Below are 113,952 nucleotides of genomic sequence, written 5' to 3'. Positions count from 1 at the left end.
TTCCCCCCGATCTCTTCATCCCCCCTGACGCGCTGCAAATCATCCTCGGCAGCTTCCAGGGCCCGCTCGATCTGCTGCTCTACCTCATCCGCAAGCAAAACATCGACGTACTCGACATCCCCATGCTGCGCATCACGGAGCAATACCTGCACTACATCGCCCGCATCGAAGCCCGGCAGTTCGACTTGGCCGCCGAATACCTGCTGATGGCCGCCGTCCTGATTGAAATCAAATCCCGCCTGCTCCTGCCGCGTCAGGAAAGCACGGAAGAAGAAAACGAAGAAGATCCGCGTGCCGAACTTGTCCGCCGCCTGCTTGCCTACGAGCAGATGAAGCTCGCCGCGCAAAATCTCGACGCACTCCCCCGCGCCGGCCGCGACTTCCTCTGGGCCTACCTCCCGCTTGAAATTGCCGCCGAAACCCGTCTGCCCGAAGTGCAGACTGCCGACCTCACCCAGGCCTGGTTGGCCATCCTCTCCCGCGCCGACCGCAACAAAAGCCACCGCGTCGTCCGAGAAGCCCTGTCCGTACGCGCCCAAATGGCCGCCATTTTGCGCCGTCTCGCCGACGCACCCTGCCGCTTCAGCCGCCTGTTCCGTCCCGAACAAGGTCCGGCCTATGTCGTCGTCAGCTTTATCGCCCTGCTCGAACTGGCCAAGGAAGGCCTCATCCTCATCTGCCAAAACGAACCCTGCGGCGAAATCGAAATCGCCCTGCACGAAGGCGCGGACATGACGCAAAACGAAGCACACGCTTTTCAGACGGCCTCGGAAGCCGAACAGGCCGTCTGAAAAGCGTTAAACAAAGGTTTCAGACGGCCTCTGCCGCTGATGTAGCGCGTGCCGCACAGCGACGCACGTGTTCTTTGTTTTGCAACTATTCTGAAACCGCGTGCGTGGCTGCGCCACACACCCTACCCGGGTGCAAACAGCATGACGGATATTTGCGTGTTGTTCTCTAATACGAAAGGCCGTCTGAAAACGCAGACTGCGGATTTTCAGACGGCCTTTCGTATTCTTACCAGCAAACAGGCGTACGGCACGATAAACGCGTGCGTCGCTGTGCGGCACATCCACCTTGATGGCAGAGATTGTGTTTTCGTCCGAACAAGGATAAGCAGGCAGCTTGCTGTTTTACCTTCTCCTGCCGATACCGAACGCATGGTGTGTCGTACAGCAATGCAAACAGGCCGTCTGAAAACCGTTAAACAAGGGTTTTCAGACGGCCTCTGCCGTTAATGTAGGGTGTGTCGCCACAGCGACGCACGCGTTCCTTAACCTTCGGGTAAAGGCCGTCTGAAAACGCAGACTGCGGATTTTCAGACGGCCTGTTTGTATTGTGTACGGCTGCTTCTACATCAGGAAGAAATAGGCCCACAGCGACACTAAGATAATACTCAGTATATTCAGCACCATCCCGACTTTAAGCATATCGCGCTGGGTAACCAGCCCCGTGCCGAACACGATGGCGTTGGGCGGAGTGGCCACGGGCAGCATGAATGCGCACGACGCGCCGATGCCGATGATCATCACCAGCACTTCCTTAGGCATACCCATCTGCTCGGCAACGCTGGCGAATACCGGCACCAAAAGGGCGGCGGAGGCGGTGTTGCTGGTGAACTCGGTCAGGAAAATAATGAAAGTCGCCACAGCCAAAATCACCAGGAAGGGATGGGCTTGGACAAACGCGCCGGCCATTTCCTGTCCGAGTGCGGCAGACGCGCCGGATTTTTGCAGCAGGGTGCTGAGTGCGATGCCGCCGCCGAAAAGAAGCAGCACGCCCCAGTCGGTGTTGCGGGCAACTTCGCGCCAGCGCACCACGCCGAACACCACTACGGCCACGGCGGCAGTCAGCGCGACGAAAGAGTCGGGGCTTTTGATGCCCAGATGCTGTTTGATCTGTTCGCCCATCACCCATGCCACGGCGGCGGCAAGGAAAATCAGCAGCGCAATCACGCGGTGCAGCGTCCACGGGATGTCTTCGTGTTCCACTTTCACTTTGGCCGACAGGTTGGGCTTCAATACGACAAACAGCGAAAACAGCATCAGCGGCAGCAGCGCGAGCATCATCGGCAGCCCGTATTTCAACCAGCCGGCAAAATCGAGGTTTAAGGCTTTGGCGGCAATCGCGTTGGGCGGCGAACCCACCACCGTACCCAGCCCGCCGATACTGGCGCAGTAGGCGATGCCCAGCAGCACAAACACAAAAGTGTTGCGGTCTTTTTCTTTGTCCAAATGCCCCATCAGCCCCATCGCCAGCGGCAGCATCATTGCCGCCGTGGCCGTGTTGCTGATCCACATCGACAGCACGGCGGTAACGGCAAACAGCAGATGCACCGCCACAAAGGTGTTGCCGCGCGAGAGCGAAATCAGCCACACCGCGATTTTGCGGTCGAGTTTTTGCATATGCAGCGCGGTGGCCAGCGCAAAGCCGCCGAAAAACACATAGATAATCGGGTCGGAAAAGCCCGCCAGCGCCTGCTTCGTATCCATATCCGGGATTTTGAACAGGATGGCGAACAGCGGCACAATCAGCGCGGTAACGGTGATATGCACCGCTTCGGTAAACCACATAATCGCCACGAAGGCGAGAATGGTCAGCCCCTTATTGACATTGCTGTCGTAGGGCAGGATTTGGTAGAGAACCGCGCTGATAACGGCAGCGGCCACCGCAATCATCAGGCCGCGAAAGTCCGTTATCGGAGCCTGCGCGCTGAGCAGCTGGGTGTTTTCCGGCTGGCCGCCGTCTTGGTTTTGGTTGGTCGTCATGGAGTCCCTCCTAAAAATTTGCAAAGTTTTTCTTAAATAAAAGCGTGCTGCGGCCGCTAAGATAACATAAATTTACAGGAGGGGGACAAACCGGATATTCATCGCGTTCGCCCGGGCGGCAAAAAGGCCGTCTGAAAAACGGTTTTCCCGTTTTCAGACGGCCTGTACACAGATGGCAGATGCGGGTCAGCGGTGGTAGTTCGGAGCCTCTTTCGTAATCTGCACATCGTGGACGTGCGATTCGCTCATGCCCGCCGAAGTGATTTCCACAAACTCGGCTTTTTCGTGCATTTGGCCGATGGTGGCGCAGCCGAGGTAGCCCATGCTTGAGCGCAGGCCGCCGGTAAGCTGGTGGATAATATTGACAATCGGGCCTTTGTAAGGAACACGGCCTTCGATGCCTTCGGGAACGTATTTGTCGGCACTTTCCTGTTTGTCTTGGAAATAGCGGTCGTTCGAACCCTGGCTCATCGCACCGAGCGAACCCATGCCGCGATAGGATTTGTACGAACGCCCCTGGTAAAGCTCGATTTCTCCGGGGGCTTCCTCCGTACCGGCAAACATACCGCCCAGCATCACGCTGGATGCGCCTGCCGCCAGAGCTTTGGCAATGTCGCCCGAGAAGCGGATGCCGCCGTCGGCAATCAGCGGAACGCCGGTGTCTTTCAGGGCTTCGGCCACATTATGGATGGCGGTAAGCTGCGGCACGCCCACTCCGGCCACGATGCGGGTGGTGCAGATCGAACCCGGGCCGATACCCACTTTTACCGCATCCGCACCGGCGGCAACCAAATCCAGCGCGGCTTGGGCGGTGGCGATATTGCCGCCGATAACCTGCACCTGCGGGAAGTTTTCCTTTACCCATTGCACACGGTCGAGCACGCCCTGGCTGTGGCCGTGGGCGGTATCGACAACAATCACATCCGCACCGGCGGCAACCAGCGCGCACACGCGCTCTTCGGTGTCCGCTCCCGTGCCGACAGCCGCCCCCACGCGCAGGCGGCCTTCGGAATCTTTGTTGGCATTGGGAAATTCGGTGGTTTTCAGAATGTCTTTTACGGTAATCAGGCCTTTGAGTTCGTCTTTGCCGTTCAACACCAAAACACGCTCCACTTTATGCGCGTGCATCAGCTCGCGGGCTTCTTCGATGCTGGTGCCCTCGGCCACGGTAACCAGGCGTTCGCGCGGGGTCATAATGGCGGAAACCGGCAAATCCAGGCGGCTTTCGAAACGCAGGTCGCGGTTGGTAACAATGCCGACCACTTTGCCGTTTTCCACCACGGGCAGACCGGACATTTTGCGTTTGCGCTGGGCGCGTATTTCCAAAAGCTCGCCGATGAGCACGTCGGGGGCGACGGTAACCGGATCTTTGACAATGCCGCTTTCGTGGCGTTTGACTTTTTCCACGGCTCTGGCCTGCATTTCGGGAGTCATGTTTTTATGGATGATGCCGATGCCGCCTTCCTGCGCCATAGAAATGGCCAGGCGGGCTTCGGTTACGGTGTCCATTGCGGCCGAAAGCAGGGGAAGGTTGAGCGTGATGTCGCGGGTGAGTTTTGTTTTGAGGGAAACGTCGCGGGGAAGGACATGGGAACGGGCGGGAACGAGCAGAACGTCGTCGAAGGTGTAGGCTTTTTCTACGATGCGCATAATGCATTTTGCCTTTCAGCGGTTGGAAATTTAAAATGCACGCAATTGTAGCATATTTGCCGCCCGCCAAAAACGCTTTTCCCGATAACATGGCGGCATACGGGCAAATACAGTACAATCTCCGTTATATTCCGTTATTTTTAGAAAAGCGAGACGAACGATGCACATTACTCCTATTGCAAAAGTCCTGTTGTTGGGTGGTTTTCTGGTGTCGGGCAGCCTGTATGCCAAAGAGATTTACCGCTGGAAAGACAAAGGCGGCTACAACAAATACTCCGACGTGCCGCGCGGCCTCAAGCCTACGCAGTCCACCATCATAAACGTACGCACCCATAAAGTTACCCCGCCTGCCGACTCTACCGTACAGCCTTCTCCGGTAACCACCGTCGGCGACCCGAATGCCACACCTTCGCTGGCCGACCAGCAGGCTGCGGTAAACGCGAAAATCGCCGAGGAAAACAAAGCTGCGGAACAGCGCAACAAAGAAATCGAAGAGCAGAACAAGCAGGCGGCGGAAGCCAACTGCAAAACCGCGCAAATGAATCTGTCGTACGCCCAAACCGCGAAAACCGACAAGCGCGAAGCCCTGATCCAACGCTTCAACCAGGATGTTTCCAAATACTGCAGATAAGCAGGCAGTTGCGCAATACATACAGGCCGTCTGAAACTCTTTTCAGACGGCCTGTATGTATTTTTCCGTTATGCACCGTGCAATGCCCCGTCTGCTGCGCAAATGCGGATATTGTGCCTTTCTTTTTTGAATTTTTCTTTCAGCAGCGCGGGCAGGGAATGATCGAAATACCATAAACCATCGGCAAGCCGCATCGCACCGCCCGAGCAGACAAACGATACCCGCATTCCTGCGGCGGCATCGGTTTCCGTGATTTCCAGCGTATGCGCCCGCCCCCAACCGGTTACAGGCAGAAAATGTGCCGCTTCGGCAGCGCGGCGGTTGTGTGTTTCGAGGCCGTCTGAAAGGCAGGCGCAGCCGCCCGATATGGCGGCGGGGCAGGGAATGCCGCGCGGATGGCTTTGCGGCAGGATGTCCAGCCTTTTCGGACACAGGCCGCATGCCCGCGCCCATTCGGACAAAGCCCGTTTTGCCGCCTTTTTGTTTGGAAACAGCCCGTACGGCCTTTCGGCGGACAGGCCGTCTGAAAGCCGCTCCAATTTTGCCCGCACGCAGCCGTGTCCGTCGGAGCGCAGCCGCACGGTCAGATATTCCGGTACTGCCGCAGCCGCCGGCTTTTCAGACGGCCTGCAAACGTATTGTTCCGCCAGTTGCGCCTTTAAGGCCAGCGCGTGCAACGGCCCTGCGGCAGGCAGAAAACGCAGCGAAGCCGCCTGCTGCGCCTGCTCCGATACAGCCAGCCAATGCGCCGCTTCGGAAAATGTGTGGCGGTATGCCGCCAGATGCAGCGGCCGGTTTTCCCCGTCCAGCCACAGCACCGCGCCGCAGCCGTCGGAGAGCGCGTGAAACGCCTGCTCCAAATCCGCAGGCAGCGCGGCAGGCGGCTTCGGACGCACCAGGGCGGAGGCATGTGCCGCAAACGTGGCCGAACCCTGTTCACGCAGGGCGGTTTCCAGATAATCCGCCACAGCCCGCACATCGTCTTCGGCGCGGTGGCGCGATTTGGCGGCAATACCGTGGCGTTCGATAATGCTTTCAAGGCTGTGTTTGTAAAACTGCGGGTACAGGCGGCGCGAAAGCTGCACAGTACACAGCGTCGGCGCGGCAAACGCCAGGCCGCAGCGGGCAAACTCGCGGCGCAGAAAGGTGTAGTCGAATTTGCTGTTGTGCGCCAGCAGGATGCAGCCGCGCAACAGCGGCAGCAGTTCTTGCGCCAAATCGGCAAACAGGGGCGAGCCGGCTACCGTTTCGTCGCCGATGCCCGTCAGCGAGCGGACAAAAGGCGGAATCGGCCGCTGCGGATTGACCAGGCTGTGGTAACGGGAAACCGTGCGGCCGTCAAAACGCAAAAAGGCGATTTCGGTAATCCGGTCGGTATCGAAACTGCCGCCGGTGGTTTCCAAATCGACGATTGCCGCCGGCCGCCCGAATGCGGCCAAAGCCTCCGCAAGCAGCGGCCGCTGCGCAAAACCGTCCATAAAATTCCTTTTCCGTTCAAATAAAACGCAGTATTTTACCGCGCCGCCGTAAAATTCACAGCACAAACCCTTGACGCTGCCACAACCGCTCCATATAATCCGCTTTTTTCTCGCACCCGTAGCTCAGTTGGATAGAGTATCTGGCTACGAACCAGAGGGTCGGGCGTTCGAATCGCTCCGGGTGCGCCAAACAATTTATATCGCCGCGCCCATCGTCTAGCGGTTAGGACATCGCCCTTTCACGGCGGTAACCGGGGTTCGATTCCCCGTGGGCGTGCCAGTTTTGAAAAAGGATTTTCGGATTTGCTCTGAAAATCCTTTTTGTCTGTTTGTCCCATTTGTCGGATTCTGGCTGTTTTCACGCTTTTTCCTGTCTCTGTTTTGCCGCCGCGCCGGCGGCGGCTTTCCGAAGCGGCGCAAAGGTGGGAGAATGCGTACCCTTGCGCTGATGAAATCCGCAGGCCGCGCGGCGCGGCGCGCCCGGCAGCAGGGAGTGTCGGGTCCGCTTAGCCGCTCTATCCGTTTATCCATATCAAAAAGTTAAATAAAAAATGCTGCTTTTTATCGACAATTACGACAGTTTTACCTACAACATCGTCCAATATTTCGGCGAACTTGGCTGCGAAGTGCTGGTGCGGCGCAATGACGATATTTCCGTCGGCGAAATTGCCGCCCTTGCGCCGCAATATCTCGTTATCGGCCCCGGGCCTTGTTCGCCGAAGGAGGCGGGGGTGTCGGTGGAGGCGGTGCGGCGGTTTGCGGGCGAGATACCTGTTTTGGGTGTGTGCCTCGGCCATCAGGCCATCGGCGAGGCTTTCGGCGGGCGGGTTGTCCGTGCCAAAGTCCAGATGCACGGCAAGGTGTCGCCCGTACACCATCAGGGCGGCGGCGTATTTGCCGGCCTGCCCAATCCCGTAAACTGCACGCGCTACCACAGTTTGGCAGTAGAGCGTACGGGGCTGCCCGACTGTTTGGACGTTACCGCGTGGACGGACGATGGCGAAATCATGGGTTTGCGGCATAAGCAATATGCTGTCGAAGGCGTGCAGTTTCATCCCGAAGCCCTGCTGACCGAACACGGGCACGATATGCTCGCCAATTTCCTGCGCGAATTTGCGCAGTTTGCGCCGCAACGCTAAACCCGCTTTTCAGACGGCCTTTGAGGCCGTCTGAAAAACATTTGTCTGCCCAAAATCAAATAGATGAACTACGCCCTTGATGCCCTTTGGTGGCGGCTTGCCGATCCGCGCGTGCGCGATCTTGCCGCAGTCCTGACCGCTCCCGCCCCGTGGCGGAGCGGCTGCGAAATACCCGTGCGCACGCTGCTGGGGGCGCATGGTTTCCGTTATCTGCTTGCTTTGGACGACAATCCCGCCCCGCTTGCCGCCCATTTGGCGGATGAAACTCCGCATGGAGGCCGTCTCGGCCGCTACGCCGAAAGCCTGCTTGCTTTTTGGCTGGAACATGCCCCGCACAGCCGCCTGATCGCCCGCAATGTCCTTGTTGCCGACGGTGCGGACACTTTGGGCGAGATGGATTTTACCGCCGAGATCGACGGCAGGCTTTACCACATCGAGCTGGCCTGCAAATACTACGGTGCGGCAGACGGCTCTCCGGAGCGGTTGGCAGGCTTAAATCCGTGCGACCGCCTGCGGGACAAAGCCGCGAAGCTGCAAAAGCAGCTTGCCCGGGCGCAGGACGGGGCAGGGCGGCAGGCTTTGGCCGCAGCGGGCGCGGCGGGCGTGCCGCAGAGCGGCAGCGTGCTGCGCGGCATTCTGTTTGCGGCGCAAGGCACGGTTTGGCAGCCGCCGCTGAATCCGACGGGCTGGCACGGCCTGTATTTTGACGAATGGCCGTCTGAAACTCCGTTTTCAGACGGCCTGCGCTATGCCTGCCTGCCGCGTTTGTCCTATCTTGCTCCCGCCCGTCTGCCCGAAGCGCAAACGCGGGAATGGGCGCAGATCCGTATGCAGGAACACGGCCTGTTTGCCGCGCTCGAACGCCGCCCCGACGGCTTTTGGCACGAAACGGGCAGAATGATGAAGCGCGGCGTGCAGGCTGCCGCTTAGTTTTTCGCAACAGGAAGGCCGTCTGAAAAGCGTTTCTGCTTTTTTCAGACGGCCTTTTTATTGCGCGTTAAAGGGCAGGGCGGGGAAGCCCGTGCGCGGCCGGATTACGCCGGTTTTGGCGGTTTGGCGAAAAACAGCACCCGCTCGCGGCACAGCAGCCATGCGCATACGGCCAGCAGCATACCGGTTTGGATGACTTTGCTGTCGGGATGGGTGGCGAAGATTTCGTTGCCCACGTTGGCCGAGAGATGGAACAACACCGCCAGCAGGATGCTGCGGCCGCTTTTCAGATACAGCCAGTTGCCCAGCAGCACAAATGCGATCATGCTCAGCACGAAATTGGCGGTGTACAGCGCACCCTCCGCCAGCACTTCGCTATGGTAATAGCCCTGGATAAAGCCCAGCGGCAGATGCCATAAAGCCCAATACACGGTAAACAGCAGCGATGTGCCGAACAGGCTGAAACGCGACAGCAGCGCGTCCGTGCCGTAGCCGTGCCAGGCCAGCTCTTCGGCGGCGGCGGCAAAGGTCAGCACAAACCACGGCGAAAGCACGGCGGAAGAAAACGACGGTCTGCCCGAAATATGAAACTGCTCCGCGCTGTAGCCGAACAGCAGCGAAACAAGCTGCGCCAAAACCATAGAGACAGGCAGCAGCAGCAATGCGGCGGCAAAATAGCGTTTGGGGAAGCCACCCGTGCGCAGCAGCCGTTTTGCCGCATCGGCGCGTAGCTGCTGATTGGGCAGAATCAGGCCGGCGGTAATCAGCGCGGGCGCAATCAGGCCGGTAATGCCCAGCGCGGCTTCGGCCTGCAACATGGCGGGCGACGGGTTTTGACGGCTGATGCAGGCTGCGGCAAACCACAGCGGCCACGGAACCAGCATACACAGAGTGAAAAAAAGGGTGGGGCGGTAGCGCAACGGATTCATGGCTGCTCCTGTATGAATTGGCAATATGCGGATTATCCGTCGGCAGCAGGCCGTCTGAAAAGCGGGTTTCGCGCTTTCGCAATGCCTGCCGTCCGTCGGAAACGAATCGGAAAAAGGCCGTCTGAAAACGGAAAACCTGTTTTCAGACGGCCTTTCATTACCGCGCTTATTGTTTCAAGGCCTCACGCAAAGCGTCCAACGATGTGCCGTGCAGCGGGCTGGTTTGGCTGTCCAATGCCTGACTGACTGCGTTAACCCGTTCCACAAAAAGGCTGTACGACATTGCACCCAGCCCCTGCGAAACTGACCATTGCGCGTAGCCCAGCAGATACGAAAACGCAAACTGCCGCCAATCGGCATAATGCTGCGCGATAAATGCCGCCGCCGTTGCCAGCGCACCGCGCACGGTTTCTTCGTTCACATAGCCCAGCGTAAACGCCGAACGCGCCACCCAAATAAAGCGCACGACATGAAAGCCCGAAGTGTCCGCCGCTGCGCCATCGTAGGCGAAACCAAAATCGCGCACGGTTTGCTGCAAATCTTGGCCGGCTGGGGCGTTTGCGCTTTCCTGCGCCGATGCCCACAGCGCATTCATCTGCTCCAACGCCTCTTCGCCATTGGTAATGCCCCAACTGGCTGCCAGCGGCTGTGCCAAGCGGTATTCCGCGTCTTTTTTGTCCAGATGGAGCATCCCTTCGATGGAATTGACATATTGCGAATCACCTCGGTAATCGCCTTGCTCGTCAAATTTTTGCGGCGGCAGATAATTGGGGTCGGCAGCAAAGCCCGCCAAATCTTTTGCCGAACCGAAACAAATTTCGCTGGCTTCGTAAAACGTGGTTGCCAGCAGCGCGTATTGCTCCGCCGCGTTTTCCGTTTTCACTTGCGGATTTTTATTGTGCAGCAAGGCAAAGGCGCATTTGCCGCGCGCATTTTCCTTTGCCGACAAAATGCACACCACGCCCCAAAACGTTTTAAACACGGCAAACAGCACCACAATAGCCAGCACGATATAAAACAGCCAGCCCGGCACGCCGGTTTTTTCAGGCGTAACCACGCCTGCCAGCCACAAGCCCAGCAAAATCACCGCCGCCAACAGCGGTTTGATAAAGCCCCATTGCCGGGCATACAGTTTGTTTTTCAAGCTCATTTTCGCACTCGCTTAACGTTGTTAGGGAAAGTGAAGATTGTACGCCGGTTTGCCGGAAAATGTGGCGGCGGTTTGTCCATCCCAGCTATCCCCAGGCGGGAGAGGGAATAGAGGCCGTCTGAAATCCTGCTTTATGGAATTTCAGACGGCCTTTTGAATCTGTGTAGGGCGTACTTTTCTATCGCGCTCCTCCTGCCGCAGGTTCGGACAAACGATAGCGTTAAATCCCAAACCGCGTGCGTTGCTGTGGCAACACACCCTACCGATGCCGTATAGGCTGCTGCTTACTGCACCATTGTTTACTGTGTAGGGTGTGTCGCCCATAAGGCGACGCACACGTTCTGCGAAAGGCCGTCTGAAAGCGGTTTTCAGACGGCCTGTTTTTTTATCCGGGCTTTTTCGCCAGCATGGTAACGAATTTGAAGCGGATGGGGTTGCCTGCGCTGTCGGTGGCGTGCATTGCGCCCAATTCTTCGTTGTATTCGGCCATTTCCCAGCCTGCATAGTGGCCGCGCAGTTCGTTTTCTTTGAATTTGAACGGGAAGGGCATGGGGCAGGGGAAGTCGGGGGTGTCCATGGCGGAAACGATGAGGTTGAAGCCGCCGGGGAGGGTGTGTGCCTGCATGTCGGCGATGATGGCGGGGATGCGTTCGGGACGGAGAAACATGAAGACGACGGTGGCGGCGATGAAGCCGTATTGTCCTTCGAGGGCGGCGGTGTTGATGTCGTAGGACACGGGCTGTACGGGCAGGTTTTCCTGTGCGGCGAGGTCGGACAGGGCGTAGAGCGGGGCGGGGTTTTGGTCGGCGGCGGTTACCTCGAAGCCTTTGAGGGCGAGATAGAGGGCGTTGCGGCCTTGTCCGCAGCCCAAGTCCAGTGCTTTGCAAGGCGGAACGCGGGCGGCGGCGGCTTTTACGGCGGAATGGGTGGCGGTCATGCCGTATTTTTTGTGGAAGTAGTCGGCTTTGTCGCAGTGGAATTCGAGCTGCATGGCAAGGTCGCCGCTAAGGGCTTCGATTTTGTGCCATTGCTGCGGCTCTATGGTGTGTACGCCGGATTCGGGGGTAATTTCGGCGGTGGAGAGAATATTGTCTTGTCCGTCGAGCAGATGGAATTTCAGACGGCCTGTCAGGACGCGCAGTTTGCCCCATGTGCCTTCTTGGGTGTTGTGGCGGGCGAGGAAGGCGGCGGGGATGTCGGCGGCGTGCCAAACGGGCATTTGTTTGTAGCAGATTAAATCGGGATTCATGGCGGGTTTTCCTTGCAGGGTATAGGCAGCCGCGCCGTTGTGCGGAACGGGGTTGCCGCACGGCGGCACGGTGTTTTCAGACGGCCGGCGGCGGGGTCAGCGGCGTTCGATGTCGGGTGTGAATACTTCCACGCCGGTGTTTTGGGCGCGGTGGCGCAGGGCGTGGTCGATGAGGACGAGGGCGGCCATGGCTTCGGCAATGGGGGCGGCGCGCAGGCCGACGCAGGGGTCGTGGCGGCCGTGGGTGGCGATGGTTACGGCTTCGCCTTGGATGTCGATGCTGCGGCGCGGTGTGGCGATGGAGCTGGTGGGCTTGACGGCAAATTCGGCGCGGATGGTCTGGCCGGTGGAGATGCCGCCGAGGATGCCGCCGGAGTGGTTGGAGGCGAAGCCTTCGGGGGTGAGTTCGTCGCTGTGGACGCTGCCGCGCTGCGCTACTGCGTCAAAGCCGTCGCCGATGGCCACAGCTTTGACGGCGTTGATGCCCATCAGGGCGCAGGCGAGGTCGGCATCGAGGCGGCCGAATACGGGCTCGCCCCAGCCGACGGGAACGTTGCGTGCTTCCAGGGCCAGGCGCGCGCCGACGGAATCCAGGGCTTTGCGGATGCTGTCCATATAGTTTTCCAGCTCGGCGATCTGGCTGTGGTTGGCGGCGAAGAAGGGGTTGCGGGCGATGTGTCCGTAGCCTTCGAAGGCGATTTTCTTCTCGCCGATTTGGGTAACGTGGGCGAGGATTTCGATGCCGAATGTTTGGCGCAGCCATTTTTTGGCGACGGCTCCGGCGGCAACGCGGGCGGCGGTTTCCCGGGCGGAGGAGCGGCCGCCGCCACGGTAGTCGCGGATGCCGTATTTGTGCCAGTAGGTGTAGTCGGCGTGGCCGGGGCGGAACTGCTGCGCGATTGCGCCGTAGTCTTTGCTGCGCTGGTCGGTGTTGCGGATTAAAAGCGCAATCGGTGTGCCGGTGGTTTTGCCTTCGAATACGCCCGAGAGGATTTCTACGCGGTCGTCTTCGCGGCGTTGGGTAACGTGGCGGCTGGTGCCGGGTTTGCGCCTGTCCAAATCGGCCTGGATGTCGGCTTCGCCGATTTCGAGTCCGGGCGGGCAGCCGTCGATGATGCAGCCCAAGCCTGCGCCGTGGCTTTCGCCGAAGGTGGTTACGGTGAAGAGTTGTCCGAAGGTGTTGCCTGCCATGTGTTTTGCTCCTGTGCGCGGTGTGCGGGAAGCGGCGGATTTTAGCACGGAGGCCGTCTGAACAGCGTGGTTTCAGACGGCCTGCGGTGCCGCGCGGGATGGGTTCCGCTTCCGCCGTATTCGGGCTGCCGCCGTCGGGACGTGTGATGGTTCAGCGGGATTTTCTGTCTGTGTCTGCGCTGCGTTTGTTTTTTTCAGACGGCCTGCCGGCGGGTGCGGCTTTGCTTTTTTTGCGCTGCTTTTTGAGTTCGTCGCAGGCGGGCGTGCCGTTGCGCTCGCGCAGGAGGGATTCGCGTTGCAGGGTGCAGGAGCGTTGCAGGCGTTCGGTGTCGAACGCGTCGGCGGCACGGGCGGCGGCGGGGAGGACGAGGGCGGCAAATAGGGCGGAAAGCAGGGCGGGTTTCATGTTTTTCCTTTGGTTTGGCGGTTTCAGACGGCCTTGGGCGCGGGGGTGTCGGGTGTGCCGCCGGTGCCGACCCAGAGGGCGAGGTTGTGGAAGGCGGCGAGGGTGTTGCGGTGGCCGATGCTGACGATGATGCTGTGGGGCAGTTCGCGGCGTATGGTTTGATAGAGGAGGGCTTCGGTGGGTTCGTCCAGCGCGGAGGTGGCTTCGTCGAGAAGGACGGCGGCGGGGCGGGCGAGGAGGATGCGGGCGAAGGCGATGCGTTGGAGCTCGCCGGGGGAGAGCCGCTGCTGCCAGTTGTCGGCGGTGTGGAGCAGGGGGGCGAGATGGGCAAGGCGGCAGGCGGCGAGGGCGGCGGCTACGCTGTCGGGATCGGCAGGGGGATCGGGGTAGCAGACGGATTGGAGGAGCGTGCCCTGCGGCATATAGGCTTTTTGCGGGACAAACATGATTTTTTCGTGCGGCGGGCGGGAGATGCTGCCGCTGCTGCCGAAGGGCCAGAGGCCGGCGAGGGTGCGCAGGAGGGAGGTTTTGCCGCAGCCGCTGGGGCCTTGTATGAGGAGTGCGTCGCCGGGGCGGGCGGTGAAGCTGACGTTGGCCAGCAGGGTTTCGCCGTCGCCGCGTTGGAGGCTGACTCTGTCTAGGATGAGGCCGTCTGAAATTTCGGTTTCCTGCGGGCGGCGGGCGGGACGGGTTTCGGCCATGCTGTCCATAAAGCCGGAAAGGCGTTCGAGACGGGCGCGGTAAACGGTGAAATCTTTGTAGAAGTTGCGGAAGAAGGACATGGATTTTTGCAGGCGGGCAAAGGATTGGACGGTTTGCTGCACGTCGCCGATTTTGATGAGGCCGGCAAAGAGGCGGGGGGCTTGGAGCATGAGGGGCAGAAGCTGCATGATTTGGCTGAATACGTCGTTGAAGCCGCTGAGGGCGACGCTTTGGCGGGCGATGCGCCAGCGGTTGGCGATGATGGCGCGGAAGCGGTCGGCAAGCTGCCGTTCTTCCTGCCATTCGCCGTTGTAGAAGGCGATGCTTTCGGAGTGGTCGCGGATGCGGACGAGGGAATAGCGGTAGTCGCCGTTGAGGCGTTCGTTTTCGTAGTTGGAGCGGATGAGGGGGCGGCCTATCCACATGGCAAGGGCGGTGGCGGTGAGGATGGCGGCGTAAACGAGGAAGACGATGCCGTGCGGGATTTCGATGCCGAATACGGGCAGGATGCCGGCCAGCCCCCACAGTACGACGGTAAATTCGATGGTGGAGATAATCGAGTTGAGCATACCGCGCAGGAAGGTGATGGTGGAGGTGATGAAGTCCTGCGCGTCCATCTGGATACGCTGGTCGATGTTGTCGGGCGCGTCGCGGCGCATTTGCAGGCGGTAGTAGTTTTTGCCGGCCAGCCAGTTTTCGGTGAGGACGCGGTTGAGCTGTTCGGCCCATTTGATGGCGAGTGCCTGGTCGAGGAAGTCGTTGATGATGAGGTTGACCGAGCGGATGAGCATGAGGGCGGCATTGGTAAACACGGCCGTCCAGAAAACGGCGGCGAGTTTGTCCTGCATCGCGCTGTACGCGCTGCTGTACAGGAAGGTGTTGAGAACGTAGAGCCGCACTTCGGTCAGCAGCAGCACCACCATCAGCACGACCACGGCCGCCGCTTTGGCAGCTCCGCTTCTGCTCAGGCAGGGTTTGAGCACCTGCCAAAATTCGCGGCCGAAGCGGGTGCGTCCGAGCAGGAAAACGGCAATGAGGGTGCAGACGAGGATGCCGCAGAGGGTTTGCACCAGCCACAGGGGCGAAGCGGCCAGCTCGGTCTGCCATTTTTGGGCGGTTTGGGTAAGCAGAAGTGTGCGCATAGTGTGTGTGTGAGGCCGTCTGAACAGTTTCAGACGGCCTTTTTTTGTGGAAAAAAGGGCGCAATGATAACCTGTCTGATTGGCGGCGGGAAACGGTTTTACGCAGACGGACAATGCGTGTACGGCTGTACGATACGCCCTGCTTAACGGCAGGGGCCGTCTGAAAATATTTTCAGACGGCCTTTTTTTCTGTTTTACAAACCGCTGTATAAATATCTGAAAACGTGTGCGTCGCTGTGCGGCACACCCTACTTTAAACGTCGCATCTGTATTTTCAGACGGCCTTGTTTTCTGTTTTGCCAACCCGTTTGCAGACTTCTGAAACCGCATGCGCCGCTGTGCGGCACACCCTGCTTCAAACGACGGAGGCCGTCTGAAAACGGAATACCGGTTTTCAGACGGCCTCTGCCGTATCCGTACGCGGCGGGGTCAGGCGGCTGCCCAGAAGTCGCGCGGTGCGTCGAGGACGGGGACGGTGATGCCGCTGCGGACGGCGAAGTCGCCGAAGCCTTCTTCCGGATTACGGTGCTGCGCCCAGTCGGCTATCCAAGTGGCGAGGATTTCCAGAATTTCGGGTTCGGTGATGTTTTCTTTATAGAGGCGGGGGATGCGTGTGCCTTCGCGGTTGCCGCCGGTGTAGAGGTTGTAGCGGCCCGGGGCTTTGCCGACTAAGCCGATTTCGGCCAGCATGGTGCGGCCGCAGCCGTTGGGGCAGCCGTTTACGCGCAGGACGATGTGTTCGCCGGTGAGGCCGTGGGCGGCCATGATTCCGTCCACATGGCCGACGAAGGCGGGCAGGAAGCGTTCGGCTTCGGCCATGGCCAGCGGGCAGGTGGGCAGGGCGACGCAGGCCATGCTGTTTTCGCGCTGGCGGGTGATGCCGTCGCTTATCAGGCCGTGGGCGCGGGCGATGCGTTCGATTTTGGCTTTGTCGCGGGCAGATACGCCGGCAACGATGAGGTTTTGGTTGGCGGTGAGGCGGAAGTCGCCTTTGTGGATTTTGGCGATTTCGCGCATGCCGGTTTTGAGGGGGCGGCCTAGGTAGTCGGCGATGCGGCCGTTTTCGATAAACAGGGTAAGGTGCCATTTTTTGTCTTCGCCTTCGACCCAGCCGATGCGGTCGCCGCGCGTGGTGAATGTGTAGGGGCGCAGGGCTTGGAATTTTGCGCCCATGCGGCGTTCGACTTCGGCGATGAAGGTTTGTTCGCCGACGCGCTCGATGGTGTAGCGGGTTTTGGCGTTTTTGCGGTCGCTCCTGTTGCCCCAGTCGCGTTGGACGGAGACGACGGCGGCGGCGCAGTCGAGCACTTTGTCGAGGCCGACGAAGCCGAATTCGCGGGCGGTGTTGGGGTAGGTTTTGCGGTTGCCGTGTTCCATCGAGAGGCCGCCGCCGACGAGGACGTTGAAGCCGGCGAGGCGGCCGTTTTCTTCGATGGCGACGAAGTTGAGGTCGTTGGCGTGCAGGTCTACGTCGTTGTGCGGGGGGATGACGACGGTGGTTTTGAATTTGCGCGGCAGGTAGTTTGCGCCGAGGACGGGTTCGGTGGCATCGCCGCTGCGGACGCTGTCGGGCAGGGCGGCGGGGGCGGTGGTTGCGGTGGATTCGACTTTTTCGCCGTCGAGCCAGATTTCGGCGTAGGCGCGGGTTTTGGGCAGCAGGTGTTCGCTGATTTTTTTCGCCCATTCGTAGGCTTCGCGGTGCAGGCGGCTTTCTACGGGGTTGCTGGTGCACAGGACGTTGCGGTTTACGTCGCCGGCGGTGGCGATGGAGTCGAGGCCGAGTTTGTGCAGCCATTGGTGCATGGGTTTGATGTTTTGCTTCAATACGCCGTGGAATTGGAAGGTTTGGCGGTTGGTCAGGCGGATGGTGCCGTAGGCGGTGTGTTCGCCGGCAAATTCGTCTATGCCCAGCCATTGCGCGGGGCGGATGATGCCGCCGGGCAGGCGGCAGCGCAGCATGACGTTTTTGTTGGGCTCGAGTTTTTGTTCCAGGCGTTCGGCGCGGATGTCGCGGTCGTCCTGTTCGTACATGCCGTGGAAGCGGATGAGTTGGAAGTTGTCGCCGTTGAAGCCGCCGGTAAGGCCGTCGCCGAGATCTTCGGCAATGCTGCCGCGCAGGTGGCGGCTTTGGCCTTTAAGGCGTTCGTTGTCGGAGAGGGGCGCGTCGGGCAGTTTGGCGCGGGGATCGGCTGCGGTGGTATCGGTCATTGTTGTGCTTTGTTTGATATTGGTTTGGGAGGACGATACTTTAAACAGGCCGTCTGAAAAGCGGAAAGAATGCTTGCTTGTATAGAAAGAAACAACGGTTATAAAAACGTTGCGGCGATGGCGGTGCGGGGCAGGGAGGCCGTCTGAAAATCCGGAATGTCGGATTTTCAGACGGCCTTGTTTTTTATTTTGCAAACGGCGGTGCAAATATTTGAAGCCGCGTGCGTCGCCGTGCGACACACCCTGCCTGAAACGGCGGAGGCCGTCTGAAAAACGGAATTTCGGATTTTCAGACGGACTTTTCCGTTTTGCAAACGGCTTTTGTGTTGCTTGTGGGGCAAATAAAAAAATCCGTCCGCCGAGTGCATGACGGGTAGGGTGTGTCGCCTCAAGCGACGCACGCGTTTACCGTTGTGGCGCAGAGGCCGTCTGAAAAGTGCAAACGGTATTCCGGATGCGCCGAACCGGTGTTTTCAGACGGCCTTGCTTTTTATTTTGCAAACGGCGGTGCAAATATTTGAAGCCGCGTGCGTCGCCGTGCGACACACCCTACCTGAAACGGTGAAGGCCGTCTGAAAAAATGTCATTTCGGATTTTCAGACGGCTTTTTCCGTTTTGCAAACGGCGGTGCCGACGTATGCAAGCGCGTGCGTCGCTTGGGGCGGCACACTCTGCCTTAGTTGCGGAGGGTGTCAGCAGCCGTGCCGCAGCCGTCCGTTTTCAATCACGGCGGTTTCGTCGGCGAGGGCTTTTGCGTCTTCGGGGTCGTGGGTGATGAGTAAGAGCGGGATGCCGAGTTCGCGTTGCAGGGCGGCGGTGTGTCCGCGCATTTGGGCGCGCAGGGCGGTATCGAGGGCGGAGAAGGGTTCGTCGAGCAAAAGCCAGGATGGGCTGGTGATGCAGGTACGGGCGAGTGCGGTGCGCTGGCGTTGGCCGCCGGAGATTTGGCTCGGGTAGTGGTCGGCCACGGTATCAAGCTGCATTTTGTCGAGCCATTCGGCCGCTTCGAGCCGGGCGCGGCGGCGGCTCGGGCTGAACAAGCCCTGATGCAGGCCGAAGGCGATGTTTTGGGCAACGGTGAGGTGGGGGAACAGGGCGTAGTCTTGGAACAGCAGGCCGGCGCGGCGTTGCTGCGGCGGCAGCCAGATGTTTTGCGCGGTGTCGCCGTAGCATTGTCCGGCGATAAAGACGTGTCCGCGCTGCGGGCGCATCAGTCCGGCCAGAAGCTGCAGGGTGAGGCTTTTGCCCGAGCCGGAGGGGCCGAGGATGGCCAGGCGGCGGGCAGGGGTGCGCACGGCGGCATCGAGGGTGAAAACGCGGCTGCCGTGGGACAAGGCCGTCTGAAAGGCGAAATCGAAGGTTAATGTCTGCTCAGCCACGGTGTTTGTCTCCGTTTAGTCGGGTTACGCTCCACAGTACGGCGATGCAGACGGCGGAAATCAGCCACACGAGGCGGTTGGCCAAATCGTCGTTGCCCGCCTGCACGGCTTCGTATACGGCGATGGACAGGGTTTGGGTCTGGCCGGGGATGCTGCCGGCAATCATCAGAGTCGCGCCGAATTCGCCCAGTGCGCGGGCGAAAGTGAGCAGCAGGCCGGAGAGGATGCCGCGCCAGGCCAGCGGCAGGGTGATGCGGAAGAAAACGGCGGATTCGGACAGGCCGAGTACGCGGGCGGCCTGCTCGTATTGCGGATTGACTTCTTCAAAGGCGGCGCGGGCGGGCTTGAGCACCAGCGGGAAGGTTACGGCCATGGCGGCGGCCACCGCGCCCTGCCAGGTGAAGATCAGGCTGAAGCCGAAGTGTTCCTGCAGCCATTGCCCGAGCGTGCCTTTGCGGCCGAAGAGGACGAGCAGGTAGTAGCCCATCACGGTGGGCGGCAGCACCATCGGCAGGGTGAGCACGGTGTCGATAAAGTTGCGGCCGGTAAAGCGTTTGCGGGCGAGCAGCCAGCTTACGGCAATGCCGAGTATCAGATTGAGCAGGGTCGCCCAGCCGGCGACTTTGAGCGAGAGAAACAGCGCGGGCAGGGCATCTTGGAAGGCGGACATATTCGGGTGTCGGGTTCGGTTACGGGCGGGGAGGCCGTCTGAAAACGGCAAAACGGTTTTCAGACGGCCTTTCGGATTTCGTGCTGACTGCTTCTCCATTTGCGGGGAGGGAGCAGGGATCGGTTGGAGCTTTGGGGCATTTGCGCTTATCGGCCTGAGCGGTTTGGCAAACAGCCGCCCCGAGCCTGCAACCGCCGCAGGGTGTTTTTTCAGACGGCCTCTTTGTTTGCAGGCATTTTGAAAACGCGTGCGTCGCTTGGGCGGCACACCCTACCTGTCGTGCAAACGGCTGTTTTCAGACGGCCTCTTTGTTTGCAGTCATTTTGAAAACGCGTGCGTCGCCGTGCGACATACCCTGCCTGTCTATCTGTTGGCGGATTTGGGTGGGGCGTTTGCGGCAATATTTCTGCGACTGCGTGCGTTTCCTTAGGGCGGAATGCCTTTGAGGCCGTCTGAAATCTGCTCTTTCCAGCCCCGTTGGATGCGCGCACGGGGATGCCGCACACCTGCATAAACTTTCGGGGTTTGTGCGGGATTTCTGCCGCTGCACCGTTGTGCGGCAAATTCGCGAATGGAGGTGTTTTCGGGTGTCGGACTGTTTGGAGGCCGTCTGAAAAAACAGCCTGAAAGCGGGTGGATCCGTTTCAGGCTGCCTGCGTTTTCAGACGGCCTATCCTTATTTGGCTTTGGAGCCTTTGGCGGGGCTGAAGCCGTATTTTTTCAGGATGGTTTGGCCGGCGGGGGAGAGGACGAAGTCCACATAGCTTGCGGCCGCTTTGTTTTTGGCGGCGGCGGCGGGCGCGATGGCGTAGGAAACGGGGGTTTCCAGGGCTACGGCGAAGGCGGTGCGCACTTTGTCTTTGGCCAGCACGGCATCGGTGCGGTAGACAAAGCCGGCTTCGGTTTCGCCGCGTGCGACGTAGTCGAGTGCCTGGCGCACGTTTTGGGTGGAGACGATTTTGGGCTGCAGCGTGGTGTAGAGGCCGGCTTTTTCCAGCGCGCCTTTGGTGTAGCGGCCGGCGGGGACGCTGTCGGGGTTGCCGGCGGCGATGCGGCCGACGGTGGCGGCTTTGAGGTCGGCAAGGGTTTTGATTTTCAGGCGGCTGTCTTTGGGCTGGACGACGACGAGGTCGTTCAGGGCGAAGGTGCGGCGGTGGCTTTGGTCGATGAGGTTTTGCTCCTGCGCTTTGTCCATGGTGGTCTGGTCGGCGGTGGCGAGTACGTCGACGGGTGCGCCTTGGGCAAGCTGTTGCAGCAGTACGCCGGATGCGGCGGTGTTCAGCTTGACGGCGGTATCGGGATGGGCTTTCTGGTAGGCGGCGTTGATTTCCTGAAAGGCTTCTTTCAGGCTGGCGGCGGCGGAGACGGTGAGGTCGTCGGCGAGCGCGGGGGCGGCTGCAAGGGCGAATGCGGCGAGCAGGGCGGTGTTGGCTGGTTTCATGCTTGGTTTCCTTTGCTTGGGTAAGGTCGGCGGGCGGCAGGCCTGAAAAAAGATGCGTTTCGGTGCCGGTTTTGCGGCAATGGAAAACGGCCGTCTTGCATATTGCAGGACGGCCGTTTGGCGGTTTCTTTTTTCAGGCTGCCTTTGCGGGCGCGATTCTCGGGTTTGGCCGGCCGTCTGAAAACCGTACCTGCGGACTAGTCCGAAAGGGGGATTGCGCGGCGGACGGTTTTGTCTATGCCGAAACGGTGTTTTCAGACGGCCTGTGTTTCCCCCGGCTTATTGTGTGCCGTTGCGGCGGCGGACAAGCTGCCACGGGCGGATGAGGTAGAACGCGCTGGCGAAGCCGCTCCACACGTGCACCATGCGGGTGAAGGGGAAGATGAGGAAGAAGGTCATACCCATAAAAATGTGCAGTTTGAACAGGAAGTTGGCATCTGCGATGTAGGCTGCCGCACCGCCCCGGAAGGTTACGATGTGCTGCGCCCACTGCATCAGCAGCACCATTTCGTGGCCGTCGAGATGCCCCATGCTGACGAAGATGGTGGAGAGGCCGAGCAGCAGGGTGAGCAGTATCCAAATCAAAACGAGTTTGTCGCGCCAAGTGCTGTTGATGCTGATGCGGTCGACTTTGAAGCGGCGGATGATGAGGATGACGAGGCCGACCAGGGCGGTGGTGCCGAAGATGCCGCCTGCGGTCATGGCGACAACCTGTTTCGCGCTGTGGCTTACGCCGATGGCATCCCAAAACCACAAGGGTGTCAGCAGGCCGAACAGGTGGCCGAAGAAGACGGCCAGCACGCCGACGTGGAACAGGACGCTGCCCAGGCGCAGCTCGCCCCGGTAGAGCATTTCGCTGGAATCGCTTTTCCAGGTGTACTGCTCGCGGTCGAAACGCATCAGGCTGCCCAATAGGAACACGGCCAGGCAGATATAGGGGTAGATACCGAAGAAAAACTGGTGGAATGTGTTGAGTTCGTTCATGATTTTTCCTTTTCAGACGGCCTTAGGCCGGACGGCCGTTCGGGTAGAACTGTACGGTTTGGACACTGGGCTTGAGCAGCGGCTCGAGCCCTTGCACGTCGGGGCCGAAGGTTTCCATCGCTTCGTCCATGTCGCGCACCGGCGGCTCGGTCAGCGGCTGCGGGGCAACGGGGCTGAGGGCAACGGCGGCTTGCAGCAGCGCGGCATAGGGCGAGCCGTAGGTTGTGAGGTTTTTGCCGATGTGGTTGATGACGTGTACCGCGTCGCCAAGCAGCTTTTCCGCTTCTTCGGCGGGAATGTGGGCAAAAAACTCCAACAGCGCGGGCAGGTAGTCGGGCAGCTCTTCGTCGCCCAGCTCGAAGCCGTGGCGGCGGTATTCTTCGAGCAGATCCACCATCGCGCTGCCCCGGTCGCGGTCTTCGCCGTAAACGTGTTCGAAGATGTAGAGCGCGTGCTGGCGGGTGCGGTCGAATACGAGTACGTAGTCTTCCTGCAATTCGCGCAGGCTGCGGCTGCCGAGATGGTCGAGCAGCGCCTGCAAACCGGCTTTGTGCGCCGAGAGCTCCGGCCATTCGTTTAAGGCCGTCTGAAACTCGGGCAGGGCTTCGATAAGGTCGGCTTCGGGGTAGCACATCAGCGCCGAGAGCCATTTGTAAACCATTGGATTGGCGGCCATCAGTGCACTCCTTCTTCTTTGTTTTTCTCGATGTCTTTGCGGCGGTCGAAGAAGATAATCGGCGTGCCTTTGCGTTTGCCGAACAGGTTTTCCTGGGTCAGGCCGTCGCCGTTGTCGCCCGAGCAGCCGTTGCCGAAGCTGAAGCCGCAGCTGGCTTTGTCTTCAAAGCTGTTTTCCACCATTTCTTTATGTGAAGTCGGAATCACGAAGCGGTCTTCGTAGTTGGCGATGGCGAGAATCTGGTACATGTCTTCGACCATGGCGGGGGTGAGGCCGGTGCCGTCCAGGCTTTGTTCCAGCGTTTCGCCGTGTACCACTTGGCCGCGCTTGAAGCGGCGCATGGCAATCATGCGTTCCAGGGCTTCTTTGATCGGTTCGACTTTGCCGGCGGTTAAGAGGTTGGCCAGATAGCGCAGCGGGATGCGCATTTCGTCCACGCTGGGGATGATGCCGTTTTCGCCGACAAAGCCGTTTTCGATGGCAGACTGGATGGGCGAGAGCGGCGGGATGTACCACACCATGGGCAGGGTGCGGTATTCGGGGTGCAGCGGGAAGGCGATTTTCCAGTCCATCGCCATTTTGTATACCGGCGATTTTTTCGCCGCGTCTATCCAGCTTTGGCTGATGCCTTGTTTTAAGGCTTCGCGTTCGATTTCGGGGTCGTGCGGGTTGAGGAAGATACCGAGTTGGGCTTCGTACAGATCCTGCGGGTCTTCCACGCCGGCGGCTTCTTCGATGCGGTCTGCGTCATACAGCAGCACGCCCAGATAGCGGATGCGGCCGACGCAGGTTTCGGAGCAGACGGTCGGCTCGCCCGCTTCGATGCGCGGATAGCAGAAAATGCATTTTTCGGCTTTGCCGCTCACCCAGTTGTAGTAGATTTTTTTGTAGGGGCAGCCTGAAATGCACATACGCCAGCCCCGGCATTTGTCTTGGTCGATTAACACGATGCCGTCGTCTTCGCGCTTGTAGATGCTGCCGGAGGGGCAGGAGGCGACGCAGGTGGGGTTGAGGCAGTGTTCGCACAGGCGCGGCAGGTACATCATAAAGGTCTGCTCAAACGCGCCCATCATTTCTTTTTGGATGCCTTCAAACAGGGTGTCTTTGGCGCGTTTTTCAAATTCGCCGGCCAAATCGTCTTCCCAGTTGGGGCCCCATTCGACTTTGTCCATTTTTTTGCCGGTCAGCACCGAAATCGGCCGCGCGGTGGGCGGGGTTTTCATTTTCGGCGCGTTTTGCAGATGCTCGTAGTCGTAGGTAAACGGCTCGTAGTAGTCGTCGATCTGCGGCAGGTTGGGGTTGGAGAAAATGTTGGACAGGATTTTCAGACGGCCGCCCTGTTTGGGTACGAGCTTGCCGTTGGGCTTGCGCACCCAGCCGCCCTGCCATTTTTCCTGGTCTTCCCAGTTTTTCGGGAAGCCGATGCCGGGCTTGGTTTCCACGTTGTTGAACCAGGCGTATTCCACGCCGTCGCGGCTGGTCCAAACGTTTTTGCAGGTAACGGAGCAGGTGTGGCAGCCGATACATTTGTCGAGGTTCAGCACCATGCCGACTTGCGCTCTGATTTTCATAGGGAGTTCCTTGTGTTTTGTGTTCTGTTTTTTCAGACGGCCCCAGATGGCTTCGAGGCCGTCTGAAAACAGGGTTTGTTGGTTTTACGGTGCGGCTTCGAAGCCTGCGCGGGGGCTGATGACGGAAACGAGGATGCAGTCTTGCGCGGCATCCGCCCTGTTGCGTGCGCCGTGAATCTGCTGCGGCGCGACAACCACGCTTTCGCCCGCACGGATGGTGCGCTTGCCGTTTGCGCCGTCGTCCAGCTCGGCCTCTCCTTGCAGCACAATCCAGATGTCTGTGCCGTGCGGGTGGCTGTGGGCGGGCAGGCAGGCTCCGGGCGGAATCTGCCACAGCACCATGTTGTCGTGGCGGTCGCGGTGCAGCACGGTGCGCACGGCTTCGCGGCTGCCTTCGTGCAGATGGTCGGCAAAACGGATGATTTGCGGGCTTGGCATTGCGTTTCCTTTCGCTTCCTTTGTCGCTGTCTGTTTTTCAGGCTGCTTTTTCAGGCTGCTTTATTTGGGCAGCCTGAAAGGCCGTCTGAAAACGCTTACAGGCTGTGCAGCTCGACTTTCTCGCCCTCGGCGGCCGGCTCGTCCATCCAGTCGATGTCGCGCATCTTGCGCACGATCACCCACTCGTCGCGGTTGGAACCGACGGTACCGTAGTAGTTGAAGCTGTACGCAAGCTGGGCGTAGCCGCCGATCATATGCGTGGGGTTCAGCACCGCCTTGGTTACGGAGTTGTGGATGCCGCCGCGTTTTTTGGTGGTTTCCGCTGCGGGGGTGTGCACCAGTTTTTCCTGTGCGTGGTACATCAGGATCATGGTTTCGGGGATGCGCTGGCTCACAATCACGCGGCAGGCGATCGCGCCGTTGGTGTTGAACACTTCCACCCAGTCGTTGTCCGCAAGGCCGGCTTTTTTCGCGTCAATCTCGGATACCCACACGTGCGGGCCGCCGCGCGAGAGCGTGAGCATGCGCAGGTTTTCCGAATAGGTGCTGTGGATGCCCCATTTCTGGTGCGGGGTGAGGAAGTTGAGCGTGATTTCGGGGTTGCCGTTGGGGCGCATGCCGAGCAGTTTTTTGGTGGTTTTGGTGTCCACGGCGGGGCGGTAGGCGCAGAAGGCCGCGCCAAAGTCGCGCATCCATTTGTGGTCTTGGTAAAACTGCTGGCGGCCGGAGAGGGTGCGCCACGGAATCAGCTCGTGCACGTTGGTGTAGCCGGCGGTGTAGCACACGGTTTCGCTTTCCACGCCCGACCAGATCGGCGAGGTAACGATTTTGCGCGGCTGGGCGACGATGTCGCGGAAGGCGATATGGGTATGCTCGCTGGCGTTGATCAGGTGGGTGTGGTCGCGGCCGGTGATGTTGCCCAAGGCCTGCCAGGCTTTTTTGGAAACATGGCCGTTGGTTTCGGGGGCGAGGGTCAGAATCATCTCGGCCGCGTCGATGGCGGTGTCGATTTTCGGCTGGCCTTTGCCCGCGCCTTCGCTCTGTACGCCGTTGAGTTTGCGCAGGTAATCGACTTCGTGCTTGGTGTCCCAGGCCATGCCTTTGCCGTTGTTGTTCACTTTTTCCAACAGCGGGCCGATGGAGGTGTATTTTTCGTACACCGCGCCGTAGTCGCGTTCGACCACGGTCATCATCGGCATGGTTTTGCCGGGAACCGGCTCGCATTCGCCCAGTTTCCAGTCTTTCGGGTCAAAGGGCTGGCCGAGTTCCTGCGGGCTGTCGTGCATCAGCGGGGTAAGCACGATGTCTTTGCGCACGCCCAGATAGTCTTTGGCCAGTTCGCTGAATTTTTTGGCCAGGCCTTTGTAGATTTCCCAGTCGGAACGGCTCTGCCACAAGGGCTGCACGGCTTCGGTAAAGGGGTGGATGAAGGGGTGCATGTCCGAAGTGTTGAGGTCGTTTTTCTCGTACCAGGTGGCGGTGGGGAAAATCAAGTCGGCATACAGGCAGGTGGTGTTCATGCGGAAGTCGAGCAGGGTAAACAAATCCAGCTTGCCTTCCACGCCGGGGCGTTGTTTGACTTCGGAAGGTTTCAGGCAGTCGTCTTCGTCGCTCATCAGGCCGTTTTGCGTGCCCAGCAGGTATTTGAGGAAATACTCGTGGCCTTTGCCGGACGACCCCAGAATGTTGGAGCGCCAGATAAACATGTTGCGCGGCCAGTTTTTCGGGTTTTCCGGATCGTCGCACGACATGTTCAGGCTGCCTTCTTTCAGGGATTTCACGGTGTATTCCACCGGATTCATCCCCGCTTTTTCGGCCGCGTCGGTTACGTCCAGCGGGTTGGTTTCCAGCTGCGGCGCGGAGGGTGTCCAGCCCATGCGTTCGGCTTTGGCGTTGTAGTCGATCATGGTCAGGCGGCGCATGTCGTCGGAAGCGTCGGGCGACAGAAGCTCGTCGGCGGACACGGTTTCGTGGCGGTATTGGCCGGTGTGGTTGTAGAAGAAGGAGGTGCCGGCCATCTGGCGGGCGGGGCGGTGCCAGTCGAGTGCGAAAGTCAGCGGTGCCCAACCCGATTGCGGGCGCAGTTTTTCCTGGCCGACGTAGTGGCACCAGCCGCCGCCGGATTTGCCGATGGTGCCGCACATCATCAGCATGTTGATCAGGCCGCGGTAGTTCATGTCGAGGTAGTACCAGTGGTTCAGACCCGCGCCGACGATAATCATCGAGCGGCCTTTGGTGTCGTGCGCGTTTTGGGCAAACTCGCGGGCAACCTGAATCACACGCTCGGCAGGCACGCCTGTGTGTTTTTCCTGCCATTTCGGGGTGTAGGGTTTGTCTTCGGAATAGTCTTTGGCAACGGCTTCGTCGTCCAAGCCGTGATCCACGCCGTATTGGGCAACCAGCAGGTCGAATACGGTGGCGGCCAGGGCGGTGCTGCCGTCGGCCAGCTTCACACGTTTCACAGGCACTTTGCGGTATACCTTGTCGGCTTCGTATTCGCCGCCGAAGTAGTCGAAGCCCACGCGCACCACGTCGTCGGCACGGTCTTTCAGCGTCATTGCGGCTTTAACGTCTTCTTTGCCCTGCGCTTTGGTTTCCAGATTCCACTTCTTGCTGCCGTCCCAGCGGAAGCCTATCGAGCCGTTGGGTACGGCCAGCGTGTCGGAGGTTTCGTCCCATACCAGTACTTTCCAGTCGGGATTTTTTTCTTCGCCGAAATTGCCGTCGAGCTGCGAGGCGCGCAGGGTGTATTCCGGCTTGTAGTGTTCGCCGTCGCGCTGCAGGCGCACCAGCACCGGCATGTCGGTGAGGCGGCGGCAGTAGTCTTGGAAATAATCCGAAGGATTGTCGATATGGAATTCTTTGAGAATCACATGCCCCATCGCCATCGCCAGCGCGGCATCCGTACCTTGGCGCGGTGCAAGCCAGATGTCGCTGAACTTGGCCATTTCGCCGAAGTCGGACGACACGGCCACGGTTTTGGTGCCTTTGTAGCGCACTTCGGTATAAAAGTGCGCGTCGGGCGTGCGGGTCATCGGAATGTTCGAACCCCATACCAAGAGGTAGTTGGAGTTGTACCAGTCGGCCGATTCGGCTACGTCGGTCTGCTCGCCCCAAGTCTGCGGGCTGGCGGGCGGCAAATCGCAATACCAGTCGTAAAACGACAGCGGCACGCCGCCGATTAATCCCAGATAGCGTGCGCCCGAGGCGTAGCTGATCATCGACATGGCGGGAATCGGCGAGAAGCCGATGATGCGGTCGGGGCCGTATTTTTTGATGGTGTAGCAGTTGGCGGCGGCCACCATTTCATAGGCTTCGTCCCAGTTGGAGCGCACGAAGCCGCCCATGCCGCGCTGTGATTTGTAGGATTTGGAACGCTCCGGGTCTTCTACAATCCATTTCCACGCTTCAATCGGGTCTTTGGTTTTGCGCGTTTCGCGCCACAATTCGGCCAGTGCGCCGCGCATCATCGGGTATTTGATGCGCTGGGCGGAATAGACATACCAGCTGTACGAAGCCCCGCGCGGGCAGCCGCGCGGCTCGTGGTTGGGCAGGTCGGGGCGGGTGCGCGGGTAGTCGGTCTGTTGGGTTTCCCAAGTGATGATGCCGTTTTTCACATAAATCTTCCACGAACACGAACCGGTGCAGTTCACGCCGTGGGTGGAGCGGGCGACTTTGTCGTGCGCCCAGCGGCTGCGGTAGGCGTTTTCCCACGCGCGGTCTTCTTCGACCATTACGCCGTGTCCGTTGGAAAAGGGTTCGCGTTTGCGCTTGAAAAAGGTCAAACGGTCTAAAAAGAGGCTCATGGTGTATTTCCTTGGTTGGTGCGGATTGCGTTTTGTATCCGGCCGTATTTTCAGGAGTCTGGAAACACGGTATCCGTTATGCTGCGGAATAGTAAGGGAAAGAGCGTGCAAAAAAAATGCGCCGAAAGGGGCGGGGGGCTAGGGCGGAAGTAGGGGCGGAGGCTGCTTTTCGGGGTAGGGCGGGATAGTTCTTTGGGAGTAGGTGCGGGTGGGATTGAGGCCGTCTGAAAAGTTTTCAGACGGCCTCTTTGTCGTGCAAATATGCCGGATGGCTCAGAACGAATAGCGCATATCCATATAGTAGCTGCGCCGACGCTCGTTGTAGGTGCGGGCGGTGCCGGCGGTGCGCAGGATGGTTTTGTCAAACAGATTGTTCACGCCTGCCCGGACATCGACACGGTCTTTCCAATTGTAGCCGACGTTGAAGCCGAAGATGCCGTAGCTGCCCAACCCGTATTTGCTGACGACGCTCTGGCCGGTGGTGTAGATGACATCCATAAAGCGGGTGGGGTTGCTGCGGGTCTGCTGGCGGCCGTAGTAGGTGTAGGTGGCGTTGAAGTCCCAGCGGGGGATAATCTGCCAGTTCAGCGTGCTGTTGATTGTGTATTTGGGCACGATGGATACGGGGTTGTCGCGGCGTTTGTCTTTATTGCGGCTCATGTAGGTGAAGTTGGTCGACCAAGTGAGCTTGTCGCGCACCAGCGGCAGGGTTACGTTGCCTTCCAAGCCTGCGAGTACCGCGCTGCCGCCGTTGCCCCAGCGGTAGACGGGGGTGGTGGTGTAGTTGCGGTAGACGGGGTTGCCGCCGGGGGGTGTTGTCGGCACGGATTTCGCGGTTGTAGCCGCCGGCGGGGCCGTTTACGGTGCCGACCTAGCTGCCTTCGTCAACAATGCGGTTTTTGTAGTTGTTGTGGAAGAAGGCGAGCGAGGCGAGGTAGCCGTCTTTTTTGAACTCGAAGCCGATTTCTTTGTTCAGGCTGGTTTCGGGCTTGATGCTGCTGTTGCCGAGGAAGTAGCAGTCGCGTCCCCAGTCGAAGCCGCCGGCGTGGCTGTTGCGGTAGGGGTCGGCCGCCGTGCCGCTGCCGCCGGTGGCGTTTTGCGCATTGGGGTTGTTCCAATGGTTGCGGCTGTCGATGGGGCAGCCGTTGCTGGCGTTGATCAGCAGGTAGTTTTCCTGCGTTTGGTAGAGATTGGGCGCTTTGAAGGCGCGGGCGATGCCGCCTTTGATTTTCCAGTTGGCGTTTACCGCGTGCGAGAAGTTGAACGAGGGTGAGAACACCGAGCCGAAGGCGGTGTTGTAGTCCCAGCGCAGGCCGGGGGTGAGGTAGGTTTGGCCGTCGTTTAGTGCGATATTGTCTTCGGCATAGAGCGCGTAGTTGTTTTGCGAGGCTTTGCCGCTGCGGCCGTTGGCGGCCAGCCACGGGATTTGGCCGTAGGTTTTGGCCACGGCGGTCATGGAAACGGAGTCGTCAAGCTCCGAGCGGCCGGCTTCTGCGCCGAGGGTTACGGTGTGGCGGCCGAAAGGCAGGTCGGCTTTGCTGCCGAAGCGGTAGTTTTTCAGGATGCTGTCGGCAAAGCCCGTGCTGCTGTTGTATGCGCCTTCGGTGCTGCCGAGCAGGCCTTCGGGCAGGTGGCTGTTGACGGTTTTGTCAAATCCGATATGGCTTTCGACTTCGCCCCAGTCCCAAATGCCGTTGTGCGAGAGGGCGTAGCTTTGGCGGTTTCCGTGCCCAGCAGCATGGGCGCGACTTTTTGTACGGCCGGTACGAGTACGTTGCTGTTTTGCGTGTCGCCGTTGTAGATATTGCCCTGGCGGCTGTAGGCGGCATCGAACATCAAGCGTTGGTCGGGCGTGATGTTCCATGTCAGGCGGCCGGCGATGTCGCGGTTGCGCAGACCCTCCCGCCCGGCCGAAAGCGTGGTTTTCGAGGCTTTGGCGCTGTCGTTGATGTCGAACTGGTCGGGGTTGGTTTTGTTCAGGTTGCCGTAGAGACGGAAGCCCAGTTTGTCTTGGACTATCGGGCCGCTCAAGGAGAAATTGGCGCGGCGGGTGTTGCCCTGCTGTGTGCCGCTGTCGGGCTGGTCGTAAAACAGGCCGACGCTGCCGTGCAGCTCTTGGCTTACGCCTTTGGTGCGGATGTTGACTACGCCGCCCATCGCGCCCGAGCCGTAGCGGGCGGCGGCCGGGCCGCGTAAAACTTCGATTTTTTCAATCATTTCCGGCGGTACCCAGTTGGAATCGCCGCGCGTGTTGCGCACGCCGCTGCGGCCGTAGCGTTCGGAGTTGCGCGAGTTGGCGGGTTTGCCGTCGATTAAAATCAGGGTGTTGTCGGGACCCATCGAGCGGATGTCGATTTGGCGTTTGTTGCCGCGTTCGCCGCCGGGGGAGTTGGTACTCAGATTTACGCCCGGCATTTTGCTGACGATTTCGGAAATGTCGTTGGCAACGGGGGGGCGCTGCAAATCCTGTCCGGTGATGACGGACACGCCGAGCTGCTGCTTGGCCTGGCGTTCGGCGGTAACGTGTACGGTTTGCAGGCTGCCGCTTTCGGAGGCTTCGGCTGCGGCTGCGGCGGAGGCTTCGGCAGCTTCGGCGGTGGTGTCGGCAAAGACGCTGCCGGAGGCCAGCAGGGCGGCGAGGACGGTGGGTCGGAACAAATTGGGTTTCATGTTTGCGGAATCCGTTTGACTGGGGTTTGTTAAGATGTTATTTCTTGTTTTTGCAGCGGCTTTGACAGCCGCATTTACAAAAGCGGCGGCATTGTAAAGCTCCGTTGTGCGAAAAATACTGCACCGACGGACTAATCCTTTCAGACAATCACGATGCCGGTATTTTTATGATGCAATCCGCGCCCTTCCAGACGGCCGAAACGTCGGAAAGGCCGTCTGAAAATCCGCTTCGGGCTTCTTTTCAGACGGCCTGCCCCGTTTTCCAAACCGGCAAACACAACACCATGCCCCGAATCCCTTATTCCGTCCTGCTCGTCCTTACTTTCGCCGCCCTTGCGGCGGCCGCCGTCTGCGCCCTGTCGTGGGGACGCTATCCCGTTCCGCCGGCCGCCGTTTGGCAGACCCTCACCGGACAGAACGCCGACGAAACCTACGCCAACATCATCTTCAACCTGCGCCTGCCGCGCATTGCCGCCGCCCTGCTGGTGGGCGCGGCTCTGTCGCTGGCGGGCGCGGTGTACCAGGGCATTTTCCGCAACCCGCTGGTGTCGCCCGACCTGCTGGGCGTTTCCTCCGGCGCGTGCGTCGGCGCGGCGGCGGCGGTGCTGGCGGGCGGCGGCATCCTGATGATGCAGGGCGCGGCCTTTGCCGGCGGACTCCTGGCCGTTGCCCTCACCCTCGCCCTGCCGCGCCTGATCGGGCGCGATTCGGCGGTGGTGCTGGTGTTGGCGGGCATTGTCGTGTCCGGCTTTATGTCCGCCACGCTCGGTCTGATCAAATATCTGGCCGATCCGGAAACCGAGCTGGCCGAAATCGTTTATTGGCAGATGGGGAGCCTCGCCCGGGCGGAAACCGGCCAGCTCCTCCTGCTCGCGCCGCTGATGCTGCTGCCCGCGCTGGTGCTGCTGATGATGCGCTGGCGGGTCAATGTGTTGTCGCTGGGCGAGCGCGAAGCGCGGCTGGCGGGCGCGGACACCCGCAAAGAGCGCACGCTGATGATCGTCTGCGCCACCCTGCTCACCGCTTCGGCCGTGTGCCTGAGCGGCACCATCGGCTGGCTCGGCCTCGTCGTCCCCCATCTGGCCAGGATGACGGCGGGCGACAACAACGTCCGCAGCCTGCCGCTGGCCCTGTTGTTCGGCGCACTGTTCCTGCTCGGCGCAGACACCCTCGCGCGCAACCTCTACGAACAGGAAATCCCGCTGGGCATCCTCACCGGCTTTATTGGCGCCCCGTTTTTCGCCTGGGTGCTGGTGCGGCAGAAACCGGCGGATTGAGGCCGTCTGAAAACACAGCCGCGTGCGTGGCTGCGCCACACACCCTGCAACCGTCCTGCGTAGGGTGTGTCGCCTAAGCGACGCACGCGTTCCCGAATTTCGAGAAACTAAGTCCGTTTGAAAACACAGGCCGCGTGCGTGGCTGCGCCACACACCCGGCAACCATTCCGCGTAGGGTGTGCCGCCTAAGCGGCGCACGCGTTCCCGAATTTCGGAAAAAAGGCCGTCTGAAACCCCGTTCCCATAACCCCAAACAAGGAAACCCGCCATGTTCCGACACCCCGTCAAAACCCTTGCCGCCGTGCTTCTCGGCGCAACGCTCGCCTTTGCCCCCGCCCACGCCCGCAGCGTGCGCGACATCAAAGGCAATGCCGTCGAAATCCCCGATCAGGTAAACCGCATTGCCGATTTGTGGCCGGCCAACAACCAAGTCGTGCTGCTGCTCGGCGGCGCAGACAAGCTCGTCGGCACCGTCGAAGCCATCCACAAACGCCCGTGGTTTGCCAAAGTCTATCCGCGCATCAAAAAAGTGCCCGCCCTCTCCAACGGCCAGACCGTGCAGAGCGAAGCACTGCTGGCCGCCCGTCCCGACGTGGTGCTGCTCTCCCAGCCCGCCATGCAGCAGCAGGTAAACCGCGCCGGCCTGAAAACCGTTTTGGTGCAGTTTCAAAATTACGAAGGCCTGAAAAAAACCGTCTCCATCACCGCCGAGGTGATCGGCGGCAACGCCCCGCAGATTGCCAAACAGTACAACGCCGAGCTGGATGCCAACATCCGCCTCGTTTCCGAGCGCACCAAAAACATTCCCGACACGCAAAAGCCGCTGGTACTGCACATCTCCGACGGCGGCAACCTGCGCAAAATCGACGGAGGCCGCTCCATCGTCGGCGACTGGATACGCATCGCCGGCGGCCGCACCGCGCTGCCCGACACCGCCAACCTCGCCGAAGTGCCGATGGAGGAAATCGTCAAAGCCAACCCCGACATCATCATCATCGGCGGCCGCAACGGCGCGGCGGCCATCGCTAAAATCCGCCGCGACCCGGCCTGGCAGAGCATCAAAGCCGTCAAAAACAACCGCCTCCACCCCAATCCCGGCGGCACCTTCGGCTGGGACAGATACAGCGCGGAAGGCGCGCTGCAGGTGTTGTGGGCGGGCAAACTGTTCCACCCCGCCCGCTTCGGCGACGTGGACATTCCCGCCAAAACCCAGGCGTTTTACAAAAAATACTACCGCTACGATTTGAACAAAGGCGACGCGCAGCGGATTGCGGACGGACTCGATCCGCAGTAGGGCGGACGGAACAACCGGAAAGGCCGTCTGAAAACATAGGCCGCGTACGTGGCTGCGCCATACACCCTACAACCATTCCGCGTAGGGTGTGTCGCCCAAAGGCGACGCACGCGTTCCTTGCCATTTGGAAAATAAGGCCGTCTGAAAACCTAAGCCGCGTGCGTGGCTGCGCCACACACCCTACAAACCATTCCGCGTAGGGTGTGCCGCCCAAAGGCGACGCACGCGTTCCCCGATTTTCGAGAAACTAAGTCCGTTTGAAAACATAGGCCGCGTGCTTGGCTGCGCCACACACCCTGCAACCATTCCGCGTAGGGTGTGTCGCCCAAAGGCGACGCACGCGTTCCTTGCCATTTGGAAAATGAGGCCGTCTGAAAAACCTAAGCCGCGTGCGTGGCTGCGCCACACACCCTGCAACCATTCCGCGTAGGGTGTGTCGCCTAAGCGACGCACGCGTTTCCCGTCAATCGCCGCTAATCCAGTCCATCCCCCGCAGATGGGGGACAGACATATTTCAGACGGCCTTCAAAGCAGTCTGCGCAGCGAAGCGGAGTTGCGAAGCCGAAACCGGAAAAGCAGAAAGGCCGTCTGAAAACGGAAAACCCGTTTTCAGACGGCCTTTTTTGCGGGGCGGATCTGTGTTATGTCCGTGCCGCTTTCAGAACACGGCGGGCGTATACGGCCATACCGAAGACGAATACGGCCAGGCCGAGGAATTTGGCGGCGGTGTCCCAGTTTTGCAGGCCGAGTGCCAGCGGCGAATCGGAGCCGCCGTTGGCCAGGGAAAGGGTGATGATGAAGGCCATCAGCACGCCGATCAGGCTCTCGCCGACAATCAGGCCGGCGGCAAACAGGGTGCCGGTGCGTTCGGCTTTTTTCAGGCTGTTTTCGGCATCGCCGCCCGCGCGTTTGCGGATGCGCGATTTAATCCACGCGGCCAGCACGGCTCCGATGATAATCGGCATATTGATCGAGGGCGGCAGGTAGATGCCCATGCCCACGGCCAATACGGGCAGGGCAAACTTGCCGCCGCTGCTTTTTTTCAGCACCAGATCGACAACAATCAGCGCAATGCCGAGCCCCGCGCCGAAGAAGATGTAGCCCCACGGCAGGTTGTGGCTGAAAATGCCCTGGGCGATGGTGGTCATCAGCATGGCCTGCGGCGCGGCCAGAGCCTGCGAAGCATCCATGCCTTCGCGCGGCATGGCGCCGGTAAAGCCGTAGGCTTCGTAGAGCAGCTCCAACACGGGGGCGATGACGAGGGAGCCGACCACGCAGCCGATAATCAGCGCAACCTGTTGCAGGCGCGGAGTCGCGCTGACCAGATAGCCGGTTTTCAAATCCTGCAAGTTGTCGTTGGAAATCGAGGCCACGCTGATAACGGCGGAGCAGCAGAACAGGGTCAGCGCGATCATAAAGCGGCGGTTGCCTTCGTCGGCAAACAGGCCGGAAGAATCGCCCAAGGCCAGCAGCACCAGCGAAACCAACACCACGGACACAATGCCGATGCCGGAAATCGGGCTGGAAGAAGAGCCGACCAGTCCGGCCATGTAGCCGCAGGCGGCGGCCACCAGAAAGCCGATGACCGAAGCCAGCAGGGTACACAGCAGCACCAGCGTCCAGGCCAGACCCGAGGAGATGCCGGCGGCGGCGACAAAGTGGTAGAAGCTCAACGCCAGCAGCACCATCATGCCCAAAGTGAGCAGAATCATGGATTTGGGCGACAGATCCTGATCGGTGCGCTCGGCGGTGTGGCGGCCGGTGCCGCTGAATGCCTGAAACGACAGCTTCATGCCTTCGAGCATGGGTTTGACCAGTATCAGCAGCGTCCACACCGAGGCCACGGCGATGGTGCCCGCGCCGATCAGGCGCACTTTTTCCCGCCAAATCTGCATGGCGAACGCGGCCGTTTCCATATCGGCAGGCTGCGGCACGGAGGATGAAAAATACGGCACGGCACCAAACCAGGTAAAGACGATGCCGGTCAGGATGGCCATGCCGCCGGTAATCCCCACCAGATAACCTGCGCCCAAAAGGGCCAGCGAAAAGCCCATCGGAATTTGGAACACGGCGGTTCCCGCTTTAAACCAGTAGCCCGCGCTGTCGGCAATCACGCGCAGCCCGCCGGCAAGAAAGCCTGCTGCTCCGGCCAGCACGCCGCCTGCGGCGATTTCCTTCACGCCGCTGCCGCCTTCGTCTTGTCCGCCGGCATTGTTGCCCACTTTCAGGATTTCGGCTGCGGCCACGCCTTCGGGATAGGGCAGGTTGCTTTTTACCACCATCGCGTAGCGCAGCGGGATGGTGAACACCACGCCCAAAATACCGCCCGCCGCGCACAGCAGCGTGGTCTGCCAAAAGGGAAAGCCGCTCCAATAGCCCGCCATCAGCAGGCCGGGCAGCACGAAAATAATGGTGGAGAGCGTGCCGGCCGCCGAAGCCTGCGTCTGCACCATATTGTTTTCAAGGATATTGCTGCCGCTGGCGAATTTGAGCACCGCCATCGAAATGACGGCGGCGGGAATCGAGGTGGCGAAAGTCAGCCCCACTTTCAGGCCGAGGTAAACGTTGGATGCGGTAAATACCACGGTAATCAGCGCACCCAAAACCATGCCGCGCAGCGTCAGCTCGCGCAGCCCCGCATAGGGATCGGTAGGATTGGACGGAGTCATAAAGGGATTCTCTGTGTTGTTCTTGGAGGGCGAATAGTGTTGTCTTCGTGAAAAAATGTCAAGAAAAAGCAGCAAACCTTTGCAAACCCACTGCCGTCGGGATGCGGATGGCGGGTAAAACGGCTGCCGTTGCGGTTTGGGCGGCAGCGGCGTGCGGGACGGGACAGGGCAGAACGGTAGCGGTGCAGCAGGCGAAAGGCCGTCTGAAAACGGATTTTCCGTTTTCAGACGGCCTTTATTTCCTCCTCCGCTTGCAGGGGATGGCCAGGGTAAGGAAGGCCGCCGTTCCGGCTGGGTTTGCGGCGGGAAAGCGGTTTTGCAAACCGCCCCCCTTCACAACCCTCCCCCGCGCGGGCGCAGGAGAGGGAGTTTTGTTGGCGGCGGATTGGCGTTTGTAAGCCGTATCGGCATCTTCCCGAAAGTCTGGAAGCGCGTGCACCGCTTTGGGGCGGCGCAGCCTGCGCGGGATTGTTGTGGGGTGTGGGGTGTGTGGTGTGCAGCCGCGCACGCGGCTTGTGTTTTTCAGACGGCCTTTTGCTGGAAATCGCGGGACTGCGTGCATCGCTTAGGCGGCACACCCTGCCTTGAAAATGGGGGGCACGGACTTGGGGCGGTACACCGCTCGGGAATAACGGTGGGCGGATTTGGCAGAGGTTGCGGATGAAAAGGCCGTCTGAAAACGGTTTGGCGGTTTTCAGACGGCCTGTGGTGCGGGTTTCCATCCGTATTGCCTGCGTGCCGCGCAAACGGTTTGCCGGAAAGGGGCTTACATTTCTCCGTAGTTCGGGCCGCCGCCGCCTTCGGGACAGACCCAGGTGATGTTTTGGGTGGGGTCTTTGATGTCGCAGGTTTTGCAGTGGATGCAGTTGGCGGCGTTGATTTGTAGGCGGGGCGTGCCGTTTTCCTGATGGATTTCGTATACGCCGGCGGGGCAGTAGCGGGTTTCGGGCGAGGCGTATTCTTTGTAGTTGATGTCGATCATGGCCTGCGGGTCGCGCAGGACGAGGTGGGAGGGCTGGTTTTCTTCGTGGGCGACGTTGGCGAGAAAAACGCTGTCGGTGCGGTTGAAGGTGAGGATGCCGTCGGGTTTGGGATAGGCGATGGGGCGGCTGGCGGCGGCTTTTTTCAGGCTGCCGTAATCGGTGCCGTGGTGTTTGAGTGTCCACGGGGTGCGGCCTTTGAAAAAATACTGTTCGAGGCCGGTGTAGGCGAAGGCCGGCCACAGGCCCCATTTGAACGACGGACGGATGTTGCGGGCGGCGTGGAGTTCGCGGTAGAGCCAGCTTTGTTCAAACAGGGTTTGGTAGGCGGCGGCTTCGGTACCGCTTTGGTTTGCTTCGCCGTTTTCGTTGAGGACGGGGAAGACGGCTTCGGCGGCGAGCATGGCGGATTTGATGGCGCAGTGGATGCCTTTGATGCGGGGGACGTTGAGGAAACCGGCCGCGTCGCCGATGAGTGCCGCGCCGGCAACGGTGAGGCGGGGCAGGCTTTGCAGGCCGCCTTCGCTCAGGGCGCGTGCGCCGTAGGCGATGCGGCGGCCGTCTGAAAAGACGGGGGCGATGGCGGGGTGGGTTTTGAAGCGTTGGAATTCTTCAAAGGGGGAGAGGTAGGGGTTTTGGTAGTCCAGGCCGACGACGAAGCCGACGGCGACGCGGTTGCCGTCGAGGTGGTAGAGGAAGGAGCCGCCGTAGGTTTTGCTGTCGAGCGGCCAGCCGGTAGTGTGGAGGGCAAGGCCGGGGCGGGCGTGTTCGGGGCGGATTTCCCAGATTTCTTTGATGCCGATGCCGTAGGTTTGCGGCTGGCTGTTCCGGTCGAGGCCGAAGCGGCGGATGAGCTGCTTGCTGAGCGAGCCCCGGCAGCCTTCGGCAAGCAGGGTCTGCTGTGCGTACAGCTCCATGCCGGGCTGGAAGTTGCCGGTGGCCTGCCCGTCTCTGCCTATGCCCATGTCGCCGGTGGCGATGCCTTTGACGGAGCCGTCGGGGTGGTAGAGGAGTTCGGAGGCGGCGAAGCCGGGATAGATTTCCACGCCGAGTGCTTCGGCCTGTCCGGCGAGCCAGCGGGTGAGGAGGCCGAGGCTGATGATATAGTTGCCTTCGTTGCGGAAACTCGGGGCGGTGGGCAGGCGGAAGGCGCGTTTTTCTGTGAGGAAGAGGACGCGGTCTTCGCTGACGCTGCGGGTGAGGGGTGCGCCGTTTTCTTTCCAGTCCGGCAGCAGTTCGTTGAGTGCTTTGGGGTCGATAACCGCGCCGGAGAGGATGTTTGCGCCCACTTCCGAGCCTTTTTCGACAACGCAGACGCTGATGTCGCGCCCGTGTTCCTGTGCGAGTTGTTTGAGGCGGATGGCCGCGCTGAGTCCGGCCGGGCCCGCGCCGACGACGAGTACGTCGTAGTACATGCTTTCGCGTTCGATGGTTGTGTCCATTTGTCTGTATTTTTTTGGTTTTTATGGTTTGAGGCCGTCTGGAAACGGAACGGCGGTTTTCAGACGGCCTGTCTGTCCTGCCGGCTTATTTGGCTTTTTCGCCGAGCAGGCGGGCGATGATGCCGTCGGCCTGTTGTTGCAGGTTGGGGCTGGTGCGGTAGTCTTTTTCGTCGTTGAGCGAGTATTTCACCGCGCCGACGGCATATTCTGGCGTGCGCAGGAGGAGGGAGGCTGTGCGTATGGTGTCGTCGTTGCCGCCGGATTTGAAACGCAGGTTGTAGGGGCATTCGGGTTGGTAGAGTTTTTTGTCGTATCCGGCAACGGTTTCGGAGGTGATGCCGCGTTTGGCCAGCGCGGCGGCAAAATGGCGGTCGAGTTCGGAGGGACGCGCGCTGTCGTTGCGGATGATGCAGACTTTGCGGATGTTGGCCAGGTCGTCTTTTTTGGCGTATTTGACGGAGGACGTGGAATGGCAGCCGGCCAGCGCGAGGACGGCGGCGGGCAGCAGCAGGGCGGCGGGTTTGTTCATGGTGTGTTCCTGTGTTTCGCAGTGGCGGGGATTTCAGACGGCCTGCCGTATGCAGGATTCCGATACGCGGCAGGCCGTCTGAAAAACGGATGGCGGCACGATTGGATGTTTGTTTTTCCGTTGGATGTTTTTCCGTTGGCTTTTTCTAGCGGGTGTTTTTCATCAGACGCTGTTTTTCGCGTTTCCAGTCGGCTTCTTTCAGGCTCTGGCGTTTGTCGTGCTGTTTTTTGCCTTTGGCCAGGCCGATGTCCATTTTGATGTAGCCGCGTTTGTAGTGCAGGTTGAGCGGCACGAGGGTGTAGCCGCTGCGTTCGACTTTGCCGATGAGTTTGTTGATTTCGCCCTGTTTGAGCAGGAGTTTGCGCGGGCGCACCGGATCGGGGCGGACATGGGTGGAGGCGGTGGGCAGGGCGGTGATGTGGCTGCCGACGAGGTAGAACGCGTCTTTCTTCCAATGGATGTAGCTCTCTTTGAGCTGGACGCGGCCGGCGCGTACGGCTTTCACTTCCCAGCCGTCGAGCACCAGTCCGGCTTCGATTTCGTCTTCGACGAAGTAGTCGTGGTAGGCTTTTTTATTATTGGCAATACTCATTTTTCCAACTCGCTGTTTTTGCAGGCGCGCATTGTAGCAGAAAGCACCGCAGGGCGCGGCGGGCGGCTATAATCGCGTTTTTGTGCCGGATGCCCGCCATGCCCAAGCAACGCAAACTGATTTTCGCCGCCGCCCTGTTGTTTTTGTTTGCCGCCGTGAAGCTGGCCGCACTTTACTGGTGGACGGGAAAACAGCCTGCGGCGGAGGACGTGCGCTGCGACCTTGCCGCCGGCTGTACGCTGCCGGATGGCGCGGTGCTGCGTTTTGCGCCTGCTGCGGGTTTGAAAACGCCGTTTGCCATCACGCTCGACCACGCGGCGGATGCGGCGGCGGTGTCGGTGAGCTTTTCCATGCGCGATATGGATATGGGCTTCAACCGTTACGACCTGCGCCGCGATGCGGCGGGTGTGTGGCGGGCGCAAAACGTGCGTCTGCCGCTGTGTACCGAGGCGCGGCATGATTTTCTCGCCGATGTTGCGGTGGACGGCAAGGTATACCGCGTGCCGTTTGCCGCTTATTGACCGGATTTGCGGCCGTTTGCCGCCTGCCGCTTCTGTGCGGGCAGCCCGCCGGCCATACCGCCCTGTTTGCCCAATAAGGAGAAAGCCCATGCTCTTTTTATTGCTTCTGAACAGCTTGTCGGCACTTGCCGCGCTGGCGGCCTCCCTGCTTGCCTTTTTTCGTCCCGCTGTGATGCTGCGCGGCGCACAGCCCGGCGAAAGCGGGATTTTTTATGCCCGTATGTACGCCGCCCACGCCGTTTTGTTTGTCGCCGCCATGCAGTTGGCGATGCCTGTATCGGTTGGCAGCGGCGCGAATGGGGCATGACGGCCGCGCCGCTCGTTGCGGCAGTTGTGCATTTGACGCTGGCCGTGATGCTTTAAGCGTCAAATGCAGGGCACGGGTTGCGGGCGCGGGGCGGCCTGAAATTTTTGCCAGACCCTCCCGCCGCCATTCCCGTGCAGGTGGAAAATTTTTAAACCGATATTGTTTTTGCAATGGGTTTATACAATCGGAGAAGTTTCCCGCCTGCACAGCAATGATGGCGGGCGGATTCCGGGTTCGGCCGGGATTTTGGTTTGCCTGCGGGCGGAAAAAGGCCGTCTGAAAAGCGGATAGCTGCTTTTCAGACGGCCTTTCGACATTGGGAAAACCGGTGTTTACGGCTTGACGGCCTGGCCGTTGATTTTCAGGCCGGTGAGTTTCAAATCGTAGGTTTTGCCGTTGTCGGTGTAGGTGATTTTGGCGGGGATGTTGCCGAAGGCGGGGGCGAAAGAGTAGTGGACGGTGTCGTCGCCGCGCCGCACGCGGTAGTTGTCCACTTGGGTTTTGCCGCCGGAGAAGGCGTATTGCGCGCTGCCGGTTTTGGTGAGGCCGCCGATGTTGTAGATGCGTTTGCCGTTGGTGATGCGCAGGCCGTCGGGCAGTTTGCCGTCGGTGGCGGCAAGCTGCCAGGAAAGGGCGAAGAGGTCGAGAATCTGGCCGGCTGCGGCTTCGGTTTGGGTTTCGCCGCTTTTGCCGTAGGTGATTTTCCCGCCGCCGAATTTGGCTTCGGCGTAGGTTTTGCCTTTGCGGATGTCTTTGTAGTAGGCGGGGTGCAGCAGCTTGCCGCTGATGCTGCCGCCGCTTTCGAAGCGGAAGTTGTAGAGCGGGACTTTGATGACGGAGACGATGGTGTAGCCGCTGCCGCTGCGGGTGAAGGTCATGGTGGCGGGGATGCCGTAGGGGCCGCTGTATTGCAGCTCGGCGGTTTGCGGCAGCTCGGCGGCCTGCGCGGACAGGGCGGCGGCGAGGGCGAGGACGGGGAACAGGGCTTTCATGGCTTCTCTCTGTGTTTGCGGGAATCGGAGGCCGTCTGAAAACGGGGAAAACGGTTTTCAGACGGCCTTTTCCCTTATTTCAATACGCTGACTTTGCGGATGAGGACGGGTTGGACGGGGACGTTTTGGTGGAAGCCGTGGTCGCCGGTCTGCACTTTGGCGATGGCGCGGACGACGTTCATGCCTTCGCTCACTCTGCCGAAGACGGCGTAGCCGTAGCCTGAGGGGGTGTTGTTTTTGTGGTCGAGGTTGGGATTGTCGGCGAGGTTGATGAAAAACTGGCTGGTGGCGGACTGGGGGTTGCCGGTGCGGGCCATGGCGATGGTGCCGGCGGTGTTTTTCAGGCCGTTGGCCGCTTCGTTGGCAATAGCTTTTTCGGTGTTTTTCTGCGTCATGCCGGCGGTAAAGCCGCCGCCTTGGATCATGAAGCCGTCGATGACGCGGTGGAAGACGGTGTTGTCGTAGAAGCCGCTGCGGGCATAGCGCACGAAGTTGGCCACGGTTTTGGGGGCGCGTTTTTCGTCGAGTGTCAGCTTGATTGTGCCGTAGTTGGTGTCGATTTCGACGGGGGTGTCGGCCTGTGCGGGCAGGGCGGCGCAGAGCAGGGCGGCGAGCAGGAGTTTGGCGGTGCGGTTCATAAAATTGTCCTTTCGTTCGGTGTCGGATGGCGGGAAAACGGGTGTTTGCGGCCGTCTGAAAACGTTGCGCTGTGTTTCAGACGGCCTGTTTTCAGACGGCCTGTGCGGGGCTTTACTCCCCCATGGCGGCCAAAAGCTCGGCCTGATGCTCGGCAATCAGCGCGGCGGTGATTTCTTCCATGTCGCCGTCCATCACAAAATCCAGCTTGTGCAATGTCAGGTTGATGCGGTGGTCGGTAACGCGGCCTTGCGGATAGTTGTAGGTGCGGATGCGCTCGCTGCGGTCGCCGCTGCCGATGAGTGATTTGCGTTCGGCGGCTTCTTTGGCCTGGGCTTCGCGTTTTTGCGCGTCGTTCAGCCGCGCGGCCAACACTTTCATGGCCTGGGCTTTGTTGGCGTGCTGGCTGCGGCCGTCCTGGCATTCGACCACCATGCCGCTGGGCAGGTGGGTGATGCGCACGGCCGAATCGGTTTTGTTGATGTGCTGGCCGCCCGCGCCCGATGCGCGGAAGGTGTCGATGCGCAAATCGGCGGGATTGAGCGTGATGTCTTCGAGTTCGTCCGCTTCGGGCATCACGGCGACGGTGCAGGCGGAGGTGTGGATGCGTCCCTGGCTTTCGGTGGCGGGTACGCGCTGCACGCGGTGGCCGCCCGATTCGAATTTCAGACGGCTGTACGCGCCCAAGCCGATGATGCGGGCGATGACTTCTTTATAACCGCCCAACTCGCTTTCGTTGGCGGAAACGATTTCCACCTGCCAGCGGTTGCGTTCGGCGTAGCGGCCGTACATGCGCAGCAGGTCGCCGGCAAACAGCGCGGCCTCGTCGCCGCCTGTGCCGGCGCGGATTTCGATGAAGATGTTTTTGTCGTCGTCGGCATCTTTGGGCAGCAGGAGTTTCTGCAACTCGGTGTCCAAGGTTTCCATGTGCGCTTTGGCCGCTTCGATTTCCTCTGCGGCAAAATCTTTCATTTCGGGGTCGGACAGCATTTCTTCCGCATCGGCAATGTCGTTTTGCGCTTGGGTGTAGCGGTGGAAGGTTTCCACTACGGGCGTGAGCTCGGCATGTTCGCGCGTGAGCTTGCGGTAGTTGTCCATATCGGCGGTGGCTTCGGGCGAACCGAGCAGCGCGGTTACTTCTTCCAGGCGGTGGGCGAGGTTTTGCAGTTTGTCGAGGATGGAGGGTTTCATGGGGAGTCCGTGTTTTATAGCAAGGCCGTCTGAAAAAGATTTTTCAGACGGCCTGAAACGCTGCGGATTATAGCAGCTTTGCGCACGCTGACGCGGATGCGTCCGGCAGGGTTTACGGATTCAGGATGCGTGCAATCAGGGCTTTTTCCCGCCCGCGCATTCCGGGAATCTGTACCTGTATGCCGTTGCCGGGGGCGGTGTCGGCGGGTTCGCCGTTGCGTTTCATTTCGCGCAATACGATGGTTTGGTTGCCTGCGGGGTGGATGATTTCGAGGGTGTCGCCCACGGCGAAGCGGTTTTTCACTTCGACGGTGGCCCAGCCTTCGCCGTCTACGGAAAGGGTGTGGCCGACGTATTGGCTTTGTTTGGCCAGCGAGTGGCCGGAGAGGTAGTTTTGGTAGTCCTGCGTTTGGTGGCGTTCGAGAAAGCCTGATGTGTAGCCTCGGTTGGCAAGGCCTTCGAGTTCGGAGAGCAGGCCGTAATCAAACGGTTTTCCCGCTACGGCATCGTCGATGGCTTTGCGGTAGGCCTGGGCGACGCGGGCAACATAATAGACGGATTTGGTGCGGCCTTCGACTTTCAGGCTGTCCACTCCGATTTTCGCCAGCCCGGCCACTTGTTCGATGGCGCGCAGGTCTTTGGAATTCATGATGTAGGTGCCGTGTTCGTCTTCCATAATCGGCATGTATTCGCCGGGACGGTTGGCCTCTTCGAGCAGGAAGACTTTGTCGGCGCGGGGGTGGCGGGTTTGGCCGTTGATGCCTTCAAATGCGGCGTTGGCTTCTTCCTGCGCTTTGTTGAAATCAAAGCCCTGCAAAAGCTGCGCGTCGCCCGCGTCGCTTTCGGCGGCATTGTGCACTTTGTAATCCCAGCGGCAGGAGTTGGTGCAGGTGCCCTGGTTGGGGTCGCGGTGGTTGAAGTAGCCCGAGAGCAGGCAGCGGCCGGAATAGGCGATGCACAGCGCGCCGTGTACGAAGACTTCGAGTTCGATGTCGGGGCATTTTTGGCGGATTTCGGCGATTTCTTCCATAGAGAGTTCGCGCGAGAGGATGATGCGTTCCACGCCGATGCGCTGCCAGAACTGCACGCCCCAGTAGTTGGTGGTGTTGGCCTGCACGGAGAGATGAATGGGCATTTCGGGCCAGCGTTCGCGCGTTACCATAATCAGGCCGGGGTCGGCCATAATCAGCGCGTCGGGGCGCATGGCGATCAGCGGCTCCATGTCGGCGATAAAGGTTTTGAGCTTGGCGTTGTGCGGCAGGGTATTGACGGTGAGGAAGAATTTTTTGCCGCGCGTATGGGCTTCCCTGATGCCGTCTGAAAGGACTTCGAGTTTGGCAAATTCGTTGTTGCGGGCGCGCAGGGAGTAGCGCGGGCTGCCGGCGTAAACGGCATCCGCGCCGTAGTCGAAGGCGGTGCGCATACGTTCGGGGCCGCCGGCGGGCAGGAGAAGCTCGGGGGATTTCATGGTGTCGGTGTTGTGTTCGGGTGGGGTGGAACGGCTTTCAGGCCGAAACCTTGGCAAAATTCCGTATGCTGCCAAGCAGCGTAACTCCCGCGCAGGCGGGAATGACGGTATTTTTTGGTTTCGGACTGCTGTTGGGGTTTGCAAAGGTTTCAGGCTGCCTTTTGTTTTAAGGCAGCCTGAAAACAATGGTTTTTAAGCGGAGCGGATTATCCGCGCTTTCGGCAGGGGGGTCAATTTGGCAGGTTGCAGACGGACTTTGGGCTTGGAGGCCGTCTGAAAAGGCTTATTCCGTTTCCGTGCTTTGGTATCCGGCATAGCCCAACAGCGGTTGCAGTGCTTTGCCGTATATTGCCCACAGTTCTTCGCGACGGCAGTCCATGAGGTGTTTTTCGATGCGTTGCAGGTATTCGCTGCGGCTGCGGTAAACGGCTTCGGGGCGTTGGCTTAGGTAGCGTTTGATGGTGCGGATGATGTCGCGGTCGATGGGTTTGCGTTTTTTGGGCGGCAGATTGTTCAGGTAGCCTATGGCTTCTTCCGCATCGAAGCCGAACACGAGTTCGATGTCGAGCGAGCACGCCAAATCGCTGCCGCCGCCGAATTTGGCGCGGTAGAGGCTGCGGATGTCGTGCCACTGCATATGGCGGTAGAGCATCATGGCGCAAAGGGCAATTTCGTCGCGGACATCCAGGCCGAGCGGGTAGCATTTGCGGTATTCGCGCAGCAGTTTCTTAATCAGCGGTCTGTCGCGCGCGTCGAAATCTTCGGAGAGTTCGAGCGTGAGTGTGAGGAGCTTGATGTGGGCGGCATTCAGGTTGTTTTTGCCGCGTATGCGGCAGGGTTTGGGTAATTTCGCATGAGGACGGATGCGGAGGCGGGTGATCTGGCGGCGGAAGGGGTTGGCGGGCATGGCGGGTGCTTCCAAGGTTTTTATAAAGGCATTCAGACGGCCTTTGAGGCCGTCTGAAAAATCGGGCGGGCCGGCAATGCCGTTTTCAGACGGCCTTACCACCACCAGGGACCCCACGGGCGCGGGCCGTACCACCAGTCGTCGTAGTAGCGGCTGTAACGGCGCAGGTCTTCGAGACGCTGCTGGGCGGCGTAGCTCTGCCAGGCCATGCGGTAGCAGGCTTGGAACATTTTGTCGTTTACTTTGTCGATGTAGGCGAGGCGGAAGGTTTGTTTGTCTTTTGCGTCCGCGCCGGTCTGGCCGTCGAACTGGCGGCGCATGAGCGTGGCGGTGTCGGGGTCGCATTGGGCGGCGAGGGCAACTTGCAGGTTTTGGCGGGCGCGGATGTGGGCGGCTTCGCGTTCGGCGCGTTGCTCGGGGGTGAGGGCGCAGGCGGAGAGTAAGACGGCTGCGGCTGCGAGTGCGGCATATTTCATTTTGCTGCTCCTTTGTTGTCGGGTTGCGGAAAAACAGGATGGGCGTGTGTTTTTCAGACGGCCTGATTATCGCGCTTTCCGGCGGGAAAAACCAAGCGGTTTTACGGTTGGGCCGAGGCGATGTGTTCGATTGCGGCTTGGGCGCAGTAGAGGCCGAAGGCGGCGGTTACGATCATGCTTGCGCCGTAGCCCGCGCACGACAGGCCTTGCGGGGCGGCATCGCAGGCTTGGGCGGTGTGCGGCGGGGCGGTGTTTTCGAGGGAATAGACGCAGGGGACGCGCATTTTTTGTTTCGGGTCGCGCGGGAAGCCGTGGCGGCGGCGCAGGGTGTAGCGCAGGTTGGCCAACAGCGGATCATGGGTAACGGCGGCAAGGTCGGCGGTGCGGATGTTTGCCGGATTTCTCTGGCCGCCCGCGCCGCCGCTGAGGACGAAAGGCTGGCCGCTGCCTACGAAATGCGCGGCCATGGCGGCTTTGGCGCGTACTTGGTCTATTGCGTCGATTACGAAGCTGTAAGGCCGTCTGAAAAGCGTGTGCAGGTTGTCTTCGCCGACGAAGTCTTCGATTTCGCCGACGCGGCAGGCGGGGTTGATTTGCAGGATGCGTTCGGCCAGGGCGGTGGTTTTGGCTTTGCCGAAGTTGTCGGTAAGGGCGTGGATTTGGCGGTTGGTATTGGATTCGGCGACGTTGTCGAGATCGATCAGGGTAAGCGCGCCGATGCCGGAGCGGGCGAGTGCCTCTGCCGCCCACGAGCCGACGCCGCCGAGGCCGACAACGCAGACGTGCGCTTGGGAAAACCGTTGCAGGGCGGGTTCGCCGTAGAGGCGGGCAATGCCGGCAAAGCGGCGCGGGGGGGAAAGGGCGGTCATTGTGTCATATCAAAGGAAACAGAAAAAATGCGCATTTGTGCGCGGGCTGGATTATACTGCGGGGCGTGCGGAATGTCCGCTCAGGAGGTGCCTTCAAACCTGCGCCCGCAGCGGATGGGTGCGGATGACGGCTTTCATTTTCATCGTTTAAGTCAAGACAAGGAGAGTTTTATGTACAAACATCTGGTGGTAGCAGTAGACGGCAGCGAAACTTCGGCCAATGCTTTGAAACATGCGTGCGGCGTGGCGGCGGCGGGAAAGGCACAGCTGACTTTGGTTCATGTTGCCAACCCAGCCGAATATATGGCGCTCGCCCCGGAATTTTTGCAGCAGAACAGCTATGAAGAAGCGGCCGTGGCCAACGGCAACGAAGTCTTGGCTGAGGCTTTGGAAATCGCCAACAGTGCGGAACCGGGCATTGCAGGCGTGAATACGCACCTGCTGCTGGCCAACAAAGGTGCGCGCGAAATGGCGCAGGAGCTGGTGGATTACGCCGACAAGCAGGGTGCGGATCTGCTGGTGCTCGGCACGCACGGCCGCACCGGCCTGATGCACCTACTGATGGGCAGCTTCGCCGAAACCGTGATGCGCCAGAGCCATCTGCCGCTGCTGATTATCCGCAGCGAGGGCGGCGGCGAAGAAGACGAAGCGTAAACGCCGGCCGCATCCGGCAAGGCCGTCTGAAAATCAAGTTTTCAGACGGCCTTTCGTTTGCCCGCGCCGCTCCTGCTTGTGGAAATCGGGTAGAATCCGCCGCTTTTGTTGTTACGGATTGAAGAAGTTTTATGCTTGATATTTTGAAGGCCGCATTGTTCGGCATTGTGGAAGGCATTACCGAATGGCTGCCCGTCAGCTCCACCGGCCATATGATTCTGCTGGACGAATTTGTGCGGCTCGATGTGTCGCCCGAATTTTGGAAAATGTTTCTGGTTGTGATACAGCTCGGTGCGATTGCGGCGGTGGCGGTGTTGTATTTCGACAAGCTCTGGCCGTTTGCGCGCGGGCTGCGGCTTAAGCCCGAGGCCGTGCCGCTGTGGAGCAAGATTCTGCTGGCCTGCGTACCCGCCGCGGTGGTCGGTCTGTCGCTGGACGAGTGGATCGACCGCCATTTCTACAATCCGTTTACCGTGGCGGTGATGCTCATCCTGTTCGGCATCGCCTTTATCGTGGTGGAAAACCGCAATAAACACCACAGGCCGCAAACCACCAATCTGGCGGGCATTACCTATATGCAGGCATTGTGGGTGGGGCTGTTTCAGGTGATTGCCGCCGTGCTGCCCGGCACCAGCCGCTCGGGCGCAACCATACTCGGCGGCATCACCGTCGGCCTGAGCCGCGAAGTGGCGGCGGAATTTACCTTTTTCCTGGCCGTGCCGGTGATGCTGGGGGCCAGTCTGTTGAAAATTGCCAAACACGGCCTGTCGTTTACCGCCCACGAAGCGGGCATCCTGTTCTGCGGCATGACCGTCAGCTTTGTCGTCAGCATTCTTGCCATCAAATTTCTGATGGCCTATATCAAACGGCACGATTTCAAAATCTTCGGCTGGTATCGGATTGTGCTGGGCGCGTTGGTGCTGCTGTATTTCGCGGCATTGAAATAAGCAGCCGGATAAAGATTTGAGGCCGTCTGAAAACCTGCCAACGGGTTTTCAGACGGCCTCTTTGTCTGTTTTTCCTGCCGTTGCGTGTACCGCGCGTCGGACACGATGAAAAAACGCGTGCGTGGCTGCGCCATACACCCTGCACAGGTTGTCAGCATGAAGCCAAGTAACAGGCCGTCTGAAATCTGTTTTTCAGACGGCCTCTTGCTTGGCAGACTCGGCCAGCACGGCTTTTACCGCCGCCGCTTCTTTCAGCGTGCGGATTGCGTCAAACAAGGCCTGTGCCTGCGGCTCGGCCTTTTTCATCATGCCCAGCCATTGTTTCAGGCGGGCAACGGCATATTTTTCATTGCCGCCCGGCGCGTTCAGACACAAATCCACAAACAGCCGTATCCATTGCAGCGTTTGCGCAAACGCCGGTTCCGCCGTGTTTCCACCGTTTTCATAGGCTTTAATCTGCCGTGCCAGCCACGGGCGGATGACTGCGCCGCGCCCGATCATAATGCTGTTGCAGCCGCTTTCGCGTTTGATGTCGAGATAGTCTTGCAGGGTAAACACGTCGCCGTTGGCGGTTACCGGAATGTCCGCCGCTGCGGCGATTTTTTTTATCCAGCCCCAATGTGCGGGCGGTTCGTAGCCCTCGACTTTGGTTCGGGCATGGACGGTCAGGGCGCACGCGCCGCCTTCGGCGATGGCCTGTGCGTTTTCCAGAGCCAGCGTTTTGTCCTCGAAGCCCAGCCGCATTTTGCCGGTGAGCGGAATGTGCGCGGGCAGGGCATCGCGCAGGGTTCGGACAATCCGGTAAACGCACTGCGGCTCTTTCAGCAGCACTGCGCCGCCTTGGTGTTTGTTTACCGTGGGCGCGGGGCAGCCGAAATTAAGGTCGATTTTGGCGGCTCCGAAACGCACCGCTTCCAGCGCGTTCACAGCCATATTGTCCGCATCGCTGCCCAGAAGCTGGACGGTGCAGGGGATGCCCGACGGCGTGCGGCTGCCGTGTGCCATTTCCGGCGCGTATTTCAGCCACGCGGCGCGGGAATGCACGGTGTGGGTGATGCGGACAAATTCGCTCACGCATTCGTCGAAGCCGCCGATACGGGTGAGCAGATCGCGCATCGGCGCATCGGTCAGCCCCTGCATCGGGGCAAGAATCAGGTAGCACGGTCGGTCGGTCATAAAGTTTTGCGCTGCGGAAAAAAGAGGCGGATTATAGCGGACAGGCCGTCTGAAAATGCAACAGTGGGCGGAAGAGGCAAGCCTGCTGGGCTTGGCGTGTGTATTGTGCTGCCGGACAGCCTGCCGGAAACGGCGGACAACGGCAAAGGCCGTCTGAAAATGTTTTCAGACGGCCTTTTGCGGCAATTGGCAACCGGCTGTACTCCGATGCTTACAGCGCGTCTTTCAGCGTTTTGCCGGCGCGGAATTTCGGGGTTTTGGCAGCAGCGATAGTCAGCGGCTCGCCGGTTTTGGGATTGCGGCCCTGGCGTTCTGCGCGTTCGCCGACATAGAAAGAGCCGAAGCCGACTACGGTTACGGTGTCGCCTTTTTTCAGGGATTCGGTAATGGCGTTTACCATGCCGTCCAGAGCTTTGGCGGCGGCGGCTTTGGAAATGTCGGCTTCCTGAGCCATGGCTTCGATTAATTCAGACTTGTTCACGATAAGTCCCTTTCTGTCTAATGAAACATTTAAAACATGGAAAATTCCCAAACGCTCCGCGTTCGGGAATGCGGATGGATAATGACGCGGCTTTATAGCAAGGCGGGATTTGCCGTGTCAAGGACAAACGCACAAACGGAGGACATTTTCCGTCCGTTTGTGCGCGCTTGTCTTTTTTTGCAACATTAGCCGCTTTGCATCAGTGCCGCTGGGCGTTTGCGCTTGACTTTGCCGCCGTTGCCGTCCCTGCCGAAGAGGCCGGCAGATCTGTGGCTTTGAACGGTTCGGGACGGCGTTCGAGGCCGAACTCCAATACTTCGTCTATCCATTTGACCGGGCGGATTTCCAAGCCTTCTTTGACGTTGGCGGGGATTTCCTCCAAGTCTTTGACGTTGCCTTGCGGAATGAGGACGTGCCTGATGCCGCCGCGCAGGGCGGCCAGCAGTTTTTCTTTCAGGCCGCCGATGGGCAGGACTTCGCCGCGCAGGGTAATTTCGCCGGTCATCGCCACATCGGCACGGACGGGGATGCCGGTAAAGGCGGAAACCAAGGCCAGCGTCATGCCGATGCCCGCGCTGGGGCCGTCTTTGGGCGTTGCGCCTTCGGGAACGTGGACGTGGATGTCGTGTTTTTCGTAGAAGTCGGGAGAGAGCCCCAAGCCTTCGGCGCGGGAACGGACGACGCTCCATGCGGCGGTGATGGACTCCTGCATGACATCGCCCAGCTTGCCGGTGCGGACGATATTGCCTTTGCCTTTGAGGGCGACGGCTTCGATGGTCAGCAGCTCGCCGCCGACTTCCGTCCAAGCCAGTCCGGTTACCTGGCCGACACGGTTTTCGTTTTCGGCCACACCGAAGTCGAAGCGGCGTACGCCAAGGTAGTCGTGCAGGTTTTGTGCATCGACGACGATGGTGTCGGGTTTGCCGCCGCCGTTCTTCCCTGCCGCATCTTCGGCAAGCTGTGCCGCCATCACGCCTTTGCGGCAGATTTTGGCGATTTCGCGGTCGAGCGAGCGCACGCCGGCTTCGCGGGTGTAGTAGCGGACGATGTCGCGCACGGCTTCTTCGCGGATGTCGATTTCGCCTTCGCGCACGCCGTTGCGTTCCATCTGTTTGGGTACGAGATACTGCATGGCAATGCTGACTTTTTCGTCTTCGGTGTAGCCCGAGAGGCGGATGATTTCCATGCGGTCGAGCAGGGCGGAGGGGATGTTCATGCTGTTGGAGGTGGCGATGAACAATACGTCGCTCAAATCGTAGTCCACTTCGACAAAGTGGTCGGAGAAGGTGCTGTTTTGTTCGGGATCGAGCACTTCGAGCAGCGCGCTGGACGGGTCGCCACGGAAGTCGCTGCCCAGCTTGTCGATTTCGTCGAGCAGGAACAGCGGGTTTTTCACGCCGGCTTTAATCATGCCCTGGATGATTTTGCCGGGCATGGATCCGATGTAGGTACGGCGGTGGCCGCGAATCTCGCTCTCGTCGTGCACGCCGCCCAAAGCCATGCGGATGTATTTGCGGCCGGTGGCTTTGGCGATGGACTGGCCGAGCGAGGTTTTGCCTACGCCCGGGGGGCCGACGAGGCAGAGGATGGGGCCTTTGAGTTTTTCGCTGCGTTTTTGCACCGCCAGATATTCCAAAATGCGCTCTTTGACTTTTTCCAGGCCGTAGTGGTCGGCATCCAGCACCAAATCGGCTTTGGCAATATCTTTGATGACGCGCGTTTTTTTCTTCCACGGCAGATCGAGCAGCGTATCGATATAGTTGCGCACCACGGTGGATTCGGCCGACATCGGCGGCATCATTTTCAGTTTTTTCAGCTCCGACAGGGCTTTTTCCTCCGCCTCTTTGCTCATGCCGGCCGCTTTGATGTCGGCTTCCAGCTTGTCGAATTCCGCCCGCTCGTCTTCTTCGCCCAGCTCTTTGTGGATGGCTTTGACCTGTTCGTTGAGGTAATACTCGCGCTGCGATTTTTCCATCTGGCGTTTGACGCGGCCTTTGATGCGTTTTTCCACCTGCAAAATATCCAGTTCGGCATCGATTTGTCCGATTAGAAATTCCATGCGTTCGGCCACGTCCACTTTGTCCAGCACGGCTTGGCGCAGCTCGAGTTTCAATTGCAGGTGGGCGGCAACGGTGTCGGTCAGCCGGCCGTTGTCTTCAATGCCGGAAATGGTGGACAGCACTTCGGCCGGGATTTTCTTGTTCAGCTTGGCGTATTGCTCGAACTCGTTGAGCAGGGTGCGGCGCAGGGCTTCCATATCGCGGCCGGAAGAGGCTTCTTCGTCTTCCGTTTCGACATAGGCGAAGAAATAGTCGCCGTTGTTTTCGATTTCCACGGTGCGGGCGCGGCGGATGCCTTCCACCAGCACTTTTACCGTGCCGTCGGGCAGTTTCAGCACTTGCAGCACGTTGGCAACCGTACCCATCCGGTGCAGATCCTGCTCCTGCGGGTCGTCGTCGTTGGGGTTTTTCTGCGCCAGCAGGAAAACCGGTTCGTCGTTTTCCATCGCCCTTTCCAGCGCGGCGATGGATTTGGGGCGGCCGACAAACAGCGGCAGCACCATATGCGGGTAAACCACCACATCGCGCAGCGGCAGCAGAGCCAAAGCGCGGTCGTAGGCGGGGTGTTGTGTATTGGCCATATTTTTGCTTCCTTTACAAATTCAGGCCGCCAAATTGGGCTGCACGCTTTTTTTTCAAGGCTGCGGCAAGCGGCCGTCTGAAACTTATTTTGCGGGCAGACGCGGCTATCCGATTGCGTTAGAATACGCGCCGCTGTTTTTCAGACGGCCTCGATTGTCCGTCCGCCTGAAAAACCCATAAGGACAAAGACATGACACAGCAAAGAGACACCCTTATCGAATTTCCCTGCGCCTTTCCCATCAAAGTGATGGGCGGGCAGCATCCCGATTTTCTTCCCGCAATACTCGAAACCGTGCGCCGTCATGCTCCGGAAACGGAGCAGGAACACATTACTTCCCGCCCCAGCAGCGGCGGCAACTATCTTGCCGCCACCGTTACCGTACAGGCGCAAAACCAGGAACATCTCGACGGCATCTACCGCAGCCTTACCGCCCATCCGCTGGTGAAAGTGGTGCTGTAATGAAAACCGTGCGCCTCGGCCGCCGCGACTATCTGCCCGTATTCCGGCAGATGCAGGCGTTTAACGCCGGCCGCACCGCCGATACCGAAGACGAGCTGTGGATTGTGGAACACAATCCCGTTTTCACACAGGGGCTGGCAGGCAAAGCCGAACATCTTTTGGTGCGCGGCAGCATTCCCGTCGTACAGATCGACCGGGGCGGCCAAATCACCTACCACGGCCCCGGCCAGCTTGTCGTGTACACCATGATCGATTTCAAACGGCGCAAAACCTCCGTCCGCAACATCGTTTCCGCCTTGGAAAACAGCATCATCGCCACACTTGCCGGCTACGGCATCGCCGCCGCCGCCGATCCGCAGCGTCCCGGCGTGTATGCGGAGGGCAGAAAAATCGCCTCACTCGGCCTGCGCATCAAAAACGGCTCCGTCTACCACGGCCTCGCCCTGAATGTAGATATGGATCTGACCCCGTTTTCCCAAATCAATCCCTGCGGCTACGCGGGTTTGCAAATGACCCAAATCGCCGATTTTGTCCGCCCCAGTCCGGCATTGGACGAAGTGGCAGACAGGCTGGTGGCGCATTTGCGGGAACAACTGGCGGTTGAGGCCGTCTGAAAACACGGTTCGGGCACGGCCGCAACCGGAAAACCGAAAAACGAAAGACACACCATGAGTAGCGAAACCACCAATCCCCTCGACAACCGCCAAGGCGTAAAGCACACCGGCGCATCCAAAACCGCCCGCATCCCCATCAAAGTCGTACCGCTCGAACAAAAACTGAAAAAGCCCGAGTGGATACGCGCCAAGCTGCCCAATCCCAAAAAGTTTTTCGAGATTAAGGATATTCTGCGCGAGCAGAAAATGCACACCGTCTGCGAAGAGGCCGCCTGCCCCAACATCAGCGAATGTTTCAGCAAAGGCACGGCCACCTTTATGATTATGGGTGATATGTGTACCCGCCGCTGCCCTTTCTGCGCCGTCGGCCACGGCCGCCCCAATCCGCTCGACCCGGAAGAGCCGCAAAACCTTGCCAATTCCGTCCGCGCCATGAATCTGCGCTACGTCGTCATCACTTCCGTCGACCGCGACGACCTGCGCGACGGCGGCGCACAGCACTTTGCCGACTGCATCACCGCCATCCGCCGCGCCAGCCCGTCCACCAAAATCGAAATCCTGGTACCCGATTTCCGCGGCCGCCTCGACATTGCCCTCAAAATCCTTGCCGAAACCCCGCCCGACGTGATGAACCACAATCTCGAAACCCATCCGCGCCTTTACAAAATGGCACGCCCGGGTGCCGACTACAAACACTCGCTCGAGCTGCTGCGCCGCTACAAACAGATGATGCCGCACATCCCCACCAAGTCCGGCATCATGGTCGGACTCGGCGAAACCGACGGCGAAATCCGTGAAATCATGGACGATATGCGCGGACACGATGTCGAAATGATCACCATCGGCCAGTATCTGCAACCCTCCGACGGCCATCTGCCCGTATTGCGCTACGTAACGCCCGATATGTTCAAACAGTTTGAGCGCGAAGCCTACGGCAAAGGTTTTACCAACGCAGCCTGCGGCGCGATGGTGCGCTCGAGCTACCATGCCGACGAACAGGCCGCCGAAGCCCTGCGCGAAAGCCACGGCGGCTGCGGACACCATTGACAAGCACAGTCCGGGCTGCCGCAAACGGCGGCTTGTACATGGTTTGGCAAGGCATGAGGCCGTCTGAAACCGCCGTTTGGTTTTTCAGACGGCCTCATCCTTTTTCCTCCGCGCGATGGCGCGTTATTTTTGATGACGTATTTTTCGGCCGTGCGGCCGTCTGAAAAAGCCCGCCGCGTTTTTCTCCCTGCGGTTACGGTTTTGCCGTGCCGCTGCGGCGTTTTCAGACGGCCTGCCGCCTGTCTGCAAAAAGAAAGGAAGCACCATGCAGCGCAAAGTCCGTTTCCAGATCGAAGGCATGACCTGCCAGGCCTGCGCCTCCCGTATCGAAAAAGTATTGAACAAAAAAGACTTTATCGTAACGGCTGCGGTAAATTTTGCCGGCGAGGAAGCACAGGTTGTGTTTGACGACAGCAAAACCTCTGCCGCCGGCATCGCCGAAATCATCAAAAAGGCGGGCTACGGCGCGAAAGAGCCGCCCGCCACACCGCAGCCGCAAGAAAAAGTACGCGCCGGCTGGCGGCTTTGGCTGCTCATGGCCATCAACATCCCGTTTCTTATCGGCATGGCGGGCATGATGGTGGGGCGGCACGACTGGATGCTGCCGCCTTTGTGGCAGTTTGCGCTGGCCAGCGTCGTGCAGCTCTGGCTGGCCGTGCCGTTTTACCAAAGCGCGTGGGCAAGCATACGCGGCGGGCTGGCGAATATGGACGTACTGGTCAGCATCGGCACGGTGTCGGTTTATCTTTACTCGGTGTACATGCTGTTTTTCTCCCCGCACGCGGCACACGGCACGGCGCATGTGTATTTTGAAGCGGGCGTGATGGTGGCCGGCTTTGTGTCGCTGGGCAAATTTTTGGAACTGCGCACCAAAAAATCCGGCCTCAACAGTCTCGGCCTGCTGCTGAAGCTCACCCCCGCGCAGGTAAATGTCGAGCGCGGCGGCCAATGGCAGAGCCTGCCTGTCGGCCAAATCGCCGTCGGCGACCTTATCCGCGCCAACCACGGTGAGCGGATTGCCGCCGACGGCATAGTCGAACGCGGCAGCGGCTGGGCGGACGAAAGCCATCTCACCGGCGAATCGAATCCCGAAATCAAACAGGCAGGCAGCAAAGTATTGGCAGGCGCGCTGATGACCGACGGCAGCGTGGTTTACCGCGCCACGCAGCTCGGCAGCGAAACCCTGCTCGGCGATATGATGAACGCGCTGGCCGAAGCGCAGGGCAGCAAGGCACCGATTGCGCGGGCGGCCGACAAAGCGGCGGCGGTATTTGTGCCTGCGGTGGTGTGCGCCGCGCTGCTGACCTTTGTGCTGACCGGCTGGCTCAAAGGCGATTGGACGGCCGCGCTGATGCACGCGGCGGCGGTACTGGTGATTGCCTGCCCGTGCGCACTCGGTTTGGCCACGCCCGCCGCAATTATGGCCGGCATGGGCAAAGCGGCGGAACACGGCATCTGGTTTAAAGATGCGGCCTCGATGGAGGCGGCTGCGCACGTCGATACCGTGATACTCGACAAAACGGGCACGCTCACCGAAGGCAGGCCGCAGGTTGCCGCCGTTTGGCTCTCGGAAGACAGCGGTTTTGACGAAGACGGCTTATACCGTCTCGCCGCCGCCGCAGAACAAAACGCCGCCCACCCGCTTGCCGCCGCCATCGTGGCTGCCGCACAGGCGCGCGGCCTGGAAATCCCGTCTTCGGAAAACGCGCAAACCGAAGTCGGCGCGGGCATTTGCGCCGCAGTCGGAGGCGTGGGCACGGTAAAGGCGGGCAAACCCGGTTTTGCCGGCGTGGAGCTGCCCGAAAACTTGGACGGCGTGTGGCGCATTGCCAGCGTGGTGGCCGTGTCGGCCGCAGGCAGACCCGTCGGCGCGTTCGCGTTGGCCGACACGCTCAAAAGCGGCGCGGCTGCCGCGATAGGCCGTCTGAAAGCACAAGGTATCGGTGTCTGCATCATGAGCGGCGACAATCAGGGCACGGTCGATTACATCGCCGCGCAGCTTGGCATCGCCGACGCACACGGCAATATGTCCCCGCGCGGCAAGGCCGACGGCGTGCGGCGGCTGCAAGCGCAGGGCAAAACCGTGGCGATGGTGGGCGACGGCATCAACGATGCACCCGCGCTGGCCGCCGCCGATGCCGGTTTTGCCATGAAAGGCGGCACGGATGCCGCCGAACACACCGCCTCGGCCACGCTGATGCGCCACTCCGTCGGCCAGCTTGCCGACGCGCTGTCCATTGCCCGCGCCACGCTGAAAAACATCCGCCAAAACCTGTTTTTCGCCTTTTTCTACAACATACTCGGCATCCCGCTGGCCGCGCTCGGCCTGCTCAGCCCCGTGCTTGCCGGCGCGGCGATGGCGGCCAGCTCGGTATCGGTATTGGCCAACGCGCTGCGCCTCAAACGGGTAAAAATCGATTAAACGTGCCACAGGCCGTCTGAAAAGCGTATTACGGTTTTCAGACGGCCTGTCTGACAAGCCTTAGGACAATTAAGATAAAATATTTTTTATCGCGCTATTTGCCGCCTGCAGGCAAAGGTTTCCGTGTAAAACCGCGCTTTGAAACCTTTTGAGGCCGTCTGAAAACCGCAAAACGGTGTTCGGCAACCGCTTTCTGAATTGATACCCGCAAGGCTGCTGCGGAGACAGCCTTACCATGCACACAAGGAGCAAACCGTGCGCCCGACCCTGATATTGGCCGCCGCCCTGGCCGCCGCGTCCGCCCCGCTTTACGCGCAAAGCTGCCGCGAAGCCGATGCCGGGCTGGCTGCCGGATACAGCGAGATGCAGGCAAACGGCAATTACGGCGGACAGGCATGGAGCGAAAGCCGCGACCGTCGTCTTGATGCGGCGGAAAAACGCTTTTCCGCCAAGCTCGCCGCCTATCTCGCCCGCCCCGCATCGTGGGGCTGCGCCTTTCCCAAGCTGCGTGCTGCGGGCGTGGAAACCGCCGCTGCCGCCGACGGCAAAATCCGCGCTTTTTCGTGGGACAGGCAAAACGGCGGCACCATGCACAACGAAGAAACCCTGCTGCAATACCGCAGCGGCGGCAAAACCGCGCTGCGCACCGGAAGCGGCGGCGCGGTGCGGGGCATTACCGCCGCCCGCCTGCCGCCTTACGGCACGGTGTATTTCGTCCATTACCGTTTCAGGGCAAGCAGCCGCCTTTATACCGACAGGACGGAGCTGCTGCATATTGCGAAAGGCCGTCTGAAACCTTTAAACATCATCCGTACTTCCCGCCTGGGCAACTCGCTTGCCTACGAAGCCGATATTGCGGCCGAACCGCGCCTGCCCGCAGGCAGGGAAAACGACCGCATTGCCTACGACGCGGCAACGCGCACCGTCAGCCTGCCCGTGGTGGTGGCGGAAAAAGAAAGCGACGGCGACGGAAGGATAACGGCCGCCCGCATCCGCTACCGTTTCGACGGACGCTATTTCGTCCTGCAAAGATAAAGGCCGTCTGAAAACGGTTTTCAGACGGCCTAAAACCAAATTATGGAAACGAACAATATGAAAAAACAAAGCATCGCATTCCCCGCCGCCCTTGCCCTGATAATCGGCGCACTCATCGTCTGGTCGGGCATCGCGCCGCGCGACCGTGCCGTGTGGTATGCCGAAATCATCCCCGTTGCGGCGGTGTGGCTCGCGCTGATTGCCACCGCAGGCCGTTTCCGTTTCAGCAACGCCGCCTATCTGCTGATGAGCCTGTGGCTGGCGATGCACAGCATCGGCGCGTATTACACCTTTGCCGAAGTGCCTTTCGGCTGGGCAAACCGCCTGCTCTCGCCGCTCTTGGGCGAAGGACGCAACCATTTCGACCGCGTCGGCCACTACATCATCGGCTTTTACGCCTTTCCGATGGCCGAATGGCTGACGCGGCGCAGGCTGGCCGGCTTGGGCGTGGCCTTGTTTTTTTCGCTGTTTTTCATCATGAGCGTGGCGGCGGCCTACGAAATTGTCGAATGGCAGTATGCCGTGATCGAAGGCGGCAGCGCGGGGATCGAGTTTCTCGGTTCGCAGGGCGATATTTGGGACGCGCAGAAAGATATGCTCGCCGACACCCTGGGCGCGCTTACCTCGCTCGTGCTGTTTCTGCTGCTGCGGCCGGACAAAAAGGCAGGGTAGGGCGTGGAGGCCGTCTGAAAGTCGGGAGGCCGTCTGAAAACCATGTTTTCAGACGGCCTCGAAACCATGCGCAGTCAGCGGTGCCGGATTTCCCAGCACTGGTGGATTTTCTTGTTGCGGAAGTCGGCCGGTACCGACTGTTTGGAAATGTCTTTCAGCAGATATTGTTGCGCAACACCCTCATCCATAGCAAACGAGCGCAGATTGTTTGAGAAATACATCAGGCCGTCGGGAGCGAGCAGCTTCATCGCCCCCTGTATCAGACGGACGTGGTCGCGGCCGATGTCGAGCGTATCGCTCATTTTTTTGCTGTTGGAAAAGCTGGGCGGATCCATCACGATAAGGTCGAATTTCCTGTCCTCCGCCGAGGCCGTGTCAAGATATTGGAATACGTCGGCGCGGATGATGCGGTGTTGGCGCGTATCGATGCCGTTCAGCTCGAAATTGCGTCCGGCCCAATCGAGATAAGTGTTGGACAAATCCACCGTTTCGCTCGACACCGCGCCGCCGGTGGCCGCGTAAACGGTGAAGCTGCCGGTGTAGGCAAACAGATTGAGAAAGCGTTTGCCCGCCGCGATCAGCCCGACTTGGCGGCGCGTGTTGCGGTGGTCGAGAAACAGGCCGCTGTCGAGGTATTTGTCGAGGTTTACCCAAAATCTGCGGCCGTATTCCGCCACAATAAAATCTTCGCCCGTGCAGCCGGTTTTCTCATACTGCCGCACCCCCCTCTGGCGTTCGCGGCGTTTGAGGCTGATGCTGCCGGCGGAAAATCCGGTAACGTACGCAACCGCTTCAAGCACAGCGGCCAGCCATGCTTCGTATTCTGCGGGATGCATCTTCCAGCCGGTGTCGTATTCCTGCAAATGGATGCGGCTGCCGTACACATCGACGGCAAAGGGAAACTGGGGAATGTCGCGGTCGTAGATGCGCCATGCTTCGGTGCCGTTTTGTTTCGCCCATTTCATAAGGTGCTTGATGTTTTTGCCCAAACGGTTGGCAAAGGGAGTGGTGTCGGTCATGGCGTTTCAGACGGCCTCTGGTAACAAAGTGCGGATTTTACCGTAATTAACACCGTTGCGATTGACCGTTTTGCAGCACATCTATACTATGCGCCGCTTGTCTTTTTGTTTACGAAGCCATCGTCTTCCAGCCTAAACCGCCGTTTTGGCGCGTTCTCTTGTTTTTTCTCCGGAAAATGTATTTGCAGGTTGTTGTCGATGTTAACCACAAGCCCAAGCCGCTTGCGACAACCCTGTAACGCCGCACTCTTCCAAACGTTATCCATCTCTGCTTCGAGGTCGTCTGAAAATCATTCGGACGCAGCGTGTTGTTGTCCTTTAAGGATAGACGTGTCTATTAAATTTTCCGATTTGCATCTCGATAAAAATATTCTTTCCGCACTTACTGAGGCAGGTTATGAAACGCCCACTCCGATTCAGGCGCAGGCCGTGCCTTTCGCTTTGGCAGGCCGCGACATCATGGCCTCCGCGCAGACCGGCTCGGGCAAAACCGCCGCATTCCTGCTGCCCACGCTGCAACGCCTGACCCGCCGCAGCGAAAAGCCGGGCAAAGGCCCGCGCGCACTCGTGCTTACCCCCACCCGCGAGCTGGCGGCGCAGGTGGAAAAAAACGCGCTGACCTACGCGCAAAACATGAAATGGTTCCGCACCGTCAGCATTGTCGGCGGCGCGTCGTTCGGCTACCAGACCCGCGCACTGTCCAAACCCGTTGATCTGATTGTGGCCACGCCCGGCCGCCTGATGGATCTGATGGGCAGCGGCAAAGTCGATTTCTCCCGTTTGGAAGTGCTGATTCTCGACGAAGCCGACCGTATGCTCGACATGGGCTTTATCGACGACATCGAAACCATCGTCGCCGCCACGCCCGAAGACCGCCAAACCCTGCTGTTTTCCGCCACTTGGGACGGCGCGGTCGGCAAACTCGCCCGCAAGCTCACCAAGAATCCCGAAACCGTCGAAATCGAGCGTGTGGACGAACAGGGCAAAATCGAAGAACAGGTGTCGTATTGCGACGATATGCGCCATAAAAACCGCCTGCTCGACCACATCCTGCGCGGTGCCGACATCGACCAGTGCGTGATTTTCACCTCCACCAAAGCCATGACCGAAGTCATCGCCGACGAATTGTACGAAAAAGGCTTTGCCGCCAACTGTCTGCACGGCGATATGCCGCAGGGCTGGCGCAACCGCACTTTGACAGATTTGCGCAAAGGCCGCTGCAAAATCCTGGTGGCAACCGATGTGGCCGCACGCGGCATCGACGTGCCGACGATTACCCACGTCATCAATTACGACCTGCCCAAACAGGCCGAAGACTATGTGCACCGCATCGGCCGCACCGGCCGCGCAGGGCGCACCGGCACCGCCATCACGTTTGCCGAAGTGAACGAATATGTGAAAGTGCACAAAATCGAAAAATACATCGGCCGCAAGCTGCCCGAGATGACCGTCGAAGGCATGGAGCCGACCCGCAAACGCAAACCGGCCGGCGGCAAGCCGAAAGGACGCGGCGGCTGGGGCGGCAAGGCCGGTTTCGACAAAGATAAGAAATTCTCAGGCCGCCGTGAGGGCGGTTTCAAAAAAGAAGGCGGTTTTAAGAAAGAAGGCTTTAAAAAATCCGGCAGTTTCAAAGCCGGAAAAGAAGGTGCGGGCAAACGCGTGTAAACCGCGTCTGGCATACGCCGATACGGCAGGAGGCCGTCTGAAAACAATTTTCAGACGGCCTCCTGCCTTTGCGGCTGCTGCGGATACGCTTTGCGGATTCAGACGGCCTCAAAACGCCGCTTCACAGCGAAGCGGCATCGATATAAGGCACGCGGCCGTCCAATGCGGGCGGCTCTCCCACGGATACGGCAAACAGCCGCCCGCCCGCACCGATGTGCGGATAGGCCAAAAGTTCAGGCAAGAGCGGATCGCGCTCGTGCAGGCTGCCCACCATATAGTGCCAGCCGCGCCGCCGCGCTTCGCGGTAGGCCGCACGCAGCAGCAGGCGGAACACCTCCGTATCGTCGTCTGCCACCATCGCCAGCGCGAGATAGCCGTGGCGGATTTCCCCGCCCGCCTCGGGCAGCAGCGGCAGGCGCAGCAGACGGGCGGCGGCGTTATATGCGGGTTTGGCCGTCCGCAGCAGGCCGCAATAGCGTTCGACATGAATCTGCCGGAACGGACGCTGTTCCCACACCGCCAGCATTCCCGCAATTTCCGTGCCGCGCCGCACAAGCAAAAAATCCTCCGCCTGCAAACCTTTCAGACGGCCTCCCGCCAAATCTTCCGCCGTGTAATGCTGTGCAAACTGCCGCTTTGCCGCTTCGCGGCTGAGAAAGGCAAACAGCTCCGGCAAATCTTCCTGCGTGCCGCAGGTAAGGGTAAGGCCGTCTGCAAACAGGGCGCGGCGCGGCAGCAGCAGCGGGATGACGGGCGTATGCACCGTGCCCAGCGGCGTGTAGCGCGGCATTCCCGCGCGGTTGGCAGCAATCGTCGAGAGCGCGGCCGCGTTGTCCTGCAAAATCATCGTAATGTCCGCCGCCAAAGGCTCGGCCGCCATCTTTTCGGCAAGGATTTTGTAGCCGCGGTAAAGCAAAAGGCCGCTGCGGTAAGCCTTGTCCACCCGCAGGTCGGACAGATAACCCGTTTCGCACAGCCGCCCGTTCACATAGGCAGGCCGTCTGAAACGGCTGCCGAGAATCACAATATTGCCCGCCCCGTCGCAGCCCTTGTAGCTTTCCATCTGTGTGCCCTGCACCGCGCAGGCGGCGAAATAGGAAGGCTCGCGGCGGAAAGACACGCTGATTCCGCCCTCCATCACATTTTGCGCCATCAGCGCGCGCAGCGCGGCATCGTCGGCGGCAGTTACGGGGGAGAAAACGATTTTTGTCATAGCGGTAAGGCCGTCTGAAAGAAGAAATGGGAGCCGTACCGGCCGGCAAGAACAGCTCCGAAAAGAAAACGCAAACACGATTATACAGGCCGTCTGAAATCCCCGTGCCGCAGCCTGTGGCGGATTCCGCTATAATCCGCCGCTTTGTCCGCACAAGCGCACCCGCCATGTCCCCGCGTTCACTCCTTATCGCCGCCCTTCTTGCCGTCCTGCCCGCCCACGCCGCGCCCGAACAGGACGGCGGCGGCCTCGACAGCCTGCGCCGCGCCATCAGCGACACCGAAAACGATTTGCGGAAAAAAAAGCAGGCGCAGGAAAAAACACAGCAGACACTCGACAAAACCCGTGCCGCGCTGGAAAAAGCCCGCCGCGAACTGGCCGCAGCCGACCGCCGCAGCCGCGATGCCGAACAGCGTCTGCAAAAACTGCAAAGCGAGCTGGAAGCCCTCAAAGCCGAAACCGCCTCCGGCAAAGCCCAGCTTGCCCGCCTGCTCGGCGGACAATACAAAAACCGCCAAAGCAACGCCGTCATCCTTTTCCTCAAAAACGCCGAACCCGGCCGCAAAACCCGTTATCTGCAATACGCCCGCCGCATCGGCGAAGCCAACCGCCAAGTCATCGCCCGCCTTGCCGGCCAGCAGCAGCAAATGCAGCAGCACGAAGCCGAAATCGATGCGGAGCTGGCCAAACTTGCAGCCCTGAAACAAGAAAAGCAGGCCGCGCTGGCCAAGCTCGGTAAAACCCGCGCCGCCGCCCAAAACGAAAACAGCCGCCTCACAGCCGACATCGCCCGCCAAAATAGCAGACTCGCCAAGCTCAAATCCGACGAAGCGCGGCTCAACCAAGTCATCGCCGGCATCGCCCGCCGCAACGCCGCCAAACACCGCCGCGAAGCCGCCGCCCGCGCCAAAGCCGCCGCCGAACGCCTCGCCGCCGCCAAACAGGCAAGGCAGACCCCGCCGCAAACGCAAGGCAAGCCCGATCCCGCCGCCATTCTTGCCGGAAAAACAGACAGGCCGTCTGAAAAAACGCCCGCCGCCGTACAGAGGCCGTCTGAACACACCACACCGCCCGAATCCGCGCCGCCAAGCACGCCGCCCGCGTCCACCCTCACCGCCGAAGACCGCGCCCTGCAAGGCGAATACGCCGACAACGGCAACCTGTTTTCCAAAATGCAGGGCCGCCTGCCGCATCCAGCAGGCGGCAATGTCTCAGGCGGCTTCGGGCAAACCCGTCCCGACGGCGGCGTATGGCGCGGCCAGTTTTTCGCCACCGCCCCCGCCCCCGTGCGCAGCGTGGCCGGCGGCACAGTCGCCTACGCGGGGCACCTCGGCGAAAACTACGGCAACACCGTCGTCGTCGACCACGGCGGCGGCTACACCACCATCTACACCGGCCTTTCCGCCGTGTCCGCCGCCAACGGCACGCCCGTACGCAGCGGCACCGTGCTGGGTACCAGCGGCAGCGCGTTCGGCGCAGAGGGGCTTTATTTTGAAATCCGCTACCGCCAAAGCGCGATGAATCCCGCCGCCTGGCTGCGTTAGACAGCAAAAGGCCGTCTGAAAATGCCGCTGCGGCTTTTTCAGACGGCCTGATAAGGCAGTATCCGGCTTTGGCGGCGGACAAATGCGCCCGGGCGGCAAAACGCAAGACAGATCCGCCGTGTTTTTTGCTAAAAACAATTGAACAACGGCGGCAAATCCAATAAAGTCCGCACCTTTACCCGAGGGCGGCAGCCTCACAAAAGCAACAGAAAGAAAACGATATGGCAAAACCCATCCTGAAAAAAACCGCGCTCTACACTTTGGGTGTAGCCAGCGGCGCATTCCTTACCGTCAGCCTGCAAAGCATTGCGGCGGAAAAGAAAGAAGCCATCCCCGTCCAGTCCATCCGCACCCTGGCCGAAGTGTACAGCCAGATTAAAGCCAACTATTACGAAGACAAATCCGACGAATCGCTGCTCGAAGGCGCGATGAAAGGCATGGTAACCGGCCTCGATCCGCATTCCGAGTTTATGAACAAAAAAGACTATGCCGACCTCAAAGAAAACACCTCCGGCGAATTTGGCGGACTGGGCATGGAAATCGGCTCGGAAGACGGCTTTGTCAAAATCATTTCCCCCATCGAAGACACGCCGGCAGAACGCGCCGGTATCAAAAGCGGCGACTACATTGTCAAAATCGACGGTGTGTCCACACGCGGCCTCACCGTCAGCGAAGCCGTCAAAAAAATGCGCGGCAAGCCCGGTACCCGCATCGAACTGACCATTTCGCGCAAAGACAGCAACAAGCCGCTTACCTTCAAACTCGTCCGCGCCGTTATCAAAGTGAAAAGCGTCCGCTTCAAGCTGCTCGAGCCGGGCTACGGCTACATCCGCATCACACAGTTCCAAGAGCGCACCGTAGCCACGCTGAACGAAGCCGCGCAGAAACTGAACAAAGAAAACAAAGCCCCGCTCAAAGGCCTGATTCTCGACCTGCGCGACGATCCGGGCGGCCTGCTCAATGCCGCAGTCGGCGTGTCCGCCGCCTTCCTGCCCGAAAACGCCAAAGTCGTCAGCACCAAAGGCCGCGACGGCAAAGAAGGCATGGTGCTCAACGCCCGCCAGGAAGACTACATCCTCACCACGGGCGGCGACCCGCTCAAAGGCCTGCCCGCCGAGTTGAAAAACATTCCCCTGACCGTACTCGTCAATTCCGGCTCGGCTTCGGCTTCCGAAATCGTGGCCGGCGCGCTGCAAGACCACAAACGCGCAGCCATCGTCGGAACGCAGAGCTTCGGCAAAGGCTCGGTGCAGACCGTTATGCCGCTCTCCGGCGGCAGCGCGGTCAAAATCACCACCGCCCTCTATTACACGCCCAACGACCGCTCCATCCAGGCGCAGGGCATTGTTCCCGATCTGGAAGTGAAAGACAAAACCCGCACATTCGAAAGCCGCGAAGCCGACCTGGCCGGCCACATCGGCAACCCCTTGGGCGGTAAGGAAGTAAACGGCAAAGTGGTGGAAGACAGCGAAGCGGCGGACGGAGCCAAAGAAAAAGCCGCATCCGCCCCCGAAGCCAAAGACACCCGTTCCGAAAGCAAAAAGCTGGAAGACGAAATTGCCGAACGCCGCAACCCGAACCCCGCCAAAGACGCGCAGCTCAAAGCCGCGCTGGATTTGGTAAAAGATCCCGCCAAATGGCAGGAGGCTCTCGGCGCGGCGGCGAAAAAACCGGCGAAAGCAGACAAAGAAGCCGACAAAGCCGATAAGAAAGAGGCCGATAAGAAAGAAAGCAGCAAGAAAGAAGGCAGCGAAGGCAAATAGCGTCTGCCGCAGCAAGAGGCCGTCTGAAAACGTATTTTCAGACGGCCTTTTTGCCGACGTTCAAAACGGCTGCCCAATATGCCGCCGTTTCCGCCGCATCTTACTGTCCGGCGATATGGCAGGGAATGCCCGCATCCGCCAGCATGGCGGCCACCGGCGCGGCGGGCGGGCAGGCGGCAAACACGCAGTCGAACTCGGTAACGGAGCCCATGCGCACCAGCGCGGTGCGGTCGGGTGTGCCGCAGCCGATGGCAAGACAGCGCGTGCGGGCGTTGGCCATCATTGCCCGCATCACGCACACTTCCTTGTAATCGTAATCGAGCAGCGAGCCGTCGTCTTCCGCCACTGCCGCGCCGAGTATGGCGTAGTCGGCTTTGAACTGGTTGATGAAATCCACCGTGGCCACGCCTGTGATGCCGCCGTCGGCGGGGCGCACCACGCCCGAAGTGATGATCACCGTGTAGTCGCTGCGGCCGGACAGCAGCGCGGCAACGTGGATGTTGTTGGTGATGATGCGCAGGCTGCTGCGGCTTTGCGCCAGCGCGGCGGCGGCAGCCTCCATGGTTGCGCCGATACCGACAAACAGGCTCGCGCCGTCGGGAATTTGCGCCGCAATCCGTTCGGCCAGAGGGGATGTTCCGTTTGGGCGGAGGGATTTCTGCAACGGCAGGCCGCCGTTTTGCGCCGCTTCGCCCAGTGCCGCCCCGCCGTGGTAGCGGCGCAGCAGTCCGGCATGGCAGAGGCTGCCGATGTCGCGGCGCACGGTTTGCGGCGTAACGCCCAATTCGCGGGCAAGTGCCTCTACGGGCATAAACCCGTGTTCGCGTATCAGGCGGACGATGGTTTCGCGGCGGTGCGGTTTGTGTGTCATGGCGTTTTGTTCTTTTGATAATGATGGGGCGGGTGTTTTTAAAATAGGTTTTCAGACGGCCTCTCTGCCTGAAAACCCGTTTGCAGCTTTGAGGCCGTCTGAAAGCGCAGCTTCAACGAAGTTAAAACACGCTTTCGGTTTTTACATATTCATTTATTCTTCCGGCACAAACAGGGCGGCAAAGTCTTCGAGGGAAGCGGCCGTCGTGCGCCAGACAAGTTCCGCGTCGTCCCACCAAACCACGGCGGGGCAGTCGGGCGCGTGCGAAAAATCCATGCAGAAAGGGTTGCCCGCACCGTCGGTGGCGAAACACACCCATGTTTTCAGACGGCCTGCCTTTTCGGCGGCAGCCAAGTCTTCTTCTTCGAAAGCGTCGAGAAAACGCGCCAGATATTCCGCACCCCGCGCGGCTGTTTCGTCTGCGGGCAAAACATCGGCCGGTTCGGTTTCCGGCGGCTGTCCGAACGCGTCGCGCTCTGTTTTCAGACGGCCGCCGCGTTTGAATTTTTCCGCAAAGGCGGCACAGCTTTCCGGAATGTGCATAGTAAAGGCCTCATAGGCCGCATTGGCAGTCGGCTTGCGGGATGGCTGTTTGGGTAAAAAATGCCCGAATGCAGGGAGAAAGAGCGCGGCAAGGCCGATTGCCGGCAAGTTTTCGGGCCGTCTGAAAAAACGCGGATGATAGCAGCCGCGCCCCGCCGTGTGTCGGCGGCAGGCGGATTTTTCAGACGGCCTTATCCGTGTTCCGCTATCATACGCGCTTTGTTTTCCCGTTCCGCAAACCATGCTCCACACCGACAAACTCACCGCCGCCGCTCCCGAACGCATCATCACCGCGCAAACCCTCTCATCGCAGGAAGAGCAGCTCGAACGCGCCTTACGCCCCAAATTCCTCGCCGACTACATCGGCCAACACAAAGCCAAAGAGCAGCTCGGCATTTTCATCGCCGCCGCCAAAAAACGCGGCGAAGCCCTTGACCATACGCTGCTTTTCGGTCCGCCCGGCTTGGGCAAAACGACGCTTGCCCACATCATTTCCAAAGAACTGGGCGTAAACCTGCGCCAAACCAGCGGCCCCGTGTTGGAACGCGCAGGCGACCTTGCCGCGCTTTTGACCAATCTCGAGCCGCACGACGTATTGTTCATCGACGAAATCCACCGCCTCAGCCCCGTGGTTGAGGAAATCCTTTATCCCGCACTCGAAGACTACCAGCTCGACATTATGATTGGCGAAGGCCCTGCCGCCCGCTCCGTCAAAATCGACCTGCCGCCCTTTACCCTCATTGGTGCCACCACCCGCGCCGGTATGCTGACCAACCCCCTGCGCGACCGCTTCGGCATCGTCGCCCGCCTCGAGTTTTACAACCACAGCGACCTGGCCACCATCGTTGCCCGTTCCGCCGGCCTGTTGCAGCTCGATATGGACGAAGGCGGCGCACTCGAAATCGCCCGCCGCAGCCGCGGCACGCCCCGCATCGCCAACCGCCTGCTGCGCCGCGTGCGCGACTATGCCGAAGTCAAAGGCAGCGGCCGCATTGCCGCCGAGATTGCCGACGCGGCACTTTCCCTGCTCGACGTGGACGCGGCAGGGCTGGACGTGATGGACAGAAAATTCCTCGAAGCCGTGCTGCACAAATTCGGCGGCGGCCCCGTGGGCCTGGACAACATTGCCGCCGCCATCGGCGAGAGTCCCGACACCATCGAAGACGTTATCGAACCCTATCTGATCCAGCAGGGTTTTTTGCAGCGCACCCCGCGCGGCCGTACGGCAACAGCAATCTGCCGCCTGCACTTTGGCCTGCCGGCGGAATAGGCCGTCTGAAAAACCCTGCGCGTCAGCTTTTCCCCTCCTGTTATTGCGCTCGGGAACCTGTATAAAAATTCTCCGTTTTCATCTGGAAACGGCATCAATCTCAATCTGCCCAAATGCAAGGTTATGTTTAATTTAGTTAAGAAATTTATTATAATACAATCGTTTTTCAAGTAGCTCGGGGTATACGAGGTGAATGGTATTTCAGACAATTCGGATGATTATATTGCACAGGTATGGCAGGCGCGGTTGATTGCGACCGGCGTTATGGTGCGTGCGTCGGTATGGCTGAATTTGCCGCAATTCGGTTCGGCTGATTTTAACGGGAAGCTGCCTGAGCATTACTCCGACCGACCGAAATTGGATGAAGTTTGGTTGCGGCATCAGCAGCAGGTTTCCATACAGCAGCCGATTGCGATGGATAAAGTCGGTTCGGATTTATTGTTGAGTTGTTTAGTTGCGGTAACAGATGATGCACCGATGATATTGGGCTGCCTGATTTCGCCTCCCTTTCATGAGCAGACGGCGGCTATGGTGCAACTGAGTTTGGGTTGGATACATTATCGTCTGGATGCGTTGAAGCAATCGGATAACGGTCGATCGGCACGTCTGCTGGAGTTGTTAGGCTACGTTTTGTCGCAATCCGAGTTACGGGAAGCAGCACAGGAATGGGTAAACCGTACGGCTGCCTGGGCTAGGGAAGTGGAAAGCGTGGCGGATTTTTCACTGCTGCTGTTCCGTATTGAAGCGGATGTTCCGGTTTTACAGGTGATGTCGGGTGTAGTGTATCCGGAAAAAGGATTGCCTCAGCTGAATCAAATAAGCGAACTGGCGGCGCGTTGTGCGATTAGTGCTGCCGAACTGTCTGAAAACAGTGCGTGGGCTTTGCCTTTGCTGCATGATGGGCAGGTGCGTTCTGTTTTGGTGGCACATCATCATGCTTTATGCCTGCCTGAAGAGTCTTTGCAGATTATGCGGGCAAGTGCAGCAGTGGTTGAGCCTGTATTGTCGATGTGGCGGCAGGGAGAGCGTCCGCTCTGGGCACATTTTCAGGCAACTTTTGCCGACATGTGGTCAAAGTTGGTTGGTTCCGGCCATTTGCTTTGGAAGGCTGGGGTAACGGCTGTTACTGTGTGTTTGGCGGTTGTGCTTTTAGTACCTGTGGATGATGTGGTTACCGCCAATCTCTATGTGGAAGGCGGCAGCAGATGGGTATTGGTTGCACCGCAAAACGGCTATTTGGCGGAAATTTTGGTGCGACCGGGCGATAAGGTGGCTGCCGGTCAAGTATTGGCGCGTTTGGAAGATAAAGATTTAAAGCTGGAAGAGGCTGAGTTACTGAGTGAAATTGCTCAGGCAGAAAGCCGGTTCCGCGAAGCAATGGCGGCAGGCGATGCGGCGGAAAGCGGAATCGCTGCCAATCAAAAGCAACAGGCGCGGGTAAAATTGGATTTGGTAAGAACTAAATTAGATCGTGTACTTATCCGTGCACCAATGGCGGGAAGTGTAGTCAGTGGTGATTGGGTACAGCAGATCGGTGCACCTGTTGAAGAGGGAAAAGAGCTATTCCAAGTTGCCGATACTGCAGAATCCAAAGCGGTTTTGCATATTCCGGACAAGGATATGGATGAAATCTTTATCGGACAGACAGGCAGCCTGAAGCTGGCAAGTCTACCTGAACAACAGATCAGGTTGAAAATCATACGCCTGACTGCAGTGGCAGTGGTTGAAGACGGTCAAAACGGTTTTCAAGTGGAAGCCGAATTATTGGATGCACCAACACATTTGAACCCTGGTATGCAGGGAGTGGGCAAGGTATCGGTGGGAAAAACCAATTTATTGGGCTTGTGGACAAAAAATTTCCGCAACTGGCTGCGTTTGAAACTGTGGTCTTGGTGGTAAGGCGATGCAGGTACTGTTTTCCGAACACTGGCACTTGGTGCGGTATCTACAACCTCAATTGCGTAACAGCGTTGCCGCTTTGCCGCGCACCTTACGTGGAAAACTGTGGGTATTGCTACATGATGAGTTTACCCACAAGTTTATTCGAGTTACTCCAGATGCTTGGAGAATAATAGAGTTGATGGATGGCCGGCGAACTTTAGATGAAATTTGGGAAACGGCGTGTGCCCGAGCGGATGGGGAGGGATATCAGGCTGTGGTCGGTCAGCATGAATTGGTACAGATACTTGGCCAGCTTTACAGTAATGATATGCTTGCCACGCAAGTACCCGCTGATGCTTCGGAAATGCTGGCACGTTTTCGCAAACAGCGGTTTAACCGTATTAAGCAGTCTTACTTCAATCCGTTAAGCATCAAAATCCCGTTGTTTTATCCAGACCGATGGTTTGATCTGCAATGCGGCTTAGCAGATTTGTTGTTTTCCCGCAGAGCATTTGTGCTTTGGCTGATATGTGTATTGCCTGCTGTTGTCTTAGTTTGTCAGCATTGGGTAGCCTTAACTGAGAATTTTTCCGATAGGGTATTGGCTGCGCATAATTTATTTATTTTGTGGTTCACTTATCCAGTAGTTAAAAGTATACACGAATGGGCACATGGAATGGCCGTTAAAGCATGGCGTGGCAGTGTGCGCGAAATCGGTTTGATGCTGATTTTGTTTATGCCTGTGCCGTATGTTGATGCCGGTTCATCTTATCGCTTCGTTTCCAAATGGCAGCGTGCTGCAGTAGCAGCAGCAGGAATTATGGCGGAACTCCTGCTGGGTGCGCTGGCGATGTATGTATGGCTGTGGGCTGAAGCGGGTGTAGTGCGTGCGTTGGCGTTCAATGTTATCCTGATTTCGGGTGTATCCACATTGTTTGTAAACGGCAATCCTTTGATGCGTTACGACGGCTACTACATCCTGACCGACCTTTTGGAAATCCCTAATTTGATGCAACGTTCCAAAAATTATTGGGTGTATCTGTCTGACCGTTTTTTGTTTGGTTCGAAAGAAGCGAAGCCACCGCCCAATACCGAACGTGAACGTTTTTGGCTGTTTACTTATGGTGCTACCGCACCTGTCTACCGTTTTGCGATTATGCTGTCACTGATTTGGTTTGTGGCACAGCAGTATTTTTTCTTTGGTGTGTTGATGGCTTTGGTATCGGCATGGCTGACGTTACTGATGCCGTTGTATAAGGCGGTTAAGCATCTGTTTTCAGGTAACAGTTTGGCACGTTGTCGTTTGCAGGCATTGCGGCGGTTTTATGCACTTGTTGCAATGCTGGTGCTGATGGTTTTTGGCGTGCCGCTGCCATTTTATTCGGTACGGGAAGGTGTAGTGTGGTTACCCGAACAAACAGTAGTGCGTGCTCCTGCTGACGGACATCTTTCGTCATATGTTGCGAAACCAAATCAAGCCGTGCAGGCAGGTGATGCGGTATTGGTATTGAGCAATCCGAGGATTCAGCAGGAAAAGCAATTAGCCGTAGAACGCATGAATGCGCTTGCTTTGCAGATCAGACAAAATCAACCGCAGAACTTGGCACGGTTGCGGGTGTTGATCCAGCAGCAAAATGCTGAAGCAGCAAAACTGGATCGTTTGCAACAGGAAACTGATCAATTGACTGTTCGTGCACAAAGTGCAGGCTATTGGCATACTGCCGATATGAAACAGCTTGAAGGACGATTTGCCAAAAAAGGCAGTATTCTCGGCTATGTGGTGGCGAAAGCATCCAACACGGTGCGGGTGGCTGTTCATCAAGATGATATGAAACTAATAGAAGAGCGGTTGCATGCCGTTCAAATTCGTTCGGCTACCCATATAGAGCGTAATTATTCAGCTATATTATCACGTATTACCCCTAGGGGTGATTTTGAATTGGCTTCTCCTGCTTTGAGCATAGAGGGTGGGGGAAAAATTGCCACTCATCCGGGTGAGAGTGGCGGGCAGCAGGCTTTGGAGCGGTTTTTTGATGTGGATTTGAATATTTCGCGAAATCAGGCAAATGATGAAGCATGGGTATTCGGACAACGTGTGTATGTGCGCTTCGATTTTGGCAATACACCTTTGGCATGGCAGTGGTTTGTACGTTTGAAGCAATTATTTCTAAAAGAATTATATGTCTGATCCTAGTTTAATTCGTTGTTATGCGGGTAGCTGGCTTCGCTTGGCTGACAATATCCGCCATGAACGGGCAGAACAGCTTCCCAGTAAGATGGAGTTAATGCTGCATGGCTTTAGCGGTTGGTTTGCCTCCAAAAAAATCAGTTGTCGTGAGATAGACCGTCTGAATGAATATATTTTGGAAGAAACCGAAAAATTCCGCCATTACATACCTGAAAAATGGACGATTTTGCTGCAACAAGCCATTGGCAATTTGAAGAGGCAACCGCATCATTTCCCCGTCTTGGCACGTGTATTGGCTTGTGTGGGTTTGGCAGCCGAGCATACTTTGGGTTATTTTCCTCATCCTGTGCAGTTTTTCGGCGTATATGCTTTGCTCTCGGGAAGCCTTGCACAGATGGAGACAGGTGAAGGTAAAACCTTAGTTGCGGCACTGGCGGCAACCATTGCCGCTGTTTCTGGTGCTTATGTTCATGTATTGAGTACCAATGATTATCTTGCCGAACGTGATGAGGCCGAAATGAAGCCGTTATTTGCTTTTTTCGGTTTGTCGAGTGCTGCTGTCGGTAGCGAAACAGAACACGAGCAACGATGTGAAGCGTACCGCAAAAACATTTGCTATGTGCCAGCAAAAGAAATCGTATTTGATTATCTGAAAGACAAGTTATTTGCAAATGGTGCCGGCTATGCCCGTTTACACTATATTCGTCAGTTTCAGCAGAGTACACCGGAGCAGAAAGCAGAGGAAACGATAATTCCCGCATTGCATTTTTGCATTGTAGATGAGGCTGACAGTATTCTGATTGATGAAGCCCGTACCCCGCTAATCATTTCGCGTGAAACCGAAAGCTTGATTGAACCGGCATTATTGCAATGGGCGATATATATTGCGAGGGGTTTGCAGGAAGGTATTCATTTTTCCATCAATTATGCGCAGCACGATATTATGCTGCATCCTGATGCATTACGAGAGAGTCAACCACCGCCCGCAGAGGTGCGTTCAGTTTGGCAGAATGCTGCATGGCAGCGACTGATTGTTAAACAAGCTTTAAGTGCTCTGCATCTGTACCGTATAAATGAACACTATATTATCCAAGACGGGATAATCCAAATTATCGACGAATCCACCGGTCGGAGAATGCCTGATCGTTCGTGGGAGCAGGGGCTACATCAGTTGATTGAAACCAAAGAAGGACTACCACTCAGTCAAGGGCGGGAAACATTGGCAAAAATGACGTTTCAGCGATTTTTCCGTCAATATTTGCTGTTGTCTGGCTTAACGGGTACTGCAACTGAAGTGGCACGAGAATTGTGGACAGTTTATCACTTGCGTGTACGCGTCATTCCGCCCAACAAAGAAAACCGACGCACTTATTTGCCTGCTCGCTGCATGAACAGTTTGGAGCAGAAATGGACAGCAGTTGCCCAAGATGCACTAAACAGGGCGGCACAAGGCCAGCCGGTATTGATTGGTACGCGCAGCGTGGAAGCATCCGAGTGTATTGCCGTACAGCTTGGTATTCATATCCAGAACAGAGTTGGGATAGACTTTGTGGTATTGAATGCCCGTCAAGATCAGCAGGAAGCAGAAATTGTTGCTCGTGCTGGTTACCCCGGCCGTATTACTGTTGCAACCAATATGGCAGGACGGGGTACCGACATTAAGTTGAGTAAGGACAGCAAACAGGCAGGCGGTCTGCATGTGATTTTGACCGAATACCACGAATCAGCTCGTATTGACCGTCAGCTTGTCGGTCGCTGTGCTCGTCAGGGAGAAGCCGGAACGGTACAGGCAATTGTGTCGTTCGAAGATGAATTACTGCGTCGCCATCAAGCCTTATTGTGCGCTGTCGGTAAGCATATCCGCATTCCCCGCTTGACTGCCTTGTGGCTGGGTCTGACGGTCAAACTGGCACAATACACCGCACAGCGGCATCATTACCGCATTCGTATGCAAACACTAAAACAAGACCGAGAGTTAAGTAAACAGATCGGTTTTGCGGGTAAGGTACGTTAATTATAATGTGGTCTAGAATGGTTTGCAGATTACATTATCATGATTTTTTGAGATAGAACTTTTTAAAATTTTTTTTTACAATAGGTTATTATTTTAGGAAATCTGCAAATCAGTTTGATTGCATCCTATTGCATTTGGCACGTTCATACTTCACAGATCAAGTATGCTTCAGCGATTTTCTGCATGACCGTACAGGAAAGATTACATAATTGTGTTTGCCGCTTGGGTTGTGCTTGTTGAGAATGGTGTTGTTTATGTTGAAAACTTTCGGATTATTTGTTTTGACCGCTCTTATGGAAATTGTCGGTTGCTGGTTGCCTTATCTTTGGCTGCGACAAGATAAAACAGCGTGGTTGCTGCTCCCTTCGGCCATAAGCTTGGCATTGTTTGTTTGGTTGTTGACGCTGCACCCTACGGCCAGTGGTCGTATTTATGCTGCCTATGGCGGGATTTATATCGGCATGGCATTGCTATGGTTGTGGTGGGTGGACGGAGTCGCGCCCAAGCCTAATGATTGGCTGGGTATGGCATTATGTTTATGCGGTGCGGCAACCATTATGTCGGGAAAGTCTTAATAGCCTGTTCGCATTTTCAGTTTAACGTACGGTAATACCCTAATTTCTTATTTTAACGATTGTATCGAACCTATGTCTCAGCCTAATCCATTTAAAAACAGAACACTCATTATCTGCATTATTTTTACTCTTGCCGGATTAGGTATTTGGCTGTCATGGTCAAAAAGTCAAACCATACCTGTTCCAAAGGTTAGCCGTGAGTACCCTGTTACAATTAACGATACGGCTCCCAATTCTAATATTGCCGCATCTGAAGCTGCCAGCATACCGGATGATACCAAGTCGGTATTCAGTTGCATGATAGAACCAGAGCAGACGGTAGAAATCCGCAGTTCGGTAACGGGGGTGGTTGATAAAATTACAGTAGGACGTGGCGATAACGTTACAAAAGGACAAGTACTGGTGGTGTTGGATGCAGCCGTCGCTAAATCTACTGTTGCAGGTGCACACCAGCGCGCTCAAGCGCAGGCACAAATAGACGGTGCTCGCAAGAAATTGGCGTTGGCAAATGTAAAAGCCGACCGTATGGAGCAGATGTACCGCCAAGAATTTGTTTCAGCACAAGCACGTGACGATGCATTAAACGAGCGCAATATTGCAGCGGCCGAATTAAAACAAGCTCAGGAGAATCATCAAATCGCCAAAGCGGACTACCGGACATCACTGGCGGAATTGTCGGAACGCACCATTACCAGCCCGTTTGATGGTATTGTAACTGCGCGTTATGCCGATGTAGGTACTGTGGTGAGTGCTGTCGACAATAAAAATCCCATTTTGCGCCTGGCACAGATTGAACGATTAAAATTAACGGCTGTTTTACCGTTTAAGTATTTTCGAGACATCCAAACGGGCGACACGGTCAGGGTCATTCCCGAGGCACCGTTTAATCAGCCTGTCAGTGTTGCCATTGCCAAAAAAGACCAAGTAGTAGATGCAGCTTCCGGTACATTCGGCATTATTGCCTATATTGACAACACAGATAACAAGCTGCCTGGAGGAATTCTGTGCCAAGTAAATATCAATTGATACACGAACTCTCAAAATATAAATGACAAAAATATTTTTTATCTCGGCACGATTGCTGAATCTGTTGCTCCTATCAGGAAAGTCTGCGCTCTCAGCCTCTCCTAAGCTTGGCGGGTCTCCTTTCGAAATTGTCCCCGTCAATACCAGCCGCGCTGCCGAGGAGCTCGCCCTCTCGAGCCGTAATCAGTATTTGAATGCGGGCGAACGAGCCAAAGCCCTGTACCTCAAGACTGCACCACATCAGTGACCTCTATGGAGTCTTCTGCGCTATCCTCTACCGTTTGCGTATAGTCTGCCAGTAGCGGGCAATACCTGGCGATTTCTCCATGTAGAGCACTGTATTTTCCAAATCTGAAGCGAACCGCGCTAAGGAGGTAGCCTGCATGAGCAGGCATTAGAACAATCAGTTCGGCGAAGTACGGGAAAAGGTAGGGAGCAAAACCAAAGACTACCTTGCTGTACAAGACGTGGGTGAAAAAGTATCGGGAATCGAAGAGCTGATGGTTATAAAAAAACTGCGGGCGCAAGCTCAACACCAGTTTGCAATTCATATGCTTGGTTTGCTTGCGTGTCTGCTAAATATAATTTAAACAGATAATTAGGCGATATATACTAACCTTAGCGGCAGAGGCCGTCTGAAAAACTGTTTTGCGGTTTCAGACGGCCTGTTGTCATTCTGCGGCTTTCAGGGCGGTCAGTCGGCCAGATATTTCCAACACTTTGCCCTTGCGGCCGCGTTTGCTTTCGATGTCGCGGATGCGCAGCTTTTCACGGTGCAGCGCACCGCGCCTTCCCTGCGATTCGACGGCAAATTCGGGTGTGGAGATGACGGCGGTGTGTTCGAGCTTGTGGCCGTCCGCCAGCGGCGTAAGCTGCAAGCCGCGTCCTTTGGGCATGATTTTGAGTTCTCCGAGCGGGAAAGCCAGAAGGCGGTGGCTGCTGTCGGCCAACACGATTTTGCAGTCGGGATCGGCAATCGCGGATGCGGCCACGGCCACGGGCGGCAATACGGTTTCGCCGCTTTCGAGCGTCATCATCAGTTTGCCGTTTTTGTTGCGGCTGGCCATGTCGGCGAGTTTGGCGATGAAGCCGTAGCCGCCGCTGCCGGCCAGCAGGTAATGCTGTTCGGGCAGGCCGGTAAGCATGGCGGCGGGCCCGGCTCCGTTTTGCAGGCCGATAAGCGAGGACAGCGGCACGCCTTCGCCGCGTCCGCCGGGGATTTCGGCCGCATCGAGGGTGTAGGTGCGGCCGAGGGAGTCGAGTACGACCAGCGGCCATACGGTGCGGCCTTCGACAATTTGTTTGAGGCCGTCGCCTTCTTTGAAGGCGGTTTGGCTGATGTCGAGGTTGTGGCCGGCGCGGCTGCGTATCCAGCCTTTTTGCGACAGAATCAGGGTAACGGGTTCGTCGGCGGTGGTTTGGGTGAGTGTGGCGCGTTCGGCTGCCTGAATCAGGGTGCGGCGTTCATCGCCGTATTGTTTGATGTCGGCCTGCATTTCTTTGACAATCAGGCGGCGTTTTTCGTTTTCGTCGCCCAGCAGTGTGTTCAGACGGCCTTCTTCTTCGCGCAGTTCGTTTAATTCTTTTTCGAGTTTGAAGCCTTCGAGGCGGGCAAGCTGGCGCAGGCGGATTTCGAGAATGTCTTCGGCTTGGATTTCGCTGAGGCCGAATGCGGCCATCAAGTCGGTTTTCGGCTCGTCCGACTCGCGGATGACTTTAATCACTTCGTCGATGTGAAGAAAGGCGATCATGCGTCCGTCGAGAATGTGGATGCGTTTTTGTACTTGCGAAAGGCGGAATTGCAGGCGGCGGGTTACGGTGAGGACGCGGAAGTCGAGCCATTCCTGCAAAATGGTTTTGAGGTTTTTTTGTGCGGGGCGGTTGTCGAGGCCGATCATGACGAAGTTCATCGCGACATTGCCTTCGAGGCCGGTTTGCGCCATCAGGGTGTTGATGAAGTTTTCGGGGTCGATGCGGCTGGACTTGGGTTCGAACACGAGGCGGACGGGCGATTCGCCGTCGGATTCGTCGCGTACTTTTTCCAGCAGCGACAGCATCAGGGCTTTGGTGTTCTGCTGCTCTTGGCTGAGGTTTTTTTTGCCGGATTTGGGTTTGGGGTTGGTTTGTTCTTCGATTTCGGCAAGGATTTTCTGGCTGCTGGTGTTGGGTGGGAGCTGGGTAACGATGATGCGCCATTGGCCGCGCGCCAGTTTTTCGATTTCGTAACGCGCCCGTACGCGCACGCTGCCTTTGCCGGTTTCGTAAATCTGCTGCAAATCGGCGGCGGAGGTGATGATTTGGCCGCCGCCGGCAAAATCGGGGGCGGGAACATACTGCATCAGCTCGGCGGTGGTGAGTGTGGGTTTTTTCAGCAGGGCAATGGCGGCTTGGCTCACTTCGCCCAGATTGTGCGGCGGGATTTCGGTAGCCATGCCCACGGCGATGCCCGACGCGCCGTTGAGCAGCACCATGGGCAGGCGTGCGGGCAGGCAGACGGGTTCTTCAAACGCGCCGTCGTAATTGGGTGTGAAATCCACCGTGCCCATGTGCAGTTCTGACAGCAGCAGTTCGGCCACGGGTGTGAGCCGCGCTTCGGTGTAGCGCATGGCGGCCGCGCCGTCGCCGTCGCGCGAACCGAAGTTGCCGATGCCGTCGATCAGCGGGTAGCGCAGGGTGAAGTCTTGCGCCATACGCACCATGGCATCGTATGCCGAAGCGTCGCCGTGCGGGTGGTATTTGCCCAGGATTTCGCCGACCACGCGGGCGGATTTCACCGGTTTGGCGTTTGGCAACAAGCCCATTTCGCGCATGGCATAGAGTATGCGCCGCTGCACGGGCTTCTGGCCGTCTGAAACGTCGGGCAGGGCGCGGCCTTTGACCACGCTCATGGCGTATTCGAGATAGGCGCGTTCGGCGTAGTGTCCGAGGTCGAGGGTGTCGCTGCCGGAAATGGGAGAGGGGGTGTCGTGAGTCATGCGCGGAAAACGGGATGGTTGGAAAAGGGCGGTATTGTAAAGGAAAACGGGGCAGACCGAAGTGCAAAGGCCGTCTGAAAACGGATTTTCAGACGGCCTCTTTACCACCTCCATCTGCGGGGGAGGGTCAGGGTGGGGGCTGTTGCCGCTTCGGTTGCGCTGGCGGGCGGGAAAGCGGTTCTGCAAACCGCCATTCCCTTCCCAACCCTCCCCGCGCAGGCTCAGGGTAGGGAGTTGGACTGGTGCCGGATAAACGTTTGCAGACACGGCCTGCATCTTCCCGAAAGCCGTAGGACGAGTGCCGAGTGCGCCGCCTTGAAACGGCGCATCCTGCCTGATGGAAGAGGCCGTCTGAAAACGGGTTTCCTGTTTTCAGACGGCCTCTTTGCTATGCGGCATTCAGCCCATTTGGAAGAGACGGCGTACGCGGTCGAGGTCTTCCTGTGTGTCCACGCCTGGGGCGGGGGCGGTGTCGGTGATGACGAGGGCGATGGGGAGGCCGTGTCCGAGAACGCGCAGTTGTTCGAGGGACTCGGTGTGTTCGAGCGGCGAGGGGGGTAGGGCGGCGTATTCCTGCAAAAATCCGACGCGGTAGGCGTAGAGGCCGATATGGCGCAGCGGCGGGGGCGAGGGGAGGGTGCGCAGGTTTTGGCGCATGGTGTCGCGCGGGTAGGGGATGGGTGCGCGGCTGAAATAAAGGGCGCGGTTTTGCGCGTCGGCAACGACTTTGACGGCGTTGGGGTTGGCAAATTCGTCAAAATCGCGAATCGGATGGGCGGCGGTGGCCATCGGGGCGGTGCCTGCGGCGAGGGCGGCGGCGGTCAGGTCGATGAGCTCGGGGCTGATGAGGGGCTCGTCGCCCTGTACGTTGACAACGGCGGCGGCGGGGTCGAGGCCGAGTATTTGCGCTGCTTCGGCCAGGCGGGTGGTGCCGCTTTCGTGTTGTGCGGAGGTGAGGACGGCTTCGATGCCGCAGGATTGGCAGGCCGCCTGGATTTCGTCGGAATCGGTGGCGACGACGATGCGGCCGGCGCGGCTTTTGGCTGCCTGTTCGGCCACGCGAACCACCATGGGTTTGCCGCCGATGTCGGCGAGGGCTTTGCGCGGCAGGCGGGTGGAGGAGAGGCGGGCGGGGATGATGACGGTGAAGCTCATGAGGCCAGCTCCTCTTCGCTCAATACCCGCGCTTCGCTTTCGAGCATATGGGGGATGCCGTCTTTGACGGGATAGGCGAGCTTGGCCTGGCGGCTCCAAAGCTCCTGTTTGTCGCGGCGGTATTCGAGTTTGCCTTTGCTGACGGGGCAGACGAGAATGTCGAGGTATTTTTGTTCCATTGCGTTTCCTTTATTTTACTTTGGCGGCTTTGCCGGTTTTTTTCCCGCTGCGGGCGAGGCGTGCGACTGCATCTATGTAGGCGCGGGTGTGCGGGGCGATGGCTTCCTGGGTTTCCAGGGAGACGGCAGGTAAGATTTTGGCGGAGAAGGCGCTTTGTTTTTTGATGACGGACTGGCCGACGGGGGTGGAGAAGAAGGCGGTCATGGCATCGACTTCTTCCTGCGTGTAGGTGTTTTTCATTTCCTGTATCACGAGTTGTTTTATACGGTCTCTGAATGCGGGTGAGGCGGCTTCGGCGGCGATGTCGTCCAGGAGTTTTTCGGTCAGCACGACAAACTGCTGTTTTTGGCTCTCGGGCAGGCGTTGGAGTATGGCCTGCATTCCGCCGTCTTGCGCCATGACCTGTTTGGCGATGTCGGGCATCGTGGCGGACATATCTTTCCACATTTTGTCGATGTGCTGCACCTGCATCAGTTTTTCCAGCGAGGCATCGGTGGGCGGCGCGGCAGAAGCAGCGGCAAAGGTGCAGGAGAGCAGGGCGGCGAACAGGGTTTTTTTCATGGTTTCAGCCTTTGGGTTTGGTGGACGGTTTTTTCAGACGGCCTGCAATCTCTGCCGCCAAATCGGGGCGGATTATCGCACGAACGGGCAGCACCCACACGTTTTCGGGAACGGGGGCGGCGGTGAGTTTGACCGCGTCTTTTTCGGTAAGGAACACCGCATCGGCTTCGGGCAAATCGGCGGCGGTGAGCGCGGCATGGTCGGGCAGGGCGACGGTGTGGCAGGGTTTGATGCCGATCGCGCGCAGGCTTTGGAAGAAACGTTCGGGACGGGCAATGCCGGCAAGGGCAGCGGTGTCCGCGTTTTTCAGACGGCCTGTGTCGAAGGTGTCGGCAGGGCGGGCGAGGCGGTAGATTGTTCCGCTTTGCAGCGAAGAAACGCAAACCTTTTCCGGCGGCAGGCCGAGCTGCGCGGCGGCGGAAGCCGCGTCTGTGTCCGCGCCGCCGCTGACGATGACGAAATCCACGTCCGCAAGGCGGGAGAGGGGTTCGCGCAGGCCGCCGTTGGGCAGGAGGTCGGGGTTGCGCCCCAAATCGGCGGCGGGGAAAACGGCGGCTTCGATGTCCCGTGCCAGTGCGTAGTGCTGCAAACCGTCGTCGGAGATGATTGCGTCAAGGTCGGGATGGGCGGCGAGCAGGGCGCGGGCGGCTTCGGCGCGGCGGCTGCCGACGGCGGTCGGCACGGCGGTTTGGCGGTAGAGCATCAAAGGCTCGTCGCCCGCTTCGGCGGCGGTGCTGTTTTCGTTTAAAACGTGTATGCCGCCGTCCTTGCGGCCGTAGCCCCGACTAATGATGCCGACTTTCAGCCCGTACCGCCGCAAGCCCTCGGCCAGCGCGGCAACAATCGGGGTTTTGCCCGTGCCGCCGGCATGGATGTTGCCGACGACGATTACAGGCACGGGCAGCTTTTCGCTTTTCAGACGGCCTGTACGGTAGAGGCGGCGGCGCAGGGACGAGGCCGTCTGAAACAGACGCGAGAGCGGCCACAGCAAAAGCGTAAGCGGCAGGGAGGGGCTGCGCCAATGGCGTTCGATCAGTTGGTGGAGCTTGGGCATATTCAGACGGCCTCGCGGTCGGACGGCGGGATTCGGGAAACAACGGCGGCGGTGCGGATACTTCAGACGGCCTTATTCATATGTATTGCGGTAATGCGCGGCCAGGGTGCGGGTGTATTCGTGCTGCGGTCGGGCAAACACCTGTTCGCAGTCTCCTTCTTCCACCACTTCGCCGTTTTTCAACACCATCACGCGGTGCGCCAGAGCGCGGATGACGGCCAGATCGTGGCTGATGATGATCAGGCTCAGGCCGTATTGCCGCTGCAAGCCCGAAAGCAAGGCCAGAATCTGCTGCTGCCACTGCACATCGAGCGCGCTGGTAGGCTCGTCGAGGACGAGGATTTTCGGCTGCACAATCACGGCGCGTGCAAGCGCGAGCCGCTGCCGCTGGCCGCCGGAAAATTCGTGCGGGTAGCGCGAAGGCGCGTCTGCGGGCAGGCCGACTTGGGCGATGGCCTCGGCGGCGCGGCGGCGGCGTTCGTGTTTGTCGAGCTGCGGCTCGTGCACGCGCAGCGGTTCGGACACAATATCAGCCGCCGTCATGCGCGGGTTGAAAGCGGAAAACGGGTCTTGAAACACCATTTGGATGTCGCGGCGCGATTGCGGCTGCCAGTCGCGGCCGTTGGTTTTCAGACGGCCTGTCGCTTCGATCAGCCGCATCAGTGCCTGTGCCAGCGTGGTTTTGCCGCTGCCGCTTTCGCCGATCACCCCCAGCGTTTCGCCCGCTTTCAATTCAAACGACAAAGGCCGCAGCAGCACTTTTTCCCTGCTCGAAAACCAGCCGCTTTTCTGCGGCACCGATACGCCGATGTCTTCGGCCTGCAATACCGCCGGGCTGTCGGGCGGCAGCGGCGCAACGCTGCGCTGCGGCGCGGCTTCGAGCAGCATTTTGGTGTATTCGTGCTGCGGCCGTCTGAAAACCTCCCGCGCCGCACCTTGCTCGACGATGCGCCCGTGCCGCATGACGATAATGTCGTCGGCAAAGCGGCGCACCAGATTCAAATCGTGGGTAATGTAGAGCAGGGTCATATTGTGCGCCTCCTGCATACGGGAAAGCAGGGCGAGTATCTGCGCCTGCACCGCCGCATCGAGCGCGGTGGTGGGCTCGTCGGCAATCAGCAGCTCCGGTTCCGCCGCCGCGGCCATCGCAATCATGGCGCGCTGCCGCTGGCCGCCGGAAAGGCGGAAAGGATAGTCGGCGGCTTTCTGTTCCGGCTCGCGGATGCCTGTTTCCGCCAACAGCGACACGGCTTTTGCCCACGCCTGCTTTTTGTCCAAACCCAAATGCAGCGTCAGCACTTCCGCAATCTGCGCACCCACGGCCATCACGGGATTGAGCGCGGTCATCGGCTCTTGGAACACCATACCAATTTTGCGCCCGCGCAGCTTTTGCAGGGCGCGTGGCGCGAGGCCGAGCAGGTTTTCGCCGTTGAAATCCAAACGGCCTTCAAGCGACACGGCAGGATTGAGCCGCATAATGCCCTGCGCCAATACGGTTTTGCCGCTGCCGCTCTCGCCGACAATCGCGGTTTTGCTGCCGCGCCTGACGCTGAAACCGATGTCGTACAGCACCTGCGTACGGCCGAAAAAGGCGTTGAGGTTTTGAATGTTGAGAATGTTGTCCATAACGTGCAGTACGGACGGCCTTTGCCGCTGTATAAAGGGAAAGGCCGTCTGAAAACGCTTCCGCTCAGATGCGGTGCATGGCGTTGAAGAGTTCTTCGTTCTGCATACGGATGTCCAGCGCGAGGCGTTTGCCTGCTTCGGCGAAAACGGCAAGCATTTCTTCGCGGCTCTGCGGGCATTTTCCCGTGTCGATGAGGATGATCATGGTGAAATAATCGTCCATCAGCTGCTGGCTGATATTGAGGATGTTGATGCGGTGTTCGGCCAATAGCTTGGACACATCGTAAACGATGCCGATGCGGTCTTTGCCGATAACGGTAAGGACGGAATGGGATGATGCTTGGGTTTGGGACATTTTGCTTTCTTTCTGTCTGTTGGTTTGTTTGGGCCAGGAGGCCGTCTGAAAAGCAGACGGATAATTGGAAACGGGTTTGCGCAAGGTTTTTTGCACACGGGCGGGTGGATTTGGCCGCCGGGAAACAGGACGCATACCATGCCTTGCTGCTGCCGGTGGAAAATCCGTCCGGCCGCCTGGTAAAGCGGCGGAATGTATCCCGTATACGGAAAAAAGGCAAATCGGCAAAAAGGCCGTCTGAAAACCGTAATCTGCGTTTTCAGACGGCCTTTCGTATCCTTAGCGGCAAACAGGCGTTGCGGCACGATAAACGCGAGCGTCGCCGGAGCGGCACACCCTACCTGATGACGGAGATTATGTCTCTGTCTGTGCAAGGGTAAGCGGCTGGCTTTCCGATTGCATCCTCCTGCCGGCATAGGGCGTAGAGTGTGCCGCACGGCGACGCATGCGTTCTTAACGTTCGATAAAAGGCCGTCTGAAAAGGGGTTCGCGGGGAATTGTAGACAATTTTTCATTTTCACATGGGTAAAAAAAGCGGAAATTTGCAAAAAAACAGTTGAAGATTGTAGACAATTGTTGTTAGACTGCGCCTGCAATTTTGCTTAAAACGTTTACAGCCGGTAAAAAAGAAAGATGCAATGCTGCGGATTTCTTTATTTTCCCGACCAGACAAAGGAAAAAACCATGAGCGACATCAACACCCTGTTCCAATCCATCAAGCAGCGCGACCCGAACCAGCCCGTGTTCCACCAGGCCGTTGAAGAAGTGTTCGCCAGCCTGAAACCGTTTCTCGACAAAAACCCGCAGTACACCCGCGACGGCCTGCTCGAACGCATCGTCGAGCCCGAGCGCGTGATTATGTTCCGCGTATCGTGGACGGACGATGCAGGCCGCGTTCAGGTCAACCGTGGCTACCGCGTGCAGATGAGCTCGGCCATCGGCCCCTACAAAGGCGGCCTGCGCTTCCATCCCACCGTGGATTTGGGCGTGCTCAAATTCCTCGCTTTCGAACAGGTATTCAAAAACGCGCTGACCACGCTGCCGATGGGCGGCGGCAAAGGCGGCTCCGATTTTGATCCCAAAGGCAAATCCGATGCCGAGGTGATGCGCTTCTGTCAGGCCTTTATGAGCGAACTCTACCGCCACATCGGCGCGGACACCGACGTACCTGCCGGCGACATCGGCGTGGGCGGCCGCGAGATCGGCTTCCTGTTCGGGCAGTACAAAAAGCTGCGCAACGAATTTACCTCCGTCCTCACCGGCAAAGGCCTTTCCTGGGGCGGCAGCCTGATCCGCCCGGAAGCCACAGGCTACGGCACGGTGTATTTCGCCCAATCCATGCTGCAAACCAAAGGCGACGGCATAGAAGGCAAACGGGTGGTGATTTCCGGCAGCGGCAATGTTGCACAATATGCCTGCGAAAAGGCCATCCAGCTCGGCGCGAAAGTGCTGACCGTGTCCGACTCCGACGGCTACGCGCTGTTCCCCGACAGCGGCATGACCGAAGCCCAGCTTGCCGCCTTGATTGAGTTGAAAGAAGTACGCCGCGGCCGCGTCAAAACCTATGCCGAAGAGCAGGGCTTGCGCTACTTCGCAGGCGAAAAACCGTGGGGCGTGCCCTGCGACATCGCGCTGCCCTGCGCCACCCAGAACGAATTGGACGGCAACAATGCGCAAACCCTGCTGAAAAACGGCGTGAAATGCGTGGCCGAAGGTGCAAATATGCCTTCCACACTCGCAGCGGTGGAAGCCTTTATCAACGCGAAAATCCTCTACGCGCCAGGCAAAGCCTCCAACGCCGGCGGCGTGGCCACTTCGGGTCTGGAAATGAGCCAAAACCATATCCGCCTTTCTTGGACGCGTGAGGAAGTGGACAAACGCCTGTTTGACATTATGGCCAATATCCACGAAAACTGCGTGGCCAACGGCACGGAAAACGGCTACACCAACTATGTAAACGGCGCGAACATCGCCGGTTTCAAAAAAGTGGCCGACGCGATGCTGGCGCAGGGCATTGTGTAAAAACACCCCGTACAAAAAGCAGCCTGAATATTTCAGGCTGTTTTTTTCTGCGGACGGACAAAACGGATGGTTTTGCAGAGATTTTCAGGCAGACTTTCAGCCGGACAAATGGCAATGTGCGCTTTCGGCAATGAGGCCGTCTGAAAAGTCTTACCTTGTTTTCCCGATAAGGATGGACGGAACTGCTTATTTGCCGCTGTCCGAACCGAATTTCTGCCCTTGCAAACCGAAAAGGCCGTCTGAAAATCGAAAATACGGTTTTCAGACGGCCTCTCGTTTTCTTATCAGCCAAACTAAGCGTTGCGGAACGATAAATGCGTGCGTTACTTAGGCAACACACCCTACCTTGATAACAGAGATTGTGTCTCCGTCTGTGTAAGGATAAGCAGATGGCTTACTGTTTTACGTCCTCTTAACCTAATATGATACCGTACCCGAACGTAGGGTGTATCGCCCCACGACGCACGTGTTCCTTAATGCCTTAATGTTCGGATAAAAGGCCGTCTGAAAACCATTAAATACGGTTTTCAGACGGCCTTTATTTTTTAAAGCGCAGGCTTATTCCCACTCGATGGTGGCGGGCGGTTTGCCGCTCACGTCGTACACCACACGGTTGATGCCGCGCACTTCGTTGATGATGCGGTTGGATACTTTGCCCAGCAGGCTGTACGGCAGCTCCGCCCAATGCGCGGTCATAAAGTCGCTGGTAACGACTGCGCGCAGGGCAACTACGTAATCGTAAGTGCGGCCGTCGCCCATCACGCCCACGGATTTGACGGGCAGGAAGACTGCAAACGCCTGGCTGGTAAGGTCGTACCACGAAGTGCCGTTTTCATCAAAGGTGTTGCGCAATTCTTGGATAAAGATGTCGTCGGCGCGGCGCAGCAGATCGGCGTATTCTTTTTTCACTTCGCCCAAAATCCGCACGCCCAAACCGGGTCCGGGGAAGGGGTGGCGGTACACCATTTCGCGCGGCAGGCCGAGCGCCACGCCCAATTCGCGCACTTCGTCTTTAAACAGGTCGCGCAGCGGTTCGAGCAGTTTGAGTTTCATGTTTTCAGGCAGCCCGCCAACGTTGTGGTGCGATTTGATGGCGTGGGCTTTTTTGCTTTTTGCGCCCGCGCTTTCAATTACGTCGGGATAAATCGTGCCTTGCGCCAGCCATTTGGCGTTGGTGAGTTTTTTCTCTTCGGCATCAAACACTTCGATAAATTCCGCGCCGATAATTTTGCGTTTTTTCTCGGGGTCGGTAACGCCGGCGAGTTTGTCGAGAAACTGTTTTTCCGCGTCAACGTGAATTACGCGCACGCCCAAATTGCGGGCAAACATGTCCATCACCATTTTGCCTTCGTTTTGACGCAGCAGGCCGTGATCGACAAACACGCAGGTAAGCTGGTCGCCGATGGCGCGGTGGATCAGTGCGGCGGCCACGCTGGAATCAACGCCGCCCGACAAGCCCAAAATCACTTCGTCGCTGCCGACCTGTTCGCGGATTTTGGCCACGGCTTCGTCGATGTAGTTGGGCATCGTCCAGCTCGGTTTGGCCGCACAGATGTCTAAGACAAAGCGGTTGATGAGGGCGCGGCCTTGCTTGGTGTGGGTTACTTCGGGGTGGAACTGGATGCCGTAAAACTGTTTTGCGGCGTGTTCCATCATGGCGATGGGGCAGGAGGGAGTGTCGCCGATGATGCTGAAGCCTTCGGGCAGTTTCGACACTTTGTCGCCATGGCTCATCCATACGTCGAGCGTGTTCGGCAGGCCGTCTGAAAGGCCGCGCGTGAGTTCGCTGTCTATGGTTTTGACTTGGGCGTAGCCGAACTCGCGCTGGTTGCCCGGCTGCACTTCGCCTCCCAAATGGTGCGCCATAAACTGCATGCCGTAGCAGATGCCCAATACGGGAATGCCCAAGTCAAACAGGCCGGTGTCGGCCTGATAGTCGGAGTTGTAAACGGAATTGGGGCCGCCGGAGAGAATGATGCCTTTCGGATTAAAGGCCTTGATGTCGGCCAGCGGCATATCGTAAGGGTGCAGCTCGCAGTAAACATGCGCCTCGCGCACGCGGCGGGCGATGAGTTGGGTTACTTGCGAACCGAAGTCGAGAATAAGGATTTTGTCTTGGGTCATGAATGGAAGGTTTCGGGATCTGAAAACGGGGCGGGATTTTAACATAAAGGCCGGAAACGGGTTTTTACGACGATAAGTTGGGATTGGACAAATTTGAGTCTGTGGTTTAAATCCGTGCCAATAATTTAACATAATATAAATTATGCGAAATTATGATATATTTGCTAAGCAAATCAGCAGCTTGCACCTTTTTAAAATTTTTTGATAACTTTTACTATTTGGCATAAAAATGCGTATTTACTGCAAACATTGGCATTTTTAACCCTTAAAAATGCCAATTTTCAGCATTTTATTTTTGACTTCTGCAAAACTGCGTTTGTATATTGGCGGTGTTGTCGGCTGTGCGCCGTCATTCGCAGATGCGGCTTCAGCCGCGCGCGATGCGGCGGCAGCCGATGACCCCCCCCCTATCTAACAGGGGGGGAAGTTTCCAGACGGGGCAAACGCGGGTTTGTTAAGGTGCTTATTCAAAATGAATGCAGATATTGAAATTGAGCGGTTTGAAAAATACGATCAAGTAATAGTCAATGAGAAAGGCGAACTCTTGACTATTCCGCTTCGTCGCGGCTTGGCGGATTCTGCTTTTATCGATCAAATCACATTTCGTATTCATAAAGATTCACTTCACAGATTTTCAAGAGGGACGACATTTTTAGCTAAAGACTCTGATTTTATAGAGCAAATCTCATTTGAGCTTTTACAGATTTTCGGTTTTGGCGTATCCCATAAATTAAAGCATAGTGGTGGCCGTTTTTATGACGACTGTTACCAAATGGGAGATGAAGCAGTCCAATATGGCCGCGTTCATATCGGCGGCAACAATGACACTATTCTTGTTGAAATGACGGCAACAGGCTGCATGGCGGCTTTAAACGGTTGGGAATCCCGTTTATATGATTTCATCATTAAATGTTACGGTGCACGAATTACACGCATTGATTTAGCAAAGGATTTTTTCAACGGCGAATATTCACCAGAACAGGCAAAACAAGACCGATTAGACGGCCTTTTTACCCGTCATCGTGCGCGTATGCCTGCGGGTGAATCAGTTGGCACAGATTGGGAATCAGATACCCAAAAAGGCAAAACCTATTACGTTGGTTCCCGTGAATCCTCGCGCTATGTTCGTGTTTACGAAAAAGGTAAACAGCTTGGCGATGTAAGCAGCAACTGGACACGTTTTGAAGTAGAAATGAAAGCTAGAGATATTGTTATCCCATTCGATAGCCTGCTTTATCCAGGTCAATATTTCTGCGGCGCATATCCCATTTGTGAAAAATTGAGCAGAGTATCAGTAACCAAACAAGCTGATTCTGCACAAAAAATCTTTGAAATGACATTAGAGCGCGGCAAACAGTTTATTAAACGCCAATGCGGTAAATGGTTGGTTGCGTTCAAAGAGGCCTATCAAGGTCAAAAAACCAAAGAACAAATTTACGACATGCTTTCAAATGAAGACGATTTACTTCCTAAGCGTCTTCAGCCTCATGCTTTTGCTGCTGAATACTATAACCATTCTTCCGATTTTCATAATCGATCTGAATGGATGGAGCATATTTCAGAAAAAGCAGAGGCAATGAGAAGACATAATAAATTTGCTTATGATTTAACGGCTTCTGAAGATGAAGAGATTTCTAGATTGGAAGCAATCTTAGAACTCTCAAAAGAAGATCCTGATGAATGCGAACGCATTTACGGCGCAAATTGGCAGCAAAAACACTTTGGCGAAAACTCTGAAAAGTTTTTTAAATATTTTTTATAGCCTAATTAGCGCGTGGGCTTGGTGAACGCGCAAAAACTTAAAAAGGAAACATCATGCAATTACAAGTTCAAGCCTCAATCATGGGCGTAAAAAAGTTTAATGGCAACATTGACGGAAAACTATTTGACTACTGCCGCATTATTGCAGCTACTCCAATGGATGAAAGCCAAGGCAATGCTTTAGGTATGGCCTCAACAGAGTATGACTTTGGCGGCTCGGCCAATTTTGAACGGTTCAAAGGTCTGCAATTTCCCTTTGATGCTGTTTTAACCGTTGAAATGGTTGTTAGCGGTAAAGGTCAAAAATTTAAAGCCATTGATTTCAAATCTTTGAAACAAGGCGAAAAAGGATAAGGCCATGAGTGGATTAATCCGCGTCTATGTCGTCCAGTCCCTTAACTCTGGCGATTTCCTTTGTCCTTATGAGGGAGACGTTGGATTTACCCCCTATCTCTATCGTGCGGGTTTTTTCTATAACTATGAAGAAGCTGTAGAAACAGCCTTAGAAGAGATAGGTCAAAATTTCCACGTTTTTGGATTTTGGGCAGATCAAGATAAACAAGTGAATTGAGATGAACAAATTTAAACGGTTCAAACAGTTGGCAATCAAAAATAAATTGCTGACTAGACGTAAAGGTTTTTCCAGAGTTTATCGTAAAGGGATTCAAAGAAAACTTGCGTTTAAACGCATGGAATTGACTTTTTGATTTTTTTGGGCTGGCCGTTTGCCTTTGAAAACGGCAATTTCCTAACTATGGAGTAAAAATCATGCTTAAAACCATGAAAACAAAAACAGCGGCAGTAACTGCCGTATTGATGACCCTGCCGATGGCAGCAAATGCGGCATTGCCGACAACGGTAAAAGATGCCATTACTGGCGGATTTTCGGATGCAAATGAAGCTGCTGGTCTGATTATTGCGGGTCTTGCCGTTCTCTTCGGTATTTTGCTCGTTCGCCGTCTGTTGCGATAACGGCAATGGGGTATCAGGTATCGAATACCTGTTATCAGACAAGGGAAGCGGCAGAGAATGTTTATTTTTCTTCCGTTTTCCCTGTCATAACCGATAACGGCGTAAAACAAATTAACTATACCGGTAATGGCTGGTATTACGGCAGTCAAAAGCTTCAGGCGCATCTTCCTGAATGCGATCCGGCGCAAAACTATACGGCTGGTTATGAACTCATGATTGCCCTGCTTCCGACTGCGGTAGTCCTGTTTGCGGCAAAAGTAATAATTAAATTGTTGGGGTGGAAATGGTAGACGTATATTTTATAGCGGGCGCAATTCAAGCCCTAATGATAATTTTCTTCGTGATGACAGCCATATAAGGTGAAATAATGAATAAATTTGAAACAATATTTTTCATAGTGATTCAGGCGGCAATCTTCTTTTTGACGGCGGCATTCATGATTGGAGTATTTGGATAATGAAAAAATACTTGTTGGCCGTCTTTATGGCGGCTTTTTGTTTGTCTGCCTGGTCTGCTGAATGTAAGGTTTCTCGTGTTGGAACAGGTTTTCATAATGATGGTTTGGATGGTTATGCAACTCCTTTAATTCTTTATAAAGATTGTAGCGGTAATTATTTTTATAATTTAGATAAAGGATGGACTTACAATCAAAGTTTAATTCCTGATTCACGTGGTGCGCGAACGCCTGATGAAGCAAGGAAGCAGGCGGAAAAAGATGGTTCTTGTGTAAAATTTGATGGAAATAGATGTTATCCATCTCTTGATAAAAAATCTGAAAATATTTCTGGTTCTTCTAGTGATGATTCAGGGGGTTCGGGTAGTAATTCAGGCGGCGGCGGTTCGGGTGGCGGCGGCGGTTCGGGCGGTGGTTCTAAGGATACAGACTATATCCCCCCTTCTGGTGGTCAATGTCGTTTGGTTGGCCGTTCTGATGATATTTGTCCTAATGGTCTAGTTTCTACGGCGCAAGGTTATGCCTGTATTACAGGCAAGGATGCAAATGGTGGGTGGAAATGGGGAGAAGTAATTAATATGAAATCAAATAATTATTTTATTTGTGATGACTCCTGTTTTTCCGGTTCTGTTCGTTTTGGGCTAGATAAAGGTGGTAAAGCAGTTTGTAAGCGTGAAATGAGTGATGAAAATCAAAACGATAAACAAGATAAAAAAGAAGAAGAGAAAAAGCAGGATGAAAAGGACAACAGTAAAGACGATAAGAATGGAGGAGAGTCAGACAAAGATGCAAAAAAAAGCCAGGATGGTAAAGAAGACGGCGGCAAATCCGACAATAAGGCCATTTTGCAGGGCATGGGTGGCATTTTAGATTCTCTTGGTCAAATAAATAAGACATTGAATAATATAAGTAAATATATTGGAAATTTGCAAGGGGAAAGAATCGGAAAGGGTTCGGGTATAAGTGAAGGAGACGGGAAAGGTAAAGGACAAGGGGAAAAAGATGCGGGCGGGCGCTGTAAAGGAGAAGATAAAGATACATTAGGCTGTTTAAAAATTAATGATTTGGGTCTTGATAGTGATAGTAATGGTGATATTAATAGTTCAGGAATACTTCCCAAAAAGGAAAAAAAATTAGTTTTTAAATTTGATAATTTTTTAGGTGCAGAAAAAATTCAATGTCCTGCTCCGAGAATTTTAGATTTGAGGTTTTATAGAATTACATTGTCTTATAATTGGCTTTGTGATGTTTTAAGGAGTGTTCGCGGTATCGTGATAATGGTATTTTCTCTATCAGGTATGCTTTTTGTTTTAAGGGATTTGAAATAATTTTTTATATTTATGGAGTTTAAATAATGGCTTTACCTCTTATTCCTGCTATTGGTGCTCTTCTTGCGGGTATTTTTATAAAAAAATTAATCCTTTCTTTTGGTTTTGCTGCTGTAACTTATGTTGGTTTTGATTATTTTTTTGATATTTTGAAACGTTATTTTTATGAGGGTTATTATTCTTTACCTCTTGATTTAATTATTTTGCTTGATATTGGTGGTTTTAAGCAGGGGATAGGGATTTTGTTTGGCTGTATTAATTTTAAAGTTGCTTCTATGATTTTAACTAGATTAGAAAGTAATTTGACTTAGGTATAATTATGATTTATTTAATCACAGGTTCTCCAGGTACGGGTAAAACCTCAATGGTGGTAGATATGATTTTGAACAATGCAGATGGATTGTTTAAAATGGAAACTGAAGACGGTACTTTAATAGATCGTCCGCTCTATTTCTGTCATATAGACGGGCTGAATACAAAAAAATTTAAAGCCCATGAATTGAGTGAAGAAGATATACAGTCCGCTCCATTGTCCGATCTTGTACCGGAAGGGTCTATTGTGATTGTTGATGAAGCTGATTACACTTATCCAGTTCGCTCTGCTGCTGCGGCAGTTCCTCCCTATATCAAAACCCTTAAAGAGCTGCGTCATCACGGATATACATTAATCCTGATGGTGCAGCATCCTACTATGATAGATAAATATGTCCGTCAATTAGTCGGCAAGCATATACATCTTGAGAGAAAAGTGATTGGAACAAAACGCTATGAGTGGTTTAGATGTGAGGAGACGCTTAATACAACAGCATTTGCTTCTGCAATCGGCAGCAATTACACCCCGCCTAAGGCAGCTTTTAAATATTACAAATCGGCCTCTAAACACATAAAATTTAAGAAAAAAATCCATCCCGTTTTTTTCTTCATTCCTGCCGCAATAGCCTTTATGTTTTATCTTGGCGTTCCGCTCTTCTCCAAATGGCTCGGCAACGCCGATCCAAAAGCGCAGGAAACCGCCAAAATTGAGCGGGAAACGCCGCAAAATCAAACGGCAGACCCTACCATTCATACGGAAAAACCGCAGGAAATGCAGCCTATGCAGGCCGCTGCGTCAATTCCCGAATTTTCCCCCGAATATTACAAGCCTCGAGTAGAAGACAAACCAGAAACCGCCCCTATTTATGATAGTGTCCGCGCTGTTCGCGGTTTTGAAATTGTAGCCGCTTGCGTGGAATCGTTGAAATCATGTAATTGCTATTCGCAGCAAGGGACACTAATAGAAATTTCTGCAAAAACGTGCAAAAAACATATTAAAGACGGCATATTTAATCCATATAAAGAGGAAATTCAAGATGCCGAACATTACTCTGTAGCGCAGCAAAATATAAACAGAGAGCAGGGCGGAAGCGTTTTAGTAATGGGTGGGCGTGATAAATATTTGCCTGCTCCGTCATTTGGAAATGGTCCGCCAGCGCAGTAACTGGGTGGGTTTCGCCGCTGGCCGAAGGCAAAAAAATGGCAGTTTGTTCGTGATTTTTTCAAAATCAAATTACATTTTGAAAGAAATCCCGAAAAACCGCCCTACCCTTTCGGTGCGGCGGATTGGGTGGGAAGTAAAGGCCGCCTGAAAATTCAGACGGCCTATTTAATTAATTAAAAAAGTGTTTTATTAACTGAAATTCTGCCGATATGTCTTTTTGTTTTGTTTGTGAAAATTTCCAAATCTACAAAATCTACTCTGATTTTCGTATATTCATGGGGAAAATCCTTATAAATAAATACGTCGAATTTTTCGCTTGCTTCTGTAATTGCTTCATTTATTCCGCAGGATAATACTCTGTTTTTTATATAGTTTCTGATTCTGTCAATTTTTTTCATTTTGATATTCCTTAAATTTAGGGTGGGTAAAGCATGAATTGAAATGCTTTATGTGGCGGTTTGTTTTCAGTTTTTTCAAAATCAAATTACATTTTGAAAGAAACTGAAAAAAACCGTCTTCATTTCAAAAGTGCTTAGGGTGGGCAGCGCGTGCCGCCCGAAAACTCGGGCGGTTGCGCTTTATTTATTCAGGAGTAAATCGCGCATATACTCTAGGGCGTAATCTACGGCCTCCATGTAATGCCGGAATACGGGTAGATTTTTTTGTTCAATGTAAAATTCTGCGATTCCAAGTAATATAATTTTCGCATCTGCCTTTGTGAAAGGCCGGTTATAAAGCGGTTCGTCGTTTCCGGCTTCGTTTAGGCGCATGATGAAGCCTGTTTCATCATCGTGCCAATAAACGGGACCGTAACAGCCTCCCCTTTCGCACTCTTTAATAAAATAAAGAATTAAGTCGTCTGCGTCATATTCTGCAAATTCAAGTTTTTCAGTATTGAAATAATAGTACATAACAAATTTCCTTAACTATGGTTAAAAAGGTATGCCCCCATACAGCTCGGGACTGGAGGAGCTGGCGGCGGGGCAAACAGCTAGTGAAGTTACAAGGCCGCTTTGATTCGGGCGGGGTTTATAGCTGTCGGTCCAGTTATCGCAGTTCGTATGGGGCGGAGTGTTTCAAAAAAATTTGGATTGGAAAGTAAAGCGGAAGGTTTGTAGCGAAATGTAAAGAGCATGGGAAAGCCTACTTGCTTTCTCATGCTCTTTACATTTCGTTATGAATACCGCTTTACTTTCCAATCCAAATTTTTTTTAATCACGTAGACCCATATGAACGCCTGCGATGACTGGGCTGACAGCCCCCGCCCGAATCAAAGCGGCCTTGTAACGTAACGGGTTGCTGCTCGGCCTTGTGCCAGCATCTCCGGTACCGAAAAAAAAGGGTGGGAGTGATGCGCTCGAAAGGCAAAAAGTGGCGGTTTGTTTCCAGTTTTTTCAAAATCAAATGATATTTTGAAAGAAACTGGAAAAAACAGCCTACCCTTTCGGGTGCGTCGCGTTTGGGTGGGTTTAAAAGGGATGGGAGAGCCGGAAAGGCAAAAGCCCTTTTGCTTTCGTCTTTCCGGCTGGGTGGGACATAATGCAACCGGAGGGCGCAGAGCTTAGGGATTAGAACACCCGTGCGAAAATGAAAACGGCCGATCATATCATCGGCCGTTTTTAGTTGAGTTGTGTTAGTGGGTGTAGTTTAGCCACTTTACAGAATTCAAGCCCGACCCCGCCCGCTGGCGGGGGAAGCTAAAAAAAAGAACGCCCCAAAGGGCGAAGGTTAAGCGCAGCGCGAAGCGAAGCGGAGAAGGGAGGGAAAACACTTGCGTAAAAGCATCTTCTTTGTAGCAAGTGTTAGGGTGGGTTCAATAGAAAAAAAAGCGGGGTTCAGGTATTACCGCCCTGCCCTTTCTCCTTTTGTTCGGCCAGCTTTTGCAATGCTGCAAGCATATCAAGTTTAATTTGTTGGTCTTTTGCTTTTTCTGCTTTTTTTTCTTTTTCGTATTGCATGGCTATTTTGCAACCGAAGTAAATAAGGGCAATCGTTACGATGATTGAAAATACGGAGATTGTTAGCCCGCTGAATATCATGAATTTTGAAACTTCCATTTAGTTTTTTTCCTTTGTTTCATCCAAAAAGGGTTTTAATTGTTCAAAAAATTCATTTTCCGTTTTTTTGAGTAGTGCATTTAATTCTATTTCTGCAATTTGGTCTTGTTTTTTGCACCATTTGAAAAACAGGCCATCAAAAATTAATTCTATGACGATTATCAGCCCAATGCCGATTGCCCCTATTAAAAATATGTAGAACGCCATCTGTTAAATTTCCCGTAAAAGTGTTGTTTAAATGTGAAATTTGAGCTTATCATAAATTTGCAATTTTGTGCTAAAATTTTCTAATGCATTGAAATTACACATAATATAAATTATGCGAACTCAAAACAGCCGCCATGCGGGCGGGGTTTCAGACGGCCTCAAACGTTGCGGATTGTGATTTTTCCGTTCGAACAACTCGAAGATTTCTTTTTCCAGCTTGAAAGCCTTTTGCCGGATGCCGCGTTTTTCCTCGCTGCGGCGGTTGATTTCCGAACGGGTTAAAGCCATCTTTTTTCCTTGATTCGTTATGGAGATTTAAGTAATATTGGGACTAGGCGGCAGCTGAACCCGCCGCCTAGCTGGTTAGTCCTTAATAAGCTTTACCGCTTAACAGCAAAAGGACAACCAAGATGAGAATCTGAAGATGCAGCTTCATTTTCTTCTCCCAGTTGAGCCCTACTCCGGTAGGGCTTTTCCCGTTGTTGAACCATTCAGTCGGCAATTTCCAGCGCAAAGGCCAGCGGCAGCCGTCCGCTGCGGTATTGGCTGATGCGGGCGGATGAAACCGACCAATGCCGGGCAAGCGCGTAATCGGAGAGGATTCCCGCGCGGGATTTGAACAAATCCAGCCATTGCGAAGCGTTACGCATGACAAAACAAAGCCTTACATGAGAATGTAAGGCTTATTTTACGGACGGCGGCAAAAGCCCGCCACCTTAGCAAATGCTGGCGACTCGCTGACGGGGTTTCAGACGGCCTGATATTTCGTTCAGACTTCGTTGCGGGCGCGGTGGATGGTTTCTTTCATTTGGCGGACGGCGGCGGGCAGGCCGAGAAACAGGGCTTGGGCGATGAGGGCGTGGCCGATGTTGAGTTCGGACACCGGCAGGATTTTTGCGATCGGGGCAACGTTGTGGATGTTGAGGCCGTGGCCGGCATTGACAATCAGGCCGCGCTCGGAAGCGAAATATGCGCCCTCTTCTATCCGCGCCAGTTCGCGGGAGCGTTCGTTGTGTCCGGCTGCGTCGGCGTATGCGCCGGTGTGCAGTTCGACGACAGGGGCTCCTGCGTCGGCGGCGGCTTGGATTTGGGCTTCGTCGGCATCGATAAATAGGGAGACACGTATGCCGGCTTGGCTGAGGATGCGGGTGTAATCGGCAATTTTCCGCTGCTGTGCGCGTACGTCCAGGCCGCCTTCGGTGGTAATTTCCTGCCGTTTTTCGGGGACGATGCATACGTCTTGCGGACGGATGCGCAGGGCGTGTTCGAGCATTTCTTCGGTGAGTGCCATTTCCAGGTTGATGTGGGTGCGTACGGCACGGGCGATGGCGGCTACGTCGTCGTCTCGGATGTGGCGGCGGTCTTCGCGCAGGTGGAGGGTGATGTAGTCTGCGCCGTGGGTTTCGGCGGTAAGCGCGGCTTCGAGCGGGCTGGGATAGGTGGTGCCGCGTGCGTTGCGCAGGGTGGCGACGTGGTCGATGTTGATTCCTAACAGCATGGGTGTTCTTTCGGAGTTGGTTTGGAAACGGGCGGATGGTGTTTTCAGACGGCCTCCGGGGTGTCGGATGCCGTCTGAAAATAGGTTTACGGCACGGCCAGTACGGCGCAGTCGCACAGGTCGCTGCTTTCAAAGGCGGTGTGCTGCCCTGCCCTCAGGCCGGGGATGGGAAACAGGCGGACGGTGAGGGGTTTGTTCAGGCGGTAGGCCATGACGGCGGTGTCGCGCATGATGGCGGCGGTTTTTTCGGGCGGGGTGTCGCCGGGTATGGGGACGGTGTCGAGGCCGATGCCGCAGACGCTGCTGTATGTGAGCAGGGCGCGGATGTCGAAGCTGCCGGCGCGGGCGGCAGCAGCGAGGCCTTCATCTTCGGCGGGTGCGAGCATCAGGCCGCAGAAGCCCTGCATTCGGATGTTTTGCTGTGATTTGAACACGCGGGTAAGGAGTGCGGAGGCTTCGACTGTACCCGCCGCACCGAAATACGGTACGCGCAGCAGGCGGTAGATTTCTACTATGGAGGTGCAGTTTTTCGAGGGTGCGGCGGAAGTATCGATGCCGGCGTATGTCCAGTTTTTGACCGCTGCGCTGTGTTCTTCTGCTAGGTTGTGGATGCGGCTTGTGTGGTATTGCAGCGCGGCGCGCATGGCGTGGCAGGCCGTCTGAAAATAAGCGGTGTGTTCCTGCTGCGGGTTGGCGATATTGCGCAGGGCGGCGGCGAGCAGGGCGGGGGTTTCGAGGCCGACGACGAGGCAGTTGCCGTTTGCGCTGCGGTGGTAGCCGGCGGGAAAGTAGGGAATCAGCGGCGGGCAGTTGAAATTGACGGTGAAGTTGAAGTTGCCTTCGCCGCGCGGCGTGGTGCGGGCGATGTCGTTGATGACGGCGGCGCAGCGGAGGATGGTTTCGTTGTCGGGCAGGCCGTTTTCGTCTGCTTCGATATTGACGCAGGCGTTGCACAGGTCGCCGTATTCGCGGATGAGCGCGGGCAGGAGGGCGGTTTCTGCGGCGGTGCGTGCTTCGCCGGCGGCAAAACGGATGCGCAGGCCGCTGCGGTTGAGGCGTTGCAGGATGGCGCGGATGGCGGCGAAGCCGGATCGGGCGGCGGCCGGACTGCCGGTGTCGAGGTATTCGCCGAATGGGTTGGAAACGATGCGCAGGGTTTGGACGGTGTAGCCGGCCGTCTGAAAAACGGCGGCGAGGCTGCGGCATTGTTGTTCGGCATCGGCCAGTACGTTTTCCCATTGTGTGCTGTCGGGCGGCAGGGTGGTGAAGGCGGTTACGGTGCGGACGCGGCAGAGTGCGGGCGATTGCAGGTTGGCGGTCATGTTTTTTTCTTTGCTGTGTGTGGCGGACGGGGTTTTCAGACAGTTCCGTCAGGCTTGGCGGCTTGCTGTTTGCCGTACGGCTGCCGGTATGCTTTTGTTCAAAAGGAGGGAGGCGGGATTATCGTTGAGTGCTGCGGCTTCTTCAAGGCTGAGAGCGGAACAGGCCGTCTGAAAGCGCGGCTTTGACGGTGTTGCAGCCGAACGGACTTTTATCCGGCAGCGGAAAATGCAGGCAATAAAGGAAACAGGCCGTCTGAAAGGGTTTTCAGACGGCCTGTCAGCGTGTGCATGGCGGGGCGGCATACCCGCCGCCATGCGGTGTGTTTTCAGACGGCCTTATCCGTTTGGAGGCCGTCTGAAAACTATTTCGCGGCTTTGGCAACGCGCCGCCAGTGGTGCAGCAGCGGCTCGGTGTAGCCGTTGGGCTGCTGCGCGCCTTTGAAAACGAGGTCGCAGGCGGCGAGGAAGGCGGGGGAGGTGTCGAAGCGTCCGGCCATCGGGGTGTAGGCACTGTCGCCTTCGTTTTGTTTGTCCACCACGGCGGCCATGCGCTCGAGCGTGGCGCGTACCTGCTCTGCCGAGACGATGCCGTGTTGCAGCCAGTTGGCGATGTGCTGGCTGGAAATGCGCAGGGTGGCGCGGTCTTCCATCAGGCCGATATTGTTGATGTCGGGCACTTTGGAGCAGCCTACGCCCTGCTCTACCCAGCGCACGACGTAGCCGAGGATGCCCTGGCAGTTGTTGTCGAGCTCCTGCTGTTTTTCCGCTTCGCTCCAGCCTGTGTCGGCGGCGGCGGGGATGTCGAGCAGTTCGCCGAGGTAGTCGGCCGGGGCTTGGGCGGCAAGCCGGTTTTGCACGTCGAATACGTTTACCTGATGGTAGTGCATGGCGTGCAGGGTGGCGGCGGTGGGCGAAGGCACCCAGGCGGTGGTGGCACCGGCTTTGGGATGGGCGATTTTCTGTTCCAGCATATCGGCCATGAGGTCGGGCATTGCCCACATTCCTTTGCCGATCTGCGCTTTGCCCCGCAGGCCGCATTGCAGGCCGGTTTGCACGTTGCCGGCTTCGTAGGCGGCAATCCAGCGGCTGTTTTTCATCTGGCCTTTGCGGATCATCGCGCCGGCGTGCATGGAGGTGTGGATTTCGTCGCCGGTGCGGTCGAGGAAGCCGGTGTTGATGAAGACGACGCGGTCGGCGGCGGCACGGATGCAGGCGGCCAGATTGACGGAGGTGCGGCGTTCTTCGTCCATGATGCCCATTTTCAGGGTGTGGCGCGGCAGGCGGCAGAGGTCTTCGGCGGCGGCGAAAAGGTCGTCGGCAAAACGCACTTCTTCTGCGCCGTGCATTTTGGGTTTGACGATGTAAACCGAGCCGCTGCGGCTGTTTTTATTGCTTTCGCGCGCGAAGTCGAAGGGGGCGGTGAGGGCGGTGATGACGCAGTCGAGTATGCCTTCGGGAATTTCGTTGCCCTGCGCATCGAGTACGGCGGGGGTGGTCATCAGGTGGCCGACGTTGCGGATGAAGAGCAGCGAGCGGCCGGGCAGGCGGAACGTGCCGCTGCCGTCGGGTGCGGTGTACTCGCGGTCGGGATTGAGGCGGCGGACGAAGGTTTTGCCGTTTTTCTCAACGGTTTCTTCCAAAGTGCCGCGCATCAGGCCGAGCCAGTTGGAATAAACCAGGGTTTTGTCTTCGCCATCTACTGCGGCAACGGAATCTTCGCAGTCCATGATGGTGGAGAGTGCGGCTTCGAGGATGATGTCTTTGATGCCTGCCGGATCCTGGCTGCCGATGGGGCTGCCTTTGTCGATAAGGATGTCGAAATGCAGGCCGTTGTGCAGGAAGAGCAGCGACTCGGGCGCGGCTTCGCTGCCTGTGTAGCCGGCAAACAGTTCGGGCGTTTTAAGGCCGGTTTCGCTGCCGTTGGCCAAGCGTGCGTTCAGACGGCCTGCGCTGATGTAGTACAGCACCGCGTCTTTGTGGCTGCCGTGTTCGAGCGGTACGGTGTCGTCAAGGAAGCGGCGGGCGAAAGCGATAACGGCTTCGCCGCGCTGCGGATTGTAGGTTTTGCCGGGTGCGAGTGCGCCGTCCTGACCGATTGCGTCTGTGCCGTAGAGCGCGTCATACAGGCTGCCCCAGCGGGCGTTGGCGGCATTGAGCGCGTAGCGGGCATTGTTGATGGGAACGACAAGCTGCGGGCCGGCCTGTTCGGACAGCTCCCTGTCTACGTTTTGCGTGGAAACGGCAAACGGCGCGGGAGCTTCGTCGAAATAGCCGATTCTGTTTAGAAACGCACGGTAGGCGGCTGCATCGCCTTTGCCGTTTTCTTTGTGCCATTGGTCGATTTTCTGCTGGATTTCGTCTCGCCGCGCCAGAAGTTCGCGGTTGCGCGGGGCAAATTCGGCCACGAGCGCGGCAAAACCCTGCCAAAAGTCCTGCGCCTGTACGCGCGGATGCTTGGCCAGCAGTTCTTCGCTGATGAAACGGTAGAGATGGGAGTCGATTTGCAGACCTGCTGCGGGGATATAGCTGTACGCCATGATGGTTCTCCTAAAAGTGTTTTTCTTATTTGTGCCTTAGCGATGCGGCACGGCGCAACATTAACATTATTTTGCAGATGTGGAAAGGCCGTCTGAAAACATCATGGCGGCAAACACAAAACATGATGTCCGCCCGTACTCAGACAAGGCCGCCAAGCTCCGCAGCAACCAAAAAGGAGGCGTACCGTTTGCGGAGCTGCACGCATTTTTGCGCCAACCTCTTTTTCGTGTTTCAAAACGGAAAGGCCGTCTGAAAAATGCTTTTCAGACGGCCTTTTGCCTGTTCTTTTATGTGCGGGCACACCGTATCTATATGCTTGCCGGACAGTAAAAAACCGCCCGATGGGCGGCCTTTTTGTTTTCCAAGTCAGATGGAGGCATCGATAAAGGCGGCAAGCTGGCCTTTTGGCATTCCGCCGACTTTTGTGGCGGTGTTTTGTCCGTCTTTGAACACCATCAGGGTCGGAATGCTGCGCACGCCGAATTGGGCGGGGGTTTGTCCGTTGTCGTCGATGTTGAGTTTGACGATTTTCAGACGGCCTTCATATTCGACGGCGAGTTCGTCAAGAATGGGGGCGATCATTTTGCAGGGGCCGCACCAGGGAGCCCAGAAGTCCAACAGTACGGGAATTTCGGATTTCAACACATCCTGTTCGAAGTTTGCGTCGGAAGTGTGGATGATCAGTTCGCTGCTCATAGAGTGTCCTTTTTCGGTTGGGGGGTGGATAAGGGCGGTAACATAGTGGATAAGGCGGCTGATTTCAAGGCTTGTCTGAGGAATGGCGGCGCAAAGCGCAAAGCAGCAGCAGCTCCGATATGCCCTGCCCCGCCGCCTATGCCGCCTGCTGCCTGCTTTGCGGCATTTGTCCGCTCCGCCGCATTATAGTTTTACAGTATCGCCGTCATACGCTTTTCAGACGGCCTCTTTGGCGCGGCAATAAAAAAGCGGCAACCGCAAGGGTTGCCGAAATACCTCAAATCAGAGATTTACGCTTCACAAACATACAGGCTTACGCCTGCACCCTGCCGGCGCGGCTTGACACGGGCCGGCAAAGACGGTGGTTTTCAGACGGCCTTTTTTAAGGGGAAACGGTGTATGAGGCCGTCTGAAAACGGATTCTGCCTCCGATTTATTTAGGAAAACTGGTTCATGGTGTTGTCTTTGCCGCCGGCTTTGAGCGCGGCTTCTCCGGCAAAGTATTCTTTGTGGTGGTCGCCGATGTCGGAGCCTGCCATGTTTTGGTGTTTGACGGTGGCGATACCCTGGCGGATTTCCTGACGCTGCACGCCTTTCACATAAGCCAGCATGGCTTCGTCGCCGAAATAGCCGCGTGCCAGATTGTCGGTGGACAGGGCAGCAGTATGGTAGGTGGGCAGGGTAATCAGGTGGTGGAAGATGCCGGCTTCGCGGGACGCGTCGCGCTGGAAGGTGCGGATGCGCTCGTCGGCTTCTTCGGCCAGCGCGGTGCTGTCGTAGTCGGCGGACATCAGTTTGGCGCGGTCGTAGGCGGATACGTCTTTGCCGGCGGCCTGCCATGCGTCGAACACCTGCTGGCGGAAATTGAGCGTCCAGTTGAACGACGGGCTGTTGTTGTACACCAGCTTGGCGTTGGGAACGGCGGCGCGGATTTTGTCCATCATTTCCTTGATTTGGCCGACATGCGGTTTTTCGGTTTCGATCCACAGCAGATCCGCGCCGTTTTGCAGCGAAGTGATGCAGTCGAGTACCACGCGGTCGATGCCCGTACCCTGGCGGAATTGGAAGAGGTTGCTCGGCAGGCGTTTGGGGCGGATGGTTTTGCCGTTGGTGTTGACGATTACGTCGCCGGGCTTGATTTGGCCCAAATCGGTAATCTCTTCGCCGTCCAGGAAGCTGTTGTATTGGTCGCCCAGATCGCCTTTTTCGGCGGAGTAGGCGATTTGCTTGGTCAGGCCTGCGCCCAGCGAGTCGGTGCGGGCGACGATCACGCCGTCATCCACGCCCAATTCCAGGAAAGCGTAGCGTACGGCATTGATTTTGGCGAGGAAGTCGGCGTGCGGCACGGTTACTTTGCCGTCTTGGTGGCCGCATTGTTTTTCGTCGGAAACCTGGTTTTCGATTTGGATGCAGCACGCGCCCGCCTCAATCATTTTTTTCGCCAGCAGATAGGTGGCTTCTGCGTTGCCGAAACCGGCATCGATGTCGGCAACAATCGGCACAATGTGCGTTTGGAAGCCGTCGATTTCGGCAAGGATTTTTTCTTCTGCGGCTTTGTCGCCGTCGGCACGCGCCTGATCCAGTGCGGTAAAGAGCAGGTCGAGTTCGCGGGCATCGGCCTGTTTCAGGAAGCCGTAAATTTCTTCAATCAGAGCGGGAACGGAGGTTTTTTCGTGCATGGACTGGTCGGGCAGCGGACCAAACTGCGAACGCATTGCCGCCACCATCCAGCCGGAAAGGTAGAGATAGCGTTTGTCGGTGGAGCGGTGGTGTTTTTTTACCGCAATCATTTTCTGCTGTGCCACAAAGCCGTGCCAGCAGCCGAGCGACTGGGTGTACTTCGCGTGGTCGGCATCGTATTCTGCCATATCGCGGCGCATAATCGCAGCGGTGTATTTGGCGATGTCCAAGCCGGTTTTGAAACGGTTTTGCAGCCTCATGCGGGCGGCGTATTCGGGCGATACGGCGTGCCAGCCGCTGCCGTTTGCCTGCTTGGTTTCTTCTGCTGTGCGGATCTCTTTTTGATATTCAGCCATTTTCTTCTGCTCCTTTGTCGGTTTCTGCTTCTTTGTGAACGTTTCTGCCGCTGCGGCTAAAGAATGTAGTCTGATGTAGTCGCGGCGGCATGGGGCGGAATTTAGCTGCGTTTTTACGCGATGACAAGGAGAAATTTTTTTTCAAACGCCGAATCAAGTATCTCGGAGGATATTTTTCTGCCGTTTTTTAAAATTTTTACGTTTGATTTTCCGTTTGCTGCGGATTTTATAACGGACATCGGCGGTTTTTTGCTATTTTGTGGTTATTTCAGTATTGTAAAAATATGTCTGGATTCGGAAGGCAATGATTTGAAAGGGATAAAACATTCATTTTTATGTAATCTATTGTAGCCTGCATTATGAGGCCGTCTGAAAACAGGGTTCGGCAAGATGAGGCTGTCCCCTGCCCTTTTTTCAGACGGCCTCCGGGTATGGCGGCTGCCGACCCCATGCAGCGCGGATTTGTTTGAAAAAACGCGTGTTTCCTTTACAATCCGCCGCTTTTACCCGCGTTGTGGTTCGCAATCCTCCCACAATAAAAAACTAAGGAATCTTTCATGACCCGTTCTTCCGACGAGCTGCGCGGCCTGTCCCTTTTGGGCGGCAGCACGCAGTATCCCGACCGTTACGCACCCGAAGTATTGGAAGCGTTCGACAACAAACATCCGGACAACGACTATTTCGTCAAATTTGTCTGTCCCGAATTCACCAGCCTGTGTCCGATGACCGGACAGCCCGATTTCGCCACCATTGTCATCCGCTACATTCCCGATATGAAAATGGTGGAAAGCAAATCGCTGAAACTCTATCTTTTCGGCTTCCGCAACCACGGCGATTTTCATGAAGACTGTGTAAACATTATCATGAAAGACTTGATTTCGCTGATGAATCCGAAATACATCGAAGTATCGGGCATCTTTACTCCGCGCGGCGGCATCGCCATCCATCCCTTTGCCAACTACGGCCGACCGGAAACGCCGTTTGCCGCCATGGCATACGAACGCCTGTCGCGCCACGATATGCAGTAAGGAGGCCTGCCGTGTACGGATTATTCCCGCAGCCGCAGGTAAAAGCCCTGTTTTGGCTGGTTCTTTTCCATATCGCCGTTATCGCGTCGAGCAACTACCTCGTCCAGTTTCCTTTCGACATTCCCCTGCCCGACGGCTTTGTCGTCCATTCCACCTGGGGTGCGCTGACCTTTCCCTTTATTTTCCTTGCCACCGACCTTACCGTGCGTATCTTCGGCCGGCAGCCGGCGCGGCGGATTGTTTTTTTCGCCATGTTGCCCGCCCTCATGTTGTCTTATGCCGTTTCCGTGCTGTTTCACAAGGGCGCGTGGACGGGCTTGGCGGCATTGGCCGGCTGGGATTGGCTGGTTTTCCGTATCGCGCTGGCGAGCTTTTGCGCCTATGCCGCCGGCCAGATGCTTGATATTTTTGTCTTCAACCGCCTGCGCCGCCTCAAATCTTGGTGGATTGCGCCTGCGGCTTCGATGTTTGCCGGCAATGCGGCAGACACTCTGATTTTTTTCTCCGTTGCCTTCCATGCCGGCGGCGACGCATACATGGCGCAGCATTGGCCGCACATTGCCTTTGTCGATTATCTGTTCAAACTCGCCGTGTGCGCCCTGTTTTTCCTGCCCGCCTACGGCATTGCCCTGCGCCTGCTTGCCAAACGCCTCACCGCCCTGCCCTGCGGGGAAGACGGAAAGCAATATGCGCAAAAGCAGACAGAGGCCGTCTGAAAATACGGCTTTGCCCATATTGCCGCCCTGCTCTTTTCAGACGGCCTGTTACAGATGATGCCGTCTGAAAGCGCAGCCCATATAAAGTGAAAACGGTATAATCCGCGCCTTGATTTTTTAACGAAAGCCACGCCATGCAAGAACACTACCACCCCTCCGCCATCGAGCCGGCCGCCCAGGCCAAGTGGGACGGGGCCCGCATTTTCAATGCGGCCGACGATGCTTCCAAACCCAAGTATTACTGCCTTTCGATGTTTCCCTACCCCAGCGGCAAGCTGCATATGGGGCATGTGCGCAACTACACCATCGGCGACGTATTGAGCCGTTTCAAGCTGCTCAACGGCTTCAACGTACTTCAGCCTATGGGTTGGGACGCTTTCGGCATGCCGGCCGAAAACGCCGCCATCGACCGCAAAGTCGCACCCGCAAAATGGACGTATGAAAACATTGCCTATATGCGCAAACAGCTCAAAAGCCTGGGTTTTGCGTTTGACTGGTCGCGCGAGCTGGCCACCTGTACGCCGGACTATTACCGCTGGGAGCAGCTTTTGTTTACCAAGCTGTTTGAAAAAGGCGTAATCTACCGCAAAAACGGCACGGTCAACTGGGATCCCGTCGACCAAACTGTTTTGGCCAACGAGCAGGTAATCGACGGGCGCGGCTGGCGATCGGGCGCGGTGGTCGAAAAACGCGAAATCCCGATGTATTACTTCCGCATCACCGATTATGCCGAGCAGCTTTTGAACGACTTGGACAGCCTGAACTGGCCGGAGCAGGTCAAAACCATGCAGCGCAACTGGATCGGCAAATCGCGCGGCGCACAGGTGCGCTTTGCGCTGGCACCGGACAGCAAATCAGGCCTGGAAGGCACCGATGCCGAATATGTGCAGGTGTACACCACCCGCCCCGACACGCTGATGGGCGCGACTTATGTGGCCGTGGCCGCCGAACACCCGCTGGCCGCCGCCGCTGCCGCAGGCAATCCCGGATTGCAGGCGTTTATTGCCGAATGCAAGGCGGGAAGCGTGGCCGAAGCCGATATGGCCACAATGGAGAAAAAAGGCCTGCCTACCGGCCGTTTCGTCATCAATCCGCTCAACGGCGAAAAGCTGGAAGTGTGGATTGCCAACTATGTATTGTGGGGCTACGGCGACGGCGCGGTGATGGCCGTGCCCGCGCACGACGAGCGCGATTTCGAATTTGCGTCCAAATACGGCCTGCCGAAAAAACAGGTTATCGAACCGGCCGAACCGCTGCCCTACAATGAAAACGAATGGCACGAATGGTATGCCGCCAAAGAAAACATCCGCCTCACCAACAGCGGCAGGTTTGACGGCATGGATTTTCAGACGGCCTTTGATGCCGTAACCGCCGAACTCGAAGCCAACAACGCCGGCATGCCCAAAACCCAATACCGCCTGCGCGACTGGGGCATTTCGCGCCAGCGCTACTGGGGCTGCCCGATTCCGATTATCCATTGCGAAAGCTGCGGCGACGTGCCCGTGCCCGCAGACCAACTGCCCGTGGTACTGCCCGAAAACGTCATTCCCGACGGCAGCGGCTCGCCTCTGGCAAAAATGCCGGAATTTTACGAAACCGCCTGCCCGCGCTGCGGCGGTGCGGCCAAACGTGAAACCGACACCATGGACACATTTGTCGAATCGAGCTGGTATCAGTTCCGCTATATGTCGCCCGCGTTTTCAGACGGCATGGTCGCACCCGCAGCCGCACAATACTGGCGCGAGGCCGACCAATACATCGGCGGCATCGAACACGCCATCCTCCACCTCTTATACGCCCGCTTTTTCACCAAGCTGATGCACGGCGAAGGCATCGTGCCCGTAAAAGAACCGTTTGCCAGCCTGCTCACACAGGGCATGGTGCTGCAGGCCACTTATTACCGCGAAACCGAAAGCGGCAAAAAACAATGGTTCAACCCCGCCGAAGTCGATGTGCAGACCGACGAAAAAGGCCGCCCCGTATCGGCGCTGCTGCGTGCCGACGGCCTGCCCGTAACCATAGGCGGCGTGGAAAAAATGTCCAAATCGAAAAACAACGGCGTTGATCCGCAACAGATTATCGATGCCTACGGTGCCGACACCGCCCGCCTGTTTATGATGTTTGCCAGCCCCCCCGAGCAGTCGCTCGAGTGGAGCGATTCGGGCGTGGAAGGCGCGCACCGCTTTTTACGCCGCCTGTGGCGCACCGTGTACGAGTTTCAAAGCGGCGGCACGGCAAAAGCCTTTTCAGACGGCCACGACAGCCTCGGCAAAGAATTGAAAGACCTGCGCCACAAACTGCACGCCACCATCGCCAAAGTCAGCGACGACTACGGCCGCCGCCTCCAATTCAACACCGCCATCGCCGCCGTAATGGAGCTGCTCAACCAATACGACAAAACCGACACCGCATCTGATACCGGACGCGCCGTTGCCCAAGAAGTGTTGGAAGCCGCCGTGCGCCTGCTGTGGCCGATTGTGCCGCACATCTGCGAAACGCTGTGGCACGCGCTGAGGCCGTCTGAAAACCTGTGGGACGCAGGCTGGCCGCAGGTTGACGAAAGCGCGCTGGTAAAATCCGAAATCGAAATCATGGTTCAGGTCAACGGCAAACTGCGCGGCAAAATCGCCGTCGCGCCCGACACGCCCAAAGCCGATTTGGAAGCCGCCGCCCTGGCCACCGACGGCGCGGTGAAATTCATGGAAGGCAAACCCGCGAAAAAAATCATCGTCGTCCCCGGACGCTTGGTCAACATCGTGGTCTGAAGCATACCGCGCACCAACGGAACAGGCCGTCTGAAAAGGTTTTCAGACGGCCTTTGGCTTGGACATGGAACGCGTGCGCCGCTGTGGCGATATACCCTACGTTCGGTATCGGCAGAAGGAGGTAAAACGGCAAGCCGCCCGCTTATCCTCGTGCAGACGGAGGCGCAATCTCTGTCATCAGGTAGGGTGTGTCGCCTAAGCGACGCACGCGTTTATCGTGTCCCAACGCCTGTTTGCCGGTAAAAAGATACGAAAGGCCGTCTGAAAATCCGCAGTCTGCGTTTTCAGACGGCCTGTTTGTATTTTGCAGAACGCGTGCGTCGCCGGGCGACACACCCTACGTTCGGTATCGGCAGGAGGAGGTAAAACGGCAAGCCGCCTGCTTATCCTTATGCAGACGGAGACGCAATCCGTCAAGGTAGGGGGTGTGGCGCAGCCACGCACGCGGTTTCAGAATAGTTGCAAAACAAAGAACGCGTGCGTCGCTGTGCGGCATACACTACATTAGCGGCAGAGGCCGTCTGAAAACCCTTGTTTAACGCTTTTCAGACGGCCTGTTGTTTGAACGCTGGGAACGGGCGCATTCTGCTTATCAGATGCCTGCGTGCCGTGCGGCAAATTCGTCGGCGGCCTGCACCAGCGCGGCGGATACGGCCTGCTCGAAGGCCGAGTGGCCGCCTTGTACGATGCGCAAATCGGCTTCGGGAAACGCCTGTTTCAAGTCCCACGCGCTGCGGGCGGGCGTGCACAAATCGTAGCGTCCCTGCACGATAACGGTGGGGATGTGGCGGATTTTGTTCACGTTTTCCAAAATGCCGCGCCCTTGGCCGAACCAGCCCAGATGGACGAAATAATGGTTTTCCAAACGGGCGATGGCCAGCGAGGCTTCGGGGTCTTCGTCGCTTTCCTGCGGCTCGAAGCGCACGAGGTAGTTTTCCCAGTCGGCCCAGGCTTTGGCGGCATCGAGTGCGGCGGCGCGGTCGGACGAGTTGAGCAGGGCGTGGTAGCTCCGTATCAGTTGGCCGCGCTGTCCGCTCGGGATGGGGGCGAGATAACGCTGCCATTGTTCGGGGTAAACCATGCTCGCGCCGCCTTCTTCGTTCAGCCAGTCGATTTCAAATTGGCGGCAGAGGAAGATGCCGCGCAGAATCAGGCCGCGCACGCGTTCGGCATGGGTTTCGGCGTAGGCCAGCGACAGGGTGCTGCCCCACGAGCCGCCGAACACCAGCCAGCTTTCGATGCCGAGCATTTCGCGCACTTTCTCGATATCGGCCACCAAATCCCAAGTGGTGTTGTCGCGGGTTTCGGCGTAAGGCTGCGAGCGTCCGCAGCCGCGCTGGTCGATGATGACGATGCGGTATTTTTCGGGGTTGAAAAAACCCCGGCATTGCGGCGATGCGCCCGCACCCGGGCCGCCGTGCAGGAAGATGACGGGGATGCCGTCGGGCTTGCCGCTTTCTTCCCAGTAGATTTGGTGCAGATCGGATACTGGCAGCAGGCCGCTGCGCAAAGGTTCTCGAATCGGATACATCGGGGGTTTCCTTGTGGGGCGGGTTGGCTTTGAGGCCGTCTGAAAACAGGGCGGGCGGCCGATACGGCGCGTCAGTCCAAAGACACTTCGATATTGTCGATCAGACGGGTGTTGCCCAGCCGTGCGGCAGCGAGGACGACGAGCTGTTTGTCGCCCGCGTGGGCGGTGTCCAGCGTGCCGGCGCGGCGGATTTCGACGTAGTCCGCCACCCAGCCCGCCTGTTGCAGCTTGCGCACGGCGGCTGCTTCCAATTCGGCGTAGGCCAGATCGCCGCCGCGCAGGGCTGCGGCGATGGTTTGCAGCTCGCGGTAGAGGCGCGGGGCTTCGGCGCGTTCGGCCGCGTTCAAATACTGGTTGCGGCTCGACAGGGCAAGTCCGTCGGCGGCGCGGCCGGTATCGACGGGGACGATTTCGACGGGAAAGTCCAAATCCTCGACAAGGCCTTTGATTATGGCAAGCTGCTGGTAGTCTTTTTTGCCGAAGCAGGCAAAATCGGGCTGTACGATGTTGAAGAGTTTGGCGACCACGGTGGCGACACCGCGGAAATGGCCGGGGCGGAATTTTCCGCAGAGTTCGTTTTGCAGATGCGGCGGCTCGATGTTGTAACGCTGCTCCACATTGGGGTAAAGCGCGCGCTCGTCGGGGGCGAACAAGGCCGCCACGCCCTCGCCTGCGAGTTTTTCCGCGTCTTGGTGCAGGGTGCGCGGGTAGCGGTCGAAATCTTCGCCCTGGCCGAATTGCAGGCGGTTGACGAAAATGCTGACAACCACCTTGTCCGCCCGCTTCTTCGCCTCGCGCACCAGAGCCAGATGGCCTTCGTGCAGATTGCCCATAGTCGGCACAAAGGCCGTTGTGCCGGCGGTTTTGCGCCAAGCGCGCAACGCGCCGACGGTGTGGATGATGTTCACGCTGTGTTTCCTTCCAATAAAATGTGTTTTCAGACGGCCTGTGCGGGAAATTCCCGCCTTCGGAACGGCGGCTTTCGGCCGCGTCCGCCATACCGCAAAGGCGCGGATTATACGCCGCGCCCGCCGTCTGCAAAGCCCCGCGCCACCGTTGCAGACGGCTCTGCGCCTTTTTCAGACGGCCTTTCGCTATGTAAAGAAAGGGTTTACACTTCCCGCCTTTCCCGCAAGGAGTCATGCTATGGACAACACCAATCCGAAAAAAATCAAAGCCGGTATCGTCGGTGCCACCGGCTATACCGGCGTGGAGCTGCTGCGCCTGCTGGCCGGCCACCCGTATGCGCAAGTGGCCGCCGTAACCAGCCGCAGCGAAGCGGGCGTGCGGCTTGCCGACTATTTCCCCAGCCTGCGCGGCGTATACGATCTGGCATTTTGCGCGCCCGAAGACGCGCCGCTCGCCGGATGCGACATAGTGTTTTTCGCCACCCCCAACGGCGTGGCGATGAAGGAAGCCCCCGCCCTCTTGGCGCAAGGCGTGCGCGTTGTCGATCTTTCCGCCGACTTCCGCCTGCAAGACCTGGCCCAATGGGAAAAATGGTACGGCATGAAGCACGAAAGCCCCGAATGGGCGGCAAAAGCCGTGTACGGCCTGACCGAATGGCGGCGCACGGAAATTGCCGCCGCGCAGCTTGTCGCCAACCCCGGCTGCTACCCCACCTGCGTTTCCCTCGCCCTGCTGCCGCTGCTGCGGGCAGGCGCGTTGCGCGAAGGGATGCCGCTGATTGCCGACTGCAAATCCGGCGTGTCCGGCGCGGGACGCAAAGCGGCGGTAAACACCCTTTTCGGCGAAGCCGCCGACAACTTCAAAGCCTACGGCGTGTCCGGCCACCGCCATCTGCCCGAAATCCGCCAAACCATTGCCGCCCTGCAAGAAGGCGTGGCCGCAGGGCTGGTGTTCGTTCCCCATCTCACACCGATGATACGCGGCATGGAAGCCACGCTGTACGTCCGCCTCAAAGACGGAACCGACCCGCAGGCCCTGTTGGAAGCCGCCTACCGCGAAAGCCCCTTTGCCGATGTCCTGCCTGCCGGAAAAATACCCGAAACCCGCAGCGTGCGCGGCGCGAACGTCTGCCGTATCGCCGTGCAGCAAGCCCCCGATACCGACATATGGATACTGATGAGCGTACAGGACAACCTCGTCAAAGGCGCGGCGGGACAGGCGGTGCAGAATATGAACTTGATGTTCGGCTTCGACGAAACCGAAGGCCTGCGCCAAGCCGCCCTGCTGCCCTAAGCCGCCGATACGCAACAGGCCGTCTGAAAACAATCTTTTCAGACGGCCTGTTGCGTTTGCAGCCGGACAAATTGCAGCGGGACAAAATAGAAAAAAGACCAAGCCGCCGCTGCGCCTGCCTGTTATTCCGCCACCCCCATTGCCACCAGTTTCACCACCAGCGGGCGCACCAGCAGCAGGCTGGCAAAAGCAACGGGCCAGGTAATCAGATAAGATTTTGCCCACCGCGCCG

The 113,952-nt window shown here is 57.4% G+C and carries 100 protein-coding genes, 2 tRNA genes, 2 pseudogenes and 1 riboswitch (2 of these 105 cut by a window edge); of the genes and pseudogenes, 41 read left to right on the top strand and 63 right to left on the bottom strand.

The genetic code is table 11. The annotated features are described in order from the left end of the window. Window positions 1–791 carry the 3' portion of a segregation and condensation protein A gene (locus DYE40_RS01085; RefSeq protein ID WP_115307357.1) on the top strand. It extends 127 nt beyond the left edge of the window, so 791 of the gene's 918 nt are visible here — the last part of the coding sequence; the start codon falls outside the window, past its left edge; it ends in the stop codon at window positions 789–791. Between the two features lie 561 nt (window positions 792–1,352). Here DYE40_RS01085 and DYE40_RS01080 read toward each other — a convergent pair. Together DYE40_RS01080 and guaB are read right to left on the bottom strand one after the other, a co-directional pair. After that, window positions 1,353–2,768 (bottom strand): SLC13 family permease, encoded by a 1,416-nt coding sequence (locus DYE40_RS01080; RefSeq protein WP_115307356.1) that lies wholly within the window; start codon window positions 2,766–2,768, stop codon window positions 1,353–1,355. Window positions 2,769–2,954: 186 nt separating this feature from the next. After that, window positions 2,955–4,418, bottom strand: coding sequence for an IMP dehydrogenase (guaB, locus tag DYE40_RS01075; protein WP_115307355.1), 1,464 nt, complete (start codon window positions 4,416–4,418; stop codon window positions 2,955–2,957). 160 nt (window positions 4,419–4,578) lie between these two features. On the opposite strand from guaB, the gene DYE40_RS01070 reads away from it, so the two are divergent. Next, complete coding sequence (locus DYE40_RS01070) at window positions 4,579–5,049, top strand: DUF4124 domain-containing protein (RefSeq protein WP_115307354.1); 471 nt, start codon at window positions 4,579–4,581, stop codon at window positions 5,047–5,049. A gap of 68 nt (window positions 5,050–5,117) precedes the next feature. Here the strand turns inward: DYE40_RS01070 and DYE40_RS01065 are convergent, their stop codons facing one another. After that, window positions 5,118–6,527, bottom strand: a complete 1,410-nt coding sequence (locus DYE40_RS01065; RefSeq protein WP_115307353.1) for a 3'-5' exonuclease — start codon at window positions 6,525–6,527, stop codon at window positions 5,118–5,120. Window positions 6,528–6,639: 112 nt separating this feature from the next. On the opposite strand from DYE40_RS01065, the gene DYE40_RS01060 reads away from it, so the two are divergent. The 4 genes from DYE40_RS01060 to DYE40_RS01045 all read left to right on the top strand — a co-directional run bounded on the left by DYE40_RS01060 (window position 6,640) and on the right by DYE40_RS01045 (window position 8,596). Further along, window positions 6,640–6,716: transfer RNA gene (locus tag DYE40_RS01060), tRNA-Arg, on the top strand. A gap of 16 nt (window positions 6,717–6,732) precedes the next feature. After that, window positions 6,733–6,807: transfer RNA gene (locus DYE40_RS01055), tRNA-Glu, on the top strand. Between the two features lie 271 nt (window positions 6,808–7,078). Beyond that, complete coding sequence (locus DYE40_RS01050; protein WP_115307352.1) at window positions 7,079–7,666, top strand: aminodeoxychorismate/anthranilate synthase component II; 588 nt, start codon at window positions 7,079–7,081, stop codon at window positions 7,664–7,666. Between the two features lie 63 nt (window positions 7,667–7,729). Continuing rightward, on the top strand, window positions 7,730–8,596 hold the full coding sequence (locus DYE40_RS01045) for a DUF1853 family protein (RefSeq protein WP_115307351.1): 867 nt from the start codon (window positions 7,730–7,732) through the stop codon (window positions 8,594–8,596). A 104-nt stretch (window positions 8,597–8,700) separates the two neighbouring features. Here DYE40_RS01045 and DYE40_RS01040 read toward each other — a convergent pair whose 3' ends face one another. The 18 genes and pseudogenes from DYE40_RS01040 to DYE40_RS12850 all read right to left on the bottom strand — a co-directional run. Continuing rightward, a complete protein-coding gene (locus tag DYE40_RS01040) occupies window positions 8,701–9,525 on the bottom strand; it encodes a CPBP family intramembrane glutamic endopeptidase (protein WP_115307350.1) in 825 nt (274 codons plus the stop codon). Between the two features lie 166 nt (window positions 9,526–9,691). Further along, the gene (locus DYE40_RS01035) at window positions 9,692–10,675 is read right to left on the bottom strand and encodes a DUF1266 domain-containing protein (RefSeq protein WP_115307349.1); all 984 of its coding nucleotides are present in this window, start codon (window positions 10,673–10,675) and stop codon (window positions 9,692–9,694) included. A 385-nt stretch (window positions 10,676–11,060) separates the two neighbouring features. Further along, window positions 11,061–11,924 carry an SAM-dependent methyltransferase TehB gene (gene tehB / locus DYE40_RS01030; RefSeq protein WP_115308225.1) on the bottom strand — a complete coding sequence of 288 codons (864 nt, stop codon included), beginning with the start codon at window positions 11,922–11,924 and terminating at the stop codon, window positions 11,061–11,063. 96 nt (window positions 11,925–12,020) lie between these two features. After that, window positions 12,021–13,115, bottom strand: coding sequence for a chorismate synthase (gene aroC / locus DYE40_RS01025; RefSeq protein ID WP_115307348.1), 1,095 nt, complete (start codon window positions 13,113–13,115; stop codon window positions 12,021–12,023). Window positions 13,116–13,266: 151 nt separating this feature from the next. Beyond that, window positions 13,267–13,521, bottom strand: coding sequence for a hypothetical protein (locus DYE40_RS01020; protein WP_115307347.1), 255 nt, complete (start codon window positions 13,519–13,521; stop codon window positions 13,267–13,269). 23 nt (window positions 13,522–13,544) lie between these two features. Next, window positions 13,545–15,365, bottom strand: a complete 1,821-nt coding sequence (locus DYE40_RS01015) for an ABC transporter ATP-binding protein/permease (RefSeq protein ID WP_115307346.1) — start codon at window positions 15,363–15,365, stop codon at window positions 13,545–13,547. A gap of 429 nt (window positions 15,366–15,794) precedes the next feature. Beyond that, window positions 15,795–17,573: an assimilatory sulfite reductase (NADPH) hemoprotein subunit gene (gene cysI, locus DYE40_RS01010; protein WP_115308224.1), complete on the bottom strand. Its 1,779-nt coding sequence runs from the start codon at window positions 17,571–17,573 to the stop codon at window positions 15,795–15,797. Window positions 17,574–18,265: 692 nt separating this feature from the next. Then, the gene (locus DYE40_RS01005; RefSeq protein WP_115307345.1) at window positions 18,266–18,952 is read right to left on the bottom strand and encodes an ABC transporter ATP-binding protein; all 687 of its coding nucleotides are present in this window, start codon (window positions 18,950–18,952) and stop codon (window positions 18,266–18,268) included. Then, on the bottom strand, window positions 18,945–19,622 hold the full coding sequence (gene modB / locus DYE40_RS01000; RefSeq protein ID WP_115307344.1) for a molybdate ABC transporter permease subunit: 678 nt from the start codon (window positions 19,620–19,622) through the stop codon (window positions 18,945–18,947). Before modB ends, DYE40_RS01005 begins: the two co-directional genes overlap by 8 nt. A gap of 676 nt (window positions 19,623–20,298) precedes the next feature. Next, entirely contained in the window at window positions 20,299–21,063 is a 765-nt protein-coding gene (gene modA / locus DYE40_RS00995; RefSeq protein WP_115307343.1) for a molybdate ABC transporter substrate-binding protein, read from the bottom strand. 279 nt (window positions 21,064–21,342) lie between these two features. Then, a complete protein-coding gene (narI, locus tag DYE40_RS00990) occupies window positions 21,343–22,047 on the bottom strand; it encodes a respiratory nitrate reductase subunit gamma (RefSeq protein ID WP_115307342.1) in 705 nt (234 codons plus the stop codon). A gap of 22 nt (window positions 22,048–22,069) precedes the next feature. Continuing rightward, window positions 22,070–22,723 (bottom strand): nitrate reductase molybdenum cofactor assembly chaperone, encoded by a 654-nt coding sequence (gene narJ / locus DYE40_RS00985; protein WP_115307341.1) that lies wholly within the window; start codon window positions 22,721–22,723, stop codon window positions 22,070–22,072. Beyond that, window positions 22,723–24,294, bottom strand: coding sequence for a nitrate reductase subunit beta (gene narH, locus DYE40_RS00980; protein WP_115307340.1), 1,572 nt, complete (start codon window positions 24,292–24,294; stop codon window positions 22,723–22,725). Before narH ends, narJ begins: the two co-directional genes overlap by 1 nt. Before the next feature lie 84 nt (window positions 24,295–24,378). Continuing rightward, on the bottom strand, window positions 24,379–24,732 hold the full coding sequence (locus DYE40_RS00975) for a cupin domain-containing protein (protein ID WP_115307339.1): 354 nt from the start codon (window positions 24,730–24,732) through the stop codon (window positions 24,379–24,381). Window positions 24,733–24,827: 95 nt separating this feature from the next. After that, complete coding sequence (locus DYE40_RS00970) at window positions 24,828–28,538, bottom strand: nitrate reductase subunit alpha (protein WP_115307338.1); 3,711 nt, start codon at window positions 28,536–28,538, stop codon at window positions 24,828–24,830. Window positions 28,539–28,811: 273 nt separating this feature from the next. After that, window positions 28,812–29,363: a TonB-dependent receptor domain-containing protein gene (locus DYE40_RS13050; protein ID WP_281270642.1), complete on the bottom strand. Its 552-nt coding sequence runs from the start codon at window positions 29,361–29,363 to the stop codon at window positions 28,812–28,814. A gap of 46 nt (window positions 29,364–29,409) precedes the next feature. Further along, the gene (locus DYE40_RS13045; RefSeq protein WP_281270641.1) at window positions 29,410–30,402 is read right to left on the bottom strand and encodes a TonB-dependent receptor domain-containing protein; all 993 of its coding nucleotides are present in this window, start codon (window positions 30,400–30,402) and stop codon (window positions 29,410–29,412) included. 341 nt (window positions 30,403–30,743) lie between these two features. Then, window positions 30,744–31,208: pseudogene (locus DYE40_RS12850) on the bottom strand (TonB-dependent receptor plug domain-containing protein); the annotation flags it as partial. Window positions 31,209–31,375: 167 nt separating this feature from the next. Between DYE40_RS12850 and DYE40_RS00955 the strand changes: the two are divergent. Both DYE40_RS00955 and DYE40_RS00950 read left to right on the top strand, forming a co-directional pair. Further along, window positions 31,376–32,485, top strand: a complete 1,110-nt coding sequence (locus tag DYE40_RS00955) for a FecCD family ABC transporter permease (protein WP_245944041.1) — start codon at window positions 31,376–31,378, stop codon at window positions 32,483–32,485. 268 nt (window positions 32,486–32,753) lie between these two features. Beyond that, complete coding sequence (locus DYE40_RS00950; protein ID WP_115307337.1) at window positions 32,754–33,779, top strand: ABC transporter substrate-binding protein; 1,026 nt, start codon at window positions 32,754–32,756, stop codon at window positions 33,777–33,779. Window positions 33,780–34,420: 641 nt separating this feature from the next. Here the strand turns inward: DYE40_RS00950 and DYE40_RS00945 are convergent. From DYE40_RS00945 to smpB, 5 genes are all read right to left on the bottom strand, one after another. After that, the gene (locus DYE40_RS00945) at window positions 34,421–36,448 is read right to left on the bottom strand and encodes an OPT family oligopeptide transporter (protein WP_115307336.1); all 2,028 of its coding nucleotides are present in this window, start codon (window positions 36,446–36,448) and stop codon (window positions 34,421–34,423) included. Window positions 36,449–36,672: 224 nt separating this feature from the next. After that, window positions 36,673–37,170 carry a hypothetical protein gene (locus DYE40_RS12105; protein ID WP_147286540.1) on the bottom strand — a complete coding sequence of 166 codons (498 nt, stop codon included), beginning with the start codon at window positions 37,168–37,170 and terminating at the stop codon, window positions 36,673–36,675. Window positions 37,171–37,214: 44 nt separating this feature from the next. Next, window positions 37,215–38,870 carry an electron transfer flavoprotein-ubiquinone oxidoreductase gene (locus tag DYE40_RS00935; RefSeq protein WP_115307334.1) on the bottom strand — a complete coding sequence of 552 codons (1,656 nt, stop codon included), beginning with the start codon at window positions 38,868–38,870 and terminating at the stop codon, window positions 37,215–37,217. Window positions 38,871–38,955: 85 nt separating this feature from the next. Continuing rightward, window positions 38,956–39,399 (bottom strand): hypothetical protein, encoded by a 444-nt coding sequence (locus DYE40_RS00930; protein ID WP_115307333.1) that lies wholly within the window; start codon window positions 39,397–39,399, stop codon window positions 38,956–38,958. Window positions 39,400–39,544: 145 nt separating this feature from the next. Continuing rightward, entirely contained in the window at window positions 39,545–40,015 is a 471-nt protein-coding gene (smpB, locus tag DYE40_RS00925; protein WP_172461226.1) for an SsrA-binding protein SmpB, read from the bottom strand. Window positions 40,016–40,089: 74 nt separating this feature from the next. On the opposite strand from smpB, the gene DYE40_RS00920 reads away from it, so the two are divergent. Together DYE40_RS00920 and DYE40_RS00915 are read left to right on the top strand one after the other, a co-directional pair. Beyond that, window positions 40,090–40,512 carry a hypothetical protein gene (locus tag DYE40_RS00920; RefSeq protein WP_115308222.1) on the top strand — a complete coding sequence of 141 codons (423 nt, stop codon included), beginning with the start codon at window positions 40,090–40,092 and terminating at the stop codon, window positions 40,510–40,512. 88 nt (window positions 40,513–40,600) lie between these two features. Next, complete coding sequence (locus DYE40_RS00915) at window positions 40,601–40,819, top strand: hypothetical protein (RefSeq protein WP_115307331.1); 219 nt, start codon at window positions 40,601–40,603, stop codon at window positions 40,817–40,819. Between the two features lie 332 nt (window positions 40,820–41,151). On the opposite strand, the gene DYE40_RS00910 is transcribed toward DYE40_RS00915, so the two are convergent. The 7 genes from DYE40_RS00910 to DYE40_RS00880 form a co-directional block, all read right to left on the bottom strand. Next, complete coding sequence (locus tag DYE40_RS00910) at window positions 41,152–41,811, bottom strand: DUF3108 domain-containing protein (protein ID WP_115307330.1); 660 nt, start codon at window positions 41,809–41,811, stop codon at window positions 41,152–41,154. Between the two features lie 74 nt (window positions 41,812–41,885). Next, the gene (locus DYE40_RS00905; protein ID WP_115307329.1) at window positions 41,886–42,449 is read right to left on the bottom strand and encodes a peptidylprolyl isomerase; all 564 of its coding nucleotides are present in this window, start codon (window positions 42,447–42,449) and stop codon (window positions 41,886–41,888) included. Window positions 42,450–42,561: 112 nt separating this feature from the next. Continuing rightward, on the bottom strand, window positions 42,562–43,638 hold the full coding sequence (gene prfA, locus DYE40_RS00900; RefSeq protein ID WP_115307328.1) for a peptide chain release factor 1: 1,077 nt from the start codon (window positions 43,636–43,638) through the stop codon (window positions 42,562–42,564). Window positions 43,639–43,750: 112 nt separating this feature from the next. Next, a complete protein-coding gene (trhP, locus tag DYE40_RS00895; RefSeq protein WP_115307327.1) occupies window positions 43,751–45,106 on the bottom strand; it encodes a prephenate-dependent tRNA uridine(34) hydroxylase TrhP in 1,356 nt (451 codons plus the stop codon). A 283-nt stretch (window positions 45,107–45,389) separates the two neighbouring features. Then, window positions 45,390–46,130, bottom strand: coding sequence for a hypothetical protein (locus tag DYE40_RS00890; RefSeq protein ID WP_147286539.1), 741 nt, complete (start codon window positions 46,128–46,130; stop codon window positions 45,390–45,392). After that, the gene (locus DYE40_RS00885; protein ID WP_115307325.1) at window positions 46,109–46,489 is read right to left on the bottom strand and encodes a hypothetical protein; all 381 of its coding nucleotides are present in this window, start codon (window positions 46,487–46,489) and stop codon (window positions 46,109–46,111) included. The genes DYE40_RS00890 and DYE40_RS00885 overlap by 22 nt, the downstream gene beginning before the upstream one ends. A 101-nt stretch (window positions 46,490–46,590) precedes the next feature. After that, window positions 46,591–47,358, bottom strand: coding sequence for a tRNA threonylcarbamoyladenosine dehydratase (locus tag DYE40_RS00880; protein WP_115307324.1), 768 nt, complete (start codon window positions 47,356–47,358; stop codon window positions 46,591–46,593). Between the two features lie 171 nt (window positions 47,359–47,529). On the opposite strand from DYE40_RS00880, the gene DYE40_RS00875 reads away from it, so the two are divergent. Both DYE40_RS00875 and DYE40_RS00870 read left to right on the top strand, forming a co-directional pair. After that, window positions 47,530–48,012 (top strand): universal stress protein, encoded by a 483-nt coding sequence (locus DYE40_RS00875; RefSeq protein ID WP_115307323.1) that lies wholly within the window; start codon window positions 47,530–47,532, stop codon window positions 48,010–48,012. A gap of 131 nt (window positions 48,013–48,143) precedes the next feature. Next, a complete protein-coding gene (locus tag DYE40_RS00870; protein ID WP_115307322.1) occupies window positions 48,144–48,959 on the top strand; it encodes an undecaprenyl-diphosphate phosphatase in 816 nt (271 codons plus the stop codon). Between the two features lie 192 nt (window positions 48,960–49,151). Here the strand turns inward: DYE40_RS00870 and DYE40_RS00865 are convergent, their stop codons facing one another. From DYE40_RS00865 to lon, 3 genes are all read right to left on the bottom strand, one after another. Further along, window positions 49,152–50,135, bottom strand: coding sequence for a tRNA dihydrouridine synthase (locus DYE40_RS00865; RefSeq protein WP_115307321.1), 984 nt, complete (start codon window positions 50,133–50,135; stop codon window positions 49,152–49,154). A 211-nt stretch (window positions 50,136–50,346) separates the two neighbouring features. Beyond that, entirely contained in the window at window positions 50,347–50,616 is a 270-nt protein-coding gene (locus DYE40_RS00860) for an HU family DNA-binding protein (RefSeq protein ID WP_115307320.1), read from the bottom strand. Between the two features lie 199 nt (window positions 50,617–50,815). Then, window positions 50,816–53,257, bottom strand: coding sequence for an endopeptidase La (gene lon / locus DYE40_RS00855; protein ID WP_115307319.1), 2,442 nt, complete (start codon window positions 53,255–53,257; stop codon window positions 50,816–50,818). Window positions 53,258–53,448: 191 nt separating this feature from the next. Between lon and DYE40_RS00850 the strand changes: the two genes are divergently transcribed. From DYE40_RS00850 to DYE40_RS00825, 6 genes are all read left to right on the top strand, one after another. Further along, the gene (locus DYE40_RS00850) at window positions 53,449–53,718 is read left to right on the top strand and encodes a YbeD family protein (protein WP_115307318.1); all 270 of its coding nucleotides are present in this window, start codon (window positions 53,449–53,451) and stop codon (window positions 53,716–53,718) included. Further along, complete coding sequence (gene lipB, locus DYE40_RS00845; RefSeq protein ID WP_115307317.1) at window positions 53,718–54,332, top strand: lipoyl(octanoyl) transferase LipB; 615 nt, start codon at window positions 53,718–53,720, stop codon at window positions 54,330–54,332. Before DYE40_RS00850 ends, lipB begins: the two co-directional genes overlap by 1 nt. 54 nt (window positions 54,333–54,386) lie before the next feature. Beyond that, entirely contained in the window at window positions 54,387–55,379 is a 993-nt protein-coding gene (lipA, locus tag DYE40_RS00840) for a lipoyl synthase (RefSeq protein ID WP_115307316.1), read from the top strand. Window positions 55,380–55,644: 265 nt separating this feature from the next. After that, complete coding sequence (locus DYE40_RS00835) at window positions 55,645–57,801, top strand: heavy metal translocating P-type ATPase (protein WP_115307315.1); 2,157 nt, start codon at window positions 55,645–55,647, stop codon at window positions 57,799–57,801. Window positions 57,802–58,056: 255 nt separating this feature from the next. Beyond that, entirely contained in the window at window positions 58,057–58,836 is a 780-nt protein-coding gene (locus tag DYE40_RS00830; protein ID WP_115307314.1) for a hypothetical protein, read from the top strand. A 57-nt stretch (window positions 58,837–58,893) separates the two neighbouring features. Next, a complete protein-coding gene (locus DYE40_RS00825) occupies window positions 58,894–59,508 on the top strand; it encodes a DUF2238 domain-containing protein (protein WP_115308221.1) in 615 nt (204 codons plus the stop codon). 74 nt (window positions 59,509–59,582) lie between these two features. Here DYE40_RS00825 and DYE40_RS00820 read toward each other — a convergent pair whose 3' ends face one another. Beyond that, entirely contained in the window at window positions 59,583–60,527 is a 945-nt protein-coding gene (locus DYE40_RS00820) for a class I SAM-dependent methyltransferase (RefSeq protein ID WP_115307313.1), read from the bottom strand. A gap of 330 nt (window positions 60,528–60,857) precedes the next feature. On the opposite strand from DYE40_RS00820, the gene DYE40_RS00810 reads away from it, so the two are divergent. Then, on the top strand, window positions 60,858–62,192 hold the full coding sequence (locus tag DYE40_RS00810) for a DEAD/DEAH box helicase (protein ID WP_115307312.1): 1,335 nt from the start codon (window positions 60,858–60,860) through the stop codon (window positions 62,190–62,192). A gap of 121 nt (window positions 62,193–62,313) precedes the next feature. Here the strand turns inward: DYE40_RS00810 and DYE40_RS00805 are convergent, their stop codons facing one another. Next, complete coding sequence (locus DYE40_RS00805; protein ID WP_115307311.1) at window positions 62,314–63,405, bottom strand: hypothetical protein; 1,092 nt, start codon at window positions 63,403–63,405, stop codon at window positions 62,314–62,316. Between the two features lie 26 nt (window positions 63,406–63,431). On the opposite strand from DYE40_RS00805, the gene DYE40_RS00800 reads away from it, so the two are divergent. Continuing rightward, entirely contained in the window at window positions 63,432–64,949 is a 1,518-nt protein-coding gene (locus DYE40_RS00800; protein WP_244733046.1) for a murein hydrolase activator EnvC family protein, read from the top strand. Window positions 64,950–65,170: 221 nt separating this feature from the next. After that, a complete protein-coding gene (locus DYE40_RS00795; RefSeq protein WP_115307310.1) occupies window positions 65,171–66,712 on the top strand; it encodes a S41 family peptidase in 1,542 nt (513 codons plus the stop codon). A 100-nt stretch (window positions 66,713–66,812) separates the two neighbouring features. Here DYE40_RS00795 and DYE40_RS00790 read toward each other — a convergent pair whose 3' ends face one another. Beyond that, entirely contained in the window at window positions 66,813–67,583 is a 771-nt protein-coding gene (locus tag DYE40_RS00790) for a DeoR family transcriptional regulator (RefSeq protein ID WP_115307309.1), read from the bottom strand. A 153-nt stretch (window positions 67,584–67,736) separates the two neighbouring features. After that, a complete protein-coding gene (locus tag DYE40_RS12465; protein ID WP_172461180.1) occupies window positions 67,737–68,126 on the bottom strand; it encodes an SMI1/KNR4 family protein in 390 nt (129 codons plus the stop codon). Between the two features lie 241 nt (window positions 68,127–68,367). Here DYE40_RS12465 and ruvB point away from each other — a divergent pair, with 241 nt between their 5' ends. From ruvB to DYE40_RS00750, 7 genes and pseudogenes are all read left to right on the top strand, one after another. Then, window positions 68,368–69,396, top strand: a complete 1,029-nt coding sequence (ruvB, locus tag DYE40_RS00780) for a Holliday junction branch migration DNA helicase RuvB (protein WP_115307307.1) — start codon at window positions 68,368–68,370, stop codon at window positions 69,394–69,396. 189 nt (window positions 69,397–69,585) lie between these two features. Continuing rightward, window positions 69,586–71,295 (top strand): efflux RND transporter periplasmic adaptor subunit, encoded by a 1,710-nt coding sequence (locus DYE40_RS00775; protein ID WP_115307306.1) that lies wholly within the window; start codon window positions 69,586–69,588, stop codon window positions 71,293–71,295. 79 nt (window positions 71,296–71,374) lie between these two features. Next, a complete protein-coding gene (locus tag DYE40_RS00770; RefSeq protein WP_147286538.1) occupies window positions 71,375–73,465 on the top strand; it encodes a hypothetical protein in 2,091 nt (696 codons plus the stop codon). Further along, window positions 73,458–75,479: a preprotein translocase subunit SecA gene (locus DYE40_RS00765; RefSeq protein ID WP_115307304.1), complete on the top strand. Its 2,022-nt coding sequence runs from the start codon at window positions 73,458–73,460 to the stop codon at window positions 75,477–75,479. The genes DYE40_RS00770 and DYE40_RS00765 overlap by 8 nt, the downstream gene beginning before the upstream one ends. A 254-nt stretch (window positions 75,480–75,733) precedes the next feature. After that, window positions 75,734–76,054: a YnfA family protein gene (locus DYE40_RS00760; protein WP_218564324.1), complete on the top strand. Its 321-nt coding sequence runs from the start codon at window positions 75,734–75,736 to the stop codon at window positions 76,052–76,054. 72 nt (window positions 76,055–76,126) lie between these two features. Continuing rightward, window positions 76,127–77,080, top strand: coding sequence for an efflux RND transporter periplasmic adaptor subunit (locus DYE40_RS00755; RefSeq protein WP_115307303.1), 954 nt, complete (start codon window positions 76,127–76,129; stop codon window positions 77,078–77,080). Between the two features lie 124 nt (window positions 77,081–77,204). Further along, window positions 77,205–77,297: pseudogene (locus tag DYE40_RS00750) on the top strand (pantoate--beta-alanine ligase); the annotation flags it as partial. Window positions 77,298–77,304: 7 nt separating this feature from the next. On the opposite strand, the gene DYE40_RS00745 reads toward DYE40_RS00750, so the two are convergent. The 8 genes from DYE40_RS00745 to DYE40_RS00710 all read right to left on the bottom strand — a co-directional run bounded on the left by DYE40_RS00745 (window position 77,305) and on the right by DYE40_RS00710 (window position 84,986). Continuing rightward, window positions 77,305–77,631, bottom strand: a complete 327-nt coding sequence (locus DYE40_RS00745) for a hypothetical protein (RefSeq protein WP_115307302.1) — start codon at window positions 77,629–77,631, stop codon at window positions 77,305–77,307. Between the two features lie 120 nt (window positions 77,632–77,751). Then, window positions 77,752–80,055 (bottom strand): DNA topoisomerase IV subunit A, encoded by a 2,304-nt coding sequence (parC, locus tag DYE40_RS00740; RefSeq protein WP_115307301.1) that lies wholly within the window; start codon window positions 80,053–80,055, stop codon window positions 77,752–77,754. 399 nt (window positions 80,056–80,454) lie between these two features. Then, window positions 80,455–81,210 (bottom strand): 3-deoxy-manno-octulosonate cytidylyltransferase, encoded by a 756-nt coding sequence (kdsB, locus tag DYE40_RS00735; protein ID WP_115307300.1) that lies wholly within the window; start codon window positions 81,208–81,210, stop codon window positions 80,455–80,457. Next, on the bottom strand, window positions 81,207–81,389 hold the full coding sequence (locus tag DYE40_RS00730) for a Trm112 family protein (protein ID WP_115307299.1): 183 nt from the start codon (window positions 81,387–81,389) through the stop codon (window positions 81,207–81,209). Before DYE40_RS00730 ends, kdsB begins: the two co-directional genes overlap by 4 nt. A gap of 10 nt (window positions 81,390–81,399) precedes the next feature. Then, window positions 81,400–81,951 carry a DUF2059 domain-containing protein gene (locus DYE40_RS00725; protein WP_115307298.1) on the bottom strand — a complete coding sequence of 184 codons (552 nt, stop codon included), beginning with the start codon at window positions 81,949–81,951 and terminating at the stop codon, window positions 81,400–81,402. A gap of 4 nt (window positions 81,952–81,955) precedes the next feature. Further along, window positions 81,956–83,005 carry a tetraacyldisaccharide 4'-kinase gene (lpxK, locus tag DYE40_RS00720; protein WP_115307297.1) on the bottom strand — a complete coding sequence of 350 codons (1,050 nt, stop codon included), beginning with the start codon at window positions 83,003–83,005 and terminating at the stop codon, window positions 81,956–81,958. A 72-nt stretch (window positions 83,006–83,077) separates the two neighbouring features. Then, window positions 83,078–84,631 (bottom strand): ABC transporter ATP-binding protein, encoded by a 1,554-nt coding sequence (locus DYE40_RS00715; protein WP_115307296.1) that lies wholly within the window; start codon window positions 84,629–84,631, stop codon window positions 83,078–83,080. Window positions 84,632–84,695: 64 nt separating this feature from the next. Beyond that, entirely contained in the window at window positions 84,696–84,986 is a 291-nt protein-coding gene (locus tag DYE40_RS00710) for an ACT domain-containing protein (protein WP_115308218.1), read from the bottom strand. Window positions 84,987–85,670: 684 nt separating this feature from the next. Between DYE40_RS00710 and gdhA the strand changes: the two genes are divergently transcribed. Beyond that, window positions 85,671–87,008 carry an NADP-specific glutamate dehydrogenase gene (gene gdhA / locus DYE40_RS00700; protein ID WP_115308217.1) on the top strand — a complete coding sequence of 446 codons (1,338 nt, stop codon included), beginning with the start codon at window positions 85,671–85,673 and terminating at the stop codon, window positions 87,006–87,008. A 558-nt stretch (window positions 87,009–87,566) separates the two neighbouring features. Here gdhA and guaA read toward each other — a convergent pair. Continuing rightward, window positions 87,567–89,132 carry a glutamine-hydrolyzing GMP synthase gene (gene guaA, locus DYE40_RS00695; protein ID WP_115307294.1) on the bottom strand — a complete coding sequence of 522 codons (1,566 nt, stop codon included), beginning with the start codon at window positions 89,130–89,132 and terminating at the stop codon, window positions 87,567–87,569. Between the two features lie 472 nt (window positions 89,133–89,604). Between guaA and DYE40_RS00690 the strand changes: the two genes are divergently transcribed. From DYE40_RS00690 to DYE40_RS00650, 8 genes are all read left to right on the top strand, one after another. Beyond that, on the top strand, window positions 89,605–90,894 hold the full coding sequence (locus DYE40_RS00690; protein WP_115307293.1) for a replication initiation factor domain-containing protein: 1,290 nt from the start codon (window positions 89,605–89,607) through the stop codon (window positions 90,892–90,894). A 53-nt stretch (window positions 90,895–90,947) separates the two neighbouring features. After that, complete coding sequence (locus DYE40_RS00685; protein ID WP_115307292.1) at window positions 90,948–91,247, top strand: hypothetical protein; 300 nt, start codon at window positions 90,948–90,950, stop codon at window positions 91,245–91,247. Window positions 91,248–91,251: 4 nt separating this feature from the next. Then, the gene (locus DYE40_RS00680) at window positions 91,252–91,464 is read left to right on the top strand and encodes a hypothetical protein (protein ID WP_115307291.1); all 213 of its coding nucleotides are present in this window, start codon (window positions 91,252–91,254) and stop codon (window positions 91,462–91,464) included. 197 nt (window positions 91,465–91,661) lie between these two features. Beyond that, window positions 91,662–91,865: a major capsid protein gene (locus DYE40_RS12100; RefSeq protein ID WP_147286537.1), complete on the top strand. Its 204-nt coding sequence runs from the start codon at window positions 91,662–91,664 to the stop codon at window positions 91,863–91,865. 5 nt (window positions 91,866–91,870) lie between these two features. Beyond that, window positions 91,871–92,155, top strand: coding sequence for a hypothetical protein (locus DYE40_RS00675; protein ID WP_115307290.1), 285 nt, complete (start codon window positions 91,871–91,873; stop codon window positions 92,153–92,155). 166 nt (window positions 92,156–92,321) lie between these two features. Next, window positions 92,322–93,647, top strand: a complete 1,326-nt coding sequence (locus DYE40_RS12095; RefSeq protein WP_147286536.1) for a virulence factor TspB C-terminal domain-related protein — start codon at window positions 92,322–92,324, stop codon at window positions 93,645–93,647. A 26-nt stretch (window positions 93,648–93,673) separates the two neighbouring features. Beyond that, window positions 93,674–93,958: a DUF2523 family protein gene (locus DYE40_RS00655; RefSeq protein ID WP_115307286.1), complete on the top strand. Its 285-nt coding sequence runs from the start codon at window positions 93,674–93,676 to the stop codon at window positions 93,956–93,958. 8 nt (window positions 93,959–93,966) lie between these two features. Further along, window positions 93,967–95,124: a zonular occludens toxin domain-containing protein gene (locus DYE40_RS00650; RefSeq protein WP_115307285.1), complete on the top strand. Its 1,158-nt coding sequence runs from the start codon at window positions 93,967–93,969 to the stop codon at window positions 95,122–95,124. A 173-nt stretch (window positions 95,125–95,297) separates the two neighbouring features. Here DYE40_RS00650 and DYE40_RS00645 read toward each other — a convergent pair whose 3' ends face one another. From DYE40_RS00645 to DYE40_RS00595, 11 genes are all read right to left on the bottom strand, one after another. After that, the gene (locus tag DYE40_RS00645) at window positions 95,298–95,522 is read right to left on the bottom strand and encodes a hypothetical protein (protein ID WP_115307284.1); all 225 of its coding nucleotides are present in this window, start codon (window positions 95,520–95,522) and stop codon (window positions 95,298–95,300) included. Between the two features lie 180 nt (window positions 95,523–95,702). Then, complete coding sequence (locus DYE40_RS00640; protein WP_115307283.1) at window positions 95,703–96,035, bottom strand: hypothetical protein; 333 nt, start codon at window positions 96,033–96,035, stop codon at window positions 95,703–95,705. Window positions 96,036–96,959: 924 nt separating this feature from the next. Continuing rightward, entirely contained in the window at window positions 96,960–97,181 is a 222-nt protein-coding gene (locus DYE40_RS00635; RefSeq protein ID WP_115307282.1) for a hypothetical protein, read from the bottom strand. After that, the gene (locus tag DYE40_RS00630) at window positions 97,182–97,388 is read right to left on the bottom strand and encodes a hypothetical protein (protein WP_115307281.1); all 207 of its coding nucleotides are present in this window, start codon (window positions 97,386–97,388) and stop codon (window positions 97,182–97,184) included. 120 nt (window positions 97,389–97,508) lie between these two features. Further along, window positions 97,509–97,676, bottom strand: coding sequence for a hypothetical protein (locus tag DYE40_RS12460; protein ID WP_172461178.1), 168 nt, complete (start codon window positions 97,674–97,676; stop codon window positions 97,509–97,511). Window positions 97,677–97,879: 203 nt separating this feature from the next. Beyond that, window positions 97,880–98,038: a hypothetical protein gene (locus tag DYE40_RS00625; protein WP_244733101.1), complete on the bottom strand. Its 159-nt coding sequence runs from the start codon at window positions 98,036–98,038 to the stop codon at window positions 97,880–97,882. A 119-nt stretch (window positions 98,039–98,157) separates the two neighbouring features. Continuing rightward, window positions 98,158–98,886 carry a pyridoxine 5'-phosphate synthase gene (gene pdxJ / locus DYE40_RS00620; RefSeq protein WP_115307280.1) on the bottom strand — a complete coding sequence of 243 codons (729 nt, stop codon included), beginning with the start codon at window positions 98,884–98,886 and terminating at the stop codon, window positions 98,158–98,160. A gap of 86 nt (window positions 98,887–98,972) precedes the next feature. Beyond that, window positions 98,973–100,208, bottom strand: a complete 1,236-nt coding sequence (locus tag DYE40_RS00615) for a DUF711 family protein (protein WP_115307279.1) — start codon at window positions 100,206–100,208, stop codon at window positions 98,973–98,975. Between the two features lie 362 nt (window positions 100,209–100,570). Further along, the gene (locus tag DYE40_RS00610) at window positions 100,571–102,745 is read right to left on the bottom strand and encodes a malate synthase G (RefSeq protein WP_115307278.1); all 2,175 of its coding nucleotides are present in this window, start codon (window positions 102,743–102,745) and stop codon (window positions 100,571–100,573) included. A gap of 367 nt (window positions 102,746–103,112) precedes the next feature. Then, the gene (trxA, locus tag DYE40_RS00600; protein ID WP_115307276.1) at window positions 103,113–103,442 is read right to left on the bottom strand and encodes a thioredoxin TrxA; all 330 of its coding nucleotides are present in this window, start codon (window positions 103,440–103,442) and stop codon (window positions 103,113–103,115) included. A 437-nt stretch (window positions 103,443–103,879) separates the two neighbouring features. Further along, window positions 103,880–105,478, bottom strand: a complete 1,599-nt coding sequence (locus DYE40_RS00595; protein ID WP_115307275.1) for an isocitrate lyase — start codon at window positions 105,476–105,478, stop codon at window positions 103,880–103,882. Between the two features lie 508 nt (window positions 105,479–105,986). Then, window positions 105,987–106,031: riboswitch (PreQ1 riboswitch) on the top strand. A 4-nt stretch (window positions 106,032–106,035) separates the two neighbouring features. Here DYE40_RS00595 and queF point away from each other — a divergent pair. The 3 genes from queF (at window position 106,036) to leuS (ending at window position 109,987) form a co-directional block, all read left to right on the top strand. Next, window positions 106,036–106,506: a preQ(1) synthase gene (queF, locus tag DYE40_RS00590; protein WP_115307274.1), complete on the top strand. Its 471-nt coding sequence runs from the start codon at window positions 106,036–106,038 to the stop codon at window positions 106,504–106,506. Between the two features lie 11 nt (window positions 106,507–106,517). Further along, complete coding sequence (locus DYE40_RS00585) at window positions 106,518–107,222, top strand: 7-cyano-7-deazaguanine/7-aminomethyl-7-deazaguanine transporter (RefSeq protein ID WP_115307273.1); 705 nt, start codon at window positions 106,518–106,520, stop codon at window positions 107,220–107,222. A 134-nt stretch (window positions 107,223–107,356) separates the two neighbouring features. Continuing rightward, window positions 107,357–109,987 carry a leucine--tRNA ligase gene (gene leuS / locus DYE40_RS00580; RefSeq protein WP_115307272.1) on the top strand — a complete coding sequence of 877 codons (2,631 nt, stop codon included), beginning with the start codon at window positions 107,357–107,359 and terminating at the stop codon, window positions 109,985–109,987. 592 nt (window positions 109,988–110,579) lie between these two features. On the opposite strand, the gene pip is transcribed toward leuS, so the two are convergent. Next, entirely contained in the window at window positions 110,580–111,518 is a 939-nt protein-coding gene (pip, locus tag DYE40_RS00575) for a prolyl aminopeptidase (RefSeq protein ID WP_115307271.1), read from the bottom strand. A gap of 71 nt (window positions 111,519–111,589) precedes the next feature. Continuing rightward, on the bottom strand, window positions 111,590–112,426 hold the full coding sequence (gene panC, locus DYE40_RS00570) for a pantoate--beta-alanine ligase (RefSeq protein WP_115307270.1): 837 nt from the start codon (window positions 112,424–112,426) through the stop codon (window positions 111,590–111,592). Between the two features lie 238 nt (window positions 112,427–112,664). Here panC and argC point away from each other — a divergent pair, with 238 nt between their 5' ends. Further along, on the top strand, window positions 112,665–113,720 hold the full coding sequence (gene argC / locus DYE40_RS00565; protein WP_115307269.1) for an N-acetyl-gamma-glutamyl-phosphate reductase: 1,056 nt from the start codon (window positions 112,665–112,667) through the stop codon (window positions 113,718–113,720). Between the two features lie 122 nt (window positions 113,721–113,842). On the opposite strand, the gene DYE40_RS00560 is transcribed toward argC, so the two are convergent. Then, on the bottom strand, window positions 113,843–113,952 hold the final stretch of the coding sequence (locus tag DYE40_RS00560) for a DUF2798 domain-containing protein (RefSeq protein WP_115308216.1). 121 nt of this gene lie beyond the right edge of the window; 110 of the gene's 231 nt are visible here — the last part of the coding sequence; its start codon lies beyond the right edge, outside the window; its stop codon occupies window positions 113,843–113,845.

The sequence above is a fragment of the Kingella potus genome (genome assembly GCF_900451175.1).
Lineage (GTDB): Bacteria > Pseudomonadota > Gammaproteobacteria > Burkholderiales > Neisseriaceae > Neisseria > Neisseria potus.
This window is presented reverse-complemented; position numbering and strand designations above follow the sequence as displayed.

What these genes read in the sequence shown, in the direction of transcription:
- DYE40_RS12095 (WP_147286536.1), top strand. Translation starts at nt 92,322, where the DNA reads ATGAAAAAATACTTGTTGGCCGTCTTTATGGCGGCTTTTTGTTTGTCT.
- DYE40_RS00880 (WP_115307324.1), bottom strand. Translation starts at nt 47,358, where the DNA reads ATGACCGCCCTTTCCCCCCCGCGCCGCTTTGCCGGCATTGCCCGCCTC.
- DYE40_RS00820 (WP_115307313.1), bottom strand. Translation starts at nt 60,527, where the DNA reads ATGACCGACACCACTCCCTTTGCCAACCGTTTGGGCAAAAACATCAAG.
- DYE40_RS01040 (WP_115307350.1), bottom strand. Translation starts at nt 9,525, where the DNA reads ATGAATCCGTTGCGCTACCGCCCCACCCTTTTTTTCACTCTGTGTATG.
- DYE40_RS00650 (WP_115307285.1), top strand. Translation starts at nt 93,967, where the DNA reads ATGATTTATTTAATCACAGGTTCTCCAGGTACGGGTAAAACCTCAATG.
- DYE40_RS00790 (WP_115307309.1), bottom strand. Translation starts at nt 67,583, where the DNA reads ATGACACACAAACCGCACCGCCGCGAAACCATCGTCCGCCTGATACGC.
- DYE40_RS00955 (WP_245944041.1), top strand. Translation starts at nt 31,376, where the DNA reads ATGATGCAATCCGCGCCCTTCCAGACGGCCGAAACGTCGGAAAGGCCG.
- DYE40_RS00760 (WP_218564324.1), top strand. Translation starts at nt 75,734, where the DNA reads ATGTTGAAAACTTTCGGATTATTTGTTTTGACCGCTCTTATGGAAATT.
- parC (WP_115307301.1), bottom strand. Translation starts at nt 80,055, where the DNA reads ATGACTCACGACACCCCCTCTCCCATTTCCGGCAGCGACACCCTCGAC.
- DYE40_RS00915 (WP_115307331.1), top strand. Translation starts at nt 40,601, where the DNA reads ATGCTCTTTTTATTGCTTCTGAACAGCTTGTCGGCACTTGCCGCGCTG.
- gdhA (WP_115308217.1), top strand. Translation starts at nt 85,671, where the DNA reads ATGAGCGACATCAACACCCTGTTCCAATCCATCAAGCAGCGCGACCCG.
- pdxJ (WP_115307280.1), bottom strand. Translation starts at nt 98,886, where the DNA reads ATGCTGTTAGGAATCAACATCGACCACGTCGCCACCCTGCGCAACGCA.
- DYE40_RS00975 (WP_115307339.1), bottom strand. Translation starts at nt 24,732, where the DNA reads ATGCCAAGCCCGCAAATCATCCGTTTTGCCGACCATCTGCACGAAGGC.
- lon (WP_115307319.1), bottom strand. Translation starts at nt 53,257, where the DNA reads ATGGCCAATACACAACACCCCGCCTACGACCGCGCTTTGGCTCTGCTG.
- DYE40_RS00610 (WP_115307278.1), bottom strand. Translation starts at nt 102,745, where the DNA reads ATGGCGTACAGCTATATCCCCGCAGCAGGTCTGCAAATCGACTCCCAT.
- DYE40_RS00595 (WP_115307275.1), bottom strand. Translation starts at nt 105,478, where the DNA reads ATGGCTGAATATCAAAAAGAGATCCGCACAGCAGAAGAAACCAAGCAG.
- DYE40_RS00655 (WP_115307286.1), top strand. Translation starts at nt 93,674, where the DNA reads ATGGCTTTACCTCTTATTCCTGCTATTGGTGCTCTTCTTGCGGGTATT.
- DYE40_RS00680 (WP_115307291.1), top strand. Translation starts at nt 91,252, where the DNA reads ATGAGTGGATTAATCCGCGTCTATGTCGTCCAGTCCCTTAACTCTGGC.
- DYE40_RS01070 (WP_115307354.1), top strand. Translation starts at nt 4,579, where the DNA reads ATGCACATTACTCCTATTGCAAAAGTCCTGTTGTTGGGTGGTTTTCTG.
- trhP (WP_115307327.1), bottom strand. Translation starts at nt 45,106, where the DNA reads ATGAAATCCCCCGAGCTTCTCCTGCCCGCCGGCGGCCCCGAACGTATG.
- DYE40_RS00685 (WP_115307292.1), top strand. Translation starts at nt 90,948, where the DNA reads ATGCAATTACAAGTTCAAGCCTCAATCATGGGCGTAAAAAAGTTTAAT.
- DYE40_RS00875 (WP_115307323.1), top strand. Translation starts at nt 47,530, where the DNA reads ATGTACAAACATCTGGTGGTAGCAGTAGACGGCAGCGAAACTTCGGCC.
- DYE40_RS00615 (WP_115307279.1), bottom strand. Translation starts at nt 100,208, where the DNA reads ATGACCGCCAACCTGCAATCGCCCGCACTCTGCCGCGTCCGCACCGTA.
- DYE40_RS00910 (WP_115307330.1), bottom strand. Translation starts at nt 41,811, where the DNA reads ATGAAAGCCCTGTTCCCCGTCCTCGCCCTCGCCGCCGCCCTGTCCGCG.
- modB (WP_115307344.1), bottom strand. Translation starts at nt 19,622, where the DNA reads ATGTCCGCCTTCCAAGATGCCCTGCCCGCGCTGTTTCTCTCGCTCAAA.
- DYE40_RS01045 (WP_115307351.1), top strand. Translation starts at nt 7,730, where the DNA reads ATGAACTACGCCCTTGATGCCCTTTGGTGGCGGCTTGCCGATCCGCGC.
- DYE40_RS00930 (WP_115307333.1), bottom strand. Translation starts at nt 39,399, where the DNA reads ATGAACAAACCCGCCGCCCTGCTGCTGCCCGCCGCCGTCCTCGCGCTG.
- DYE40_RS00835 (WP_115307315.1), top strand. Translation starts at nt 55,645, where the DNA reads ATGCAGCGCAAAGTCCGTTTCCAGATCGAAGGCATGACCTGCCAGGCC.
- DYE40_RS00865 (WP_115307321.1), bottom strand. Translation starts at nt 50,135, where the DNA reads ATGACCGACCGACCGTGCTACCTGATTCTTGCCCCGATGCAGGGGCTG.
- DYE40_RS01035 (WP_115307349.1), bottom strand. Translation starts at nt 10,675, where the DNA reads ATGAGCTTGAAAAACAAACTGTATGCCCGGCAATGGGGCTTTATCAAA.
- aroC (WP_115307348.1), bottom strand. Translation starts at nt 13,115, where the DNA reads ATGGCAGGCAACACCTTCGGACAACTCTTCACCGTAACCACCTTCGGC.
- DYE40_RS01050 (WP_115307352.1), top strand. Translation starts at nt 7,079, where the DNA reads ATGCTGCTTTTTATCGACAATTACGACAGTTTTACCTACAACATCGTC.
- DYE40_RS00905 (WP_115307329.1), bottom strand. Translation starts at nt 42,449, where the DNA reads ATGAACCGCACCGCCAAACTCCTGCTCGCCGCCCTGCTCTGCGCCGCC.
- kdsB (WP_115307300.1), bottom strand. Translation starts at nt 81,210, where the DNA reads ATGAGCTTCACCGTCATCATCCCCGCCCGCCTCTCCTCCACCCGCCTG.
- DYE40_RS00795 (WP_115307310.1), top strand. Translation starts at nt 65,171, where the DNA reads ATGGCAAAACCCATCCTGAAAAAAACCGCGCTCTACACTTTGGGTGTA.
- DYE40_RS01015 (WP_115307346.1), bottom strand. Translation starts at nt 15,365, where the DNA reads ATGCGCACACTTCTGCTTACCCAAACCGCCCAAAAATGGCAGACCGAG.
- DYE40_RS00745 (WP_115307302.1), bottom strand. Translation starts at nt 77,631, where the DNA reads ATGAATTGCAAACTGGTGTTGAGCTTGCGCCCGCAGTTTTTTTATAAC.
- narJ (WP_115307341.1), bottom strand. Translation starts at nt 22,723, where the DNA reads ATGGCCGCCAATCCAATGGTTTACAAATGGCTCTCGGCGCTGATGTGC.
- DYE40_RS12460 (WP_172461178.1), bottom strand. Translation starts at nt 97,676, where the DNA reads ATGGCTTTAACCCGTTCGGAAATCAACCGCCGCAGCGAGGAAAAACGC.
- DYE40_RS00870 (WP_115307322.1), top strand. Translation starts at nt 48,144, where the DNA reads ATGCTTGATATTTTGAAGGCCGCATTGTTCGGCATTGTGGAAGGCATT.
- DYE40_RS00635 (WP_115307282.1), bottom strand. Translation starts at nt 97,181, where the DNA reads ATGGAAGTTTCAAAATTCATGATATTCAGCGGGCTAACAATCTCCGTA.
- DYE40_RS00675 (WP_115307290.1), top strand. Translation starts at nt 91,871, where the DNA reads ATGGGGTATCAGGTATCGAATACCTGTTATCAGACAAGGGAAGCGGCA.
- DYE40_RS00690 (WP_115307293.1), top strand. Translation starts at nt 89,605, where the DNA reads ATGAATGCAGATATTGAAATTGAGCGGTTTGAAAAATACGATCAAGTA.
- DYE40_RS00730 (WP_115307299.1), bottom strand. Translation starts at nt 81,389, where the DNA reads ATGGAACAAAAATACCTCGACATTCTCGTCTGCCCCGTCAGCAAAGGC.
- DYE40_RS00755 (WP_115307303.1), top strand. Translation starts at nt 76,127, where the DNA reads ATGTCTCAGCCTAATCCATTTAAAAACAGAACACTCATTATCTGCATT.
- DYE40_RS00850 (WP_115307318.1), top strand. Translation starts at nt 53,449, where the DNA reads ATGACACAGCAAAGAGACACCCTTATCGAATTTCCCTGCGCCTTTCCC.
- DYE40_RS00645 (WP_115307284.1), bottom strand. Translation starts at nt 95,522, where the DNA reads ATGAAAAAAATTGACAGAATCAGAAACTATATAAAAAACAGAGTATTA.
- lpxK (WP_115307297.1), bottom strand. Translation starts at nt 83,005, where the DNA reads ATGCCCAAGCTCCACCAACTGATCGAACGCCATTGGCGCAGCCCCTCC.
- DYE40_RS00630 (WP_115307281.1), bottom strand. Translation starts at nt 97,388, where the DNA reads ATGGCGTTCTACATATTTTTAATAGGGGCAATCGGCATTGGGCTGATA.
- tehB (WP_115308225.1), bottom strand. Translation starts at nt 11,924, where the DNA reads ATGAATCCCGATTTAATCTGCTACAAACAAATGCCCGTTTGGCACGCC.
- cysI (WP_115308224.1), bottom strand. Translation starts at nt 17,573, where the DNA reads ATGACCGATACCACCGCAGCCGATCCCCGCGCCAAACTGCCCGACGCG.
- lipA (WP_115307316.1), top strand. Translation starts at nt 54,387, where the DNA reads ATGAGTAGCGAAACCACCAATCCCCTCGACAACCGCCAAGGCGTAAAG.
- DYE40_RS13045 (WP_281270641.1), bottom strand. Translation starts at nt 30,402, where the DNA reads ATGGAACATCACGCCCGACCAACGCTTGATGTTCGATGCCGCCTACAG.
- prfA (WP_115307328.1), bottom strand. Translation starts at nt 43,638, where the DNA reads ATGAAACCCTCCATCCTCGACAAACTGCAAAACCTCGCCCACCGCCTG.
- DYE40_RS00715 (WP_115307296.1), bottom strand. Translation starts at nt 84,631, where the DNA reads ATGGACAACATTCTCAACATTCAAAACCTCAACGCCTTTTTCGGCCGT.
- DYE40_RS00800 (WP_244733046.1), top strand. Translation starts at nt 63,432, where the DNA reads ATGGGAGCCGTACCGGCCGGCAAGAACAGCTCCGAAAAGAAAACGCAA.
- DYE40_RS01065 (WP_115307353.1), bottom strand. Translation starts at nt 6,527, where the DNA reads ATGGACGGTTTTGCGCAGCGGCCGCTGCTTGCGGAGGCTTTGGCCGCA.
- narI (WP_115307342.1), bottom strand. Translation starts at nt 22,047, where the DNA reads ATGAACGAACTCAACACATTCCACCAGTTTTTCTTCGGTATCTACCCC.
- DYE40_RS00710 (WP_115308218.1), bottom strand. Translation starts at nt 84,986, where the DNA reads ATGTCCCAAACCCAAGCATCATCCCATTCCGTCCTTACCGTTATCGGC.
- DYE40_RS00885 (WP_115307325.1), bottom strand. Translation starts at nt 46,489, where the DNA reads ATGAAATATGCCGCACTCGCAGCCGCAGCCGTCTTACTCTCCGCCTGC.
- DYE40_RS00950 (WP_115307337.1), top strand. Translation starts at nt 32,754, where the DNA reads ATGTTCCGACACCCCGTCAAAACCCTTGCCGCCGTGCTTCTCGGCGCA.
- DYE40_RS00805 (WP_115307311.1), bottom strand. Translation starts at nt 63,405, where the DNA reads ATGACAAAAATCGTTTTCTCCCCCGTAACTGCCGCCGACGATGCCGCG.
- pip (WP_115307271.1), bottom strand. Translation starts at nt 111,518, where the DNA reads ATGTATCCGATTCGAGAACCTTTGCGCAGCGGCCTGCTGCCAGTATCC.
- DYE40_RS12105 (WP_147286540.1), bottom strand. Translation starts at nt 37,170, where the DNA reads ATGGAAACCCGCACCACAGGCCGTCTGAAAACCGCCAAACCGTTTTCA.
- DYE40_RS01020 (WP_115307347.1), bottom strand. Translation starts at nt 13,521, where the DNA reads ATGAAACCCGCCCTGCTTTCCGCCCTATTTGCCGCCCTCGTCCTCCCC.
- guaB (WP_115307355.1), bottom strand. Translation starts at nt 4,418, where the DNA reads ATGCGCATCGTAGAAAAAGCCTACACCTTCGACGACGTTCTGCTCGTT.
- ruvB (WP_115307307.1), top strand. Translation starts at nt 68,368, where the DNA reads ATGCTCCACACCGACAAACTCACCGCCGCCGCTCCCGAACGCATCATC.
- guaA (WP_115307294.1), bottom strand. Translation starts at nt 89,132, where the DNA reads ATGACCCAAGACAAAATCCTTATTCTCGACTTCGGTTCGCAAGTAACC.
- DYE40_RS00920 (WP_115308222.1), top strand. Translation starts at nt 40,090, where the DNA reads ATGCCCAAGCAACGCAAACTGATTTTCGCCGCCGCCCTGTTGTTTTTG.
- DYE40_RS00725 (WP_115307298.1), bottom strand. Translation starts at nt 81,951, where the DNA reads ATGAAAAAAACCCTGTTCGCCGCCCTGCTCTCCTGCACCTTTGCCGCT.
- queF (WP_115307274.1), top strand. Translation starts at nt 106,036, where the DNA reads ATGACCCGTTCTTCCGACGAGCTGCGCGGCCTGTCCCTTTTGGGCGGC.
- DYE40_RS01080 (WP_115307356.1), bottom strand. Translation starts at nt 2,768, where the DNA reads ATGACGACCAACCAAAACCAAGACGGCGGCCAGCCGGAAAACACCCAG.
- DYE40_RS12100 (WP_147286537.1), top strand. Translation starts at nt 91,662, where the DNA reads ATGCTTAAAACCATGAAAACAAAAACAGCGGCAGTAACTGCCGTATTG.
- DYE40_RS00935 (WP_115307334.1), bottom strand. Translation starts at nt 38,870, where the DNA reads ATGGACACAACCATCGAACGCGAAAGCATGTACTACGACGTACTCGTC.
- DYE40_RS00765 (WP_115307304.1), top strand. Translation starts at nt 73,458, where the DNA reads ATGTCTGATCCTAGTTTAATTCGTTGTTATGCGGGTAGCTGGCTTCGC.
- DYE40_RS12465 (WP_172461180.1), bottom strand. Translation starts at nt 68,126, where the DNA reads ATGCACATTCCGGAAAGCTGTGCCGCCTTTGCGGAAAAATTCAAACGC.
- modA (WP_115307343.1), bottom strand. Translation starts at nt 21,063, where the DNA reads ATGAAACCAGCCAACACCGCCCTGCTCGCCGCATTCGCCCTTGCAGCC.
- trxA (WP_115307276.1), bottom strand. Translation starts at nt 103,442, where the DNA reads ATGAGCAGCGAACTGATCATCCACACTTCCGACGCAAACTTCGAACAG.
- DYE40_RS00945 (WP_115307336.1), bottom strand. Translation starts at nt 36,448, where the DNA reads ATGACTCCGTCCAATCCTACCGATCCCTATGCGGGGCTGCGCGAGCTG.
- DYE40_RS00825 (WP_115308221.1), top strand. Translation starts at nt 58,894, where the DNA reads ATGAAAAAACAAAGCATCGCATTCCCCGCCGCCCTTGCCCTGATAATC.
- leuS (WP_115307272.1), top strand. Translation starts at nt 107,357, where the DNA reads ATGCAAGAACACTACCACCCCTCCGCCATCGAGCCGGCCGCCCAGGCC.
- DYE40_RS00970 (WP_115307338.1), bottom strand. Translation starts at nt 28,538, where the DNA reads ATGAGCCTCTTTTTAGACCGTTTGACCTTTTTCAAGCGCAAACGCGAA.
- lipB (WP_115307317.1), top strand. Translation starts at nt 53,718, where the DNA reads ATGAAAACCGTGCGCCTCGGCCGCCGCGACTATCTGCCCGTATTCCGG.
- argC (WP_115307269.1), top strand. Translation starts at nt 112,665, where the DNA reads ATGGACAACACCAATCCGAAAAAAATCAAAGCCGGTATCGTCGGTGCC.
- narH (WP_115307340.1), bottom strand. Translation starts at nt 24,294, where the DNA reads ATGAAAATCAGAGCGCAAGTCGGCATGGTGCTGAACCTCGACAAATGT.
- DYE40_RS00625 (WP_244733101.1), bottom strand. Translation starts at nt 98,038, where the DNA reads ATGCGTAACGCTTCGCAATGGCTGGATTTGTTCAAATCCCGCGCGGGA.
- DYE40_RS00640 (WP_115307283.1), bottom strand. Translation starts at nt 96,035, where the DNA reads ATGTACTATTATTTCAATACTGAAAAACTTGAATTTGCAGAATATGAC.